This is a genomic window from Methanofastidiosum sp., from assembly GCA_013178285.1.
Taxonomy (GTDB): domain Archaea; phylum Methanobacteriota_B; class Thermococci; order Methanofastidiosales; family Methanofastidiosaceae; genus Methanofastidiosum.
Map to the genome: position 1 here is coordinate 57,672 of JABLXD010000001.1, position 115,343 is coordinate 173,014.

General features: G+C 35.7%; 128 protein-coding genes and 2 tRNA genes (2 of these 130 cut by a window edge). 63 read left to right on the forward strand and 67 right to left on the reverse strand.

Annotated elements, in window-relative coordinates; all coding sequences use genetic code 11:
• From HPY60_00310 to HPY60_00330, 5 genes are all read right to left on the reverse strand, one after another.
• Positions 1-553, reverse strand: partial view of a hypothetical protein gene (locus tag HPY60_00310; GenBank protein NPV49627.1) — the start only. Its footprint begins 653 nt before the window's first position; only the first 553 of its 1,206 coding nucleotides appear in the window; it begins with the start codon at positions 551-553; its stop codon lies beyond the left edge, outside the window.
• Entirely contained in the window at positions 492-1,862 is a 1,371-nt protein-coding gene (locus HPY60_00315; GenBank protein ID NPV49628.1) for a tetratricopeptide repeat protein, read from the reverse strand. Before HPY60_00315 ends, HPY60_00310 begins: the two co-directional genes overlap by 62 nt.
• Positions 1,863-1,939: 77 nt before the next feature.
• The gene (locus HPY60_00320; GenBank protein ID NPV49629.1) at positions 1,940-3,988 is read right to left on the reverse strand and encodes a hypothetical protein; all 2,049 of its coding nucleotides are present in this window, start codon (positions 3,986-3,988) and stop codon (positions 1,940-1,942) included.
• Positions 3,989-4,072: 84 nt separating this feature from the next.
• Entirely contained in the window at positions 4,073-4,735 is a 663-nt protein-coding gene (locus HPY60_00325; GenBank protein NPV49630.1) for a hypothetical protein, read from the reverse strand.
• On the reverse strand, positions 4,736-6,799 hold the full coding sequence (locus HPY60_00330) for a hypothetical protein (protein NPV49631.1): 2,064 nt from the start codon (positions 6,797-6,799) through the stop codon (positions 4,736-4,738).
• Between the two features lie 128 nt (positions 6,800-6,927).
• On the opposite strand from HPY60_00330, the gene HPY60_00335 reads away from it, so the two are divergent.
• Positions 6,928-7,608, forward strand: a complete 681-nt coding sequence (locus tag HPY60_00335; protein NPV49632.1) for a hypothetical protein — start codon at positions 6,928-6,930, stop codon at positions 7,606-7,608.
• The gene (locus tag HPY60_00340) at positions 7,605-8,186 is read left to right on the forward strand and encodes a hypothetical protein (GenBank protein ID NPV49633.1); all 582 of its coding nucleotides are present in this window, start codon (positions 7,605-7,607) and stop codon (positions 8,184-8,186) included. The genes HPY60_00335 and HPY60_00340 overlap by 4 nt, the downstream gene beginning before the upstream one ends.
• A gap of 37 nt (positions 8,187-8,223) precedes the next feature.
• Here HPY60_00340 and HPY60_00345 read toward each other — a convergent pair whose 3' ends face one another.
• Positions 8,224-8,367: a hypothetical protein gene (locus HPY60_00345; protein ID NPV49634.1), complete on the reverse strand. Its 144-nt coding sequence runs from the start codon at positions 8,365-8,367 to the stop codon at positions 8,224-8,226.
• A gap of 158 nt (positions 8,368-8,525) precedes the next feature.
• Between HPY60_00345 and HPY60_00350 the strand changes: the two genes are divergently transcribed.
• The 7 genes from HPY60_00350 to HPY60_00380 all read left to right on the forward strand — a co-directional run bounded on the left by HPY60_00350 (position 8,526) and on the right by HPY60_00380 (position 15,696).
• Positions 8,526-8,792 (forward strand): hypothetical protein, encoded by a 267-nt coding sequence (locus HPY60_00350; GenBank protein ID NPV49635.1) that lies wholly within the window; start codon positions 8,526-8,528, stop codon positions 8,790-8,792.
• 21 nt (positions 8,793-8,813) lie between these two features.
• The gene (locus HPY60_00355; GenBank protein NPV49636.1) at positions 8,814-9,479 is read left to right on the forward strand and encodes a tetratricopeptide repeat protein; all 666 of its coding nucleotides are present in this window, start codon (positions 8,814-8,816) and stop codon (positions 9,477-9,479) included.
• Between the two features lie 361 nt (positions 9,480-9,840).
• On the forward strand, positions 9,841-10,932 hold the full coding sequence (locus HPY60_00360) for a DNA double-strand break repair nuclease NurA (GenBank protein NPV49637.1): 1,092 nt from the start codon (positions 9,841-9,843) through the stop codon (positions 10,930-10,932).
• A 147-nt stretch (positions 10,933-11,079) separates the two neighbouring features.
• On the forward strand, positions 11,080-12,990 hold the full coding sequence (locus HPY60_00365) for a DUF87 domain-containing protein (protein NPV49638.1): 1,911 nt from the start codon (positions 11,080-11,082) through the stop codon (positions 12,988-12,990).
• Between the two features lie 543 nt (positions 12,991-13,533).
• The gene (locus tag HPY60_00370) at positions 13,534-13,995 is read left to right on the forward strand and encodes a hypothetical protein (GenBank protein NPV49639.1); all 462 of its coding nucleotides are present in this window, start codon (positions 13,534-13,536) and stop codon (positions 13,993-13,995) included.
• 128 nt (positions 13,996-14,123) lie between these two features.
• The gene (locus tag HPY60_00375) at positions 14,124-14,747 is read left to right on the forward strand and encodes a hypothetical protein (GenBank protein ID NPV49640.1); all 624 of its coding nucleotides are present in this window, start codon (positions 14,124-14,126) and stop codon (positions 14,745-14,747) included.
• 610 nt (positions 14,748-15,357) lie between these two features.
• The gene (locus HPY60_00380) at positions 15,358-15,696 is read left to right on the forward strand and encodes a hypothetical protein (protein ID NPV49641.1); all 339 of its coding nucleotides are present in this window, start codon (positions 15,358-15,360) and stop codon (positions 15,694-15,696) included.
• A gap of 1 nt (position 15,697) precedes the next feature.
• On the opposite strand, the gene HPY60_00385 is transcribed toward HPY60_00380, so the two are convergent.
• The 4 genes from HPY60_00385 to HPY60_00400 form a co-directional block, all read right to left on the reverse strand.
• A complete protein-coding gene (locus HPY60_00385; protein NPV49642.1) occupies positions 15,698-16,150 on the reverse strand; it encodes a hypothetical protein in 453 nt (150 codons plus the stop codon).
• Positions 16,151-16,172: 22 nt separating this feature from the next.
• Complete coding sequence (locus tag HPY60_00390) at positions 16,173-16,778, reverse strand: hypothetical protein (protein ID NPV49643.1); 606 nt, start codon at positions 16,776-16,778, stop codon at positions 16,173-16,175.
• A gap of 106 nt (positions 16,779-16,884) precedes the next feature.
• The gene (locus tag HPY60_00395; GenBank protein NPV49644.1) at positions 16,885-17,694 is read right to left on the reverse strand and encodes a methyltransferase domain-containing protein; all 810 of its coding nucleotides are present in this window, start codon (positions 17,692-17,694) and stop codon (positions 16,885-16,887) included.
• 90 nt (positions 17,695-17,784) lie between these two features.
• On the reverse strand, positions 17,785-18,075 hold the full coding sequence (locus HPY60_00400; protein NPV49645.1) for a DUF4405 domain-containing protein: 291 nt from the start codon (positions 18,073-18,075) through the stop codon (positions 17,785-17,787).
• Positions 18,076-18,182: 107 nt separating this feature from the next.
• On the opposite strand from HPY60_00400, the gene HPY60_00405 reads away from it, so the two are divergent.
• The 4 genes from HPY60_00405 (at position 18,183) to HPY60_00420 (ending at position 20,079) form a co-directional block, all read left to right on the forward strand.
• A complete protein-coding gene (locus tag HPY60_00405) occupies positions 18,183-18,878 on the forward strand; it encodes a DUF2202 domain-containing protein (protein NPV49646.1) in 696 nt (231 codons plus the stop codon).
• 386 nt (positions 18,879-19,264) lie between these two features.
• Positions 19,265-19,435 carry a hypothetical protein gene (locus HPY60_00410; protein NPV49647.1) on the forward strand — a complete coding sequence of 57 codons (171 nt, stop codon included), beginning with the start codon at positions 19,265-19,267 and terminating at the stop codon, positions 19,433-19,435.
• Positions 19,404-19,772: a type II toxin-antitoxin system PemK/MazF family toxin gene (locus HPY60_00415; GenBank protein NPV49648.1), complete on the forward strand. Its 369-nt coding sequence runs from the start codon at positions 19,404-19,406 to the stop codon at positions 19,770-19,772. The genes HPY60_00410 and HPY60_00415 overlap by 32 nt, the downstream gene beginning before the upstream one ends.
• Before the next feature lie 112 nt (positions 19,773-19,884).
• On the forward strand, positions 19,885-20,079 hold the full coding sequence (locus HPY60_00420; GenBank protein NPV49649.1) for a type II toxin-antitoxin system HicB family antitoxin: 195 nt from the start codon (positions 19,885-19,887) through the stop codon (positions 20,077-20,079).
• On the opposite strand, the gene HPY60_00425 is transcribed toward HPY60_00420, so the two are convergent.
• Positions 20,067-20,324, reverse strand: a complete 258-nt coding sequence (locus HPY60_00425) for a type II toxin-antitoxin system RelE/ParE family toxin (protein NPV49650.1) — start codon at positions 20,322-20,324, stop codon at positions 20,067-20,069. The genes HPY60_00420 and HPY60_00425 overlap by 13 nt on opposite strands.
• Positions 20,325-20,516 carry a hypothetical protein gene (locus tag HPY60_00430; protein NPV49651.1) on the reverse strand — a complete coding sequence of 64 codons (192 nt, stop codon included), beginning with the start codon at positions 20,514-20,516 and terminating at the stop codon, positions 20,325-20,327.
• 325 nt (positions 20,517-20,841) lie between these two features.
• On the opposite strand from HPY60_00430, the gene HPY60_00435 reads away from it, so the two are divergent.
• The 4 genes from HPY60_00435 to HPY60_00450 all read left to right on the forward strand — a co-directional run bounded on the left by HPY60_00435 (position 20,842) and on the right by HPY60_00450 (position 25,772).
• Positions 20,842-22,317: a zinc ribbon domain-containing protein gene (locus tag HPY60_00435; protein ID NPV49652.1), complete on the forward strand. Its 1,476-nt coding sequence runs from the start codon at positions 20,842-20,844 to the stop codon at positions 22,315-22,317.
• 1 nt (position 22,318) lies between these two features.
• Entirely contained in the window at positions 22,319-22,756 is a 438-nt protein-coding gene (locus HPY60_00440) for an FHA domain-containing protein (GenBank protein ID NPV49653.1), read from the forward strand.
• The gene (locus tag HPY60_00445) at positions 22,743-24,581 is read left to right on the forward strand and encodes a serine/threonine-protein phosphatase (GenBank protein NPV49654.1); all 1,839 of its coding nucleotides are present in this window, start codon (positions 22,743-22,745) and stop codon (positions 24,579-24,581) included. The genes HPY60_00440 and HPY60_00445 overlap by 14 nt, the downstream gene beginning before the upstream one ends.
• 87 nt (positions 24,582-24,668) lie before the next feature.
• A complete protein-coding gene (locus HPY60_00450) occupies positions 24,669-25,772 on the forward strand; it encodes a serine/threonine protein kinase (protein ID NPV49655.1) in 1,104 nt (367 codons plus the stop codon).
• A gap of 9 nt (positions 25,773-25,781) precedes the next feature.
• Here HPY60_00450 and HPY60_00455 read toward each other — a convergent pair whose 3' ends face one another.
• Positions 25,782-26,768: an FHA domain-containing protein gene (locus HPY60_00455; protein ID NPV49656.1), complete on the reverse strand. Its 987-nt coding sequence runs from the start codon at positions 26,766-26,768 to the stop codon at positions 25,782-25,784.
• A gap of 195 nt (positions 26,769-26,963) precedes the next feature.
• A complete protein-coding gene (locus HPY60_00460; GenBank protein NPV49657.1) occupies positions 26,964-27,899 on the reverse strand; it encodes a tetratricopeptide repeat protein in 936 nt (311 codons plus the stop codon).
• An 80-nt stretch (positions 27,900-27,979) separates the two neighbouring features.
• Between HPY60_00460 and HPY60_00465 the strand changes: the two genes are divergently transcribed.
• The gene (locus HPY60_00465; protein NPV49658.1) at positions 27,980-28,996 is read left to right on the forward strand and encodes a protein kinase; all 1,017 of its coding nucleotides are present in this window, start codon (positions 27,980-27,982) and stop codon (positions 28,994-28,996) included.
• 26 nt (positions 28,997-29,022) lie between these two features.
• Here the strand turns inward: HPY60_00465 and HPY60_00470 are convergent, their stop codons facing one another.
• Entirely contained in the window at positions 29,023-29,541 is a 519-nt protein-coding gene (locus HPY60_00470) for a universal stress protein (protein ID NPV49659.1), read from the reverse strand.
• Between the two features lie 308 nt (positions 29,542-29,849).
• Between HPY60_00470 and HPY60_00475 the strand changes: the two genes are divergently transcribed.
• From HPY60_00475 to HPY60_00490, 4 genes are all read left to right on the forward strand, one after another.
• Entirely contained in the window at positions 29,850-30,242 is a 393-nt protein-coding gene (locus tag HPY60_00475) for a hypothetical protein (protein ID NPV49660.1), read from the forward strand.
• Positions 30,243-30,431: 189 nt separating this feature from the next.
• The gene (locus HPY60_00480; protein ID NPV49661.1) at positions 30,432-31,007 is read left to right on the forward strand and encodes a 3'-5' exonuclease; all 576 of its coding nucleotides are present in this window, start codon (positions 30,432-30,434) and stop codon (positions 31,005-31,007) included.
• Between the two features lie 55 nt (positions 31,008-31,062).
• A complete protein-coding gene (locus HPY60_00485; GenBank protein NPV49662.1) occupies positions 31,063-31,755 on the forward strand; it encodes a hypothetical protein in 693 nt (230 codons plus the stop codon).
• Positions 31,756-31,851: 96 nt separating this feature from the next.
• Positions 31,852-32,313, forward strand: coding sequence for a hypothetical protein (locus HPY60_00490; GenBank protein ID NPV49663.1), 462 nt, complete (start codon positions 31,852-31,854; stop codon positions 32,311-32,313).
• Between the two features lie 70 nt (positions 32,314-32,383).
• Here the strand turns inward: HPY60_00490 and HPY60_00495 are convergent, their stop codons facing one another.
• Together HPY60_00495 and HPY60_00500 are read right to left on the reverse strand one after the other, a co-directional pair.
• Positions 32,384-32,881, reverse strand: coding sequence for a PIN domain-containing protein (locus HPY60_00495; protein ID NPV49664.1), 498 nt, complete (start codon positions 32,879-32,881; stop codon positions 32,384-32,386).
• Positions 32,881-33,096 carry a DUF104 domain-containing protein gene (locus HPY60_00500; GenBank protein ID NPV49665.1) on the reverse strand — a complete coding sequence of 72 codons (216 nt, stop codon included), beginning with the start codon at positions 33,094-33,096 and terminating at the stop codon, positions 32,881-32,883. The genes HPY60_00495 and HPY60_00500 overlap by 1 nt, the downstream gene beginning before the upstream one ends.
• A gap of 178 nt (positions 33,097-33,274) precedes the next feature.
• Between HPY60_00500 and HPY60_00505 the strand changes: the two genes are divergently transcribed.
• The 5 genes from HPY60_00505 (at position 33,275) to HPY60_00525 (ending at position 34,904) form a co-directional block, all read left to right on the forward strand.
• Positions 33,275-33,706, forward strand: coding sequence for a hypothetical protein (locus tag HPY60_00505; GenBank protein NPV49666.1), 432 nt, complete (start codon positions 33,275-33,277; stop codon positions 33,704-33,706).
• Positions 33,707-33,718: 12 nt separating this feature from the next.
• Positions 33,719-34,132 carry a hypothetical protein gene (locus tag HPY60_00510; GenBank protein ID NPV49667.1) on the forward strand — a complete coding sequence of 138 codons (414 nt, stop codon included), beginning with the start codon at positions 33,719-33,721 and terminating at the stop codon, positions 34,130-34,132.
• A gap of 17 nt (positions 34,133-34,149) precedes the next feature.
• A complete protein-coding gene (locus HPY60_00515) occupies positions 34,150-34,344 on the forward strand; it encodes a helix-turn-helix transcriptional regulator (protein NPV49668.1) in 195 nt (64 codons plus the stop codon).
• A 109-nt stretch (positions 34,345-34,453) separates the two neighbouring features.
• Entirely contained in the window at positions 34,454-34,678 is a 225-nt protein-coding gene (locus tag HPY60_00520; GenBank protein NPV49669.1) for a type II toxin-antitoxin system HicB family antitoxin, read from the forward strand.
• 13 nt (positions 34,679-34,691) lie between these two features.
• Complete coding sequence (locus tag HPY60_00525; GenBank protein NPV49670.1) at positions 34,692-34,904, forward strand: type II toxin-antitoxin system HicA family toxin; 213 nt, start codon at positions 34,692-34,694, stop codon at positions 34,902-34,904.
• Positions 34,905-34,948: 44 nt separating this feature from the next.
• Here the strand turns inward: HPY60_00525 and HPY60_00530 are convergent, their stop codons facing one another.
• Both HPY60_00530 and HPY60_00535 read right to left on the reverse strand, forming a co-directional pair.
• The gene (locus tag HPY60_00530; GenBank protein ID NPV49671.1) at positions 34,949-35,410 is read right to left on the reverse strand and encodes a DUF488 domain-containing protein; all 462 of its coding nucleotides are present in this window, start codon (positions 35,408-35,410) and stop codon (positions 34,949-34,951) included.
• Between the two features lie 5 nt (positions 35,411-35,415).
• Entirely contained in the window at positions 35,416-36,816 is a 1,401-nt protein-coding gene (locus HPY60_00535; protein NPV49672.1) for an MBL fold metallo-hydrolase, read from the reverse strand.
• 134 nt (positions 36,817-36,950) lie between these two features.
• On the opposite strand from HPY60_00535, the gene HPY60_00540 reads away from it, so the two are divergent.
• The 5 genes from HPY60_00540 to HPY60_00560 all read left to right on the forward strand — a co-directional run bounded on the left by HPY60_00540 (position 36,951) and on the right by HPY60_00560 (position 38,748).
• Positions 36,951-37,136: a hypothetical protein gene (locus HPY60_00540; protein NPV49673.1), complete on the forward strand. Its 186-nt coding sequence runs from the start codon at positions 36,951-36,953 to the stop codon at positions 37,134-37,136.
• An 82-nt stretch (positions 37,137-37,218) separates the two neighbouring features.
• Positions 37,219-37,395 (forward strand): hypothetical protein, encoded by a 177-nt coding sequence (locus tag HPY60_00545; protein NPV49674.1) that lies wholly within the window; start codon positions 37,219-37,221, stop codon positions 37,393-37,395.
• Between the two features lie 54 nt (positions 37,396-37,449).
• On the forward strand, positions 37,450-37,734 hold the full coding sequence (locus HPY60_00550; GenBank protein NPV49675.1) for a DUF1232 domain-containing protein: 285 nt from the start codon (positions 37,450-37,452) through the stop codon (positions 37,732-37,734).
• A complete protein-coding gene (locus HPY60_00555) occupies positions 37,727-37,894 on the forward strand; it encodes a hypothetical protein (protein NPV49676.1) in 168 nt (55 codons plus the stop codon). Before HPY60_00550 ends, HPY60_00555 begins: the two co-directional genes overlap by 8 nt.
• Positions 37,895-37,965: 71 nt before the next feature.
• Entirely contained in the window at positions 37,966-38,748 is a 783-nt protein-coding gene (locus tag HPY60_00560) for a tetratricopeptide repeat protein (GenBank protein NPV49677.1), read from the forward strand.
• Between the two features lies 1 nt (position 38,749).
• On the opposite strand, the gene HPY60_00565 is transcribed toward HPY60_00560, so the two are convergent.
• Both HPY60_00565 and HPY60_00570 read right to left on the reverse strand, forming a co-directional pair.
• On the reverse strand, positions 38,750-39,235 hold the full coding sequence (locus tag HPY60_00565) for a MarR family transcriptional regulator (GenBank protein NPV49678.1): 486 nt from the start codon (positions 39,233-39,235) through the stop codon (positions 38,750-38,752).
• Between the two features lie 18 nt (positions 39,236-39,253).
• Positions 39,254-39,661 (reverse strand): hypothetical protein, encoded by a 408-nt coding sequence (locus tag HPY60_00570; GenBank protein NPV49679.1) that lies wholly within the window; start codon positions 39,659-39,661, stop codon positions 39,254-39,256.
• Between the two features lie 138 nt (positions 39,662-39,799).
• On the opposite strand from HPY60_00570, the gene HPY60_00575 reads away from it, so the two are divergent.
• Together HPY60_00575 and HPY60_00580 are read left to right on the forward strand one after the other, a co-directional pair.
• Complete coding sequence (locus tag HPY60_00575) at positions 39,800-40,201, forward strand: hypothetical protein (protein NPV49680.1); 402 nt, start codon at positions 39,800-39,802, stop codon at positions 40,199-40,201.
• Between the two features lie 58 nt (positions 40,202-40,259).
• Complete coding sequence (locus HPY60_00580) at positions 40,260-40,889, forward strand: DUF434 domain-containing protein (protein ID NPV49681.1); 630 nt, start codon at positions 40,260-40,262, stop codon at positions 40,887-40,889.
• Here the strand turns inward: HPY60_00580 and HPY60_00585 are convergent.
• Genes HPY60_00585 through HPY60_00605 form a run of 5 tightly spaced genes read right to left on the reverse strand, consistent with a single transcriptional unit; the run spans position 40,867 to position 44,475 of the window.
• Complete coding sequence (locus HPY60_00585) at positions 40,867-41,274, reverse strand: phosphoribosyltransferase (protein ID NPV49682.1); 408 nt, start codon at positions 41,272-41,274, stop codon at positions 40,867-40,869. The genes HPY60_00580 and HPY60_00585 overlap by 23 nt on opposite strands.
• A 3-nt stretch (positions 41,275-41,277) precedes the next feature.
• Positions 41,278-41,883 (reverse strand): 30S ribosomal protein S3ae, encoded by a 606-nt coding sequence (locus tag HPY60_00590; protein NPV49683.1) that lies wholly within the window; start codon positions 41,881-41,883, stop codon positions 41,278-41,280.
• 5 nt (positions 41,884-41,888) lie between these two features.
• Positions 41,889-42,125, reverse strand: a complete 237-nt coding sequence (locus HPY60_00595; protein NPV49684.1) for a hypothetical protein — start codon at positions 42,123-42,125, stop codon at positions 41,889-41,891.
• Entirely contained in the window at positions 42,118-43,449 is a 1,332-nt protein-coding gene (locus HPY60_00600; GenBank protein ID NPV49685.1) for a DNA primase, read from the reverse strand. The genes HPY60_00595 and HPY60_00600 overlap by 8 nt, the downstream gene beginning before the upstream one ends.
• 24 nt (positions 43,450-43,473) lie before the next feature.
• Positions 43,474-44,475: a type II glyceraldehyde-3-phosphate dehydrogenase gene (locus HPY60_00605; GenBank protein ID NPV49686.1), complete on the reverse strand. Its 1,002-nt coding sequence runs from the start codon at positions 44,473-44,475 to the stop codon at positions 43,474-43,476.
• 155 nt (positions 44,476-44,630) lie between these two features.
• On the opposite strand from HPY60_00605, the gene hypF reads away from it, so the two are divergent.
• Together hypF and HPY60_00615 are read left to right on the forward strand one after the other, a co-directional pair.
• Positions 44,631-46,850 carry a carbamoyltransferase HypF gene (gene hypF, locus HPY60_00610; protein ID NPV49687.1) on the forward strand — a complete coding sequence of 740 codons (2,220 nt, stop codon included), beginning with the start codon at positions 44,631-44,633 and terminating at the stop codon, positions 46,848-46,850.
• Positions 46,851-46,873: 23 nt separating this feature from the next.
• On the forward strand, positions 46,874-47,389 hold the full coding sequence (locus HPY60_00615) for a ParB N-terminal domain-containing protein (GenBank protein ID NPV49688.1): 516 nt from the start codon (positions 46,874-46,876) through the stop codon (positions 47,387-47,389).
• Positions 47,390-47,391: 2 nt separating this feature from the next.
• On the opposite strand, the gene HPY60_00620 is transcribed toward HPY60_00615, so the two are convergent.
• From HPY60_00620 to HPY60_00640, 5 genes are all read right to left on the reverse strand, one after another.
• Positions 47,392-48,582 (reverse strand): redox-regulated ATPase YchF, encoded by a 1,191-nt coding sequence (locus tag HPY60_00620; GenBank protein ID NPV49689.1) that lies wholly within the window; start codon positions 48,580-48,582, stop codon positions 47,392-47,394.
• The gene (locus HPY60_00625; protein ID NPV49690.1) at positions 48,579-49,088 is read right to left on the reverse strand and encodes a cysteine hydrolase; all 510 of its coding nucleotides are present in this window, start codon (positions 49,086-49,088) and stop codon (positions 48,579-48,581) included. The genes HPY60_00620 and HPY60_00625 overlap by 4 nt, the downstream gene beginning before the upstream one ends.
• Before the next feature lie 70 nt (positions 49,089-49,158).
• Positions 49,159-50,490: an aminotransferase class III-fold pyridoxal phosphate-dependent enzyme gene (locus HPY60_00630; protein ID NPV49691.1), complete on the reverse strand. Its 1,332-nt coding sequence runs from the start codon at positions 50,488-50,490 to the stop codon at positions 49,159-49,161.
• A 170-nt stretch (positions 50,491-50,660) separates the two neighbouring features.
• Positions 50,661-52,040: a dihydropyrimidinase gene (gene hydA / locus HPY60_00635; GenBank protein ID NPV49692.1), complete on the reverse strand. Its 1,380-nt coding sequence runs from the start codon at positions 52,038-52,040 to the stop codon at positions 50,661-50,663.
• 75 nt (positions 52,041-52,115) lie between these two features.
• Positions 52,116-52,634 carry an AAA family ATPase gene (locus HPY60_00640; GenBank protein ID NPV49693.1) on the reverse strand — a complete coding sequence of 173 codons (519 nt, stop codon included), beginning with the start codon at positions 52,632-52,634 and terminating at the stop codon, positions 52,116-52,118.
• Between the two features lie 57 nt (positions 52,635-52,691).
• On the opposite strand from HPY60_00640, the gene HPY60_00645 reads away from it, so the two are divergent.
• Positions 52,692-52,766, forward strand: a tRNA-Ile gene (locus HPY60_00645).
• Between the two features lie 10 nt (positions 52,767-52,776).
• On the opposite strand, the gene HPY60_00650 is transcribed toward HPY60_00645, so the two are convergent.
• The 3 genes from HPY60_00650 to HPY60_00660 are packed head-to-tail and all read right to left on the reverse strand — an operon-like array spanning position 52,777 to position 54,297.
• On the reverse strand, positions 52,777-53,430 hold the full coding sequence (locus HPY60_00650; GenBank protein ID NPV49694.1) for an endonuclease III: 654 nt from the start codon (positions 53,428-53,430) through the stop codon (positions 52,777-52,779).
• A gap of 4 nt (positions 53,431-53,434) precedes the next feature.
• The gene (locus HPY60_00655; protein NPV49695.1) at positions 53,435-53,839 is read right to left on the reverse strand and encodes an NUDIX hydrolase; all 405 of its coding nucleotides are present in this window, start codon (positions 53,837-53,839) and stop codon (positions 53,435-53,437) included.
• Positions 53,836-54,297: a signal peptidase I gene (locus tag HPY60_00660; GenBank protein NPV49696.1), complete on the reverse strand. Its 462-nt coding sequence runs from the start codon at positions 54,295-54,297 to the stop codon at positions 53,836-53,838. The genes HPY60_00655 and HPY60_00660 overlap by 4 nt, the downstream gene beginning before the upstream one ends.
• Positions 54,298-54,386: 89 nt before the next feature.
• Here HPY60_00660 and HPY60_00665 point away from each other — a divergent pair, with 89 nt between their 5' ends.
• The gene (locus HPY60_00665) at positions 54,387-54,611 is read left to right on the forward strand and encodes a hypothetical protein (GenBank protein NPV49697.1); all 225 of its coding nucleotides are present in this window, start codon (positions 54,387-54,389) and stop codon (positions 54,609-54,611) included.
• Here HPY60_00665 and HPY60_00670 read toward each other — a convergent pair whose 3' ends face one another.
• Entirely contained in the window at positions 54,612-55,784 is a 1,173-nt protein-coding gene (locus HPY60_00670) for a M20 family metallopeptidase (GenBank protein ID NPV49698.1), read from the reverse strand.
• The gene (locus tag HPY60_00675; GenBank protein NPV49699.1) at positions 55,784-56,758 is read right to left on the reverse strand and encodes a hypothetical protein; all 975 of its coding nucleotides are present in this window, start codon (positions 56,756-56,758) and stop codon (positions 55,784-55,786) included. The genes HPY60_00670 and HPY60_00675 overlap by 1 nt, the downstream gene beginning before the upstream one ends.
• Positions 56,759-56,943: 185 nt before the next feature.
• Here HPY60_00675 and glmS point away from each other — a divergent pair, with 185 nt between their 5' ends.
• Positions 56,944-58,683 (forward strand): glutamine--fructose-6-phosphate transaminase (isomerizing), encoded by a 1,740-nt coding sequence (gene glmS, locus HPY60_00680; GenBank protein ID NPV49700.1) that lies wholly within the window; start codon positions 56,944-56,946, stop codon positions 58,681-58,683.
• On the opposite strand, the gene HPY60_00685 is transcribed toward glmS, so the two are convergent.
• Positions 58,684-59,181 (reverse strand): RNA-binding protein, encoded by a 498-nt coding sequence (locus HPY60_00685; protein NPV49701.1) that lies wholly within the window; start codon positions 59,179-59,181, stop codon positions 58,684-58,686. It abuts the gene before it with no gap.
• Positions 59,182-59,293: 112 nt separating this feature from the next.
• Here HPY60_00685 and HPY60_00690 point away from each other — a divergent pair, with 112 nt between their 5' ends.
• The 3 genes from HPY60_00690 to HPY60_00700 are packed head-to-tail and all read left to right on the forward strand — an operon-like array spanning position 59,294 to position 60,547.
• Complete coding sequence (locus tag HPY60_00690; protein NPV49702.1) at positions 59,294-59,524, forward strand: small nuclear ribonucleoprotein; 231 nt, start codon at positions 59,294-59,296, stop codon at positions 59,522-59,524.
• A gap of 1 nt (position 59,525) precedes the next feature.
• Positions 59,526-59,690 (forward strand): 50S ribosomal protein L37e, encoded by a 165-nt coding sequence (locus HPY60_00695; GenBank protein ID NPV49703.1) that lies wholly within the window; start codon positions 59,526-59,528, stop codon positions 59,688-59,690.
• The gene (locus HPY60_00700) at positions 59,687-60,547 is read left to right on the forward strand and encodes a topoisomerase (protein ID NPV49704.1); all 861 of its coding nucleotides are present in this window, start codon (positions 59,687-59,689) and stop codon (positions 60,545-60,547) included. Before HPY60_00695 ends, HPY60_00700 begins: the two co-directional genes overlap by 4 nt.
• On the opposite strand, the gene HPY60_00705 is transcribed toward HPY60_00700, so the two are convergent.
• On the reverse strand, positions 60,544-61,281 hold the full coding sequence (locus HPY60_00705; GenBank protein ID NPV49705.1) for a two pore domain potassium channel family protein: 738 nt from the start codon (positions 61,279-61,281) through the stop codon (positions 60,544-60,546). The two genes, HPY60_00700 and HPY60_00705, sit on opposite strands and share 4 nt — an antisense overlap.
• 87 nt (positions 61,282-61,368) lie before the next feature.
• On the opposite strand from HPY60_00705, the gene HPY60_00710 reads away from it, so the two are divergent.
• Positions 61,369-61,440 (forward strand) — tRNA-Ala (locus tag HPY60_00710).
• On the opposite strand, the gene HPY60_00715 is transcribed toward HPY60_00710, so the two are convergent.
• Positions 61,441-62,151 carry a potassium channel family protein gene (locus HPY60_00715; GenBank protein ID NPV49706.1) on the reverse strand — a complete coding sequence of 237 codons (711 nt, stop codon included), beginning with the start codon at positions 62,149-62,151 and terminating at the stop codon, positions 61,441-61,443.
• Between the two features lie 81 nt (positions 62,152-62,232).
• Here HPY60_00715 and HPY60_00720 point away from each other — a divergent pair, with 81 nt between their 5' ends.
• Positions 62,233-62,511 (forward strand): DUF504 domain-containing protein, encoded by a 279-nt coding sequence (locus HPY60_00720; protein NPV49707.1) that lies wholly within the window; start codon positions 62,233-62,235, stop codon positions 62,509-62,511.
• On the opposite strand, the gene HPY60_00725 is transcribed toward HPY60_00720, so the two are convergent.
• From HPY60_00725 to HPY60_00755, 7 genes are all read right to left on the reverse strand, one after another.
• Positions 62,504-63,190, reverse strand: a complete 687-nt coding sequence (locus HPY60_00725) for a methyltransferase domain-containing protein (protein ID NPV49708.1) — start codon at positions 63,188-63,190, stop codon at positions 62,504-62,506. The genes HPY60_00720 and HPY60_00725 overlap by 8 nt on opposite strands.
• 64 nt (positions 63,191-63,254) lie before the next feature.
• On the reverse strand, positions 63,255-64,484 hold the full coding sequence (locus HPY60_00730) for a DEAD/DEAH box helicase (protein NPV49709.1): 1,230 nt from the start codon (positions 64,482-64,484) through the stop codon (positions 63,255-63,257).
• A 167-nt stretch (positions 64,485-64,651) separates the two neighbouring features.
• Positions 64,652-65,551 carry a hypothetical protein gene (locus HPY60_00735; GenBank protein ID NPV49710.1) on the reverse strand — a complete coding sequence of 300 codons (900 nt, stop codon included), beginning with the start codon at positions 65,549-65,551 and terminating at the stop codon, positions 64,652-64,654.
• Between the two features lie 80 nt (positions 65,552-65,631).
• A complete protein-coding gene (gene dph2, locus HPY60_00740; protein ID NPV49711.1) occupies positions 65,632-66,624 on the reverse strand; it encodes a diphthamide biosynthesis enzyme Dph2 in 993 nt (330 codons plus the stop codon).
• Positions 66,608-68,032, reverse strand: coding sequence for a radical SAM protein (locus HPY60_00745; protein ID NPV49712.1), 1,425 nt, complete (start codon positions 68,030-68,032; stop codon positions 66,608-66,610). The genes dph2 and HPY60_00745 overlap by 17 nt, the downstream gene beginning before the upstream one ends.
• A complete protein-coding gene (locus HPY60_00750) occupies positions 68,020-68,673 on the reverse strand; it encodes a protein-L-isoaspartate(D-aspartate) O-methyltransferase (GenBank protein NPV49713.1) in 654 nt (217 codons plus the stop codon). Before HPY60_00750 ends, HPY60_00745 begins: the two co-directional genes overlap by 13 nt.
• Positions 68,660-69,214, reverse strand: coding sequence for a hypothetical protein (locus HPY60_00755; GenBank protein NPV49714.1), 555 nt, complete (start codon positions 69,212-69,214; stop codon positions 68,660-68,662). The genes HPY60_00750 and HPY60_00755 overlap by 14 nt, the downstream gene beginning before the upstream one ends.
• A 146-nt stretch (positions 69,215-69,360) precedes the next feature.
• Between HPY60_00755 and HPY60_00760 the strand changes: the two genes are divergently transcribed.
• A complete protein-coding gene (locus HPY60_00760; GenBank protein ID NPV49715.1) occupies positions 69,361-69,654 on the forward strand; it encodes a hypothetical protein in 294 nt (97 codons plus the stop codon).
• On the opposite strand, the gene HPY60_00765 is transcribed toward HPY60_00760, so the two are convergent.
• Positions 69,651-70,475 carry a class I SAM-dependent methyltransferase family protein gene (locus tag HPY60_00765; protein ID NPV49716.1) on the reverse strand — a complete coding sequence of 275 codons (825 nt, stop codon included), beginning with the start codon at positions 70,473-70,475 and terminating at the stop codon, positions 69,651-69,653. The two genes, HPY60_00760 and HPY60_00765, sit on opposite strands and share 4 nt — an antisense overlap.
• Positions 70,476-70,524: 49 nt before the next feature.
• Between HPY60_00765 and HPY60_00770 the strand changes: the two genes are divergently transcribed.
• The gene (locus HPY60_00770) at positions 70,525-71,034 is read left to right on the forward strand and encodes a deoxyuridine 5'-triphosphate nucleotidohydrolase (GenBank protein ID NPV49717.1); all 510 of its coding nucleotides are present in this window, start codon (positions 70,525-70,527) and stop codon (positions 71,032-71,034) included.
• Here HPY60_00770 and HPY60_00775 read toward each other — a convergent pair whose 3' ends face one another.
• The 4 genes from HPY60_00775 to HPY60_00790 form a co-directional block, all read right to left on the reverse strand.
• Complete coding sequence (locus tag HPY60_00775; protein ID NPV49718.1) at positions 71,035-71,313, reverse strand: small nuclear ribonucleoprotein; 279 nt, start codon at positions 71,311-71,313, stop codon at positions 71,035-71,037. It lies immediately after the preceding gene.
• 73 nt (positions 71,314-71,386) lie between these two features.
• Entirely contained in the window at positions 71,387-72,454 is a 1,068-nt protein-coding gene (locus HPY60_00780; GenBank protein ID NPV49719.1) for a mechanosensitive ion channel family protein, read from the reverse strand.
• A gap of 58 nt (positions 72,455-72,512) precedes the next feature.
• On the reverse strand, positions 72,513-73,148 hold the full coding sequence (locus HPY60_00785; GenBank protein NPV49720.1) for a stage II sporulation protein M: 636 nt from the start codon (positions 73,146-73,148) through the stop codon (positions 72,513-72,515).
• Entirely contained in the window at positions 73,124-74,596 is a 1,473-nt protein-coding gene (locus HPY60_00790; GenBank protein ID NPV49721.1) for a hypothetical protein, read from the reverse strand. The genes HPY60_00785 and HPY60_00790 overlap by 25 nt, the downstream gene beginning before the upstream one ends.
• A gap of 50 nt (positions 74,597-74,646) precedes the next feature.
• Between HPY60_00790 and HPY60_00795 the strand changes: the two genes are divergently transcribed.
• A complete protein-coding gene (locus tag HPY60_00795) occupies positions 74,647-75,333 on the forward strand; it encodes a TIGR00289 family protein (protein NPV49722.1) in 687 nt (228 codons plus the stop codon).
• Here HPY60_00795 and argB read toward each other — a convergent pair.
• Positions 75,328-76,167, reverse strand: a complete 840-nt coding sequence (gene argB / locus HPY60_00800; GenBank protein NPV49723.1) for an acetylglutamate kinase — start codon at positions 76,165-76,167, stop codon at positions 75,328-75,330. The two genes, HPY60_00795 and argB, sit on opposite strands and share 6 nt — an antisense overlap.
• A 9-nt stretch (positions 76,168-76,176) precedes the next feature.
• Complete coding sequence (locus HPY60_00805) at positions 76,177-77,220, reverse strand: N-acetyl-gamma-glutamyl-phosphate reductase (protein NPV49724.1); 1,044 nt, start codon at positions 77,218-77,220, stop codon at positions 76,177-76,179.
• 73 nt (positions 77,221-77,293) lie between these two features.
• Here HPY60_00805 and HPY60_00810 point away from each other — a divergent pair, with 73 nt between their 5' ends.
• The 4 genes from HPY60_00810 to HPY60_00825 are packed head-to-tail and all read left to right on the forward strand — an operon-like array spanning position 77,294 to position 80,623.
• Positions 77,294-78,445 carry an aminotransferase class I/II-fold pyridoxal phosphate-dependent enzyme gene (locus tag HPY60_00810; protein NPV49725.1) on the forward strand — a complete coding sequence of 384 codons (1,152 nt, stop codon included), beginning with the start codon at positions 77,294-77,296 and terminating at the stop codon, positions 78,443-78,445.
• Between the two features lie 4 nt (positions 78,446-78,449).
• Positions 78,450-78,863, forward strand: a complete 414-nt coding sequence (locus tag HPY60_00815; protein ID NPV49726.1) for a CoA-binding protein — start codon at positions 78,450-78,452, stop codon at positions 78,861-78,863.
• A 34-nt stretch (positions 78,864-78,897) separates the two neighbouring features.
• A complete protein-coding gene (locus HPY60_00820; protein ID NPV49727.1) occupies positions 78,898-79,752 on the forward strand; it encodes a hypothetical protein in 855 nt (284 codons plus the stop codon).
• Positions 79,753-79,756: 4 nt separating this feature from the next.
• Positions 79,757-80,623, forward strand: coding sequence for an EamA family transporter (locus HPY60_00825; GenBank protein NPV49728.1), 867 nt, complete (start codon positions 79,757-79,759; stop codon positions 80,621-80,623).
• A gap of 1 nt (position 80,624) precedes the next feature.
• Here the strand turns inward: HPY60_00825 and HPY60_00830 are convergent, their stop codons facing one another.
• Positions 80,625-81,905 (reverse strand): UbiD family decarboxylase, encoded by a 1,281-nt coding sequence (locus HPY60_00830; protein NPV49729.1) that lies wholly within the window; start codon positions 81,903-81,905, stop codon positions 80,625-80,627.
• A 45-nt stretch (positions 81,906-81,950) separates the two neighbouring features.
• A complete protein-coding gene (locus HPY60_00835) occupies positions 81,951-83,189 on the reverse strand; it encodes a hypothetical protein (GenBank protein NPV49730.1) in 1,239 nt (412 codons plus the stop codon).
• A gap of 136 nt (positions 83,190-83,325) precedes the next feature.
• Between HPY60_00835 and HPY60_00840 the strand changes: the two genes are divergently transcribed.
• Both HPY60_00840 and HPY60_00845 read left to right on the forward strand, forming a co-directional pair.
• Complete coding sequence (locus HPY60_00840) at positions 83,326-85,956, forward strand: phosphoenolpyruvate protein kinase (GenBank protein ID NPV49731.1); 2,631 nt, start codon at positions 83,326-83,328, stop codon at positions 85,954-85,956.
• The gene (locus HPY60_00845; protein ID NPV49732.1) at positions 85,956-86,861 is read left to right on the forward strand and encodes a hypothetical protein; all 906 of its coding nucleotides are present in this window, start codon (positions 85,956-85,958) and stop codon (positions 86,859-86,861) included. Before HPY60_00840 ends, HPY60_00845 begins: the two co-directional genes overlap by 1 nt.
• A 407-nt stretch (positions 86,862-87,268) precedes the next feature.
• Here HPY60_00845 and HPY60_00850 read toward each other — a convergent pair whose 3' ends face one another.
• The 3 genes from HPY60_00850 to HPY60_00860 form a co-directional block, all read right to left on the reverse strand.
• Complete coding sequence (locus HPY60_00850; protein ID NPV49733.1) at positions 87,269-87,901, reverse strand: NAAT family transporter; 633 nt, start codon at positions 87,899-87,901, stop codon at positions 87,269-87,271.
• A 66-nt stretch (positions 87,902-87,967) separates the two neighbouring features.
• Entirely contained in the window at positions 87,968-89,950 is a 1,983-nt protein-coding gene (locus HPY60_00855) for a sodium-translocating pyrophosphatase (protein ID NPV49734.1), read from the reverse strand.
• Between the two features lie 94 nt (positions 89,951-90,044).
• Entirely contained in the window at positions 90,045-90,674 is a 630-nt protein-coding gene (locus HPY60_00860; GenBank protein NPV49735.1) for a hypothetical protein, read from the reverse strand.
• A gap of 117 nt (positions 90,675-90,791) precedes the next feature.
• Between HPY60_00860 and HPY60_00865 the strand changes: the two genes are divergently transcribed.
• Positions 90,792-91,187 carry a translation initiation factor IF-5A gene (locus tag HPY60_00865; GenBank protein ID NPV49736.1) on the forward strand — a complete coding sequence of 132 codons (396 nt, stop codon included), beginning with the start codon at positions 90,792-90,794 and terminating at the stop codon, positions 91,185-91,187.
• 46 nt (positions 91,188-91,233) lie between these two features.
• Here the strand turns inward: HPY60_00865 and HPY60_00870 are convergent, their stop codons facing one another.
• From HPY60_00870 to HPY60_00885, 4 genes are all read right to left on the reverse strand, one after another.
• The gene (locus HPY60_00870; protein NPV49737.1) at positions 91,234-93,693 is read right to left on the reverse strand and encodes an S-layer protein; all 2,460 of its coding nucleotides are present in this window, start codon (positions 93,691-93,693) and stop codon (positions 91,234-91,236) included.
• Between the two features lie 326 nt (positions 93,694-94,019).
• Positions 94,020-96,464 carry an S-layer protein gene (locus HPY60_00875; protein ID NPV49738.1) on the reverse strand — a complete coding sequence of 815 codons (2,445 nt, stop codon included), beginning with the start codon at positions 96,462-96,464 and terminating at the stop codon, positions 94,020-94,022.
• 146 nt (positions 96,465-96,610) lie between these two features.
• On the reverse strand, positions 96,611-98,008 hold the full coding sequence (locus tag HPY60_00880; GenBank protein ID NPV49739.1) for a PQQ-binding-like beta-propeller repeat protein: 1,398 nt from the start codon (positions 98,006-98,008) through the stop codon (positions 96,611-96,613).
• Positions 98,009-98,111: 103 nt separating this feature from the next.
• On the reverse strand, positions 98,112-98,933 hold the full coding sequence (locus HPY60_00885) for a hypothetical protein (GenBank protein ID NPV49740.1): 822 nt from the start codon (positions 98,931-98,933) through the stop codon (positions 98,112-98,114).
• A gap of 70 nt (positions 98,934-99,003) precedes the next feature.
• Between HPY60_00885 and proC the strand changes: the two genes are divergently transcribed.
• Genes proC through proB form a run of 3 tightly spaced genes read left to right on the forward strand, consistent with a single transcriptional unit; the run spans position 99,004 to position 102,296 of the window.
• Positions 99,004-99,834: a pyrroline-5-carboxylate reductase gene (gene proC, locus HPY60_00890; GenBank protein NPV49741.1), complete on the forward strand. Its 831-nt coding sequence runs from the start codon at positions 99,004-99,006 to the stop codon at positions 99,832-99,834.
• On the forward strand, positions 99,821-101,152 hold the full coding sequence (locus HPY60_00895; protein NPV49742.1) for a glutamate-5-semialdehyde dehydrogenase: 1,332 nt from the start codon (positions 99,821-99,823) through the stop codon (positions 101,150-101,152). Before proC ends, HPY60_00895 begins: the two co-directional genes overlap by 14 nt.
• A 16-nt stretch (positions 101,153-101,168) precedes the next feature.
• Positions 101,169-102,296, forward strand: a complete 1,128-nt coding sequence (gene proB / locus HPY60_00900) for a glutamate 5-kinase (protein ID NPV49743.1) — start codon at positions 101,169-101,171, stop codon at positions 102,294-102,296.
• On the opposite strand, the gene HPY60_00905 is transcribed toward proB, so the two are convergent.
• On the reverse strand, positions 102,297-103,433 hold the full coding sequence (locus HPY60_00905) for a hypothetical protein (protein NPV49744.1): 1,137 nt from the start codon (positions 103,431-103,433) through the stop codon (positions 102,297-102,299). It lies immediately after the preceding gene.
• A 121-nt stretch (positions 103,434-103,554) separates the two neighbouring features.
• Between HPY60_00905 and topA the strand changes: the two genes are divergently transcribed.
• The 4 genes from topA to HPY60_00925 all read left to right on the forward strand — a co-directional run bounded on the left by topA (position 103,555) and on the right by HPY60_00925 (position 109,254).
• Complete coding sequence (gene topA / locus HPY60_00910; GenBank protein NPV49745.1) at positions 103,555-105,732, forward strand: DNA topoisomerase I; 2,178 nt, start codon at positions 103,555-103,557, stop codon at positions 105,730-105,732.
• A gap of 79 nt (positions 105,733-105,811) precedes the next feature.
• On the forward strand, positions 105,812-107,173 hold the full coding sequence (gene pgk / locus HPY60_00915) for a phosphoglycerate kinase (protein NPV49746.1): 1,362 nt from the start codon (positions 105,812-105,814) through the stop codon (positions 107,171-107,173).
• A gap of 25 nt (positions 107,174-107,198) precedes the next feature.
• Positions 107,199-108,053: a hypothetical protein gene (locus tag HPY60_00920; GenBank protein ID NPV49747.1), complete on the forward strand. Its 855-nt coding sequence runs from the start codon at positions 107,199-107,201 to the stop codon at positions 108,051-108,053.
• Positions 108,054-108,075: 22 nt separating this feature from the next.
• Positions 108,076-109,254 (forward strand): DUF521 domain-containing protein, encoded by a 1,179-nt coding sequence (locus tag HPY60_00925; protein ID NPV49748.1) that lies wholly within the window; start codon positions 108,076-108,078, stop codon positions 109,252-109,254.
• A 1-nt stretch (position 109,255) separates the two neighbouring features.
• Here the strand turns inward: HPY60_00925 and HPY60_00930 are convergent, their stop codons facing one another.
• On the reverse strand, positions 109,256-109,765 hold the full coding sequence (locus HPY60_00930) for a ferritin family protein (GenBank protein ID NPV49749.1): 510 nt from the start codon (positions 109,763-109,765) through the stop codon (positions 109,256-109,258).
• A 6-nt stretch (positions 109,766-109,771) separates the two neighbouring features.
• Complete coding sequence (locus tag HPY60_00935) at positions 109,772-110,929, reverse strand: FprA family A-type flavoprotein (protein ID NPV49750.1); 1,158 nt, start codon at positions 110,927-110,929, stop codon at positions 109,772-109,774.
• A gap of 205 nt (positions 110,930-111,134) precedes the next feature.
• On the opposite strand from HPY60_00935, the gene HPY60_00940 reads away from it, so the two are divergent.
• Positions 111,135-112,223 carry a hypothetical protein gene (locus HPY60_00940; GenBank protein ID NPV49751.1) on the forward strand — a complete coding sequence of 363 codons (1,089 nt, stop codon included), beginning with the start codon at positions 111,135-111,137 and terminating at the stop codon, positions 112,221-112,223.
• Positions 112,224-112,333: 110 nt separating this feature from the next.
• Here HPY60_00940 and HPY60_00945 read toward each other — a convergent pair whose 3' ends face one another.
• A complete protein-coding gene (locus tag HPY60_00945; protein ID NPV49752.1) occupies positions 112,334-112,513 on the reverse strand; it encodes a DUF1858 domain-containing protein in 180 nt (59 codons plus the stop codon).
• 62 nt (positions 112,514-112,575) lie between these two features.
• A complete protein-coding gene (locus HPY60_00950; GenBank protein NPV49753.1) occupies positions 112,576-113,412 on the reverse strand; it encodes a radical SAM protein in 837 nt (278 codons plus the stop codon).
• Positions 113,413-113,632: 220 nt separating this feature from the next.
• Here HPY60_00950 and HPY60_00955 point away from each other — a divergent pair, with 220 nt between their 5' ends.
• Positions 113,633-115,343, forward strand: the 5' portion of a protein-coding gene (locus tag HPY60_00955; GenBank protein ID NPV49754.1) for a HAMP domain-containing protein. 272 nt of this gene lie beyond the right edge of the window; the window shows 1,711 of its 1,983 coding nt (coding positions 1-1,711); its start codon is at positions 113,633-113,635; its stop codon lies off the right edge, out of view.

Below are 115,343 nucleotides of genomic sequence, written 5' to 3' on the forward strand. Positions count from 1 at the left end.
CATTAAATTGACATGTAAGTCCCGCCCTTTTCATTATATTATTAACAATATAAGATATTTTTTCTCTTATTTCATAATCTGTTTTGAAAATAATTTCTTCTTTGTGGATATGAGATCCAGTTGTAGCAAATTCCATCCTTAAGGTAGATTTCCACTCTTCTTTTAGAACCTCAGAAGCAAATATGTTTGGTATGGAATTAATATTGATCTCAGATAATTTCTTATAATTTCTTTTGTATCTAAGACCAATTTGTGGTATTTCTATATCATATTTAAGACGTGACAGTTCTACCGATATGTTAACCCCTTGTGGTGGTGGAGAGTGAACGGTATCTATGTTGACCCCTTCCGACTCTAGATTATCTTTTACAAATTTTTCAAATTCATTTGTGCCCATTACTTCTAGAGTTTGTATATATTCAGATGTTATCCCGCTCATTAATCTAAGTCCTCTCCCAATAGTTTGTTCTGGAAGAATCTTAGCCTGAGCATTATATGGCCTTAGCCCCAAGCAAACTGTAACGTTTTGAACATCCCATCCTTCCCTTAACATTAAGACACTTGAAATTACCTTGATTAAAAAAGGATAGTAATTTTATTAGTTTTAGGATTTTGTTTGAAGCATCTAATTCAATAGCTTCGTCAATGACTTCTTCAATTTCTTTGTATCTTCCTAATAAATTCAAAATTCCTATTTTGTAAGGTAAATAAATATCTGGATTAACTTTTAAAGCTTTATTGATTAGAGTTAGAGCTTCTTCCAATTTTTCTATAGTATCAGGTTCAAGTCTTTTAGACACTGTATTAATATTTTTTGTTTCTTTTTCAATAATCATTTTATTATTTTCTATTTGAGACAATAGGACTGATTTCAGGAACCAGTAGCTTACATCTTCTTCTTTTATTTTTATAACTTCGTCAAGTGCTTCCATAGACTCTTCAAATCTTTCTAAGGACATCAATGCTAATGATTTAAAATAGAAATACATCGGATTAGAGCCATCAATTTCTATAGCGTTATTAATACATTCTAATGCGTATTCGTAATCCTCCAATTTAAGAAGAATTTCTCCTTTTAGCCACCAAGCACTAGAAACATTCTTTATTGAATCTAAAAATATATTTATAGAAGACAAAGCTTCTCCAAGCCTATCTAATTTTTTCAGACAAATAGATTTAACTAGATTATTGTGTATATTATTATCATCTAGTTCCATTAGTTTTTCAATGAACTTCAGCGCTTCAGCATATTCTTCTTTATAGATTAATATTTCTATTTTACTTTGAATAAGTGATACTTCTTTAGAGTTAATTTTAAGACCATTTTCAATAATTTCTTCAGCGTCTTTTAATTTTTCTTTTTTAATAAGGATTCTACTCTTTAATACATAGGGGTAAAGATAATTTGGATTAACCTCAAAAGCCTTATCTAAAAAAGGTAATGCTTCATCATCCAAATTCAGATTAATCAGGCAAGCAGCTTTAAACGTTAAAACTTCAAAATCCTCGGGTGAGAGATCCAATGCATTATTAAAAATACTTAAGGCTTCTTTGAATCTGCCTAAATGGAACAATGCATTGCCTTTATATACTAAGTAAGGTATATTATTCGGATTTAATTCGAGCAGAGGATTCAAAATTTTTATTAAAGATTCATATTGTTCAGAATTATATAGGCTTTTAATTTTATAATCCAATAAAAAAATTGTTACTGTTTCATTACCAGAGAATATTGTTATAATAGAATCTATAAGTTCAATGATTTTGACATATTCTTCTTCAAGATACAATGTTTCTATTCGGTCTATTAGCGTTAACATAATATTTTCTTTGTTTTCTATATTGTTCTCAGTAGCGACCATTTAATCACGTAGTTATAGATTATATTCTGATTCTTCTACTTTTCGACTTATCTTAAATTAATTTTGTTTAACAATTTTCAAATCTCAAGCTTTTTTCTTAATTCCTCTTTAATCTCGTCGTACTCTTTAGGGTATTTCTTTTTAAGAACTTCTTTAACTTGAAATGTTTGCTCTTGGATCTTTTCAACTTTGTCATCGATAGAATTTGCTGAGTTTTTTATTTCTGCCAGAGTGCCACCATATGAAGATATTAGAGAACTTATGTCATTTAGTCTTCTATGAGTAAATCTATGCGCATTAATATTATTTTGATTATAATTGTCTAATTTCTTATTTAATTCTTTGAAATAAACTTCTATTTTGGCCTTATCTTCTAACTCCTTCTTTAATCTCAGCTTTTCATTTTCATCTTTCTCATTTCTATATTTCTGCATTTTAATGTATAATTTGGATATATTAAGGAAATCTTCTTCATTTAGACTGCTTTCGGCTTTTTTAATTACTTTATCAATGAGTTCATAATCATCTAATTCAAAACTACTATTAAGAAGGCCTTCGAGTTCATCGTAATCTAATTTTTTCTCATATAGTAGCGAATATATCAATGTCAGTGCATCGGCCTTAGATCCTAATTTTATCAATGCACTAATTTTACCTCTTACAGCAATAATATAGTAACTATCATTTGCAGGTATCGACTCAAAAAAAGAAATGGCTTTTGAAAGTTCTCCTTTTCTTAAATAATAATATCCTTTATAAAAAATATAATCTGAATTAGTTTTTTCCAATTCACCTAATTTTTCTATATATTTTTCAGCATCAGAAAAACTCTTTAACTTTATCAATCGTATGACTAAAGAGATAATCAATGACTTTTTAGAATTTGGATGAGTTTTAATTATTTTTTCTAGAGGATTTATTTGTTTTTCATATATATTTTCAATTTCCTTAGCATAGCCTTCTTTTGCAAGTAAATTAATTAAACTATCAAAGGGGTAATAGAAACTATTATAGAACAACTCGTTTGCAGTTATATGCCCCAATATTTTAAGTAGTTCCTCATATCTTTTTTTCTGGGTTAATAATTGATCTAATCCATCCATATCTATATTGGTACTTCCATTTTCAAGAAGTTTCCAAACACAAGTTAAAGCAAAATTTACATCGATTTTTTCTTGGAATTCTTTGTAACAGTTCAGCATTACTATAAAGTCAAGACATGAAGAATAAATACTAAGGTTTTCAGGAAATAATTCTATTCCGATCTCTAAGACTTTCATTCCTTTGTATAACTTTGTCGGATCATGTACGTTCGAACCTATTGTTACTTTTTCATAGTAATTTTCAAAGTAAATCCTAGTAGCTTCTGGATCAATTTCAAAAGTTATTCTGAAAAATTCCTTAGCTTTATCATATTGACATAAATCAATATAATTTAGGGCAATATTAAATAAAGTAGTTATATCGTGATTATCAAGTTCAAGGGCCAAATTATAATATTTTAAGGACACAAGATAATTCTCTTGGGATTGGTAAATATTGGCAATATTATTAAAATACATAATATGAGGAGATAAAGATATTGCTTTTTCAAAACATTTAATTGATTCAAAAAATTCATTTAAGTATTCTTCTTTTTTTGAATAAATTGATTTCCAAATGGCAAACTCACTTAATGCAACACCTAAATCGTTCAAAAAGAGTGGATCATTAGGATTCTTATCGACTAATAATCTGTACAAATTTATAGAATCTGTATACTCTCCATTTAACAAAAGTGCAGAAGCTTTAAACTTCAGTGCTTCTAAGTTATATGGATCAATCTCCAAACACCTATCAAAGCATTTTATAGAATTATCATATGAAAGTTCAAGCCAATCGTCTGGTCCTGGAAGGCCTAGTATTATATGATTACTACCAAGAATTTTTCTTTTAAGTAATAGTTCTCCTTTTTTAAGCCAAGCCAAAGAATTTTCTGAATCTACTTTTATGATATCTTCATACTTGGATATTTCAATTTCAAAATTTGGATCTTTCCATTCGTCTTTTAGAGCCCATTCAAATGATAAACAGGAATTACGTCCTTGATAAACGTAAAAATACTCGGTATAGTTTCTATTACCCATTGGTTCACCTTTGAATATAAATAAAATTGATTGGCTATATTTCTGCTTTCTGATTTATATTAAATAAATTTCATTCAACATAACTCAAATCTTATGAATCAGATTATAAATGATTGATTCTTTTATATCGTCCTGCCCCAAAACAGACTCTCTAACTCTCATAGCATCATTTTTGCCTTTTGATTCAGTATGGGCTGCACCATTTCTGTCATTATGATACAAAAGAAATATTTTCTTAAACATGTTAAATTTTGTTTCGTCCATATTACCTTTAAGGGTATATAAGAAGAGGAACGTGTTATACATGAACATATCCCAGCCCCAGTCACTAATCCTTCTCTGAAATTTATATTCGTTAAAGATCTTGCTTAATTTTTTGGCAACTAAAGGTGCATAAAATGCATTCTTATTTCCAATCACAGTTTCTTCTTCCATTTTACTAATCCATGATTCTTTATCGGGTTCAGAGAGTAATATTTTAGTGTCTCTATTTTCAATTGTAAAATTCAAAAAATCCTCTAATTCATCTATAATTTTATTATTTTTATATTTTTTTGATTCAAGCTTTTCGATAGCTTTGCAATAAAGAATTATTATTCCGGAATAATCTGCTATGAAATCACAATTGTTTTCTTCATCAGATAATTTTCTCATAATTAACTCTGCAGTTGCTAGAAAATCCAATATCTCTTCTTTGTCCGAAGACTCAAGTTTTTTCTTTAGATCAGTTTTCATAGGATTAGACATTTATATCTCCAACTTTTTCCTCAATTCCTCTTTTATTTCCTCAAATTCATTGGGATACTTCTTCTTAAGAACATCTTTCACTTGTATAGTTTGTTCTTGGATCTTTTCAACTTTATCGTCAATTGAATCTGTAGACTGTTTTATTTTTGTTAGTTTCTTGCCATATAGAGACATTAATGAACTTAGATTGTCTAGTTTTTTATGAGTGAATCCATGTGCTTCCATGGCTTCTTTGTGTTGCTTATCCATTTTTTCTTCTAGTTTATTAAAATCAATTTCTATTTTAGATTTTGTTATTTCTTCTTCCAACTCCTTCTTTAATCTTTCTTTTTCTGTTTCATCGTTTTCATGAATGAACTTCTGGATTTTGTTATAATCGGCTACAAATGTTTTTAGCTCTTCATTCTTTAAAGTATCAAAACCTCTACTAAAGATTTCTTCACAAAGATTGTAGTTTTTTAATTCAAAAGAAATATTAAGTAAGTATCTATAATAATTATCGGGTAATTTTGAAATGCCTGCTAATTCTTTAATTAAATTTAATGCATCGTTTTTTAAGCCAAGGTTGGATAGAGAACTTATTTTCAATATTTTAGAATAGTTATTATTTGGATCTATTTCAAGAGATCGATCAGAAAAATAAACTACTTTAATAAATTCTTCTTTATTATAATATATAGCTTCATAATTATGAATGAATTCAATATCATCAGGAAAATAATTATTATTACTTTTTAATACATTTAATGCTTCATCGTATTTTTTTAAGCTTATTAGCATCTCCACTTTATCGTTTAATAGCATTTTTAGCGTCGATAAATCATTTTTCTCTATTAAGATTGGAGCAAGATTATCCATTATAAATATACATTTATTAAAGAATTCTTTTGTCCAATCTTCAAATCCTCCGCTAGATATTTTATTCCCAAAATAGAATAAATTAAAAGCATATCCAGATTTTCCAGATAAGTAGTATTTTTCTATATTAAAATTATCAAGTATATCCATGGCTTCATGAATCATTTCTTTTTTTATCAACTCCTCAATAAATTCTGACATTATGTAATGGTCATAACCATAATTATTAGTTATTAGATTATTTGCTATATTTATAAGAAAATCAATTTCTTTAGCAAAGCAATTTGCATAGCCACACATTAACACCCAATCGTTAAATCTTAGATTTTCTGGATATATTTCCAAAGCTATCTTAGATAATTCGTATTCGTCGTTGCCGCCCCCCATAACAAATAGAGGAATTTCTTCAAAATAAACTAAAAGTAAATTTGAATCTATTTCGAAAGCTCTTTTATATAACTCTTTGGCTTTTGAATAAAAGTTCATTAAAATAAAAGATTCAGATAATTTTATAATAGTATCAAATTTGTCTTTATCTTTTTCTAAAATCAAATTATAGTAAATCAATGAAGAAAAATAATTATTTAAACTACGATATAAATTTGCTGCGTTGTACAAAGCGCAAGTATAGTCAGATTTAAGTTCAATAGACTTTTTAAAACAATTGATAGATTCAAAAAATGGATAATTATCTAATATATTCTTATTTTTTTTCATTTGGTTTAGTCCTAATTCAAATAACGAAACACCAAGATCGTTCCACATACTAAAATTATTTGGATTCTTTTCTACTAAATTTCTAAATATTCCCACTGCTTCTTCTAAATTTCCATTCAACATTATTGCCCCTGCCTTATAAGAAACAGCTTCTAAATTATTAGGGTCACTTTCTAATGCTTTGTCAAAGCAATAAATTGAATCAAAATACTTAATAGTTTCTTTAGTTAATTCAAACCAATCAATTTCATTTTGTATTGATTTCTCTTTTTTAGAATACCTAATGAACGACCCTTCTTCAATCCATAACATATCAAATAATAAAACTCCTTTAGAAAACCATGCAGAAGTATTGTTAGAATCCTTTTTAATAATATTCTCAATTTTAACTAATTCAGAAGTAATATCTTTTTTCTTTGTTGAATAATCTTTTTTATCCCATTCAAAGCTTAAATAAGAATCACGTTGATAAAATCCAAGAAGACTCATCAGTTCACCTTTATCCTTCTAAAAATATATTTCCTAAATCAAATATATCTACCTTTCGACTTATCTTAAATTAATTTTGTTTAATATAAATAATAACTATTTAAATAGTTTAGTCATAAACGTTAATCATGAAGATACATATCGCTCTTTTAGGCGAAAATCCAAATCATATAAAGACATCATTTAGTAGGTTTGAAAGAATAGATAAGCTTTTACTTATAACAAGTGAGAAGTTCAAACAGAATGCAATAACTATACAAAAGAACTATTCAGATTTACTTGGTACCGATATATCTTATCACATAATTGATCCGTTCAACAAAGACAGCGTCCTTGGAATCTCGGATATAATAAAAAAAATAAGAATGGAAAATAAAGATGCCGATATCCTGATGAACATAACAGGTGGGACTAATCTAATGGCAGGAATTGCCCTCTCGGCAGCTTTTATGATAGGTTGCGAGGAGGTATACTACTTACTTGATCCATCAAAAACTAATAAAGATCAAAGTGACCTAATAAAGATTCCAATACCAAGGATTATTTTTCCTGAGATCATAAGAGATAAGCAGAAGGAGCTGCTTATGGCAATTAGTAATAAGCTTAAGCAGGACGATATTGAATGCATAACTAACATCAGAAAATTCGCTGATGAGTTCTACCATAATAAGAAAGAGAATCCTGTCCAAACTATAATGGTCCATCTCAAGCCTCTTGAAGAAATGAATCTCATCAGAATAAACAGAGATTCGAAGGAGCGGAGGATAGAGCTAACAGAGGCAGGAAAAGTCATGCTGAGGTTCCTATGATGAATGTTCACATAGCGCCATCAGGTTCTGTGGGCCCTATAGAAGATGCCATAAAATACTTTAAGATTGACAAGCTTTACATAATAACAAGCGAAGAGAAAAAGCGGGATTTTGAAAAAATAAAACAAATGCCCATCGAGATACTAGTCACCGATGCCTTTGACTTTCAGGCCATAGTGGATTCGATTACAGGCATATACAGCAAGGAAAAAGATGAAAAGATCTATATCAACATTACTGGGGGGACGAATGTAATGTCTGTAGCCTCACATGTTTCTGCAATGTTCTTGGGATTGGAGTGTTATTACATGCCAATAAATCAGGGGCCCATCTACCCCGGAGTTCCCACTTTGTTTAAAAATCTAAAAGACGAAGACATACAGCTTATAAAAAATTCTTCTTCTAAGGGTACTCTTTATTACAACAGAAGCAAAGCCCGTCGAGTAAACAAACTGAAAAGACTTGGGATATTTGAAATTAAAAGCAAGCAAGATAAGCATGGTAGAAAGATTAATTACGCAGAACCTACGCCCATCGGGAAATTCTTTTTGGAAATAATAAAAAAATCAAATATATAGTTTTGGTAGTTATTAGAGAGCCAGTTAGATGTTAGGATCAAGCACTTTGGAAGTGCTGCTCAATTAGTTCAGTGTAGGATTCAGAGAGCTCTACCAAGAGTTTCATGAGCTCCTTTTTCGAGGAGCTATTGAAGGCTGCTTCAAGCCTTCTTATTTGGTAGTTAAAATTTGTTGCGCTCATGGCAAATCACGTACTCATATGGGCCAGGATTATATTAAAAAATTTTTATATATATTAAATAAATAAAATTTAATATAAATAAGAATATTCTAATATATTTTTTGCATCTCTTTATTTGGGGTTTATTTATGGATTATGAAAAACTATTCAAGGAATTTATGAATAACGGCGTTATAGTTGTTGGATGCGTATGCCTTACGAAAGAAGGCGATATATTCAGTAGAGTGATATCCTCAAGTATTATTATAGATGTTTTAAAGTCAAGGCCAGATTCCGCCATCAAGATACAAGATGGGCTGTACGATTCTAGAAAACACTTATGCCAGCAGCTTGATGAGCTTATGGATCACATAGCCAATGGGTGCAACATCCCCATTGGCAGAAGCCCGGCCAAATATAATGTTAAAACCATATCGCATCCCTAAAAAACAATGAGAGAGATTATCATGAAAGAATATGAGAAATATCTTGAAGAGGGAAAGTCCTTGTTAGAAAGCAGGAGATATAGTGAGGCCTTAAGGAAGCTCAATAAATCCATTAATATTAATCGTAACTGTGCCGAAGCCTATTGCAAGAGGGGGATTGCACTAAAAAAACTAAATAAAGACAATTATGCTTTACAGGATTTCGATAATGCAATTATTTTAGATCCAAACCTAGGGGAGGCCTATTTAGAAAAGGGGTTATTGTTAAAAAAATTTGGTCATTCGAATATAAATGAATACTTGGATTTGGCTATAGAAAAAGACCCCAAACTAGGCAAAGCCTATTCTTACAGGGGAATGTATTATTTTAATACTGGAAAATATGAAAAGGCCTACGAGGATATTAACAAGGCCTTGGAGTTGCCTGGAGCTTCCCCTAAATTGTATTATTACAGAGGGGTAATCCTCTACTTAAGAGGCGATATAGAAAATTCCTTTAAGGATTTCAACAAAGCGATTGAATTAGACCCTAAATGGTATGAGCCATACCGTGCTAGAGCCTTATGTTATTCTAAAAAAGGCCAAATAGAATTGGCGGTAAGAGACATTGAAGTATACAATAGATCTAAAATCACATCTAGATCCGATTATCCGTGGAGACAAAGGCACTATTCTAGGCCCTATTAAATATCTTAATGCTTACGAAAATCTTTCTACAAAGTATTAAAAAAAGCTTACAGAAATCTAATTGAAGAAGTTGAAAAACTATTGGAATAAAATAATTTAATATAATTAAAACGATTTATTAATCATGATTATACTCAACTTTGGAATAAATAACCGAGTAGGACTAAAAATATAGAATTAATTACTATCATATTATTGTTGTTTTTTAAAAAAATAGATAAATTTATATATTATTTTCGTAAATAAAGTAAATTAAGAAGAATAGATATATGCTAACAAATATTAGATTTTTCATTTTTATTGAAAAATCTATCTAATAGGTATTTGTAGTTTTCAAAATTACATATATCGGGAGCATACAATGTCTTTAGAAACAATAGACCTTGAAAATGTAAAAAAAGAAATAAAAAAAGCGACTAAATATGAATTCCCAAAAATAGAAAAGCTCAGGGCTATTGTTAGAAATCTTAGTATTAATGAATTAAATTACAGACAGTGTCATGCAATTGCTCCTGTAGCAACTGATGGCGGGGAAAACAAACTCTATTTTGAGCCAATTAGTATTGATATAATAAGAGTTGTAGATTCTGAAGGCAAAGAGCACGTTCAAAAGATAATACCTATTTCAGCAGACTATGAGGTATACAAAAATCTTTTTTATGAAACTCCAATACTAAAGAAGTTTCTAGATCGACTTTCAATAAGCTATGACGATGTATCTTATATGCTGCCAAATAAGGATGACAAAGATGTAGAAGAGTCTAAAGTGGCACAGTATGTGGGAGTTTTTAGAGAAATCCTTGAATGGGCAGTTTTACTTGAAATGGCTTGGAATCCTGGCCCTTCAAAAGTTCTTTTGATGCGAGATGGCCTATTGAGAACGGCTAAATTCAAACCGAATACAGTGTCAAGGCTAGCTGATTCTTTTGAACAGGCCCATAAAGAAAATAATTCAATGTTGATTGGAGTTGCCAAACACTCAAAAGTTCTGAATTATTTATCCCTGGCCCTTAATATTGAAGAAACTTTTATGAATGATTATCCCTGTTTTTGTGAGGTCCCTCTTGAGATAGAAAAGTCAAGCTATCCATGGTATAACAACTGGGTTTCAAACAAAAGAATATTTGGAAAAATGCATCTAGTAAAATTTAGCCCTAAACCTGATGGGGTAGTGTTCCCAGTAGATATACCTCCGTGGCTTATGGGAAAAAGAAAAGAAGTACTTGAATATGCAGCTGAAACTGCAAAAACTTCTTTCCCATTAATTGGCTACCCTTACCCATTAATCAAAGCACATGAAAATGCTATGCTTGGAGGATTAGAAATGGAAATGTTATACGATTATCTAATTAAAGCAGTTTTAGAAGAGTATGATGGAAAGAAAATAGAAAAAATATTGGCATACATTACATTAGGGAAAACTTTGTCTAGGGGCGGAGGAAACTATGAATAGAATCATCAAGCGAAAGATAGGATTTTTAGAGGATTTACAGAATCTGGATTAGAATTCAAGGCAGATATAGTTACACCTTACAATGTCCAAAATCATCCAATAATTGGCACCTTTCTTTTAGTATCTTTAGATCGAGAAACAGCACTATTGGGTAGAATAACAAAATTTTACCCAGTAGGAATAATGTCTTCAATGCAAGGTGATGATTACCTTGCACAAATGGGCAGAATGGAAAGAGAGATACCTGAAGACCTAAAAGAATCAAAGCTAAGATACAATGTCAGCATTAGATTATTGGGCATAATTTCTAGAAAACATGACAAATTTGAATATTCACCAAGCATAAGAAAACTTCCTCATCTTGGAGCTTGGGTTGGAGTTCCAACTGAAGAAGTAATGCAGTATATTTGCGAAATTGGGGTAAAAGGAACCTCTCCTGCTTTAATTGGATACATGTCATTTGGAGATATTGTATATGATGGTTTGATGCAGTCACCTCAAATGCCAATAAAATTTGATATTGCTCAATTAGTTGGAAAAAGAACTTATGTTTTTGCACGTGCAGGATATGGTAAATCAAATCTAATCAAGTTACTAATAACTAGATTATATGAAAATAATCAGCCTGTTGGAATGATAATATTTGATCCTGAAGGCGAATATGGATTTAGGGATAAAAAGGGGAGGCCTGGACTACTTGATATCCCATTTCTAAGAGAAAAAATTTTAGTATTTACCAATAGGGATCTCAAAAACACTGAATATAAAAAATGGATTGGTGGAAGAGTAAAGATTAATTTAGCCGATCTTCACCCTTCAAGTGTAGTAAGTATGTGTGTCAGCCCGGAAAAACAGGACACAGTCTTTGCAAATAGAGTTAGAGGGGCTAGCCCTGAAAACTGGAATAAGCTATTACAGCTTTTAGAAAAGGATGGGTATAGGGCTGAAGATTCTGAAATAGAGGAAATCCTCCATCTTAAGAATACAAGTGACGCTGCCATAATTAGTGCTGTTAAAAATAATATTGTTCCAATAGTAAAAACTCTACATGATAGTAAATCACAACTAATTGAACAGATAAAATACCAACTTAAAAAAGAAAGGATAGTCATAATAGATATTTCTCAATTATCTTCAAAACATGGAGAATGGATATCTGGATTGATACTAGATCTTATCTTAAAACATAACATAGACAATTTCATAACAGGATCAAGCGATATGTTGATCCCTACAATTGCAGTTATTGAAGAGGCCCAGTCAGTTCTATCTAAATATGCAAGTGAAAGTTCTCCTTTTGTATCGTGGACAAAAGAGGGGAGAAAATATGAACTAGGCTCTATCTTAGTCACACAGCAACCTGGAGCAATTTCATCTAAATTATTAAGTCAAGGGGACAATTTTTTTGCGTTTCATTTGATTAGTGCTAGTGATCTAAAAGAATTACAAAAAGTCAATTCAAATTTCTCTGATGACATTCTATCATTGATTCTTAATGAACCAATAAAGGGAAACGCTTACTTTTGGTCTGCACCTGACCAGCCTTTTGTAATATCTTCCAGGATTCTAAATTTTGAGAAGTATGCGGAAGATACAATTGGACTCCAAAAAGGGGCCCCTGCCCAAGAAACAGAATTTAAAACTCCTGCTGAGGAATTCAAAGAAGAAATGCCTGGGTTTGATAAAGAGTATACAAAAATAGTAATGGAGATAATACTAAATCAAAGCAATGTTCCAGTTTATGATAATGTGATTTTAGACAATGAGCCAAGAGAGGATCTACTTGCATTAAATAAATGGAATTTGTTACTTACTGTTGGGGAATCTCTTTCTGGGGAGTTAGAAAGACTATACATAGAGTTCTTTGGAGATAATAAGAAAAAAGCTAAAGATAGCTCTTTATTAGATGTGCTCGAAGAGCGTTCAATTCTTGGGAAACCGTCAAACGCTTACAATGATGAAAGGAAATCATTTTTGTTACTATCAAAGCAAGAGATACTAAAATATAAGCCTAAAAAGATATTCAGAAATTCGATTTCTTTGAAATCAAAAGGATAATAACATAAAGAAATAATTAATTATAAGATATTAAACTAAGTGTCCAATATTAACCGAAAAGAAATATAATAAAAACATAATACGTATAATAGAATTAACTATTGGAGGGGTATTATTATTGAAGAATCTAATTTTAATATTGCAAAATTAATATCAGAGTATAATATAGGCTACAAAGATGAATTTTTGATAAAAAAAGAAGACTTGTTTGGAAATAAAGAAAAGATTCTCAAGGATAACACTCAAGCTATCTTATTTATGTTTAAATATATTTTTTATCAAGGGAGATCTGATAAAACTTCATATAATTTTAGAAAAAAAGCCGAAACTGTATTAAATAATTATAATTGGAAGACAAAAAAGATAAAAAAAAGGATATATTCAAATTCTTTAAAAGAGAAAGAACGTTATAAACTACTGGACCCCGAATATAAAGATTTACTAAATAAATTAAAAAACGAGGGAGTTAATAAGCAAAGAGATCGCTATATGGTCGTAGATTTAATCAATTTTATTCAAAGTAACTGTGAAGATTATAATATTATGGGGTATATAATTGAAAATATTAAATCAGGTGAAATAAAGAAAGTATATAGTGAATTGGATAGTATAATCTCAATAGGCCATAAAATAGCTTCTTTTATTCTAAGAGATATAGTTTATATATATAATTTAGAAGATGAATATCTAAAATCTGACGAATATGCATTTGTTTTTCCTTTGGATACTTGGGTTGTAAAGGTATCCAATAGTATAGGTATTTTAACAGAGAAAGAAAAAAAGCAATTAAAAAACTTAAATGGACTTCCAGATAACACAAAATTATCCCTATCTGCCTCAATTGCTGAAAGATTAAACACTAACGAAATAAATCCAATTCATTACAATCAAGGTGCATGGTATTTTGGTTCATGGATCGGGAATATTGGTCAGTCAGAAAAATTCGGGGACTTCATCAAGTATTTATTAAGTAAAAATATTAGTGTAAAAGATATGGAAAGATAGAAATTTAGAAATTAATTTACTCATTTCTCTATTACTTGTAAATCTCTCTAATTCTATTTTGGAAAACGATTACCAAAACCTTAAATATAGATTAACAAAATTTTATTGGTCGAAAAATAGGTGGTAATATGTTTTCTCTTGAAGGTATAATGTCAGAGTTAAGTAAAGAGCGCCGAATATTTCACTCAGAAGCTGATTTCCAACATGCTCTTGCTATGAAAATCTCTAAGATTTATCCTAAATTAAATATAAGGGTAGAATACAATCCATGGGGAGAGGAAGATAATCAACATATAGATCTTTGGATAATTGATAAACAAGAAGAGTTCGCTATTGAATTAAAATACAAAAAGAGACAAATTCTATACGAAGAAAACGGTGAAAAATTCATTTTAAACAGCCAACATGCGCAGGATATAGCAAGGTATGATTTTTGTAAGGATATTAAAAAACTCGAATCAATAAAGAGTAATAAAGATAATTTTACTAAATACGTCATATTTTTAACTAACGATCATCTGTACTGGGATTTATCAAATTACAACACTAATGATGATAATTTTAGGATCCACGATGGGAAGGAGTTAACTGGAACCCTGAAGTGGCACTTGAATGCTTCTGAAGGTACTAAAAATAATAGGGATGAAGATATCTCTTTGAATGGCAAGTACAAATTAAAATGGAATGACTACTCAGATATACCTAATCAAAAGAACGGCAAGTTCAGGTATCTCTTAGTCAAAACTAGTTAAAGTGACCAATATGCCCTATGAGTATGACAAGCACGGCTTTAATAAAAATGGCATCCATAAGGATACCGGGACTAGATTTAATCCTTCAGGCCACGACATAGATGGCTATGATGAAAGAGGGTTTAATGCCTTCCTAAAACACAAGGACACAGGTACTGAGTACGATACAGATGGTTTTGACTTTTCTGGGTGGAATAAAGAAGGGATACACAAGTACACCAGAACTAAATTTGACAAAGACGGCCACGACAAGAGGGGCTTTGACAAGGAGGGCATTAACTTTCACACAGGGACGAGATTTGACAGTTTTGGCCTTGACATAGATTTTTGTGACGAATATGGATTTATTTTTCATGAGATCCACAGAGATACTGGAACTCGCTACGATCCGGATGGGTACGACTTCTTTGGGTGGAGCAAGGAAGGTATTAACAGGGACACAAAGACAAAGTACAATAAGCTAGGCTATGACATAGATGGCTATGATCCTAATGGCTTTAACAGAAAAGGGATTCACAAAGGCACCAATACCAGATACAATAAAGAAGGGTATGATCTAGAAGGGTTTGACAGAAAGGGAATCCACATAGATACAGGCGCATGTTTTGATTTGTTTGGGTATGATAAGAAAGGTTATGACAGAAAAGGCTTTGATAAAAAAGGCTTTGACATGGAGGGCATCCACAGAGACACAAATACCAAATATGATAAAATGGGGTTTGATAAAGAAGGCTTGCACATGAAAACACTGTTGCCTTACAATTCAGAAGGATACGACCAAGACGGGTTTGATATTGGGAAATTTGATAGACTTGGCTTTGATAGGGAAGGTGTCAACATATTCACAGGGACAAAGTACGGCCCTGACGGTTTTGATATGAATGGCCTTAACTACGAAGGAAAGTCAAGAGAAGAGATAGAAGCAGAGGATGATGACCCGCATAGATAAGTTAAGGCTCCAAATGAAAAGCGTCAGAAGCCCAAACACCTAGAGCTCTTTTGAAGCAGCCTATCGCTCTATTTAGGTTCTTTTCTCTATCGACAAATTGGCTTAGATTCAGGTAAGCATTTCCAAGATTGTAGTAAGACATGGCATTATATTCAGGGTAATCTTCAACTGGGTTTCTAGATACAGCTTCATCCAGATATTCAATTGATTTTAGTAGAGTGGATGTAGAATTATCTTTTATTGGGAAAAGCATGTATGCAATGCCGAGCTGATTTATAAGGCCAGTCGCATCATCCCTGTACCCAGATTCAGTCAAAACTTTTAGTGCATTTTCCATTAGCTCAATAGCTTCAGGGAACTTTCCTTCGGCTACAAGTTTTGACCCTTCTTCCCAGTTCTTAATTGCTAGCTTTACTTCCTCTCTTTGATCCTCAACTAGTTTAGTTAGTGACATAAAATCACATGACATTATTAAATTAGAAAAATAACTTCTCCAAACAGTCCTTGCAGTAGGCCTTATTCCTATTATCGATATCCTTTACATCTTTAGCAATGTTCATAGCACATCCTGGAGTGTTACATGCTTCAAGCCCAAACAGGTATCCAAAAACATGCAACGCTTCCTTTATTGTCTCGTCCTTTTTTAGAGAAGTGTCTTTACGGCTGTCCTTTAAGTTAGCTGTTGAAACTATTCCAATGTCGCCACCCTTCTCAGCTTCGCCGAATAGAATCCCATCGTGGCCCTCCCTGTAAATGTCGAAATCTGTGAGCATTATTATTTTAAGAAAGTTAGGTGATTTGACTATTTTACTTGTATCTTCCATTCTTTGCCTGCCGAAAAGGAAAAGAGCATTGGTACTGTATTTGCCCACTCTGGGATTATAGGCAGTGCTCGGGATATTGTAATTAAATATCCTCTCCTCTGAGTCTTTACTTTGAGAAGGTAAACTGAAAAAACATTTTGCTTCAATTCCAACTGCATCATATACTAGTTTTTGGAATTCCTCCTTGAAGCTACGCAAGAACTCTTCATCTAAATTCCCTATCGACACAAGCCTGATATTAAGCTTAGAATATACCATGACTTAAGATAAGCGCTAGAGCTATAAAAGAGTTATTGGGAGACATTTTTCCTATATTTAAGAACATTAAAAAAATAGGGAAAAGATAGTATCTAACAAATGATCCTCACTTCGCCCCAGTAAATATAAAATACCCAAATGAATCTCCTTTAAGCTCATCCTGGAACCTCTTCACAAACTTTAGCATCGGGCGCATCTTCCGCCTAAGATCCCTATTTATCGCCATATGGTAAAGCACTCTAATCGATATCATTATCTTCTCAGCAAATGAATAGTCTCTTACAAAAATATCTTCATAGTAGTCATCTATCTTTATATTATTAAATCCGGCTTCCTTGAAGATATTCTCCCACTCTTTAAGGGTCCTGATATCAGTTTCTGGCCCAATAATATTGGACATTATCATGATATTCTTCATCTCTTGATAAAATTCTGGGTCTAAAGACTCCTTCATGAATAGGTCAAGTGTGGCAACTTTTCCGCCTTTCTTTAAAACTCTCCTATACTCCTCTAAGACCATTACAGGGTCGCTGACCAAGGCTGTTATTGCCTCCCCATAGACTATGTCAAAGGAACTATCGACAAATGGAAGGCTCTCTGCACTTGCCCTCTCAAAACTAACATTAGCCAGATTTAATTTTTCTGATTCATCTCTTGCGAGCTCTATAAGTATCTCTGATAGGTCCACCCCAACTATCTCACAGTCAAATTTTTGGGCCACATATCTAGTTATGTAACCTGTGGAGCAGCCGACCTCCAATATCCTTGGTTTCCCCATCTCTTTGATATCCAATAGCTCAATTAACCTATCAGTTCCCTTCCAGCCGCCGAATGTTGGCGAGGTCATGGCACCAATATAGCCCTGGAACTCATAGAGCCCAATCTTTCCAATTTCTTGATTAGTTAACTTTCTCATTCCAACATAATAATGGAATTTATCATATAAATAGTTAGTGCAGATTATCTACTAAAAGTTAAAAAAATAATTTAATTAAGATAATGAGGTCTACTCTATCTCGCACTTTGTAGGCTTTTTTGAGAAGAACTTCTTAGTCATGCAGACCATCCAGTTCCAGTGCAAGAGGAAGTGGAGTACCATCAAGATTACCATAAGAAGGCCAATGTACTCGTGGAAGAAGTTCCAGGAGTTCTTTGTTACTCCAAAGAAGGTCTGGTATCCGCCCTGCCTAACACCACTTTCAAAAAAGAAGAATAGGATTACGCCCGTTATCCCTACGATTATTAAGGACAATGTCATCAAGACATCGACAATATAATTGGTATCTGCTCTTTTCATATAATCACAGGATTTATGAATATATATTATCTAATAAAGTTTAGCTTTCTTATAATTAGTAAGACACACTTAAATAATATAAAAAATAATACAAATAAGGCGGTCAAATGAAAAAGAGTAATTACTACATAGCCATAGTTATAGTATTAATTTTAGTGCTCATAGGAAGCTACTATTTTTTATCGATGGGTAAACCTTCAGAGATAGCAACTGTCACCCAAGAAGGCTACACCTCGATTAATACAGAAAATCTGGAACAGAGTATCCCAACTACACAGAGTTTGACCTTAACAGATGCTGAAAAAGAAGACCTGCTCTACATGAGGGAAGAGGAAAAGCTTGCAAGGGACGTATACATTAAGCTCTATGAAAAATGGAATGTCCCCATATTCAGCAATATATCAAACTCAGAGCAGACACACACTGATTCTGTAAAGTTTCTAATTGATAGGTATGGCCTAAACGATCCATCTGTAAATGAGGTTGGAAAGTTTACAAACAATGACCTTCAGGCCCTCTATGACTCACTAATAGAAAAGGGAAGCAACTCCTTGGAAGATGCTTTGGTAGTCGGCGCAACTGTTGAAGAGGTGGACATAATCGATTTGAAAGAAGCAATTTCACATACAGACAAAGCTGACATAAAGACGGTATACGAAAATCTAATGAAGGGCTCAAGGAACCACTTGAGGTCATTTGTGTCCAACATGAAATCCAGGGGCTACAGCTACATCCCGCAGTACCTTGCCCAAGAAGAGTTTGACGAGATAGTAAACAGCCAGATAGAAACAGGAAAAAATTAATTTTATTTTTTAATTTTATTATTATAGATCACCTCATCTTACTATTTTTTGACCGATCATATCTTTTAGTTTCCCATCTTAATCGGTAAAACTTTAATGAGGGGCATTCATATTAACGGATCCGTTAATATTCCCAACTTCTATTAAAAGAAAAGGCCTTTTTCTTTAATAGAAACTAATTCTATTAAAAAATAATCGAAAATTTTTAATAGAATTAGCCCTAATAAAAGAGATTTAAGATAATAAAGAGGCCCTGACTTAAAATAAGTGGCCCTAAAAATAGATTATATTCTCTTTGTCCATATAAAATGTGCTTCAACTGCTCTTAAAAATCAATAAAGTTTTATATATACGAATATAGTATAATTGTTAAATGGGTGAGATTCTTGCAAGTTGAAGAGATTTTTGATAAAAAACTGCACAAACTAGAAGTACGGATAAACAAACTAGAGGACATAATGATAGACGCATTGAAATCAAACAATATCTTTGCCCTTGATCCTGAACTAAAAGAAATATGGGACAATGAAGAAGATGACCTCTGGGACAATCTTTAGGCAGAGAGAAATAGTATTGGGACTATTTCCATTTGACGATAAAAAAGAGTTTAAGAAGAGGCCTTGCATTATCATTTCTAATGAAAAATATAATCTAAGTCATACTACTGTTATTGCCATTCCTATCACAAGCAAAATAAGGAATTTTGAAGATGGTATGATTCTTGAAGATAAAGATCTGGAAGAAGGTTACTTAGTCAAGAAAAGTGAAATTTTGCCTTTCAAGATATTTACTATTAACAAATCTCTGATGTTAAAAAGTATTGGCCTAATAAATATAGATAAGGCCAAAGAGATAGAATCAATTATTTCTAAAATGATCGAGATCAATATTTAGAGCTGACATGACTATTTTTAATTATTTGGCCCTAAAAATAGATTATTAAAACAGGAAGATATTTTAACTTTGAAGCATCTACTTAATAAGTCAATTTGTAGGATTTGATTGAATGAAACAGGTAAAAATTATAGTTGAGAAACATGTTGACGGATATGTTGCTTATCCTATTGGCCTAAAGGGTGCAGTAGTCGGTGAAGGGAATACTTACGAAGAAGCTCTAGCAGATGTTAAATCTGCAATTGAATTCCACCTCAAAACATTTATTAAGGGCGCTTTTGTTGAAGAGGGCATTCATCTTTTATAGACTACGCTTCTCCTGTTTATTGAGAATACAACTATACTGTCTTTTTCAATTATATACAAAATCCGGTAATCCCCAACCCGTATCCTGTATGCGCTCTGCTTCAAGCTGACAAGCTTTCTAGCATCAGGAGGCATGGGATCATTTTCAAGCTTCTCAAGTTTGTCTATTATTCGGTAGGCGGTATCTTTATCTAACTTTTCAAGAAACTTAAGTGCATGCTTTTCTAATAGAATAGTACGGGACATTCATATCCCAAGCTGCTTTTTTGCATCCTTTAACGAAACAAGGTTTTCCTTGTCAAAACTTCTAATGTAAGCGTTGAACTCTTCCTCGCTCAAAGCATCTTCCTTTTCCATCATGTGCTGCTTGATATAGGTAAGATCTTCTTCTATCGAGTTTAGTTTTTCTACTATTATTTTCTCTAGCTTACTTTCCATAATAATCAATTTGCTGTCAAATTTAAATAATTTACCCATGCAATTAATAAAGTCGTATGGGAAGATCATAGAAATGGCAACGACGACGATATCTACTTAGCTTACCTTGACGTCGTATGCGAAACAGTGAAAAATCCCTGCCAATAGAAAAGTTCATGAAGATACTTGGTCTATGGCCAAAAGAATAAATTTATTTTTTTTAATTAATAACTTTTCTTATATTTCAACTTAAGATAAATTTGGCCCTAAAATAACTAATTTCTAAATATATTTTTGGTAATTAAATACCATTAGTCTTAAATAGAATAATTCAGGCTATATTTTTATGAAAGAAAAAACATTTTTACTGGGGACGCTTATATTAATAATTAGTATATCTGCCGTTTCTGGCAATAATGGGGATTTTTACAACTTTTCATTTAATTCAGAGGATAAAGTAATTCATTTAGACGTCATGAATAACGATGTCGTTTATTTCACGCAGAACGGTAATGTCTATAGGGCCGATATGAATTCAAACAAGCCGGTCCTCTTGGACTCGCTGGGCTCAAAGGTATCCCAGATCACATCTTCAGGCAACATGATATCAATTAGAACTGAAGACAAGAAGCTCTACGTGTTCAACCACGATGAGAGGGTTATATACAAGTTTGCAGCTTATGAGGGGGAGCTCCAGAGGGTTATAATCGATGATAGGGGATATCTAGCAGTAATAACAATAAAGGACATAGCCCTTGGCACAAGGGAGTGGATAGGCTATGTTTACTCCCCATCAGGGGATTTAATTGCCCAGAACAGATCAAGCTCAGTTTTAACATCATTTATCTCTCTAAACGACAAGCTTGTCTTTGGAGAGGGAAGCGGCAATGTTTCAGTCTATGACAGCGTTGGCTCAACAAAACTATGGGTGAACAATATAGGGACAAGGATAATGGGTTTCCAACACTACGGCGATGATGTCCTACTGGCCTCAGAGAAATCCATCTACAGCCTATCCTATGTAGATTCACCAAAGCTATCAAAGATACTCTCAATTGACGATTACCCAAGCCTCCTTGTAAGCGATAACGATAGGGTCGCAATTTCTTCTATTGAAGGCTGCCTTTACGTATTGAGCAACAATTCACTTCAAAATCAGTTCTCTTTCGACGGTAGTACGGTAATTAAAAGCTGCCAGCAAAATGACGATGTCAAGGATGTCTACCTGTTGGAGGACAAAACAGTTGTCCTGACTGAAACGGGGAAGATATTCGTAATCCAGGGCGGCGATAACAAGCTCACCATAAACACCCAAAATACAACTAACTCAAAAGTTTCCGGTTACACCGACAACGGGAAACTCTACATTGTGTCACAAAGTGATTACAAGCTCGATGTATATAATTATGATAATATTCTAGATTTAGAAAAAGAGATAAACGATGCCAAGTCTAGCTACAGCTCATTCCTTAACAAGATCAAGGAGGAGAAGGTTCCCACCTTTGAAGGGGAGGCTATGCTAAACGACATAGAAAGGAACTATAGCGGGGCATTGTCCTACTGGGATGCAGGCAATTACAAGGCATCAAAAGAATACCTAGACGAGTACAACTCCGGGATAAAGGATTATTTGGGGCAGAAGGAAACAAAGAGCACCAATCTATTCTCCATAATTCTGGTAGCAGCGGTCTTGATACTTGCTGTAGCGGCCATACTACTTTCAATGAGGAAGAAGAGCGTGGAGTGTCCAAAATGTGGCTATACTCTAAGGGATTACTGGAGCCACTGCCCCAGATGCGGAGAAAGGAAAGGGGGGCGATAAATTGAAGTTTGGAAAAGATAGCTTTAATGATCCCAAAGTCAAGTGCCCAAGCTGCAACTCCAATGTCTCTGAAGTCCCAAAAGGCGATAGATTCTTCTGCCCATTTTGTGGGGAGAGTCTCAAGAGAAATTCTGTAGTCTTGAGTGCAAACGGGAACAGGATTAGGGTAATGGTAAATCCGATATCACCTTCAGGCAGGGAAGATTTTAGATCATTCTTCCCAGAGTCAGTCCTATCATACATATCAAGGAGACACTTTAAGTTCACAGAAGAGCGTGGAGAAGTTTGCATTGAAGACATCGGGAGCGCAAACGGGACCCTCTTAAATGGGAAGGAGATCAGGGGGGGCGGCCCATTTGTCATAAAAAAGGGCGATACTATTGACCTCGGCGGGAGGTTAAGAGTTACTGTTGAGGGGATTGAGTTTGAATCAATCTAGTAGAAGGGCCTTTCTAACTATTCTTATTATCTTTTTATTATCCTCTTCAATTGTTTTGGGGGCGGATACCGGCTATGAAAGCTATGAAGATGAGATTATATCTTCAAACAATGCGATCACAGCTACTGAAAATAACATCAGGGACGCTAAACTAAACGATGCCTTGGATAATCTTTCCAACATCCCGAAGATACTTTTGGACATCAACGAGGTTTGGTACAGGGACTACTATACACAGCAGATAAAGGATTTATCTAGCGAGTATAAAGAGTCAAACAGCACTCTTATTGTTGAGCTTGATATGGCGAGAAATACCTCTTTAGAAGAAATGATTGCCACGCTTGATGTTATACTTCTAAAAAAAGATGAGATGGCAAAGCTAGACGCTTTTGAAGGCAAAGTGACAAATTTACGGAATAACATCAGCTCTTCCTATTACGAATACGAGATAATATCTAAGATACAGGTTGATTACGGGAAACTATCGGGGTTTATTGACAAGCTAAGATCCATAGAGCCTGAAATAACAACTTACAGCATGGAAAATCCAGATTACCTGAAAAAGATTTCAAATGATTATACCGCTATCCAGGAAGACCCACAATACCTTTCCCTGTTCAAAGAAGATGGGAACTGGGTAGAAAACAGGGCTTCTTTTTTCAATGATTTTTACATGGCGTCTCTTGATGTCAAAAATTTAGAGTCAACAAAAGTGGATAGTTACGACCCGATTATGCTTGAATTAGAAGCTCTAGGTAGAATTGTTCCCGATTTAAAGTTTGAAGAGGGCAAGGAAGCCACTATAAAAGAATCAATCAATAATAAGATAGCTTATGTGTCCCAGCTAGAAAACAACAAAAACAAGCTGAAATACACCTACATTCTTATTTTGGCGATATCCTCCATAGTTGCGGTATCTGCCCTCCTTTACATCTTCATTATTTCAAATGGCAAAAAACAAAAGGCCAAGAAAAGCGCCGCGTCAAAGTTCTTGGAAGGGAGGACACTTCTAATCCTTGAATCAAGGAAGATTGGGACCCTCATACATCCAAAGGAGATAGAGTACTATGCGGAATCAGATGTCGGATTAAAGAGAGAGTTAAATGAGGACTCTATTGGGATCACGTTCAACAGGGACGCTTCAAAGGGGCTCTTTGTCCTTGCGGATGGTATGGGCGGCCACAACGCCGGGGAAGTGGCAAGTAAGATTGCTATTCAAACTGTCTTAGAGCATGGAAAGGAGGAGCTTTTTACATACCAGAGGCTAAGTGGTAGCGACATAAAGGATATCCTAAGGCATATAGTCTACACCGCCCATGAAGAGATACTCAACATGTCAAAATGCAACCCTGAGATGTGTGACATGGGGACAACACTTGAAGTTGTGTTCTTGGACGGGGACCATGTTTACTATGCCCATGTTGGCGATTCCAGGATTTACATGACTTATCTTGATGATGGGTATGAAGAGAGCATATCCAAGGTGACTACAGACCACTCTGAACTTGGGATATACATGGAAAGAAACGGCGTTACAGAAGAAGAGGCAAGGAAGAATGTGCCGTCAAATGTCATTACCCAGGCTGTGGGCATCACATCCAATCCTTTAAGCCCGGACGTTGGCGATTTTAAAATCGGTAAAAATAATTGGATCCTAATTTGTTCTGACGGCCTTACAGATATGTTGCAGGACGATTGCTATATAGGAAAAGTAATTATTGACAAAAAGCTGGATATAAAGGGAAAGGTAAACGAGCTCGTTAGGGCCGCTAAGGATATGGGCGGCAAGGACAATATCTCCCTGATACTGTTTAGAAGAAGGTGATTTCTAGAGATGTTAGAAGGTGGGGAGGAGCTAAGAGGTATTTCTGGGGTGACCTATAAAGTCACAAGGAAGCTCAAAGAGGGAGGAATGGGCGTAGTCTGGCTTGCAAAAAGCTCCCGTGGACTCCCTGTTGTTCTAAAGCTGCCCAAACTTGACGGGGAAAACGACGATATAAAAATAGAAAAGATACTGATTGAAAATGATTTTTTATCTAATCTGAAACATCCAAACATTGTGGAATACCTTGACACCATAAACTATGTCTATCAGGGTATAAGATTCCCAATAATAGTTCTCCGCTTTATTGAAGGTAGGAGATTGAAAGAGGTATACTGGGGTTATCCAGCCTCTGAAGACGAAGCTATGCAGATTATTGTCCCAATTTTAAACGCTATCAGTTACCTTCACTCATTGAACATCATACACAGGGATATTAAACCAGAGAATATCCTGATGGATAATAATAAGCCCGTACTAATTGACTTTGGCGCTGCAAAAAGCGGGTACAAGGAAGCTGAGCTTGTCATTGGCACACCAGGGTGGGCTGCACCCGAGCAGCTTAACGGCAGTGCACCTTCTCCTCAAAGTGATATCTACTCTCTAGGCGCATTGATATTCTATCTAATGACAGGAAAGGAACCGAAATCCTATCTCCTAAACAACGGGCAGCTGTCGGTAGACCCGATCTCAATAAACAACAGAATGCCAAAAAAGATCTCTGATGTCATCAAAAAATGCCTCGATGTAAACCCCTCTTTTAGATTCTTAACTGTGAGAGACATCCTAGAATATCTTACCAGCGGGAAGAGCATAGAGGGCGACTATTTCGGAATTCCCAGGATAATTATATGCGGTGAGGTGATACCTCTAGTAATGGACAGGTATACAATTGCAAGGGATAGGACACAGGGCGGAACTGGACTTGCCAACATCGAAATAATGGAGCCAGGACCTGTTTTCTATATATCTAGGGGGCCGCCGTCTTCAGGGTATCTGCAGCTAGAAATAATAGGGTATGAATGGTTTAGTTCCGATGTAAACACTGGAAACGGCATATTCATCTTTAAGAATAATCAGTGGACACAGCTTGAAAAGAATGTTCCTAGAAGGCTAGACGATGGGGACCAGATATGCTTTGGGTACAACGCTAGCCAAGGCCCTTATATGCCCTTCTTATATAAAAAATATTAAAAAATAAATTTATAGAGCTTTGAACTCTATCTTCATCGATTTTCCTACTGTTATGATGTCTGAGTGCTTTAGAAGGACCTTCTCTCCCTTTCTAACATCAACGCCATTCACCTTTGTGCCGTTGCTGCTTTCAAGGTCCTCTAGGTAGTACCTTACCTGCTCGGTCTGCTCGTTTAAGGCCATAGTTATCCTGAAGTGCCCACCGCTAGTTTTTCTAGAAATTGACTGGGCCTCTAGGGGTGTGACAAACCTCTCAAAGTCCTCCCTGCCAAAGATCCTGTGGATCTCGTTTACTACCCTAATAGTTTCCTGTGGGTGGTACAGGATATAAGATGGGTTTGCCGCTATCTCTACCTTCCTGCCTACAACAGTTTTATCGTCCTGAGGTACTGCCCCTGGCCTTCTTAGGCTATCTTGAAGTATCGTGTCGCCGTAGGAATCCCCGGGCCTTCTATAAGGCTGGGCTAAAGTTGGGTTTATCCTTACCCCGCCTGTTGTCGGTGGCTTGCTGAACAGTGTCTGCTCCGGCGCAGTTTCAGCTGGCCTTTTCTTGTCCAATCTGAAGCTAATTGTGCCAACGTCCTCGATGTACTTGAAGTACTGGGCGGTCTGTTTGTGCAAGACCAGTAGGAGTATAACAACTAAAGATACCCCCAATATAGGTAAAGGAAGCAAGAGAAGGCTTCCTATATACTTAATCTTCCCAAGTATCTCTCCCAGCTCTGGAACTGTAGTTGCGAGTAGGGATATGACTGAAAGTGCTGCTAGGAGTATTATAATCCCAAACCTTGCCCAATTTCTTCCCTTGTATACGAAGTACCCTATGATTACGAAAAAAACCCCAAATATTGCGGGCAGTATCATCACGGGCTCGTAAAAAATAACTGAGGAATAGATTGATGCCAGCACCAAAATAAATCCTAATAAAATTGATAGCGAGGAAACTAGAGTGACAACTATTGGTACTCTATAAAATCCTCCTCTTGCTTGACTCATTACTTACCACCTCTCTATTTAGTACATATAACGGCTGATTTTTTATTATATTAACATTTCTATGTTATTTAGCCGTAAAATCCAATCCGAACGGCTAACGCGCCTACTGGGATTGGGTGGGACCTTTATAAAAATAATCTATTTTTGGCCTATATAAGTATATGGAAAATTGAAAAATATGGCCAAATTGAGGTTTCATAGCCTCAAAAGTGCATTGTCCCTGTTCCTGATAGCCTCTGTATAGTTTGGATCAATGGCTATCGCCCTATCATAGCAGATTATAGCATCAGAATAGTTTCCCATGTTAAAATAGACAATCCCCTTATTGTTCCACGCCTGCTTGTAGTCTGGATTAATTTCAATTGCCCTATCGTAGCAGGCTATCGCCTCATCGTATTTGCCCTGATTCTTTAGAGCTACCCCTTTGTCATTCCATGCATTTGCGTAGTTTGGGTCTACCTCAATTGCCTTGTCGTAGCAGATTATGGCTTCGGAGTACTTGCTCTGCTTATTGAATTCTATCCCTTTGCCATACCAGGAATATGCAAGGTATTCCCTAGCATTTTGATTGTTTGGATTAATCATTACAACTTTCTCAAAGTTTGTTATCGCCTCGTCATAATTTTTTTCGTTGTAGTATGAAACGCCCTCCTCATAATACCTGTTGACGTTATGCATTAATCCCAAAACAATCACAATAATTGATGATAACAATAAAACGGCGAATATAGATGCTAAAAATTTCTTAGAATAGGGCTTCTTATAGGACTTAAATATTTCATTTGAGGTATGCCCAATATTTCCACCATTAAACTCTGGATTCTGTTGAGCCACAGTAGGGGGGGCATTGCTATAGATCTGGGTTTTTGTTTCTATGGGGACGTTATCTGAATAGATCTGTGTCTTAGTTTCCACAGGTATATCACTGGGCGCTGGGCGAGCTACTGACCCATCGGTAACGGCTTGCCCGCAGTTAGGGCACTCCCTCCAGTTGGTGTTGATTATTTTTTTACAGTTTGGACATATAGTTTTGAGCTTGGAGTTACATTTAGGGCATGTTGACATATTCTCGTCAATCTCAGAATTACAGTAAGGGCATGTTAACTGCACCATGGGACCTAACAAGGACATAATTTCAAAATATATAAATATATGGAAAATCTTCGATTGCTCCAAAACACTTTAATAGAGCTTTTTTGAATTTTTGTCTAATGAGTGCCATTGACAACAAGTATAGGCTCTTGACTTTGTTATCAAAAAATGAGGTATCTTCTGTCTTTTTGGGCGAGTATATGCCTACGGGACGGTATGTAATCATTAAAATTCCAGTAGTCGGTCAGGAAAAGACAGCATTCGCACGATTTGAAAAAGAATATAATATACTGGTGGGCCTTGATCATCCGAATATAGTAAGGGTTATTGATTTTTCAAATAGTTTCCCTTATTTAGTTTTGGAATATGTAGATGGGGAAAACGCTTTGGAGGCCTATAAGAATCGTTCTGTGCCTTTAGATGAAAGTTACGCACAGTTGCTCCAGCTTCACAGTTCAATAAAGTATCTACACCAACAAGGATTCATACACAGGGATATCAAACCTTCAAATGTCATTATAGAAAAACATACAAAAAGGGCCGTACTAGTTGATTTTGAGACTGCAAGGGATATCCATGTGGAGGACAATACAGGGATCCATAGCGGGGACTTCTCGCCTCCCGAGCTAATAACTGGCCAGTCAGGTTACTTTACAGACGTATACAGCCTTGCAAAGATGGCTGTTTTCATGCTTTCAAATAAGAGTCAAACAGATAAGATCACTCTTTACCACCAGCTATCTTCATTAATGGAAGAAGACTACAGAAAAAGAAGCGTCTATGTGGACGGGATACTTTCTATACTACCAAAAAAAACTTTGGCCTATATTTACCAGGACGGTATTGTGAACAAGTTGTATCCAATAGCTGAGAGTGAAACAAGGATTGGCAGGGACAGAATTTGTGAAATAAAAATTGACGATATTAACGCCTATGTAGATGAAGTGCATGCCGTTATAAGAAAGGAAAATCAGGCTTATGCTATCTATGACAATAACAGTATCAATGGTCTTTGGGTCTTTGATAGGGGAAATTATATCAGGGTCTCACGGCACATTTTAAGAAACAATGATGTTCTCTCTCTAGGATGGAACAGCAGAAATGGGCCCTATATGACTCTGAGATTTTTTCTTTGAAGTAAAAAATAAAAAAATATATTTTTTTAAGGAACTACAGTCACCTTGCATGGAGCATACTTTGCCACGTCTTCTGCAACATGACCCATTGTAAGTCTCTTTAATCCTGTAAGCCCAGTTTTACCTACGATTATGTGATTGCAGCACTTTTCATCTTCTGCAGTTTGGATAATAGTGTCGACAACTCTTCCGAGTTTCATCATTTTCTTTACTTTTACTCCCTGTTTTTCTGCATACTTTGCCATCTCATCGAGCATCTTCTTGCCTCTCTTGCATACTGGGTCCTCCATCATGCAACTTAGTTGCTCTTCAAAGAATGGAGAATATCTCTTTATGTCATCTGTTCCTTTGATCTTATCTTCCCACTCTGGGAGGTATTTATCCATAGCTTCAAATGATAATTTCATTTTATCTGCATCAATTACATGGAGCAGCATGATGCTTGCTCCAGTCTTACCTGCCACCCATGCGGCATATTCTATTGCTTTTTCTGAAGCTTTGGATCCATCCACAGGGACTAGAATCCCTTTTATTAATTCAGCCATTTTCTCACCACATACTATTGAATATTAAGATATTTAAGTGTTTCGAATTTTAATAATTTAACAAATATTCAATATTTTTGATTAATGATTTAAAAAAAATATTATATATATTAAGTATAATTAAGAAATTGTTATTGATAGATTTTTAATCTAAAGATTTAGTACCAAACAGTATTCTGGTAACCGGTTTGGAAACTCCATGAGAAAGAAAGGGGTACAAAAAAAGGGCAAATTTTATCAGTAAATGAAAAACTAAAAGGTTAAAAGTAGCAGTTATTTATTCTTTATCAGTCATAACGGTGATTATTGTGAAGAAAATATTTTCTATATTAATGGGATTGTTGCTACTAGGGAGCTCATTTGGAATAGTTTCTGTAATGGCCGAGGAGATTACTTGTTATGGGAAAGCGGGGGACACATTAACGGCATGGATCTATTACGAAGATACAGAATGCAGAACCTTTGAGATAACAAACACGGGGACATCTCAAATGGTGTTGATCTCTGGACCAGTATGTTTTGAAGAAGTGATTGGGGAGAAAACATACAAAGTTACAGAGTATGTTTACTATGTTAGGAATGCAGGGACCCTGAATATTGCAGTTGATGGAGATCCTGATAGGCTTGAGTGCAATATTTTCCCAAGGCCATATCCAATGAAGAAATACATGGACATAGTTGGATTTGGGCAGAAAAAATAAATTATTTTTAATTTTTACATAGGCCCTGAAAATTAAGACCAGTCTTTCTATAAATTTAAATAGTAGGGATTACAACTTGCTATTAGTACGGTGGCTCAAATGGAAAAAATCTGTATGCACTGCGGGGCAATCAATAACTATGAAAGTATATACTGCTCCAGCTGCAACAGGGTCTTCTCCGACTCAGATATGCGCTACCTTTTCATTGACACTGAAACAAGCGGCCTTCCAAGAAGGAGATACGCCCCATATACAGACACCACAAACTGGCCAAGGCTTGTCCAGATAGCCTGGATACTATGCGACCAGAACGGTAATGTGCTATCAGAGGAAGAGTATATAATAAAACCTGAAGGTTTTGTAATCCCTTTTGATGCCCAGAATATCCACGGGATATCAAATGAGAAGGCAGTTTCAATGGGAAAAGATCTAGGGCATGTTCTTAGTAGATTCTCTGAAGCGATAGATAGATCAACCCATCTAGTCGCCCACAATCTAGAGTTTGACTTTAACGTCATAGGGGCAGAGTTTGTTAGAAAAGGGATTCAAAATAGACTGACATACCTCAATAGGTTCTGCACGATGCAGGGGACAACGGAGTACTGCCAGATACCGGGCGGCCCATACGATTTCAAGTGGCCGAGTTTATTTGAGCTTTACTACACGCTTTTCAGCACTCCTTTTGAAGAAAAGCATGATGCCTTGTATGATGTAAAGATCTGCAAGGACTGCTTCTTTGAACTTATTAAGAGAGGCATAATCTAAAACCCTGCAACACTTTAAATAGGCTAAACTCTTTTTTCGATAAAGGAAGATAAAGATGGAAGAAGATACATTTTATAGGATACCTTCAAAAAAAGAAGCGGAAAAACTTGAGAATACAAAGCCGGGGGACACTGTCACCTTTGGTGATCCAGAAGCGCCACACTTTGAACCTAGATGGCTAGCTCCAGATGAAACGCCCTTTGAAGCTAGGCTTTTTGACTGCAGGGAGTACGCGCTCCACATGATCTCCAATACCCTAGACAAGAAGGTCTTAGAGAAGTACATCGAAATGCAGTCCTCTGATGGCAGGCAGTATATACAGAACAATTTTCAGGATGGCGTCAGGATAAAGTGCAACGTTGACTTTCCTTTCCCAGATGTTGATCTCCCCGAAGGCATTCTATTCAGGTCTGAGATGATGGAAGAGAAGTGGAACATCTATAAGTTTGAAAATCAGATGTACTTTGTCAGGAGCTGGACGGGGGAGCTAAGATACGTCACAGATTATGAAAAGACAGAAGAGGGCTTTGTGATAAAGGAAATTGCAATGGACAGGGAAACATTCGATGAAGATAAGATCAGTTTTTATGTGAATGAAGTCCACTTCCTTCTGATAAGCCACGCTTTAGGGTATTTGATACCGCACCCTCTACCGCCTGACATTGAAGATTCCCCAGACTCGATACTGAAGTTCTCGTTTTCTGAGTTTGGAAACAGGGGATACTTTGGGTATTTTTCAGTAAAGTGAATTTAATCTATTTAAAATATATTTTTCTATATTCCCTCCAGTTATTATCCAAAGCAAAATATTATATACTATTCTCTCAAATTTTAAATGATTCAAATGGCTGATGAATCGGTACTCCCAACGATGGAGCAGCTCAAAAGGATTATAGAATACCTTCCGTATTTTGAGGACAGTAAAAATAGGTTCTTTGAGTATGTGCCTATAAAGGAAGTTAGTTCTGGTGTGACTCGCCTTCCTTACTATATCTATTCTGAAAAGGTTAGTGAGTTCATAAAGTGCCTTGAAGACCACAAGTTCCTGATAGCTCCGTATGACCACAAATGCGTCAGGAAGTATTTTGGCCTTATCAAGGGAGAGGTGGATTCACCTGACCTAAGCATCCTCGATATCAGGAATATCTTCTCCTTTGTTTTAAGTGCAGATGGATTCTGTGAGGGTCAGATAGCAAGGGCGATTGAGAAAGGCATCTTTCTAATGATGCTCCAGAGACTGAAAGGCATAACAGAAGAAATACAAATTCCCTCGGATCAATCATTAAAATGGACACACATTCTCTGATACAAGGCCCAGATGACTATCATCTCATAAACTCCCCGGTTTATATCTGGGCCTTTATATCAAAAAGTATTTATGGTTTCCATATTTTAAAGGAAGTTAGCTTTTCAAAATCTTTATCGTTAGTTGCAATATTTGTAATTTTGTATTCCTTACAAGTGGCTGCATGTATTGCGTCAGAAAATAATAGTTTAGAAGAAAAAGACAATGCAATCTGTAGTGTTTCAGGAGAAATATTTGCTATTTTCAAATTATTAAAAGCCATGATATCTTCAATTGTTTTTCTAGGTGTATCCATTTCTTGTAAGACGCCAGAATTATTTTTTATGTAACTTGGAACATCGAGAGGGGGTATATCGTACTTTTCTGATATTTCCATAATAAGTATCTTGTGATAGATTTCATCCAATACTATTCCGTTTATTATTCCGTTTATCTCCATTTTCATAAGTTTAAAAAGAAAATTTTTAGAGTTTTCCTTTAGTGGGTGAGAGTGGGAGTTTGAATAAATAAAAATATTTGAATCAATAAAAATTTCTCCAGAAGTAAAATTTTCTAATCTTTGAAACATTAATCCACCAAAAGATCTATGTCTAGATCTACGACTTCGTCAATAATTTTATTGGAGGCATTTATAGTTTGTCTAAAAAGTTCCTTATTTTTTGTTTTATAAGAAGGGTTTTTAATCTCTAAAATAACTTCCCCGTCTTCAATCCCTAGTTTAGAGATATCTTCAAGCGGTTTTAGTACCCCTTTTTCTACTTTTGCATGAACAATTATTGACATATGAACTTACTATTCAATTTAATATAAATAGTTTATGTATCTATTTTCAAAATTAATGTTAAAAAGGATTAGATCTTATCTAGATAATTTCACCCCCAATATGTAATATATTTTTGACAAAATCGAAACCTTTATAAATAAAATGTAATATATTTTTTACATTGCGGAGGTATTTGAAATGATAATAGCAAAACCTGAATGGTTTACAAGAAGAAAGTACGGCGGATGGGGACTTGGCATAAGGACATGGCAGGGGGCAGTCTACCTTGCAGCCATGTTTATCGCTCTTATAGTCCTGCTACAGATTGCGGGTGATTCTGTAGAAACAAAGCTAGTGGTAACAGGCATATGGATGCTCTTCCTTTTAGTCGATGTCTTTGACGTTATGTGGAAACTAAAGAAGGATGAAAGGGAGAGGATACATGAGGCAATAGCAGAAAGAAATGCAGCATGGGGCATGATGGTAGTCATCACTCTTGGTATTTTCGTAGAGATTATGTACAATGTCATGAACAATAGGATCTATGTCAATCCATTTTTAGCTGGGGCTTTGGCAGTTGGTGTTATAATAAAGTCTGTTACAAACTATAAACTAGAGAGGGAAAACTAGGGGTAAGAAAAAATGACAAGCAAAAAAGTTGTTACTAAGAAAGGTATGATTTACAGAGTCATATTCATAGCCATTTTGATGGTCCTTGGTATCACATTAAATCTCTATAACATTGGCTCAAATGAGTTCTTTGGTCAGTCGACTGTGGGGAACTACCTCATCTACATCGGGTTTGTCATGATACTCGTGACATCAATAAGTTACTTTAAGAAGAGAGAAAAGATAATCGATGAAAGGATAGAGATGTTAAGGTATAAGGCCGGGACAATGACCTTTATGTTCTTTATCTTCGTTGCTTTTGTCATAATAATCCTTGATGGGATACAGCCGATTACGATGAGATACTCTCTATTCATAAGCTACATGGTGTGCGCAATACTAGTCTTCTATGTCATAGCATACAAGGTCTTAGAAAGGAAGTATTAATTGATAATGAGGACTATATGAAAACAAGGATAAGAGAGTACAGAAAAGAACAGAAGGTTACCCAAGAAGACCTTGCAGCTATGGTAGAGGTCACAAGGCAGACCATAAATTCTTTAGAGCAGGGGAGGTACAATCCTTCCCTGGAACTTGCATATAAGATCACTAAAGCTCTGAAAAAAGATAAGATAGAAGATGTTTTCATAATGGAATAGGTCTAATTAGTTAATTATTGTATAGATAGCCGTATTTACTGTTAATTCAACTTTTAATTATTTGAAAAGATTTAAATTGTCAAAAGTAACTTTAATATTAGATAATATGATACTCGCAAAATTTGAGATTTACTACGATGAAGATTATTGGTGTGCACGTGGTATAGGGGAGGATATTTTCACACAAGGAAAAACTCTTGACGAATTAATGAATAATCTTAAAGAAGCATGTGAATTACACTTTGAAGAAGAAATTGAAAAAGGAGAAGAAGTAAGAGTTCTATCTATCTCAGAATTAGAGGTGGCAACTGGTGTAAAAACAGCCGGTTGTTAATTCAAAGTCCCTTATAAGATTACTAAATAATCTTGGATATGAAGTCGTTCGCCAAAAAGGTAGCCATATTAGATTAAAAAAAGTAAGCGAAAAAGGGATTCATAAAATAACAGTTCCAAATCATGAAGAAATAGCAAAGGGAACCCTAAACGATATAATAACTAAAATATCCATCTGGAATGATATACCTAAAAATGAATTAATAATAATGCTAAAAGAAAAATAATTAATTAACTTCTAAATTGTGGTAGGTACTTCCAGCATTTTATTCTAATCCATAAACTGATCCAAGGTCTTATCGATACTCCTTTCATCAACTATGTGCTCTATCCCTATATCATAATTATTTTCTAGGATTATTTTCTCTAAATCCTCTGACACAAATCTCCTGTGGCAGTTATTATAATCCTTTTCAGCGCACATAAGTGCAACTGTCTTTTTATTAGAGATAATCTCTCCCAAAAGTTCATGCAAAGCTTGACTGTATCTTTCTGATATTCTATACTGACTAAATCCTTCGGCGGGCATCCCTCCAAGTTTATCCCCTTTATAGGCATATTCTATGCCGTTATCAATTAGCTTTCTAGAAATATTTTCTTTGTTATAGTCCGGGACATATTTACTGAAAGGAAATGTCCTTATATCTATCAAGACTTCCACATCAAACCTCTTCAATATAGAAATAAAATCTGTTATCTTCCTGTTGCTGTGGCCTATCGTATAGATTATCATGAATTTCAGCTTTTCTTGAAAAGCTTTGGATGCTCGGTGTGGACAGGGATTAGATTTTCTGGAGCGATCCTCTTTATCATGTCCCTTATCTCTGGTCCAGACGCATGACCTGAGGCGTGTGCAGAAACTTGGGAAATATTGAAGTGCTTTAACCAGTTCTGTTTTCTCTGCTCATCTAGCTCCATGTCATCATTAAAGGGCTCACAGCTTGACTTTATCCAGAGCGCATTTTTTGGCCTTATATCAATCAGCTGCCCCATTGACCATAGATTCATTGATAGTACAAAGCTATCCTCATTATTCTTTAGATCTTTGAAAGTGACTGAGTTTTCAAGATCTAAAAAATCCCTTTCCCACTTGTCATAGTCCTGCTCAACTTGCCCCCAGTTAAAATTGTCCTTTGTAATTAGTCCCCACTTTTTCCTCGGAACAAGTACCTTAACATCGCTAAGGCTGAAAGGGCTTAGCTCCCCCATCAGATTAATCAGGTAGGCAAGCTTTAGGCCAACGACAAACTCTCTTCCATTTTCTCTTGTTGAATCGAAGATGCTCTTTGCACGGTAAAGGTCCCTTATAGGATGCTCTATCAAGACAAGACCCTTCGCATCTGAGATTGCAGCAGATATGTCTTTTTTTACACCTTCCTCACTGTCTATCCTATCGCTATTAATCCTTGTACCTTCTGAGATCATCCATCTTGGGCTTTCTGCCTTTGCCCTTGAAACAAACTCCTTGCTCTGCTCTTCCACATACCCGTGGAATCTTATGTCGCCGGTATAAACTAAATTACCTTCATCAGAATAGATTATGAAACCGCATGCCCCGGGGAGGGAATGGTCAACAGGTAGCATCTCAACTTCTAGAGATCCAATCCTGTATCGTTCATATGGCTTCATCAGAACATACTCTCTATTGTGGACAAAATTTTGCTTTTTTCTATCGACCCTGCTAAGGCCTCCGCTTTTATTCTCATAGAATTCAAAGGACTCTAGATACGTCACAAGGTCTGAAAATCCCGATGCGCCTGTAGTTTCAAGCGCTTCAAGGATCAGTTTAGATTCCCTTGTGCAAAATATTGGTATTTCTTTTCTTAAGAAATGTATGTACTGGGCATGGTCTGCATGGGCATGGCTCAAAAGCACTGCATCGACTTCTCTCTTTTCAGGGGGCAACTCCATGTGCTTTAGGTAGTCTTCCCTGTAGATCCCTTTTATCTCGGGGAGGAGGCCAAACTCAAAAAAATCTGTGAGGCACCCACACTTTCTAGGCTGGATAAACTCAGAAAAATACTTCCCACTCTCGCCAAAGCTCATCCCAAAGTCCAGGAAAATTCTAGTGCCTTTGTGCTCCAAAAGTATCTTGTTTCCGCCAATCTCGTTCTTTCCGCCAAATATCTTAATATCCATGTTTTATTTTTAGAAAAGAACGTATATAATTTTAATCCTTATTTGCCAAGTTTCTTTTCCACGTTTTACTTATTTTTTTACATATTCCTAAATATAGGTAAAGCCATAATCAAATTTAACAGGATTTGATAAAAATGGCTGAAAAAGAAGTCCCCCTATGCGCCTACTGTAACTCCAACAGAGTAATACCTATTTTTTACGGCTACCCGACTTCAAAAGATTACCAAGAATATGAAAAGGGAAATCTCATATTTGGTCAAAGTATAACTCTAGGGCCAAAGTTCAACTGGCACTGCAAGAAGTGTGACAAAAGCTTCTAGATCTCTTTTGCATAATTTTTTATATATGTAAGTTACCTTATAAATGGCCAATGCCTATCATTAGATATTGGAGGTAATTTTAATGAAGGAAGAGACAGAATATATGTTGTTAAAGTTTATGACCGAAATTTTAAAGGAAATGAAGGCGATTAACAAAAATCTTGAAGCGATAAACGAAACTATCGAGGATGTCGGATTTATAGATTTCTACGATGACGATGAGGAAGAAGAGGCTCCTGAAGATCTAGAAGAAAACTAATTTTCCTTTTAGATCCTAAATATATTTATTAAGGGAGTTATATACCCTAGTACAATGGAGTGGTACTACACAGTTCTTATTGCCATCCTCGTGTTTTTTATAGTCTTGGCGGTTATAGTTTATGTCTTTAGGGAGCGATTATTTAACTGGGTCATGGCATCGATACTTGGACTATATATCGCATCCCCTATTGACCTCCTGCCTGACTTCATCCCTGTCGCAGGTTGGGGCGATGACATTGCAGCATTTGTCCTGATGGTAGGATTTATTTATAGGGGCATAAAGATGATTAATAAGAACAAAGCAAAATCACGACCCAAAAGTGTTAGTTATGGATGAAAAAGAACTATTTTACAGAAGGGAGAGGCTTGTCCCAAGAGAGCCTGTGCTTATAGAAAGAAAGCCCAAAGAAAAGGTCTTCACCGATCCATTGATTTTAACATGTCTTGTAATCCTTATGATAATGATAATTATCGCACTTGTTCTGCACTTTACTTGAATAATTTCGAATAATTTTAAATAGTTAGGAACCCTAGGTATGTCACTCAATAGTTTCCAAGTGGAGATCAGATGGCAGATACACCTGACTTAGAAAAGATAAAGACAAAATATGAGAAGATATTTTCTCTCCTTGATGAACTAAAGATTCAAGAGGCGAAAGAGAGGATTGAGAAGCTCTTAAAGAAAAGCAAGGGCGACTCATTTCTATTATGGTTAAAGGGTTATGTACTTCTCTACGAGGGAACAGATGATTTAGAAGAAGCGATTGACTCTTTTAACAAGGCGATTGAAATTGACCCAGACAATGCCTTTGCATGGGAGTTTAAGGCGATAGCTTTGAGGTCTCTTGGCAGGTATGAAGAGGCTATTGAATGTTACGACAAATCGATGGAGTTTGACCCCCTTGATTACTCTGCAATTTTTAGCAGGGCGGTATTGCTTGAAAGGCTTGGAAAGCAAGAAGAAGCTCTTGACTACTACTCTCTTGCAACAAAGATTGACTCTACTAACACTCTTGCATGGGAGGCAAAGGCCAATCTTTTAGAATCTTTACAAAGATTTGACGAAGCGGAGGAATGCAGAAGCAAGATAGAAAAGGACTACTCTGCAAGGATTGTCGAAAATGAACCTAAAACACCTGACGAGTGGGTTCACAAGGGCGAAACCCTTGAAAAGCTTGGGAAGTACCTCTGGGCAAATCAATGTTATGATATGGCCTTAAAAATAGATGCAAATCATCAGGCGGCACGTGACCTAAAATATATGCTTCTGCAAAAACATAAGTTTGATTCAGATGCAAGGAAGAATACTTTCAGGTCATTTATTAACTCAGAGAAGTTTGCGGTACAATGAGTTAAGGCAATGTTGATATAAAGTTCTTTTTTGTTTCCTTATACTTCTGATCTATATTATCTTCCAACTTATTTAGAAGATTATAGAGGTCTTTTAGCTCCTTGTCTGTCAAAGTGCTGAAAAGTGAACTTATGAACGAGATGCTCTCTTCTGAATTTGACTCCCAGTATTCTCTGTTCTTTTCAGTTAATCTTAATCTAATTACTCTTCTGTCCTTTTGATCCTTCTCAACTGAAATAAATCCCTTCTCCTGAAGCTTTAGGGCCAACTGTTTAACATTTTGATGTGTTGTGCACAGCACCTCAGCCACCTCACTCACTGAAGGAGGATAGGTAAAATACTTTCCTGTGACTGCTATAAGCTGCCACTGCTTTGTTGTAAGCCCGTCTTTTCTAAGCTCATTGTCTCCCAGATACTCAAGCCTATTGCTTAAGAAAAATATCTTACCAAAAATTTCGAATGATTCAGGCCTTATAGTTTTTTCCATTTTTATTCCTCTTTAATTCTATATCTTACCAAGGACGTATTTTGCAACGACGTATGGGCCCACTGTTGTCCATACAAGCACAAGCGACCAGAGCCTTCCTTTCAAGAAGTTATAGTCATGCAATAGTTTTTCCCAGCTGTGGCCTATGATGTAATGACCAAACAGGAACTCAAATGCAACTGTGGCAAATAGGAATGCTACTCCAATCACTATTAAGTTATGCGCTGTATAGAATGCGCCGGTATACCTAAGCCACAGATACATTACTATAAAAAACATAGTGATCCCAGTAAAGCAGCTTATTTGGTGTGCAGTTAGCTCATTCAATTTTGGACCGTATACATAATTTCTGATTATACCGTTGATGTTTGCTACAACGGCAAATAACAGCCATATCCCAATGGCCTGTAAATATATTTTTTCCATAAATTTTTCCTCCTAAATAGGTAATAAGTTACCTTTATTCAATTAATCAGGTAACTATTTATAAAGCTTTCTATTAGGTAATATATTACCTATATTAATTAATTTTATTAACTATTGGCTCGATACCCTAATGAGATGATGAAAAAAGAAGAATCTCCCTCCAGAATAAAAAAAGGTGAGACAAAAGACATTGATGAATATATTAAGGGCTTCCCCAAAGAAGTTCAGGACAGATTACAGAAGATACGAGAAATAATTAAAGAAGCGGCCCCCGATGCAGAGGAGAAGATAAGCTATGGGATGCCGACATTTACCCTTAAGGGAAACCTAGTCCACTTTGCAGCCTATAAAAACCATATAGGGTTTTATCCTACACCTTCAGGAATTGAAAAATTCAAGAATCAAATCTCAGTTTATGCTTCGTCAAAGGGTGCTGTCCAATTCCCTCTCGATAAACCTGTTCCATATGATCTTATTAGGGGAATTGTAGCTTTTCGTGTGAAGGAAAATTTGGAAAACTCTAAATCAAAAAATAAATAGAATCTTTCAAGGCAAAATCTCCAAAAGTAATTTTAACTAAAAAAACAATATTTTCTTCATGAAAAATAATGCCTTTGACAAGGCCAGAAACGACCTTTATCTTCTCTTAAATAGGGGCTATCCAAAATCTTATGCACTGCGATTTGTAAGTGACCATTTTGGCCTAAAAAATGAAGAAAGGTACATTCTTTCAAGGACTGTTTTTTCTGAGTCTTACATAAAGGAAACTAAAGAGAAGAAGATGAATCTAAAAGATCTCAAAGGGAGCTCTTTGTTTATTGACGGCTATAATGTCATAATAACAACGGAGTCAGTTCTTATGGGTGAGGCATTTGTTTCTATGGATGGCCTATTGAGGGATACAAGGAATGTTTCGGGAAAGCACAGGATAACAAAAGATACCTTAGAATCGATTGACCTTATACTGGACCTTCTAAAAAAATATCCTCCTGAGAAAACTCAAGTTTATTTGGATAAGATGATGAGTAAGAGCGGTAAGCTATCTCAGATTATAAGAGATGGGATGGAAGAGAGGGATCTAAATGGCGACTCTGAAACGGTGCCAAGTGTCGATCATACACTGAAAAAATGTAACGGGATTGTAGCAACAAATGACTCGGCCATAATAGCAGAGGTAGCGAAATTTATTGATCTCCCATCTAAGGTCAAAACTTCCAGGGGAAGTTGACGCATCCCTTAAACTCTTGAAGGAAATAGTCGCCCTTCCCAACTAAAACAAGTGACTTGATCCCAGAAGCGCCTTTTTCTTTCAGGATTTTTTTGGCAAACTCAATTGTTTCTCCACTTCTTGAGAGATCGTCTACGAGCAAAACCCTCTTTCCGGACAAATCATGATCGAAAGGCCTCATGAGTTTTGGCTTATCATGGACTCTTTCAGGAGGCATTCCCTCTCCGTATAGATTTAGCCACAAGAGAAAAAGCTCTTTCTCATAAATAAATGACAAAATTGAAGAGGGTATTATACCGCCTCTTGCTATTCCAACTATAATATCAAAATTAAATGGGATTTTAAATTCTTTTAAAGAATAAAAAATACTATGGAAATCTTCCACAGTTTATGCAGCCTCTTTTGATTTGGGCTTATCAACGAGTTTAATCTTTGTGACTTCTACTCTCTTAAGTGGGTAGATCTTCCTTGCTTTCTTGTAAATCTCGCTTGACATCTTGCCGCTTGTTACTTCATCCAAGAACTGTGCAAAGTCGTTGTTTGTGCTGATTGTTGTTAGCTCTTGATTTATTATTTCTCTGATTGCCTTCTTCTGTGAAGTAAGTATCCTTGTGGTAAGGATTGCAGAAGTTGAGGCTCTTAAAGTGTACCCGTCCTTTGTCTTTATGTTGAAAATTGAGTCAACTTTTGAGTTTCTTCTTCTAATCTGACTTCTAAGGTATGATCTTGAAAGTTCCTGTCTGAAGAATTCGGTGTAGGCGTTTTCGCCTGTGACCTCTTTGACTCTAAAGACTAGTTTTATGTGACTCTTCTTTAGGTCTCCTGTAAGCTCCTTCATATTTGTCTCAATCTTTCTACCCAATACCTTCTCAGGTTTATCGGATATCGTCTCACCAATCTCCTTCTTCTCAAACATATCAGGAGCATAAATGGTATACCAGTTCTTTGCCTTCCACGGGTCTTTTCCCGCTACTCTTTTTCTAGCCAATAAAATTCCTCCTATAATACTAATGTTTTTCTTATTGCCTCAACACATGCGATAATATCATCTACAGTATTTTTAAGAGTCCCTATAGATTCAGACTCAGATTCTACTTCTAAGGTCTCTTTATATATTCTAGTAGAGATGGAAGTTCCTTTAAAAGGTTTATTATCAACGTAAATTCCGTTGTAATAAGCCTTGGCCATCTTTTCGCTGTCAAAGAAAAAAGAAAGTTTTACCTTAATTCTAGACACCTACGGCTTCCATTTCTCCGCCCTGTTCCTTAAATGAAAGTACCTTTAAGTTAACAGGTTTCTTTGTTATGTTTCCAGTCTTAACACCGACAAGGAATTTAACTCCTTTTTCCCCAGCTATATCAACAAGTCTCTGTGTAACGACTCCGTCAAATACAACAGCCTCGTAATCCTCGGTGTATCTCATCGCGTCTACTAAATCCCTTACAGAAACCTTGTGCTTTACCTTTCCTTCTGCGTCTAAAAGATATGCATCAAGTGTTCCAGGTAGCTTTTCAATTATCTCTCCAAATCTGTCTAGATCAGAGTAAGGTTTCTTTTGCTGTACCGGCTCTGGTGGCTTTTGTTGTGGCTCGTAGTGGTGGTGCTTCTGGGGGTAATCTCTTTCCTCAGGTTTTGGCTGTGGCTTTGGAGCATCTGTTCTAGGTTTGTCAAGGTTTTCAACAATCCACTGCTCTGCCGGGATCTTGTTTCTTAAGGCCTTGATTATCTCTTTTTTTGTTAGATCCTCTACTTCCTTCCCCATTGGGGCCCTTGCTATGTAGTCAATCTCTGCTATCTGAAAAAGCTCCTTTAGTATTAGCTCTCCCCCTCTGTCCCCATCAACAAATGCAGTAACTGTCTTTTCATGGGAAACAGCTGCTATTGTCTTTGAAACACTTGTACCTTCAACAGCTATTGTGTTTTTAATTCCGTACTTCAGTAAATTTAAAACATCTGCCCTTCCTTCAACTACGATTATTGCATCGCTTTCGTCAACGTTTGGGCCTGCAGGGAGCTGGTCTTCTCCAAAGGACTTGATCTCTCCCATTCGAACAGATTCCTTTACCTCATCTGTCAGCTCAGAGCTTTCTGGTGTGATCTCGTCGACCATTGTTGTTAGGATAATCTTAGCTCTGTCAATTACATAGTTTCTCTTTGATTTTCTGACGTCTTCAATTGTTGTTACATCGATTCTGGCGTTGCATGGGCCTACCCTATCGATGGTCTCAAGTGATGCAGCAAGTATTGCAGTTTCAACTTTATCAAGACTTGATGGCACTATTATTTCTCCAGTGCTTTTCCCATTCTTGGAGTTGATGTTGACTCTAATTCTCCCTATCCTTCCGGTCTTCTGTAACTCCCTCAAATCTAGGTCATCACTTAACAATCCTTCAGTCTGCCCAAAAATAGCTCCGACGACATCGGGCCTTTCAACAATACCGCTAGCTGTGATCTGTGCTTTGATGATGTATTTAGTTGTACCTACCTCTTCTTTTATATCCTTAAAATAATCGTCTCCCTTCTTCGATACAATATCCTCAATAAAATCTTTATCACTCATAATAAATTCCCTCCCTCAAAAGAATTATAGAATGCCAAGGGCCTTGTTTGTCATTTCGATTGACTCGTCTCTCTTCTTAAGGTCAAACATGGCTCTTATGGCATCTACATTTTCTGGGACAATGTCTGATTCCTGATGAATAGCCTGGATATAGTAAAGTGTTCCGTCCTTAATATTAATTGAATCCTTCCAGACATTAATTTCATACATGTCCCCTCTATTTCTACCCAGATTCTTTGCAAACTCCATAATATCTGCGGTAGAATCTATTCCATCTTCTTTACTTACTAAAATAACTCTTGATCTGTTATTGAATAAGTCTATTACGTCCTCCCTCTTTATATCCCTCTTTAAATCTACCATTATTGTGTGAAGGTGCATCAATGTTGTTGGCACCTTTACGGCTATAGTCTCTATATCCACTGGGAGAACAGTCTTTAAATCAGGGCCATGATGAGATGGTACCTTTACTTCAGGTACTATGGCATTTATAGGTCCCCTTTTGTTATCTCCTGGGTCTGCTGCCCTTCTGATCATTACAGCCTTGACCTTCTTTATGGCGTCGGCTTCATATAGGCAACTTAGTGTCCTTGCAAGTCCAGTTGTATTGCAAGAAACAACCCTTATGTATTTCTGACCTACATTTTTATCAAAATTAGCGTGAGCGTTAAAGGAGGTAGCTATAGAAGCATCTTCTCCTCCCTGGAAAATGGCATTTAGACCAAGTGACTTATAGAGCTCCATGTTCTTAGCGCCCTGCTTTCCAGGTGCGCCGTCTATGACTACGTCTACGGAGTCTTTAATATCCTTTAGGTAACCTTTTGTTTCCAATCCTCTCTTCTTGAAAGCGTCTACATCGGCACCTTCAACGCAATAAAGATCAAAGCCCTTCTTTATCGCCTGTTCTGCATCAAAATCGGGCGTTCTCTTTGAAACGCCTATTATCTTCATATCCTTCTGGAGGGCGACTGCATCTGCTACCCTCTTCCCAACTGTACCGTATCCATTTATGAATACATTGATCATGAAATTCACCTTTGTTAGAAATTATTGATGAGTAAATTAATTTCACCTTAAAGATATTTGAAATCGGACGTTTATAAGCGTTTGCTATACATTTTTTTGCTAAAAAGTCTTATATCGATAATTAATTTTATATAAACGGTACTATTGCAGAGGTCATGAAAAGCATAATGGTCTATGGAACAGTTCAGGCTGTTGGGTTTAGACCATTTGTCTATAGAATTGCCGTTGAAAATAAAGTAAGCGGCTATGTGAGGAACAGGGGGGAGTATGTAGAGATTGTAATTGATGGCCCTCCTGGAAAGATTGATACTTTTATTGAAGATTTAAACCTAAAAAAGCCCCCTCTTGCCAAGATAGATAGGCTTGACATAAAGGACATATCTTCTGATGAAAATTTCAAAGAAAGTCTTTTTTACATAAAGGAGAGTAAAAGTGGGAATTCCAGTTCAGCTTCCATAATACCTCCCGACATTTGTGTCTGCGAAGATTGCCAGAGAGAGCTATTTCAAAAAACTGATAGGAGATACCTTTATCCATTTATTAACTGCACAAACTGTGGCCCAAGATTTACCATTATTAAAAAGACCCCATACGACAGAGAAATGACTACTATGGGCAAGTTCAATCTGTGCTCTGACTGCCTTAAGGAGTACACGGATGTTCTAGATAGGCGATACCATGCAGAGCCCGTTGCGTGCCCTTTATGCGGCCCACATTACTCTCTCTTTGATAGTTCAAAGAAAAGGATAGAAAATCCCATTGAAACTGCAGCAAAGTTATTCGAAGATGGGAAAATCATAGCCATAAAAGGTCTAGGCGGGTACCACATCGGCTGTGATGCCTTAAATAAAAATTCTGTCAAAGAGTTACGAAGGAGATTGGAGAGACCCTATCAGCCGTTTGCAATTCTTGCGAGGAATATAGGATCAATTGAAAAGGTCTGTCATGTCAGTGATGAAGAGAGAAAGATTATATCCTCCCATGAGCGGCCAATCGTTGTATTGGAAAAAAAGGACTCTAAGACCTTTGAACCTGCATCCCCTGGACTTCATAACGTCGGCATAATGCTTCCATACTCCCCGCTTCATTTCTTATTATTTAATTACACTTCACTTGACTTTTTTGTCATGACCTCTGCCAATATGCCCGGGGATCCCATGATAACTGAAAATAGCTCTGCTTTTAATTCCCTAGATGTTGATTACTTCCTCTGCCACAATCTAAATATATACAATAGGTGCGATGACTCAGTCATCCGTGACGGAAAGTTCATCAGAAGGTCAAGGGGGTTTGTGCCACAAGGTATTGAAATTCCCCATGCAAAAAAAGTATTGGCTTTCGGTGCAGAGCTTAACAATGCATTTACTTTGACAAAGGAAAAAAAAGCATTTATCTCTCAGCACATTGGAAATACCACTCATTATGATACACTACTATTTTTTGAAGATGCGATAAAAAAAATGCTAACTCTTCTAAACATGAAGATGGAAGAGATAGAACTTTTAGTATCAGACCTTCACCCACAATACGAAACAACAAAACTTGCAGAAAGGTACTCCAAAGAAACTGGGATACCTTTACTTAAGATTCAACACCATGTTTCCCATGCAAGGGCCGTTTTTACTGAGAACGATATAGAGGAAGGCGTTGCAATAGTTTGCGACGGTACAGGCTACGGTCTTGATGGAAAGTCCTGGGGAGGAGAGGTATTTCACGTTACAGACAATAGTGAAGAAAGAATAGGCCATCTTAAGGAATACCCACTTCTAGGAGGAGACAAGGCCGCAAAGGAACCTTTGAGAGTTCTAGTTTCACTTCTAAATGATGAAGACCTTTCTGGATACTCAAACTCCTACAAATACGGATTGCAGGGCATCAATGCATTAAAGAATCTGGTAAAAGAAGAAAGAGTTCATTCAACTTCTTGCGGCAGAATCCTCGACATGTTTTCTGTGATGCTTTTTGCTTGCTCTGAAAGAAGTTATGAAGGCGAGCCTGCCATGAAGCTAGAGTCACTTGCGTGGAATGGAAATGACCTTAAGATACCGATTGAAATAGAAGGCAACATCTTGCAAATAAGTGAGTTTGCAAAAAAAATATTTGATTTAAGGAATAAAGAAAGCAAAAAAGATCTAGCAAAAACTGTCCATGTTTCCCTTGCAAAGGCATTTTCTGAGATTGCAATTGACGAAGCAAGAAAAGATCACCTCCCAATTGGCTTTTCGGGTGGAGTTGCCTATAACAAAATATTCTCAGATGTTATCAAAGAGAGTGTTGAATCACATAGGCTAAAGTATGTAGAACATAGGCTCATACCTTGTGGTGACGGGGGCGTTTCTTTTGGTCAGTCACTTTTTGCATACAAAAACATATAAGATTTTGACCTAAGTATCTATTTATGGAGATAGAATACATCGAGATAGAAAAACTGAATACACATGAGCGTATTGTTCCCAGTGTTCTGAACAGATTAATGATTAAGATGGAGCGGGAAAAAAAATTCTCTGTTGCCATAATAGTTGATGCTAACACTATGACAATTCTCGATGGGCACCACAGATTTGAGGCTGCAAAAAGGCTAGGCTGCAAAAAAGTTCCTTGCATTCTTGTTGATTACAATGACCCAGAGATTAAATTAGGCCAGTGGTTTCCCGTTATATATGGGGATGTTGGAAAGATAGTTGAAATCTTAGAAAAAAATGGTATGAGCGTGAGGTACGAGAAAACCTTAAAGAAAGCTTACTGGCTTCTCTATTCTGAAAAAGCCGGCGCTATTCTAGTTCCAAAAAGAGTGACAAAAGAAGAAGTAGTAAAGACAGCAAGGCGCGGAGAACTTTTTCCCCCTAAAACTACAAGGCATATGCTCCCTAAACTAAACAAGTTTGTAGATATACCTCTTGAGGAGCTAGTATAGTTTTATCTTGCGGCTGAAACAATCTTTATTATATCCCCATTTTGAAGCTCGTAGTCATCTTTTATTCTCATTTTAGTTCTTGCGTTCACAGCGTATAGGAAGCTTTTTCCAATATCTGTATGAATCCTAAACGCCAAATCCCTTGGTGTTGACCCTTTCTCCATTAAGTAAGCATCAGGCAATACATTGCCCTTCCCATCCTTCATGTGAGACTCATCCTCTACAGGATAAACAACTATTTTGCCCAAGATATTGAAGACGACTTGATTGATGACATTCTGGACCCCAGTCCCCTCATTCTTCTCCATGAAATTTTTTATTTTGTTTAGGGCTTCTTTCTGTTTGTCCTTTAGATTTCCAGTTATCTCAAAGGATTTTTGAGAGGGGATGTATTTTAAAAGCCCCGCATTTGATGCCTTTCTTAAGACAAGCTCTGCTTCAGCACTAACTGTAAAGACCTCCCCGATCTTTTCTTTCAAGGCTTTGATATTCTCTGGTGGTGCTATATCCACTTTGTTTAGAACTATAGTGATTGGTTTTGATATCTTCCTAAGGGATCGTGCAAAGATTAGGAGCTCTTCGTCCTTCCAATGTATGCACTGTTCAGGATTTAGCCCAGTTTCTCTAATTGATGCTATGACGTTTCCTTCTGTTATCCCAATGCCAGTGAACTGCTCAGCCACTATCTTACAGAAATCATGGTGGCCGGAACATACCTTTCTTGCAAATCTAAACCAGTTATCATTTAGTATCCCAAAAAACCAGAGATTTATCTCTTCCTCTAAAAACTCAATGTCCTCAATTGGATTGTGCGTTCCTATGGGAACTGGATTTCCTTCTATATCAGTTGATCCTGATGCATCAACAATGTGAATCAAAGTTTCTGCCCTTGAAAGGTCATTTAAGAACTTGTTTCCAAGACCTCTACCGGTGTGTGCACCCTTTACTAGACCTGCAACATCGATTATCTTCAATGGGACAAGTCTCGTTCCATCGATGCATTTTGAATTTTGGGGTGAGCATGTAAGATTTAGCTCCTTGCAGGGGCATTTATACGTAACGTAAGTTGCCCCTATGTTTGAATCAATTGTCGTGAAAGGATAATTTGCAATTTCTGCCCCTCCAAGAGTCACTGCATTAAAAAAAGTTGATTTACCTACATTTGGTTTTCCGATAACTCCTACATCCATTATATTTCCTCCTTTAGATAAAGACGAGGGAAATTCATAGTGGATACTGCACTTGCCCCGTAATAGTCTCTAATATACAATACAGACTTCAGGTGAAGGTCCTTTTTGACATCGCAGCATGCATTTGTCAGCATGATACACTTGTAATCTCTGTAGTATGCATCTGCTGCTGTATGCCTTACAGAAAGAGACGTCTGAAGTCCCGAGAAGACAAGATTTCTAATACCCCTCTTTTCCAGAATTTCTTCAAGTTCCGTTCCGTAAAATCCACTATATTTCCTTTTTTTTATGATGAAGTCCCCTTCTTTTGCGGCGAGATCTTCTATTATTTCCTCTTCACAATCATTTTCTTTAAGGTCATTCAGGTATATCACGGGAAATCCTTTTTCTCTAAAAAGGGTTGATACATTTTTGATTGGCCCTATTATCTCTTTAGGATTCTCACATTTATGTTCCCCAAAGACATACTCATTAATCATGTTTATGATGAGAAGAGCATATTTTTCCATGTTAGTTAATCTAGGAGGGGCATATATAAAATTTGGCCTTATAAAAAAATAAGATAAAAAATAAATTAATTTATTTTACAACTTCTTTGTCAGAAACTTCTAGTGCTTTGTCAACGACATCAAGAGCTTCGTTTATCTGCTGTTCATTTATTGAAAGTGGTGGTGCAAACAATAGTGTTGAAACCATCTGTAAGAAGAATACCCCATTCTTCATGCATTCTCCTGCAACTTTTGCAGGTATTGGTGCATGCCCTCTCATGAACTTTTCTTCTCTTGTTCCTGCCTGCTCTTTTGTCTGTGTATTCTTGATTAATTCAATTCCCCAGAAGAGTCCCTTACCTCTGACATCTCCTACTGACTTGTGGTCTTCCTTTATCTCGTTCAATCTCTTTTCCATTACCTTTTCCATCTTTGCTGCATTTTCAACAAGCTTGTTCTTCTTCATGTATTCTATTGTTGCAACTCCTGCTGCACATGCAAGTGGGTGACCTGCGTATGTGTGACCTTCAACAAACCAGTGGTCTTCAAAGTAGTCAGAAATCTTCTTTGAGTATGTAGTTCCACCAAGAGGGACGTATGTTGCGGATAAGTTCTTGGCAGATGTAATTATATCTGGCTGGAAATTGTAATGCTCGTAAGCGAGCCATTTTCCAGTTCTTCCAAATCCGGTCATGACCTCATCGGCAACTAAAACTACGTTGTATTCATCACAAATCTCTCTTAACATAGGGAAGTATTCTTTTACTGGGGGGATAATACCATTTGAACCTACAATGGGCTCAGCTATTATGGCAGCAACTGTTTCCTTTGCCTCAAATCTGATCATGTCACCAATGTATCTGGCACACATGATGTCACAACTTGGGTATTCCATCTTGAATGGACATCTGTAACAGTAACAGTCTGGACCATGCAATATTCCTGGGTAACCTGGCTCATTTGGATACCTTCGTGGGTCTCCAGTTAGCATCATTGCTATACCGGTTGCTCCGTGGTAAGACTGGTAACGGGAAATAATTTTATATTTACCAGTGTACCATTTTGCAGCTTTAACTGCCGCTTCATTTGCTTCAGTACCGCTTGAAGAAAAGAATGTTCTCTTAAAGTTTGGACCTGCAATATCAGCAACCATTTTCCCTAATTTTGCTCTTGCTTCACTGCCAAGCCCTGGACCTATGTAAGCATATTTGTTAAGCTGTTCAACAATCCCATCATTTATTTCTTTTACATTGTGACCGCAACTTGTACTCATAAGTTGGGAAGAGAAGTCTGAGTATTTTTTGCCTGATTTATCCCAGAAGTATATACCTTCAGCCTTCTCTATCATGTTAACTTTGACATCTGCTTGGCAAGACCAAGATCTCATAACGTATTCTTTTTCCATCTGTGCAAAATCTTCCATAAAAGGCCTCCTACATTCTAATAGGCACAGTTACTTAATATGTCTAGAGATTTATATAACTTTCGATTATAAATTGGAATATCTAGAAAATAGTTTAATAACACTTAATTAATTAGTCAAATATCCGATGAAAACTTGGTATTTTAAAAATAAAATAAAAATTAATTATTTTATAATGGATAGAATCTATCCCTCTTTACGAATTTACCCCATCCTTTTTCTCCTGTGAGCTTGCCATCTTCTACAACGACTTTTCCTCTTGAGAGTACAGTAACTGGGTAACCCTTTACTACCATTCCCTCCCAAGGAGTATAGTCAGTATTCTGGTGAAGATTCTTTACAGAGATTGTTACTTCTTTCTCAGGATCGAATACTACTATGTCTGCATCTGATCCAACTGCTATTGTTCCTTTTTGTGGGAATAATCCAAACATCTTTGCAGGATTAGTTGAGTTAAGCTCTACGAACTTGTTTAATGTTATCCAGTCCTCAAGGACTCCTGCAGTATACATCACCGGTATCCTTGTTTCAACACCCGGTGCACCGTTTGGTATCTTTGCAAAGTTATCTTTACCCATTTCTTTCTGGCCTTTAAAGAAGAACGGGCAGTGATCAGTTGATATTACCTGAAGATCCCCTCTCTCAATTGCAAACCAAAGTGCATCCTGATCAAACTCAGATCTCAAAGGTGGTGACATGACATACTTAGCACCGTTAAAGTCCGGTTCAGTGTATCTTTCTTCGTCAAGAGTAAGGTACTGTGGGCATGTTTCTCCATAGATTGGAAGCCCTCTTTCTCTTCCCTCATGAATAGCTTCAACTGCCTCAAGGCATGAGTTATGCACTATGTAAAGGGGTGCCTCTGCAAGTTCAGCAAGAGTAATTGCCCTCTGACAGGCCTCTCCTTCAAGAATTGAGGGTCTTGAAACAGCGTGGTACATTGGCTCTGTCTTATTCTCGGCCAACAATCTCTTTGTATATAGATCAATTATATGACCGTTTTCAGCGTGGAGCATAATTAGCCCTCCAAATTCACCGGCTTTTTCAAGAGCTTTGTAAAATGCATCGTCTTCGGCCATTAGTGCCCCTTTATAGGCAAAGAATAGTTTGAAACTTGGGATTCCCTCTTCCAATATCATCGTTTCCATTTCTTTTAGTGTGTCATCATTAACATCCGTCATTCCCATGTGGAAACCATAGTCAATGTATGCATTTCCAGTTGATCTTTTGTTCCACTCATCTAAGGCCGCCCTTAGGGTTCCTCCCTTTGATTGAATTATAAAGTCAACAACACAGGTTGTTCCACCAAAGGCCGCAGCCCTTGTTCCTGTTTCCCATGTGTCAGAAGAATATGTGCCCATAAATGGCATTTCAATATGTGTATGTACATCTATAAATCCCGGGAAGACCATCATTCCCTTCGCATCAATTTCCTTAGAGCCAGAAAGCTCCTTCCCAATGGCAACAATCTTTTCGCCTTCAATACCAATGTCTGCTTCATACATATCTGTTGCTGTAACTATCGTTCCGTTTTTAATAACGAGGTCCATAACTATACCTCCCCTATACTTTTACGTCTTTATAACTTATAAAACTTGTGATTTCTAAAATATAAAAAAAATATTCTATTTTTCTATCAAAAAAATGTTATCTTCTGTAAGAAAATTAAAATGATTTCCATTTTTGAGTGATTTGCCTTTACCATTGATTATATCCATTATTCCCTTTATAGTTTCATCAGCATTTTCACTCAAAACTTCATAGATATTTTCTTCACTAAAGAGCTCTTTTACAGCATATATCTCGTAATCAAGAATCTCTGATAAAATGTTGTCCTTTATTTTATCTTCAGAGTATCTTCTCTCACGTAATCTTTCTATAAGAACTCTGGGGTTGCATCTTAGGACAATAGCTTTTTCAGCTTTAAACGGTATGTGAGAATCTATAACTATGTCTTGAAGTAGATCTAATTTTTCGCCCATTAGATTTTCATCTATTATTATTTCATTCTCTTCAACTGGGAACTCAAAGTTGTCTTTTGCAAATTCACCGACATTAATATACTGCAAATTTAGCAGTTCAGACAGCTTTTTTCCTACAAGGGTCTTACCTACACCAGGTACTCCAGTGACCAAAAGCTTCATAATTATAAATACGAACGAAAATCTTAAATACGTTGTTAATATTTCCGTGATATACATGGGCCCGTGGCTTAGATTGGTTATAGCGTCCGGCTGATAACCGGGAGGTCCTGAGTTCAAATCTCAGCGGGCCCACTATGTTCTTCTATCTATGTTTTAATACGCTTATTTTTGGGCAATATTTTTCAATTGGGCAGATACTGCATTTTGGGCTAATAGGTACACAAACATTTTGACCGTATGTGACAAGAATATCATTATATTCAATCCAATGCTCCTGTGGGAGCTTTTCTCTCAGTGCGAACTCTGTTTGAATTGGATTTTTTGTTTTGACATAGCCCCATCTATTAGAAATTCTGTGAACATGAGTATCGACGCACACACCTTGCTTTGAATATCCAAGAGTTATAACAATGTTTGCAGTTTTCCTTCCTACGCCTTTAAGTTTTAATAGCTCATCAATTGTATCTGGAACTTTTCCGCCATACTCATCAAGAATTTTATGGGACATCTCAATAATCCTTTTTGCCTTAGTTTTATAGAATCCCACAGGATAAATCAATTTTTCAATCTCTGATTCATTCAGATTGATCATTTTATTGGCTGTGTCTGCACGCTCAAATAGCTTGAGGGAAGCCTTCTTGGTAACTTCATCCTTTGTTCTAAGGCTCAAGACACAAGAGATAAGAACTTTGTAGGGGTCTCTATCGGCTGCAACTTCAGAAACTATAGGTACAGAAAACTTCTTTATCTCCTCTCTTAGCACACCTAAAACCTCTGAGATGTTTGTATTATCGATGATGTTAATCCCCTCTATATTTTTCTAAAAAATCTTGAAGTATCTTGTTATGATCAAAGGCAAGATTCTCCGGTATTTTCACTAAATCAAATAAGAATAACTCTTTAGCATCGTCTCCTGCTTTTGGGGTACCTTTGCCCTCTCCATGAAAAACTATACTGATTGTATGTCCTCTTGGATCTCTATTTGGTTCTGAATATACTCCAAAAAGAGTTAGTTTTGTAACTTCTAGTCCTGTTTCCTCTTTTGCTTCCCTTAGTGCGGCATTCTCAACTGTTTCACCGTACTCAACAAATCCGCCTGGAATTGCAAAGCTATCTTTGAATGGTTCCCTCTCTCTTTTTATAAGGACTAATTTATTATCAAAAAAAATTATTATGTCAACTGCCAGTGAAGGGAACCTTCTCATATCCTAACTCCAATAAGGCGCTTAAAGAAAATTGTCACGTATCCGAGTTTTGGAATCTTCATGACGCTCTTTCCGAGAATAGCGTAATCTGGTACGCCAGGAAGTTTCTTACCATTTTCAAAGTAAGAATCCTCAAAAGGATTATTGTCGCCCTTAGTCACAAAATATAGGGCTCCATCTTCTTCGATTATATTAATTGCTCTGTGGACTATGGGTATGTCCTGGTAGGGCCTTTTGTAAACAACAATGTCTCCGACCTGTATATCGCTTGGATCAGTTCCCTTGATTACAATAATGTCCCCTCTATAGTAAACAGGCTCCATGCTTCCAGAAATAACAACTGCCACGGGATTTTCAACTTTTAATGCATATGACAAAGTCAAACTAATGACTAAGTAAAGCACAACGGCAATTACAATGCCCTCTACTATCTCCTTGCCTTCCTTCTTGTAATCCACTCTTTTTCACTTCCAAAACTATAGCTTAGTACAATATGAGATATAAGAAACCTTTTAAAAGTTTATGGATAGTTCCAAGTGGTGATTTAATGGATGAAATGAGTGATGATTATGCTATTGAACCTGCCCATCCTGATGAAATAAGGGGCAGGATGATATTTGAGATATCTTACCAAGAAGTTTTTTTGGATCTACTCTTAAAGAAGCTTGAAGAGAAAGGCATTCTAAAAGTTGAAGAGTTTAAAAATGAAGTACAAAAAGAGATAGAGCAGAATTACGGATTCTATCTAGACAAGTACTATGCCAGAAGGTAACTATTTTACAAGCTCATAGATTACAGATGCCCATAAAACTGCACATTTTTCTAAATTTTCTATTTTAACATATTCATCAGAAATGTGCCAAGTATTATCAGAATCTGGAGAGTGGGCAATTGCAGGTATTCCATTCAAATTAAATATCTTTGCGACTGTTATTCCAGATGACGTTTCAAATTCAAGCGGCATGCCTATTTCTTGGGCAGTTTTTTTGAATATATCAATTAATTTACTATTTTGCTCTATTACATGAGGAAAGTGTCTTGTTGTGACCTCACCCAATCGTATATCTACATCATTGTCTTTACTTTTTAAAACATCTATTTCATCAGAGATTCTTTTTAGTATCATGCTCTCTGTTATTCCAACAGGATACCTTACATCTAGTGTAACTTTACATCTTGAAGCTACAATATTAGGTGCATTTCCCCCAGAGATCATGCCGACGTTAACTGTTGGAGGTGTAAATCTAGAATCATATTTTAAATTGAAATCAAATTTTTCGAAGTCAGATATAAGTTTTGATACTTTTATTATTGCATTGATCCCTAATTCTGGTGTTGATCCATGAGATTGTTTTCCATAGCTTTCAAGATCAAACCAGGCCGCGCCCTTTTCTCCGATAATTGCTTTGTTTATTGAACCGCTGTCTGGAACAATTGCATAGTCCGGTTTGAATCCCTTCTCTACAATATATTCAACACCGAAATGAGACCCCATCTCTTCGTCAGAAACTGCACAAAAATAAATAGTCCCTTTAAATTTAAGCCCGCTTTTAAGTAGTGCTTTTATTCCAGCCCATGATGCGGCAAGGCTACCTTTGTTATCCAAAGCACCTCTGCCATAAATCTTACCATCTTTTTCATATGGCTGGAATGGATGCTGTGTCCAGCCTTCTCCAGAGGGGACAACATCCATATGAGATATTATGGCAACAGACGGATTTCCACTACCTATCCTTCCGATGTAATTAGGCCTCTTCTCATCCTTTGAGATTATTTCAACTTCAGCCCCAATCTCCTTCATGCATTTCATTATTGTGTCATGCAATAGATACTCATCACCCGGTGGATTTACTGTTTCAGTTTCTATAAGACTAAATAGAAAATCTACCATTTCCTGCCTATCTAGATTTGAACTAATCATTGACGCTATTTCATTTATCCCCACTACAACTCCTCCGCATATTTTAAGGCCAAATAGAAGTATTTTTTTGTAAGTTCTTTGGCATTTCCATCTGCACTAGCCCTGTATCCATTGACCTTTGCCCTGACACACGCCCTATAACTTTTATAGAATAAGAGAAGATTCTGAATTTCCTTATCATTACTCTCAAGGATATATTTCTCAGAAAAGATTTTTGATAGATCCTCTCTTCCAAGAAACTCTAAATCCATACATAAAAATGCGATTTCAGCTGCAACATCGGTGGTATTAATTGCTGGATTAAATTCAATGGCATCGAATATGTAGATATCCTCTGGCGCCACGAATATGTTTCCGGAATGCAAATCGCCATGTGTTTCTAGTATCTTACTTTTTTTTACTCTTTTGTCAAAAAGAGCGGAGTTTTTGTTCATGAACTCAAGATTTTTTCCAATGAGTGTGTTAAATTCATCGCTTGAAAATAGATCTCCTATAAAACATTCGAGGTCCTTAAAATTATCCATTACATTCTTTTTTACATTCGCCAGCGACCCATACTTTCCATTAGAATCAACATTTGTCATTTTGTGAAATAATAGTATCTTCAAGGCTATTTCTTCAAGAGTTTCTTTTTCTATCTTATTGTTTTCAATTAAATTTTTCATTATATATTTTTCAGGTATTCTTTTCATTATAATAGCATAGTCTAGAGGCATCTCAGATTCTGAAAGGACTAAATTATTACCTTCTTTAACTAGTGGAGATACGCCAAGATACATATCGGGGCTCAAAAGCTTGTTTATCTTAAACTCTTCTTTACAGAAAAATTCCCTATTGTCTAAAGTTGAATAGTCGAGAAATGAAAATTTAACATCTTTTTTAATTTTGTAAGCATGATCTTTCGTTAAAAATATGTACGAGATGTGTGTTTCTTTTACTTCTTCTATCTTTTCACCAAATGTTTCGTCAGAAACCATGGATTTAAGGTACTCGTTCATTAGAAATATTGTATTATGTGCCCTTAAAAGGTTTTACGGCCTATAATAACGTTAGAAATTGAAAGAAGGCCATATTGAGTTTTATTTTGATTTAATTGAAATAATTCATTTAGATTATTATTACGAAATAAGTGTTTCATCCGAAACTTTAAAATAGATATTAAAAGCTTTATTTGTGTGGTTTCATGTGTGGAATCGTTGGAATTATCAATGATGGCAAAATATCGATAAAAAATGACCTCTTAAAGTCATTGAAAAGACTTGAATATAGGGGTTATGACTCTGTAGGCTACGCGGATGTTGAAGGTAATGTAAAAAAAGATGTAGGCGAGATCTCTAAATTCATCAACTCTATAGAAGATTCTATCACGTCATGTGCTATTTCCCACACAAGGTGGGCAACACATGGGGGGGTTACAAAGACAAATTCCCACCCGCACTGGGACTGTAATAGAAACATATTTACTGTTCATAATGGGATTATTGAAAATTATGAAGAGCTAAAGAAAGAACTAATTTCTAAAGGGCATGTTTTTATAACTGAAACTGATTCGGAAGTTATTTCACATTTTTTTGAAGAAGAGTTGAAAACAAAAAATATTATTGATGCTATAAAAAGTTTTATTAAAAGAATCGAGGGGACCTATGCCATTCTTATTATCGAGAAAGGCACAAATAGAATTTACGCTATAAAGAAAGATTCGCCCCTAGTTTTAGGACTTGCTAATGATAGATTCTATCTTGCTTCAGATATTTATGCGTTCTCTGATATTACAAACAAGGCAATATTTTTTGAAGATGAAGAGTTTGCTATAATAGACCCTGATAAGTATACGTTTTATGATGCTAGCGGGAATGAAGTAAAAAAAGGAATATATGAGTTCACTTGGGCAATATCTCAAGAAGAATCGGTTCAAGACTACCCACATTACATGTTAAAGGAGATCCATGAACAGCCGATTGCAGCTCAAAGACTAATAAACTCACTTGATGGTGAGCAACATGATAAGGTCAATAAGATTGCAAATCTAATAAAGAACTCAAAAAGGGTAGTTTTTACTGCAGCGGGTAGCTCCTATTACGCCTCCCTTCTAGGTATTTATTTCCTGAATAGAGTTGGTGTGAACGCTCACACATTGATTGCAAGTGAATTTCAGAATTTTATGCTTGTCGACAAAGACACCCTCTTTATAGCGATATCTCAGAGTGGGGAAACAATGGATGTCGTGGCGGCGACAAAGTGGGCAAGAGAAAGAGGTGCTAAGATAGTATCTCTTGTTAACGTTCCACACTCAACACTACAGAGAATGTCTGATATATCCCTTGAGATACATGCGGGGCCTGAGATATGTGTAGCAGCCACAAAGACTTTTACAAATCAGGTTGTGGCACTCTTGTATTTATCTTACCTATTGGGTTTTTCTGTCAACATGAAAACAATCCCTGGAAAAATAGAGTATATCATTAAAGAAAATGAAGAGATTATCAAGAAGATGGCCGACGAGCTATATGATAAAAGAGACATATATATAATTGGAAGAGGCCTTTCATATCCGCCTTCGAGAGAGGTGGCCTTAAAGCTAAAGGAAATATCGTACATACATGCAGAAGGTATGATGGGAGGAGAACTAAAGCATGGTACTATCGCTTTGATAGAACCAGGAACTCCAGTTATCGCATTGATCCCAGGTAAGGACTTTGACATGTATTCAAACGCAAAAGAAGTTGAAGCTAGGGGGGCCAGAGTTATTAAAATAGCCAATATGATGGATTCTGACTTTAAAATAGATGTCACGATAAATGACGGTAAGTTTGCAATTCTATCAGTTGTTATTGGACAGCTTCTCACATACTATATTGCAAGAAAAAAAGGACTCCCAATTGACAAGCCAAGAAACCTTGCAAAGTCTGTCACTGTAAAATAATCAAATTCCCTGCCAGATTTTATCGCCTACATAATGAAGAGTCTTAATAACTTTGCCTTCTTTCATTGAAGATATCTCCTCTGAAGAATACAAGGCTATCCCTACTGCGATGGGCTTACCATGTTTTTCATCTAGGATAATTACAGGTCCATCCTTTTCAATCTCACTATCAACTTCCTTTACCCCGGGCCTCATGACATCTGCACCTTTAGCTATAAATGGAACTGCCCCCATGTCGATTACTATTTTCCGTGGTATCTCTTCTTTACTAAGTAAAACTAAAAGCTTTAATGAAGGTATGAAATAATTTTTCAGTTTTAAAAAAGAAGGTATATCGTTTACATATATCAAATCAATGTTTTCATCCAAATTTGATATTTTAAATGAAGACTTTGTATCTATACTCAGTAAAATATTTTCTCCAAAAAGATTTCTAATAGAGTTTAAAATCTCTTTTATTTCTCCTTTTTTTAAATCGTGAACCGGTTTTTTCTTCATATAAGATTTATATGTCTTTATTATGTATTTAAGTTTATAGGAATATTTTTTTAAATTTTTTCGCCGTTAACTTTAAATACTATTTCATAATGATTTCATAATAGGTGATATATTGGCTCAAAGACCACTCGACATCATACACAGAGCTTTGGATTCCAATGTCCTAGTAGAGCTTAAAGGCGGTAGAGAGTTTAGAGGAACTCTTAAAGGTTATGATATTCATATGAATCTTGTAATGGAGGCTGCTGAAGAGCTTCAGAACGGAGAATCTGTAAGGAAGCTAGGGCATGTAGTTGTAAGAGGAGACAACGTTGTTTTGATTTCACCAAGTTTGGAGGATTAATATGAGTAAAGGAACACCTTCCTACGGTAAGAGGAACAATAAAACACATGTGAGATGCAGAAGGTGTGGAAATCATTCGTATCATGCTTCTCATGGTATCTGTGCATCATGTGGCTTTGGTAAATCTGCAAAGATGAGAAGCTACAATTGGTGTAAAAGGAAATGATTGACACAAGGATTATAGTTGAAGGAGTTTCTGATGTTGAGACCTTATCAAAGGCTATACAAGATCTAGCCTTGGGTTCTGAATTTGGAGTTACAATTTCTTCTATAATTCCTACTACCAACATTGAAATTGCTAAAAAATCAATAGTTGGTGCAGATATTGTTTTAATTGCGACAGACGCAGATAGGTCAGGTAGAGAACTTGCCGAAAGGCTTTTTGAAGAGCTAAAAGGAAAAGAGATCATAATAGAAAGAGTAAAGTTTCCAAAAGGCCGTGACCTGGAACACACAGATCTTTTTTTAGTATCAAAAGAAATTAAAAACAGCCTTGTTAGAATCGGATTAAAATCTCTTAAATCAATTGATTTATTATTAGAAAAAGAAAGATTCATGCGCTCTCTTGAAAAGGACATGTTTTCATTAAAGTTAGAAAATGATGATTTAAAGAAGAAAACAAGGACTTTCGAGCAAACTCTTGAAGGTATAGAGAGTGAGAAGGAACTAATTAACAAACTTGAAGAGGATATAGACAGGCTAAACGTTGAAAAGAATGAAATAGAACTTGAGAACTCTGAAATTAAAAAGGAACTCAAATCTAAAGAGGACAGGATTTTTGAACTTGAAGCAAGGTATAAGGATCTTGAAGCCAAGATTCTTAATATATTTGATCTTGAAACTTACTGGTCAAAAATATCCAATGATCAGTCCCCAACTGCTTCCGAGATAAGGAAGGCCATAGAGATTCTAGGGCTTGACCGTGTCGAAGCCTCTGATGACTTTATAGTTTCCCCATCTGAAGAAAATGTATACAAGGTATTAAAACTCATAAAGATGGGCCGAGAGCTTAATAAAAATTAAATATTCCTATTTTGATCGATTTTGTCGATTTTCTCTTTTAGGTATTTAACTTCGTTTCTTAGTTTTTTTAGTTCTTTCATCATTTCGTTTTTATCTTCAATTGCATCTTTATTTACAAAATAGGCAGATATTGTAGCCGTTACTACAGACATTAATCCAAGCCCTATGAAAATAACAAATATTGCTAGGATTCTTCCATTAAAAGTTTTAGGCCATATATCCCCATATCCCACAGTGGCAATTGTTTCAATTGACCACCATGCACCGTCAAACAATGTGTATCCATCTTCAATTGCAGAAAATAAAAATCCCGATAACAGTGTCAAAATAGTAGTTAATGTTAAGACGTATATCAAGGAATTTCTCGCATAAAAGTGACTTAGTTCTTTTGTGCCTCGCCGTATTACTGCAAACATAATTATAAGACGTGATAATCTCAGTAATCTTATCAGCTTAAATTTGTGGAAAAAAACAGTTGGAAAGGGAGGAGATAATAATATTACCAATAAATTTATCCAGTTATTTATCAAATATCTCTTTTTTTCCTTTGTAATTGAAAGCATTACTATTAATTCAAAGACGAAAGCCAACCATATGATTATATCTGCTATAGTTGCCCATAAAAGGAAGGTCTGATTTTTGCTAAATAAGAGTATGTAAACTACAGGTATAACTAGTAAAGAAAAGAAGATCATTATTGCATCAAATATTCCCTGCAACCTTTCTTCTTCCATGTTTATGTATATTAAAAAATGATATTTAAATATATGGAAGTGTCTATTCCATTAATTTTATAAATTAAACTTTAATGATAAACTTTAGGGCTGGTAGCGCAGTGGAAGCGCACTCCCTTGGCATGGGAGAGGCCGTGGGTTCAAATCCCACCCAGTCCACTACTTACTTTTCTTAAGTTCTTCTAACTCTTTGCTTAATTTATCAAGCTTTTCCAAAATCTGCTTCATCTCTCTGTTTGAATCTTTCTCAACGAAATAAGCAGAAATAGCTGCAGTAAGCATTGACATAAAACCTATTCCTAAAAATATCAGGACGATCCCTAAGGCTCTGCCTGCAGGAGTAAGTGGGGCTATGTCACCATATCCAACAGTTGAAACAGTTTCTATCGCCCACCAAATTCCATCAAAAAATGATTTACCTTTTTCAAATATTGAGAAGATAAAACCGCAAATAAAAACTAAAATAACAGTCAGGTATAAAACGTAGTTAATGGAATTTTTAGCGTAAAATTTCTTAAATCCTTTTGTCCCTCTGCTCAAAACTACAAATACTCTCAATACCCTCAGCACTCTTATTATTCTTAAAGCCTCAAATCCTGGTAAGGCTCTGAGAGGTAATGGCGGAGATAATACAATAATAGCAAGATTTAACCAATTAGTCTTTACATACCGCTTTTTATCTTTTGTAACTGAAATCAATGTGACAAACTCTATTAGAAATGCAAGCCATATCAAAACGTCAATTACAAATGCTATACTTCTCAATAAAGGATTTGTACTGGTCATTTGTATATATAAAACTGGTAAAACGAGTATACCAAAGATAATCATTGGTATCTCAAAATAACGTTCTAATTTATTTTCGTCCATGCCTATATTTTTTTGTTCAAGTATTTAAATTTATAGATAGATTTCGATTAATCTTTAATATTCCAAAAACGAAGTAATGGTGTGAATCAATCGAAAAATATACTGTCAAAAATATTCTATGGAGGAGAAGATCCAAATGACTATGGAGTAGGATACCTTCACTGGGTAGAAAAAAGACCAACATTAAAGTATATTATATGTAGTGATATTTCTAGCTTTGATAGCTCAGGCATACACTTTGAAACAACTACAATCCCATTCCACAGGATAAAACTAATTTTTAATAAAAATGGAGAAATACTTTTTAAAAAGGATGTAGAGGGGTTACTTATCTCATTGCCTAGAGATCTTTTTATTTAGGCTTGGTTCCACCGTATACTGCAAAATTATAGTATTTCCATAAGACATCAGTTTCTTTAAATCCAATATCCTCTAACCAAGATAGTTGATCTAAAAGTATTTCAGGCCTATCCTCTTTGTGATGTTTTACCATCCAAGTATCCTCTATTTCATTTCCAGGTAGGCTTTTAGACATAAACTCTTTCCACTTCGATATATATTGCTCATGAAGATATTGATTTGAACCTAGGATAATATCCGCATTATAAAATACTCCGCCAGGTTCAAGGGCATCAAATATTTTTTCATAAAATTTAATCTTGTCTTTTTTTGTTTCTAAATGATGCAATGCTAAAGAAGATACGACAGCATGATACTTCTTATTAAACTCAAATTTTCTTATGTCTTTTAGAATAAAGTTCACACCTTTGTACTTACTCAATCGGAGTTTAGCCTTAGCAATCATATTCTCGGCGAAGTCAAGGCAAGTTAGATTTGAATTAGGGAATCTTTCTTTTATATTCATTGATACATACCCAGTTCCGCATCCTAGGTCAATGACTTTAATAGGATCTTTTTGATTAAAAGGAATGGCTAAAACTAATGCATCGATCATTTGAGTATAATGTGGGACTAACTTAAGAATAATATTATCAAATTCTGAAGCTTCTTCTTCAAAGTGTTTTTTTACACCTTTCATGAATCTAAACTAATTTTAAAATAATTAAAGTTATCTATTAAAAAGAATAAAAAGAAATTATATATTAATTTCCCTTGTGGTAACTGCGTGATTTATTTCTTCTTTGTGAATGTCTTCTGTCTTTCTGAGAATACCTTCTAGGTTCTTGAGAATATCTTTCGTTATCTACTGTAATAGCCATTATTTTCTTCAAATATGGTCTTTCAACACTTTCAATTGTAAATGATGGGTATGTGTCAAGTATTTTTGTAAAGTTATTGTAATCCCTATCAGTCAATAGATTAATCACTTTGCCAGACTCCCCAGCTCTTGCAGTTCTACCTATCCTGTGGACATAATCGTTAGAATCATTTGAGATGTCATAGTTATAGATGTGAGAGACATTGTCTATGTGGAGGCCTCTTGCAGCAACATCGGTGCATACCAATACGCCTGACTTGGAGTTATTAAATTGCTTGATACTTTTTGTACGTTTATTTTGAGTTAAGCCACCGTGTATTGCAATTGCCCTAATATTATTTGCTTTGAGATTTTTTACAACATAGTCTGTAGTGTTTCTTGTGTTGCAAAATATCATTGCAAGGTCAGAGTTTTCAGTTTGTAGTAGGTGAACGAGAAGGGATAGTTTCATATTTCTTGGTATATCGTAATAAACCTGTTTTAGTTTTTCTGGGTCAACCATCTTTTCTGCTGTCACACTTGTTGGTTTAATCATGTATTTGTTGGACAATCTCTTGATTTCTCTTGAGATAGTTGCAGAGAAAAACAATGTTTGCCTATTTGTTGGGCATTGCATTATTATTCTTTCAACATCATCTAAGAATCCCATGTCTAGCATCCTGTCTGCTTCATCTAAGACTAGGATTTTGATTTTAGAAAGATTTATTGTTCCTCTTTGGAGGTGGTCCATTAATCTGCCAGGAGTAGCTATAACTACTTGGGCTTTTGGTATATCTTTAATCTGTTGATTAATAGATACTCCACCATATACAGGAATAACCTTCAAGTTTTTCTGATTAGAAATTTGTCTAAGGGATTCTTTCACCTGTTCTGCAAGTTCTCTAGTTGGTGTGAGAACTAATGCCTGTAACCCATCTTTTGGAGTTACTTGCTCAACTATTCCGCAGCCAAAGGCCAATGTTTTGCCTGAGCCTGTTGACGATTCACCAATTATGTCTTTACCCTCCATAATGTCTGGTATTGACATTTTTTGTATCTCTGTTGGTGTGCTAAATCCTAATTTTTTTATGGCGATAAGTAGCTCTCTACTTAAGCCTAAGCTTTCAAAATTCATTCTATTTACCTCTTATTAAATTCAGCATTGCCCATAGAAAAAGCGAAATGTTCAAAAATTGAGCAAGTGCCCTCTCAAAATTAGTAATGCTACTAAACTTAAGGACCTAAAATTCATTTATAAGCGTTTCTAATAGAAAAAATAGAATTTTAAAAATTAAAATTAATTTATGGAACAACTAGTTGTATTCTTATTGTATCAAAGATACCGCTTGGTGAGAACGCCACCATAGCAATATCGTATGTTCCCGATGGAACGTTTGATCCAACTGTAAATGTTGCGCTGTATGTTCCTATATTATGGGCCTTGATTGTCTGTGTATTTGGAGTTATTTCAACAGTTACGCCTTGTGGTAATCCCAAGAACTTAACTCTTGCATCGTTCTGTGTAAAGAATCCTCTGTTTTCTACCTGAATCATTGTCTGTTGCACACCAGGTACAACTTCAAATCCAGATAGTATTTTTCCGTCTTTTATGACTGTTGGTCCACCAGTTACAGAGAACTGTTCGATATCAACTTTTGGATAAAGTGCTTGTTTTCCCTTCTCACATGAACAAATTGAGTATAGTTCCCAAGAAAATTCAATTGGACATACAGGATACTCACTATCTTCTATAGTCTTGTTTTCGACTCTAACATGGGTTACATAATTTAATAAGATGCCTGGAAAATATAGTTCTTGCTTTACCGATCCACAATCTTCACGCCCAAAAAATTTCATTACATATTCGTCATTTTCATCTAATTTAATAAAATCAATGCCTTCAGGTAAATCTTTGAATCCTATACCTATTTCCCAATTAGGGAGGCAGTTCCCGCATTCTGTAGTGCCTTGTATTTCTAGAAGATACCAGCATTCATTAAGCACTACTGGTGGATAATATATCTTAGGGGAATCGCCAGCATTCAAAATTGCACTATCAGATTGAAGCATTTTTATTTGATAACAATCAAAATTTGGAAATTCGCTATTTTCACTTTCCTCGTCGGTTTGCCCAAAAAGAGCTGGCAACGTGCCAATAGTTATTAATAATACTATACTTAAAGAAATATATCTTTTATTCATAATTGCACCTTTACATACAAAATGACAAATCGATATTTAAATATATCCTTTTCTGCCGATATTAATTATCGTTGGCTTACTCAAAAATCGTCTTGATCTATTTCATCCATAACATAATCTTCTTTTCCATTAAGCACTATTTCAAGCTCTTTTGGGGTCAATAAAGGTTTTTTGTACCTCTTTGCATCGTCAATTCCAATTCTTGGACAAGCACATACGACATAGCTATCATAATCAAATCCATATATCTTATCCGGTGAAACTTCATCCATCAAAATTATATCTGCAATGAATCCAGAATCTTCTATCTTTCTCTTTAGTATTTTTGCTAAAGACATCCTCTTTTGTCCTTTCTTAGAGGAAACTATTACTCCAAACTTCTTTGAATCTTTGGCCCTAAATATTGCCCCAAACCGTTCTTTTAGGATCTTATCCTTGTAATCATTCAACGAGTATATCCCATCACAATCAAAAGCAAAAACCTTCTTCTCAGTAGATATTGCAACTCCTAAAGGATGGAACCTTCCTTCCCCCACAAATATGAAAAAATCAACTTTGTCTGAAACACTTGAAGCGGATGAAAAGTCACAACCCAAGACTTGTCCCGGATATTTTACTCTTGTATCCCCTTTTCCAATAAACACTTCAAATCCTTCATTTTCAAGATACTCTTTTACTTTTGGAAGTTCCTTCACATAATTTACAGTTGATACTAATCCGGCTCTTTTTCCTTCTTTTTTAAGTAAGCCTATATTTGATTTTAATATCTCCATGTATGGGAAAACAAAGTCAACATCAATAAATACCATTGGGATCTTACTTTCAACAGGTAGTGGTGCATGCCCAAAATTAACTAAACAGTCGCATACTTCATCGAACTCAAGATTTGGTACATCACAAGCACCGTAGTTAAAGTTTCCCGAAATAACTACTTCGTATCCTTGTTTTTTAAGTTCGCTAGAGATGTAGTCTGCATAAATTTTTAATCCTTCTGGTAATACCAATCCCACTCTCTTAACATTCAATTCTTTTAATCTCTTAAACAGTGGGCCTAAATCAAACTGATACTCCAATTCTCTTCCACTCCTTTTCTTTTGATGGAACAACAATTTCTCCTTTCTCTATTGCTTTACTGAAGGAAGAATAAGTTAGATTTTTATTGTTCTCTACACTGTCAATAATAAACTTTCCAGTATCGCTTCCTCCAAGTGATATAACATACTGGATAAATGCACTCTTTAAATCTTCTATTCTGGCATCTTTTATATTTTTATTGATATATTTCATCTTCTCCTTTAATTCAGGGAAATTGAATACATAATCTTCAAATGGTGTGTGCGGCTTTGGGACAAATGGATTAAAGGATGATTTTGTCCTAATTATTTTTCTTGATTTATTTATGAAGCTTATAATCCCATCCAGATCTCTCTGTTCTTCTGCAGGAAGCCCAAATATAAAATATAATTTTACTGATTTAGAGTATTTTTTTATAAGATTTATTTTTTCAAAAAACTCTTCATCTTTGTAGCATTTTCCTATTTCACATCTTAAGGATTCTGAAGATTCAGGGGCTAAAGTTATAGTATCTTGCCCAAGCAAAGGTATAGTGGCCTCATCTATGTCTCTAAGCTTTAGTGAAGGTAGGGATATCTGAAATCCTAATTCACTTAAACTTTTGATAATTTTGTCAAGAGATGAAGGCATATCTGATCCAATCAAGGCGATCTTTTCAAACTTAGTCCTCTTTTGTCCTTCCTTGATTATATTAATTAATTCCTCTTTACTCCTCTCCCGATAAGGCCCCAAAGCATTTCCTGTGAGGCAGAATTTGCACCTGCTTCTGCAACCCCTTGATACCTCCAAAAGAAATGTTTTATTGAATGACTCCTCGAAATCCCCCCACTGAATAGGCTCATAAAGTGGGTGGTAAGAAAGTTTCTCTATTCTTCTTTTAATCGTATTTTCTTTATGAATTTCCGGGATGTAGAGGCCCTCTACCCTACTAAACTCTTCAATTTGTTTTTTTGGATCGTCGAGGCCAGAATAAATATCTAAGAACTCTACAAGTGATCTTTCTGCATCTCCTATAAATGCGATGTCAAAGACATCATCCAAAACAAATGGATTAACATTAAGTGGTCCACCAGTTATAACAAGATGCTCCTTTCTAGCCTCTCTTAGTAGGGGTATGTTATTCTTTTTTAAAATCTTTAGTAAATTAATTACCCCATACTCATAGTTCAATGAAAATAGTAATGCTTTGAAATTTTTTAACATGTCTTGAGTTTCTATCGATCTTTCAAAGTCTGAAAAAAATCTTTCTATTGAAAATCCTTCATTTTCATTTACAATATTATAGACGTAATGAAGTCCAAGATTTGAGTTTCCGGCACGATACACGTCTGGATAGATTAAAGCAAATCTATTGGGCGCTTTTTTTTTAATAGTGCCGTATTCTATGAATCTCATTACTCCTTCCACCCATCCTCTCCTACCAAGGGCACAAATACACAACCCCCGTATTTATTGGAGCCAAATGTGCCGTCCTTTTTCTTTTTTAATACTAAAAGCTCTTGGTAGTACCTTTCTCTACCAACAGGCGCTATTATCATACCTCCTTCTTTTAGTTGGTCCTTCCAGCTTTGTGGAACTTCTGGGGCTGCCGCAGTTGCAATTATCCTATCGTATGGCGCATCTTCTTGGTATCCTTTTGTCCCGTCTCCAAGAGCTACCTTTACCTTGTATCCTGCTCGTTTTAGATTCTCCATCCCAAATTGATAAACTTCAGGTATCCTTTCTATTGTAACAACATTTTCTTCTCCGCATATTTCGGCTATTAATGCAGCGTTATACCCGGATCCCGCTCCTATCTCTAATATTTTTAGTCCTAGTTTAAGGTCTGAAACTTCTAGCATCAATGCTATCATTGAAGGTGCTGAGATGGTCTGTCCACATCCGATTGATAGTGGGCTGTCCCTATAGGCTTCTTCCTTAAGATTTTCAGGGATGAATTTACTCCTATCGACTTTTAGAAATGCTTTTTTGACAGTTTCGCTTTTAACGTAGCCAAGTTTTTCAAGATAAAAGACCATTTTGTATCTAGTTTCGTCATTTATGGACATCAAGACTCCTTCCACTTCTAGCGGATTCTGAGCAGTAAATTCTCCTTATATCAGATGCTGGCGCAGAAGGTTCATAGCCATTCAAAGCAAGTATTTTATCAATTACCATATCGTAATCATCAATAGTAATATTATCCCCTTTAGAAAAGACTTCATTTCTTTCAGCAAATGCTCTAAGAGAAAGGTGACCATTTTCAGTTCTTAAAGTAATTTTGAGTACAGCCGGAATATCCTCAGGTATTATGTACAATGTATTTATATCTTTGGCAAGTGCAGAATCGCCTTTTCTATTAGCATCGATATGATTGACATAGTATTTTTTCTTGTTTATTTCTAATAATTCCCCAACTTCAAACATTTTGTTTTCATCTGCATCGATTAATATTTTCTTAGATTCCTCAAAGTAAGATATAACTGCAGTGATTTTAATAAAAGATTCTTTATCAACGACAATTTGAAAAACTTCACCGCAAATGTTACATTTTCTTAACTCTTGCCTTCCTCTTTTTTTCAGGATTTCATAGTCATTATGCTTACACACAATTTTTATGAATATTTTATCTTTAAAATAGTTATCGGAAAAATAGATGGTCTCCAATAATAATTTTTATTTTAAAAGAATATATTGAATTTTACCATAAATTATAAAAACTGGAAAGAAGAGATAAGTATAACCGGAGACATTTAATGATAAAAAGGCTTATTGGATTATCGATATTGGGCCTAGGTCTAATTTTAGGTGGTTATTTTTCGATATATTTTAGCCTAATAGACAGTCCGACAATGCTTTTGATACTTTCATTAGTAATTGCTTCACTTTTTGTTTTGGGGATTTTTGTTTTGATCCTGGATGCTAGAGAAAGGAAGCTAAAAAAGGAAAAGAAAATAATTCTTGAGATGATTAAAAAGGCAAGGATTGCTCAAGAAAGACAGAATTATTGTGGCGCATTTGATGATTTAAGGAGAAGACGAATGTATTAGATGACTTTAAAGTCAAAAACTACATGCCACACTCCGGGAGAATATTTCTTAATTTTACGATAATAAACTGGCTCCAATTTTCTTCCTTTTTTAGATAGAATAGCTTCAATATCTTTCTTAAAAGAAGATTCAGATTTTTCTGGAACGGTATTGTGATAATGGATTATACCGCCATCTTTTATCATGCCCAATGCCTTAAGAAGAAACTTTTCATCGTCTGAGAAATATCCCATGACTATCCTTTCTGCTTTAAAGTCAGGATCAAAATCAAGACAATCAGTATTTACAGGAAAAACTCTCCCTGTTAATCTGTTTAGATTTATATTTTCCAAGAGGAGTTCATAGCTATTAGGATTTTTTTCTAATGCCCATACCATGGACTTCCCGTATTTTGCTAAAGGCAGAGTGAAATATCCGATTCCAGAAAACATGTCTATGATAACTTCATCTGGAGAAGATACATGGGCCATCCTTATTCTCTCAGCTATATTCCCTGAAGAAAACATGACTTTTGAAAGGTCAATTTTATAGAATATTCCATTCTCTTTGTGTATTGTAACAAATCCATTACCTATTATTTTTTTATAGTAAGGAATCCTAAATTCACCCGACACAAAACCCTTTTCTAAAACAGTCTGACATTCAAAGCTATCGAAAAAACTTTTCCCAATAAACTCTTTTAATTCCTTGTATTCATCAGGAATTGAAATAATGATGATATCTCCAAGTTGCTCATAACTTTTCATTATTTTTCTAATGTCTTCTTCAGAGATCTTAGTCTCTAGTAGCTCTCTAAGTTCTTTTATCCTCTTATCTTCCACGATAAGTATTAATCCAAAATACATAAAAGGTTTTCAATTAAATTATTTTATGGAAAGTTGTGTTCTTACAGGAAACGAAATTAGGGAGCTTATATCAAAAAATAATCTTATTCAAAACTATATTGATATCGACACCCAAATTACCCCAAATGGGTTTGATATGACAGTAAGAGAGATTCACAATATTTTATCTGAAGGAGTAGTGGATTTTAGTAATGAAAAAAGAAAGCTCTCTGAAACAGAAAAAATTGATTTTATTGAGGATTTTGTTTTTCTAAAAAAAGGCGTTTACAAAATAATATACAATGAAATTGTAAATATTCCCCCAAATATAGTTGCCCTGGGTAGACCACGCTCAACTCTTTTGAGATGTGGTGCAAATGTAGGAACAGCAGTTTGGGATAGAGGATATAGTGGAAGAAGTGAATCTTTGCTTTCAGTTGATAACGAAAAAGGCATAAAAATTTTCAAGGATGCAAGAGTTCTGCAACTAGTCTTTATGAGAACATTAACAGATGAATCATTATACAATGGGATTTTTCTAAAAGAAAATATTTAATCAAATTAAAACATGATCTCCAATTGCAAGAATATTGTTCCTCCTTACTATAATTAAAGGCTTTCCTTTAACTTCTTCTCCTCGGAGGATCTTGACATTTTCCATCACAAGATTAAGCTCTAAGTCATAACCAGCTAAAGTTCCATCAATCTTCCTGCCATCCTTTAGGACTATACTGACTGTTTCACCAATATTTTTGTGAACAATGTCAAAAGGTTTTTCAGCACCTGCGCTCTGATATTCTTCCTGTTGTTCATAGTTTTCTTCTCTGTCGTCCATGAAGAGAATTGAATTATGTCCTTTAAAAGAATTTCCGTCTATTTTCATGAATATTTATTATAACTCTAATAAATTATTTGACTAACTCTATTGTTTGTGTTGGGAAGGCAAATTCAATTTTATGGGCTTCAAAAGATTCCATTATCTTGAAATTGATACTATCAACTATATTGAAATAATTTGAAGTGTCTGTAACCCAGTATATTACCATTATATTTTTAGAAAAATCACCAAACTCTGTAAAATTAATCATAATCTTCTCTTTTGAGGTGCCTTCTTCTGAAACAATGGCATCTTTTATAAGTTCTTTAGCTTTTTTAATTTTCTGAGAGTTCATATTATAAGTAAGTCCAATTGTCATTTTCATTCTTCTTGCCCAGCGCCTAGAAATATTCTCTACTTCATTTTGGGTGAATTTAGAGTTTGGAATGTAAATAAATGAACCTTCAAAAGTTTCAATTTGCGTTGTCCGTATACCAATTTCTCTTACAAATCCTTCGTAATCTCCAATTTTTATCCAATCTCCTAGTGAAAAAGGCTTATCAAGTAAGACTGTAGTTGACCCAAATAAATTACTGATAAGATCTTTTGAAGCAAGAGCAAATGCAAGCCCACCAATTCCTAAACCAGCAAGCATCGGCCCAATTTCAATTCCAAATTCATCCAATATTGTTATAATTGCTATTCCAAAAACTATCACACTAATAATTTTTCTAATTATTGGCAAGAGATGATCATCTAAATCAGTTTTAGTTTTTTGCGTTATAGGAAGAAGATAGTTCTCAATCAAAGAATCTAAAAATCTTGATATAAACCAAGCAATGTTTAAAGTTATAATCATGTAAAGAATATGACCATAGTATGTGGGGATTAGGGGATAATTAGGAAATGATAAAAATCCCCATCCGACTCTCAATCCTAGAATTACAATAAATATGAGGAGCGGTTCCTCCACCATATCGACCAAGATATCATCAAATTTAGTTTGCGTTTTCTTTGTAAATCTTCTTAGAAGAGTCTTTGAAAAATAATACAAGATTTTTCCAACGATTACAAAACCAGCAGTAATTAAAAAGAAGATTAAATAAGAAACAATCGTATTATCAAAGTAAGTTTGTGAGAGCAGAGAAGTTATGTCCATTTTATCCACCTAGCGCTTAAAGTCAGGAAAGTTAATCATTTATAAATATAACGACTAACTATAGATTTGCATTGAAGAGGTATGCAGAGATGTAGACCTCAATTAAAGCTGCAATTATCAACATGGGAACTATTATTGCAAAAAGTTTAAGCCCATTTCTTATGTTATCTCTTAAAGATTCAGACCTTGATTTACCCAAGGGGGGCGAAATAATTTCTTTTCCAAGTCTAAATCCTTGTGATGCCGCTATCAAGATTGCAGGGATTTCTATAATTCCATGTGGCAATATTCCCATTAAAAAGACTAAAGGTGTTCCCCCTTCTGCAATGAATTTTCCATATAAGAGTCCCAATACAGTTCCATTTCCCCATAAAGACATGAAAGGAAAAAATCCGATGAAAACTCCAAGCATCATTATCAAAAAAGATGTTCTTGTATTCACGAAAAATATTGTATAGAATAATTCAAAAGAGGTCATTTCCTTCAAAGGCCCAAACATATCTTGAAATTCTTTTAGGAATGTATCAATTACTTGGGGATTGTTATTCAATAAAACTTTAAAAATATAAAATCCTGAAATAGATCCTAAGAGAAATAATCCCAATGACAATAACATCAAATTATTATTTTTCCTTATTGTTTGAAATACTTCATTTTTGTAAAAAGAAGTTATTTTTTCTTTTGTGCCTTCCATGATAATATCCTCTTTGTAATAATCATGAGCAATAATGCCCCTAATAGAAGTCCAAGACCAAGTATTATTTTAAATATATTGTATTTTTCTATAGCTCTTTCAGAGTATCTTTGAGACTCTGTGGCTATTGAGATTGCATCAGAGTATTTCCCTCTATTGAAAAGTTTTTTTGAATCAGTTAAAAGCTCTTCTGCTTTCTGGACATCGGCTTCATAAAATAGTGTCTTCTCTGCTTCTTTTAATTTACTTTCTGCGGTATCAATTTCAATCTTAGCCCTTTGCATATCTCCTTGACCAAAATTTTCAAGTATCTCAATGGCTTTATTGATCAGTTCTATTCTTTTATTAAGATTATTCTCTTTTTCGGCTTGAGTTAAATAATAAACTCCTTCGTCAAATACAGCTTGATCTGAAGCTGCAACGCCTTTGCTTTTCGCCTCGCTTTCTAAATTTTTTGCTTTCTGAAGTTTTTCCTTGAAATCATCATCAATAGAACTCATTTGAGATTCAAAAATAGTTACTGCTTGAAAAATAGATACATACGCTTCTCGGTATAAACCAAAAGAGTATTGATTTTGTGCTTGTTGAATTAAGGAATTAATCGTGTTAGTTTCAGTTGGTTTAATTTCAGAAAATCCATTATTATTCATAGAATCAAAATATGGTAAAAATGAATTGATTTCTTCATCGTAATATTCTTTGTATTGGAGTCTCTGGTCAATAAGATCAGAATTTTCTGCGGCAAAATCAAATAGATTCAAAGTAAAAAGGGCATTATCTTCTTGAATTACATATTCATCTTCGAAAATTGATTTGTCGCCTATAAGCAATATAATTCCAGTTCCATATTTAATATATCCAGAAACGGGAGGTCGTTCTCCCTTTTTGTAAGTTTCAAATTCATCGTAATTCTTAGAATAAGAAGTGATATTACTTTTTAATTCTCCATCATATGTTCCTTTGAGGCTTGAACCACTTACATATAATATTTTAGAAACGCCTTTTGAAGGAGGATAACTGTTGTCTCCTATTATCAAAACGTTAGTATTATAATTCAAATTACTTGAATCATCATATACTCTGTCTACATTAAATTCGATTTTTAAAGATGAAAGAAGTCTATTAATCTGTGATATTGAACTTGCTTCAGTAAAATCTTCGGCTATAATTACTAAAGATCCTCCTGAAGTTACAAAATCAAGAATCTTGGGGATCTCTTCTGAAGGAATGCCTTTGTCAGGGGATATTATGGCAATGACTCTGTAAGAAGAAATATCTTGTGGAATCTGTTGAACTTTAGTAATATTATAATTGGCTTTAAGTGAATCTTCAATTTTTCCTAGGCTTTTTCCATAAAACAAAATATTTTCTTTTTGAGCTAAAGCTATTGGAGAAAATAAAGATAGTAGAATAATGCCAAATACAGGTATTACCAAAATCTTTTTCATAAATCTTAATATGGCAGAAAGTATTTAAATTTTTGGAGTTATTTCAAATTATGAGAATGCTATCTTTATTCTCTGGTGGAAAAGACTCTCTTTATGCAGCATATCTTGCAATTAAAGAAGGTCACGAAGTTGTATATCTTCTATCTCTAGAGTCAGAAAGAGACGATTCATACATGTTTCACGTCCCCAACATCTCTTTGACATCTTTTCAAGCCGAGGCTATGGGTATACCTTTGATAAGAAAAGGGGTCAAAGGTGAAAAGGAAAAGGAAGTAGTAGAATTACACAATATAATTGGTGAATTTGTAAGAAATAAAGAAATAGACGGAATAATAACTGGTGCAATTGAATCGAATTATCAGAGAGAGAGGATACAAAAGATTGCTGACCATTACGGGATATTCCACTATGCCCCTTTGTGGAAAACAGACACTAACAGCTATATGGAATCTCTAATTGATAATGATTTTAAAGCTGTTATTGTATCGATTTCCGCACTTGGACTTGATGAATCTTATCTTGGAAAAGTTATTGATCGAGAAATACTAGCTAAATTGAATATTTTAAACAAGAAATATGGTGTGCATATTGCTGGTGAAGGAGGAGAATACGAAACTTTTGTTATAGACGCCCCCATATTCAAAAAGAAACTTGTAATAGAAAAATCAAGAAAAATAGTAGAAAATTTAAATGGGACCTTATGGATAGATTCAGTTGCTCTTAAAGACAAATCATAGAACTATTCTTGTCCCACAACTTTCTGGATTTATTAGAGCTTGAAGGATGACATGTTTTGTCTTACCATTTATTACATGAACTTCTCCTACGCCTTCTTTTAACGCAGAAATAGAAGAGGTTACTTTAGGAATCATGCCCCCCGATATCTTCCCAGTTTGGATCATGTCATCTGCATCTTTTTCAGTTAAAAGTGGAATCCTTGTTGATGAATCGTTTGGATCAAGGTATATTCCATCTACATCAGTAATTAACAACAGTTTTTCTGCGCCCATAGCTGCTGCAATAGAATAGGCAAATTCATCAGCATTTACGTTGTATCCTCCGTTATCACCCTCCCCTATGGGAGAAATAACAGGTATGTAACCTTCGTCAACTAGAGCCCACAGTAGCCAAGTATTAACACAATTGATGTCCCCAACAAAACCGAGATCTACCCCGTCAACACTCTTTTTAGATGCTTTTACTATGCTGCCATCTCTACCTGAAAGACCAACTGCAGATTCACCTTCATTATTAATCAAAGTTACAAGTTCTCTATTAACTGATCCATGGAGAACCATCTCAACAACTTTCATTGCGTCCTTTTCAGTTATCCTAAGTCCTTTGTAGAATTCAGACTTGATTCCTAGCTTATCGAGCATTGAAGTTATTTCAGGCCCCCCACCATGAACAATAACGGGCGATGCGCCAAGAGATTTAACAAGAGAGATATCTTTAGCAAAGGCCATTTTTAGTTCTTCGTCCTTCATTGCGTGACCGCCATATTTTATCACGACTAATTTGTCCTTTAATTCTTTTATATCTTCTAGATTATTGTAAAGATCATCAAACATTTATACACCTCATGGATAAAGAGGAACTACCTTAAGCCCTTCTTTTTCATCAAAACCCATCATTATATTCATGTTTTGAACGGCTTGTCCTGAAGCGCCTTTAACAAGATTGTCAATTGCTGAAACTGCAATTACCCTACCTGTTCTCTTATCTGATTTAATTCCTATATCACAGAAATTAGAACCAGAAACTGCCTTGGTCTGTGGGAATTTGCCTTCGTCCAAAACTCTAACAAATGGACAGTCCTTGTAGAATTCATGGTAAAGATCAATGACTTCTTTTGTTTCCATAAACTCGTTGAAAGTCATATAGATTGTTGTAAGTATTCCTCTATTTATTGGAACAAGATGCGGAGTAAATGACAGATTTACCTTACCGCCAAAAAGTTTTTCCATCTCCTGCTGAATCTCAGGTGAATGTCTGTGGGTTGCTATTCCGTAAGCTGAAAAGTTTTCATTAGCTTCTGGGAAATGAGTATTGTTAGTAAGTTTTTTACCTGCGCCTGAAACTCCGGACTTTGAGTCAGCAATTACATCAGCCTTAACAATTTTATTTTTCAAAAGAGGCGCTGATCCTAAAATTGCACTAGTTGGGTAACATCCTGGATTTGAAATTAGTTTTGCTTTTTTTATTTTTTCTTTGTATAATTCAGGTAATCCAAAAACAGCTTTTTTATTTAGTTCAGGATCTGTATGTTTTATTTTATACCATTCTTCATACACTGCTAAATCATCGAATCTGAAATCTCCACTCAAATCGATTAAGTTAACGTTTTCATTAATGGAATAGATTTTTGAGATAATCTCATTTGACGCCCCATGCGGCAACGCTGCAAAGATAATATCAGATTCATCTATTATCTTGTTCATGTCCAAAGCTACATAACTCTGGTCAACTAATCCAAAGAGACCTGGATGAACATCGGAAACCTTCTTGCCTGCATAACTTTCTGATGTCAAGGCCCCTATTTCGATATTTTTGTGATTTAAAAGAAGCCTTAACAACTCTCCGCCCGTATATCCTGTAGCCCCAATAATACTAGCTATCATGATTAAAACTAGATGCAATTTGCTTTTAAGGTTTAATACCGAAATTATTAAATATAATTTTCACTAAGTAGAGGGTATGGTAAAAGTTACTTCTGGTGTTTCAAAGATTAAATTATCGGGTATAGAAGAAATGAATGAGCTTGCTAAAAAAGTTGAAGGTCTTATTAATATGGGCCAGGGAAAACCTGTTTTTAAGACACCTCTTCCTGTAATAAACGCTGCAAAAAAAGCTCTTGATGAAGGACATACCAAATATACCCTATCGCGTGGGATTGAGGAATTAAGGGTGGCTCTTGCAAACAAAATGAGAGATTACAATAAAATTGATGCAACGCCTGAAGAGATACTTGTAACGGTCGGGGTAAGTGAAGGCATATCAATTTCTCTTCTTAGCTATGCAGAAAAAGGGGACAAAGTCATTATTCCAACGCCGTCACATCCTTTTTTTAGGATAATGGCAGGATTTGTTGGGGCAGATATTGTGGAAGTTCCTTGCAAAGAGGGCGATTTCTCTCTTGATATTGAAGCTATTGAAGATTTAGTAGATGACAAAACAAAAGCTATGTTAATTAATGTACCAAATAATCCCACGGGTAAAATATACGATGGGATGCAACTAAAGAAACTACAACGAATGGCAGTTAACCAAGATTTTCTTGTAATATCCGATGAAATATATGATTACATTGTTTTTGAAAAAAAGCATGAAAGTATTGCAAAATATGGAAAGGAGAATATAGTAACTTTATCAGGATTTTCAAAGGCCTACTCTATGACAGGATGGAGGATAGGTTATATGCATTCAACTGAAGATATAATCAATAACATCCTGCCCATACACAATAGTCTAGTTGTAAGTGCTCCAGACTTTATCCAAGTAGCTGCACTAAAGGCAGTAAATGATGAAACTTCCTTAAATTTTGTGAAAGCAACAACTGAAGAATACAAGAAAAGAAGAGATTTTGTTGTTAAGAGATTAAACGAGATTGGACTTCCTTCAAATCTCCCTGAAGGTGCATATTATGCATTCTCAGATGTTTCATCTTATAGAATGGATTCGTTGGGCTTTGCAAAGTTCTTATTGAAGGTCGCAAAGGTATTATGTGTGCCAGGGATTTCTTTTGGAAAAGATTGGGATGGGTATGTAAGATTTTCATTTGCTGATGTTCCTCAGAGTGACCTAGCTGAGGCGATGGACAGAATTGAAAAAGTAATGAAGAGGATTTGATTTTATGGATTTTAAGTCATTTCTTGACAAAAAAAATGTAATTGCTATAGTAGGGGCATCTGACAATAGAGACAAATATGGGAATATAATCTTTAGGGATTTACGAGATGCTGGCTACAAAGTAATTCCCGTAAATCCAAATGCTGATATTGTAGAAGGTGAAAAGTGTTATCACTCTCTTTCAGAGATACCTATCAAAATAGATGTTGTTGATACAGTAGTTCCCCCTCATATAACAGAACAAATAGTAAAAGAATGCAAAAAAATAGGTATAACTAAAGTCTGGATGCAACCAGGATCTGAATCTGAAGAAGCCATAATATTCTGCAAAGATAATGGAATAGAAGTAATCTACGAAAACTGCATCATGGCTCAAAGAAGATTTTTAGAGGCTGAACAGAGTAGAAAATCGAATTAAAAATATTTATAAATCGATTATTAAATTAATCTTTATGAAAAAGTATGTTATATCTTTAATTATATTATTGTTGACCTTGAATTTAGTTTCAGCTGAAAAAACTATATTGGTTGATAAATATCACGATACCGATAACTGGTGGGGAGATCCTCAAGGTACAGGTAGCATATTATTTCAAGAGTTATCTGCCATGGGATTCAATAATAAAGTCCTTAATGACCCTTTTTCTCAGGATACCTTGAATGGTAGCGATATTGTAGTTCTGTGGAATCCAAACAATCCTCTAGACGATAGTGAGATCACTGCTCTTGTAAAATACGTTGAAGGTGGGGGGAGTATACTTGTTCTTGGCTCTCATGAGGCGGATATGATTGAACCTACCAGAGAATCTATCAACTCACTTCTAGGGCACTTTGACATTAGAATAATGAAGAATGGAACAGACGATCCTACAAACAGAAAAGGTTGCAGCTGCACTCCAATTATCCACAATTTATCAAAACATCCAACAACTGAAGGAATTAATTCCATTATTCTTTACAAGCCAGCGTCTCTTGAGATCAAAAACAAGGCTATTGCAATTGCAAGAGGTGACAATGATACTTTCTCTATTGGTAGTGAGCCTATTGGGGGAGAAAATGTAATAGTAGTTGCAGTTTCTCAAAAAGGAAGTGGGAAAGTAGCAGTAATAGGAAGTTCATTTATTTTTGATAATGGAAAGATAGGGGATATGGATAACAAGGTATTTGCAAAGAATCTCTTCACATGGCTTGGGGACACTTCTAATCAATCTATCCCATCTTGGGCATTATACCTCTCTTTAGTAATAATAATATTCGCTGCATACATTATATACTTAAAAAAGAAAAACACCGAAAAACAAGATTGATCTAATGGAACATAAAGATAGTTATCTGGGTGCATCTTATACATTTCTTGCCGTGATTTTATGGAGCTTCATAGGTATACCTGTAAGGTGGATACCTGAAGTAAATTCTGGGATGATAGTTGCGTATAGATTTCTCTTCGCGTCATTAGTTTTATTGGTCTACGGCATAGCTACAAAAAAATCATCAAATATCAAAATAAAGCCCAAAGACATCCCTTACCTAGTAGTGCCTGCAATATTACTTTCATTTACAATTTATACATATACAATAGGACTTAAAACAACTACTATAGCAAACACGGTCTTTTTGCAGCAGATGGCCCCACTTTATGTTCTTATCATATCGGCATTACTACTAAAAGAAAAAGCGTCAAGGAAAACTGCTGTTGCTGTATTGATTGGTATTACTGGCGGATTTATTATTTTTTATTATGATCTTTCTTCGATGAGTGTAACTACAAACTTCTATGGAAACGTGATGTCAACTTTTTCGGGATTTGGATGGGCCCTATACACAATAAGCATAAGGGCACTTGGAAAAAAGTATGATGGCCTCACAACTACGCTCTGGATGTTTATCTTTGCAACTATAATTATGTCACCATTTTTCTATGGCTCTGAGATACTTACACCATTTTCTATTTTAATGTTATTTATACTAGGATTCCTATGCACTGCTGGAGCATTTCTACTTTATAGCATTGCATTAAAACATATTATCGCAACAAAAGCCTCTGTGATAGTGTTGGCGGAAGGTGTTTTAGCAGGCATCCTTGCCTATGTAATACTTAGAGAAACAGTTACTCAAGGCACAATAATTGGAGGGGCATTGATCTTAATTGCTATAACGATAATTATAAGAGAAAAATAGATTATTTTTTAAGAAAATTAATGGCTCTTTTATATCCCTCGTTGTTCTTTAGGGGCATTGTTGCATCTATTCCCATCTTCGCTGTTGTGCCGTCACCTTTAACGGAAGGATCAAGGCTTGACCCTGCGGCATTGTTAACAATCAACAGATCTTTATCTGCTTGAAATCTAGTTGCAATGGCCCACTCTACGTCAGTATCGGAATAAATGTCAATATCTTCATCGACTATGACAACTCTCTTCATTGAGGGGTGGGAGGCAAGTGCAGCCATTATGGCATTCTTTCCATCTCCTTCTTTTTGTTTTTTGATTGATACAACTCCGTGAAGCCAGCAGTCGCCACCCTCAGTCAATCTGACACCGTATACCTTTGGAACAACTTTTGATACGCCCTCATATATTATAGGCTCTCTTGGCATGCCCATCAAAAGAAAATGTTCATATCCTCCTGGCATGAGTGCATGGAAAAATGCATTTTTTGCTTGATATACCTTTTCTATCTTTACAATAGGCTGCTTTCTAACAAAATCATAAGTTCCAGTTATATCAACAAATGGACCTTCGTCTCCTTCTTCAAGAGTTATCTTTCCACAGAAAACAAACTGAGATGAGGTTGGAACATCTATCCCATTTTGAAATCTATAAGCAGTAAGCTCGCTACCAATTCCCATTTTCTTCAATGAATTTGCAATTTCAAGCTCATTTATTCCATAGGATATTGACATCGCAGCGGGCAATAGAACATAAGGAGGAAGGCCGATGACTAGGACTATTTCTAAATCCTTGCCCTTTGATTTTGCCTCGTTATACATTGCAAAAAGATGTCTGGGAACTATTCTAATTGTAAAAGTATCTTTTCCTGTTACCATCATCCTGTGAAAAGACATGTTTCTATTACCTTTTTCATCTTTTACAAAAACAACACCTGACGTAACGTAAGGGCCTCCATCTTGGGGGTAATGATATTGAATTGGAATTTTTCTAAGATCAAAATTTTTAATCTCATTTTCAAGAAAAGGGGCTTTATTAACAGTTTTATAGGGCGTGGGCTTATCCATTGCTTCTTTCAATGAAAAAAGTAGCTTTGACTTATCCAATTTAAGATAATTTGCTACTCGATCTCTAGTAGACCATATATTACAAAAAACATCATACCCCATATCCCTGAATTGCAATATCTTAGTAGGATTGTCATGAACTATCTTAGCCATCTCGTATTTTTCTAGCTCTCCATCAATTTTGATAAAATCCTTTTCATGAGCGATAAATTCTCTAATATACATAAAAGCACCTAGAATATCACGGGTTAAAAAGGATAAAAGCCTTTCTCATGAATTCATCCAGTCTGATAAAGTTTTCTGTCTGTGTTTAAATCCCAATATTTTACTCTTTTCCCTATATTTCTCAAAAGGCAATGATAAAATTTCTGAAGCTTTTCTCAGGACTTCTTCTTCAGTATCAAAAGAATCAGGCTTTTTTTGTAAAGCATTTCTTGTTATCTCTCTTACCCTCCAAACACCAACTGGAGTATGGTAAGAAGGATGGACCTCCATGAATACAAGAGCCCCTGCTTGTCTTCTGCTTTCAAAGAGATGCTCAGTTACTGAAAATCTTGCAGCATAGTATGCGCCTGCAGTAAGCGATGCATACTCCTTCCTTCCATCAAATAATTCATAGTCAGATATAACATTTGGAGAAAGTGAACTTTCTAAGAATAATGAGCCGGGCAGCCAACACTCAAGAAACTCATAACACCACATAGAAGGGAATAGAATAACTACAAATCTATTTCCGACGTCTTCGTCATGATATATTTCAAATTTATTTATTTCTGGAGAAGATTTTACCTTCTTTAAGTGAAATTTAGAAAGAGAATCATCGGTCGCCGTAATACTCCATCTGGTGGGCACTAGTTTTCTATTTTTTTGCTCTCCCAATAGTCCTGCTGACAATAGTTTTGAAATATGGGATACAGGAATGTCTTTGTCATAAAGTAAAGATATTCCTTTTGATGCTTTGATATCATCAGAATTAATCTTGTCCACAACTCTTGGAACTTTTGGATTTTCTGATATTTTAAAGCTTTCAACAAAACCAGAAGGGCCGGTAGGTGGAGAAAACTGGGAGAATTCAAGTCCGAAGTGAGGAGTTTTCTTTAAAACTAGTTCAACATCTACGGGTTTTTTTGACATCACGATTTCTTGACTTTTTTCTAAATACCCTTTAGGGTTTTTAGCATCTGAGACCTTCACAAATTCCTTTGATCTTACAAGAAGAGATCTAAACTTTATAATTTCATCAAGTTCTTTACCATGCCAGCCTTCTGGGAGGTCGAATATTTCTGTGTTTTCATGAACTGGTGGAACTAATGGCCCAACTAGAACTTTTGGATAGTTCCAATCCCCCACAAAAAATGCAGAAGGGGAAGCGCCAAAAATATCCTTATTGATTAAAGGAACTATTGCTTCTCTTATCCTTTTCTTTTCAATTATTGGACAGATATCTCTACCACAGAGTTTTTTATGGCCCCTGCAAATGGTGCAAAGATTAGTTTTTGGGGCATGCATGTCCAAAATAGAGAAGTTAGTTATTTATGATTATTGGAATAACATATAGAGATTTTTATAATAAATATAAGAAAATTTAGGAAAAACAAAGTTTTATAAATATAATAATAAAATGACTAAAAAAAGAAGGGATTTTATGTCAGATGTCGTACTACCTTTTTCTGATGTGAAAGAAAATTGTTTTAAATCAGTTGGAAACAAAGCCTTGAACTTAGCATTGTTAAAATCAGAAGGATTTCAAGTACCTTATGGTTTTGTTGTTACTACGGAGGCTTATGAGAAATTCATTGATGATAATAAGTTTGAAGAAAAAATATCTGAACTTCTGAAAACTACAAAGTTTGACTATAAAAAAAGCATTGTTGCAACTTCAAAAAACATCCAGGGGCTTATTTTATCTGGAGAAATTGATGATTCTATTTCAAAGGAAATAGAAAAAATACTATCAAAAAATAAAAAAATAGAGCTTTGGGCTGTACGTTCATCTGCACTTGCAGAAGACCTTGCAGAGGCCTCTTTTGCAGGACAACAGGATTCATTTCTTAATATAAAATCAAAAGAAGTTATAGAGAATATCAAACTTTGCTGGGCATCTTACTGGAATGAGCGAGCCATTAGTTACAGACACAACGCAAATATTCCCCATCTTGAAGGAGGAATAGCAGTAGTCGTTCAGAGTATGGTAAATGCAAAAGCAGCTGGAGTCATGTTCACTGCGGATCCAATAACTGGAGATAAGGAAAGGATAGTGATTGAGTCAAGCTGGGGTCTCGGAGAGGCCATAGTTTCTGGAATAGTAAGTCCAGATATGTTTACTTTAGAAAAGAAATCTAAAGAGATAATTGAACGAAAGATAAGTAACAAGACAAAAGGCATATATCTTTCTGACAAGGGAAGTGTTTCTTCAGAAATCGACACCTCGAAAAAAATACTTCCTTCACTAAATGACGAAGAGATAATATATCTAGCAAATCTAGGAGAAAAAATTGAATCATATTTTAAATCTCCTCAAGACATAGAATGGGCAGTTTCGGAAGAGGGAATATTTATCCTCCAGTCTAGAGGGATTACAACTATCGAAAAGGATCAGACACTTTGGACAAGAGGATATTCTGATGAGTACTGGGCCGATGTAACATCACCCCTATTTTTCTCTCTACTTGGGGAAAATCTATCAAAATATGTCTTCAAAGAAGGCGCCAAAATAATGGGCTATAAGGAGCTTAGAGATAAAGACCTCTTAAGATTACATAAAGGACATGTTTACTTTAATGCCCAAGCGCTTGAAGATGTTTTTACATATAATCCCAAAATTGGAAGGACAAAAGAGTTACTAAATTACTTCCCAAAAAATGAGCAGGAGCGAATTGCAAACGCTGATGCAAAGCTATTCAAGAGAATCCTCGCAGAGGTTAGAGTTGCAATTTTAGACCCTGATGGAAAAATATCTTCTACCGATGGTGCATATCTAAGGTGGGCAAACGACTATTTATCGTATATTAAAGAGTTTGACAAGATTGATTTAAGGAATTTAACTGACGAAGAGCTGCACGATGAGTTTGTCAAATTAAGAGAGAAATTCCTAAAGCACAATAGGCTTATCCGGTATGGAATGGTTACGCATAGCATAGGTTCAAATCTGATTCTTAAGAGGTGGCTCACAGAGTGGTTGGGCGATAAATCTGGAGTTTTATATTCTAAATTGATAACAGGGCTTCCGGATAACAAGACCATTGTGACAAATATTGCAATGGCAAAGCTTGCAAATGAGGCAAAGAAAAATAAGAAAGTAAGTCAATTAATTAAAAGATTGTCTTCATCAGAATTTTTAGAACAGCTTGATACAGATGAAGAATTAAAGGAATTTTCGTATAAGTTCAATGAATTTATGAGCGATTATGGTCACAGATCACACACCAGGGAGATATATTATCCAAGGTGGATAGATGACCCTTCACTTGTGACTGAAGTTTTGAAAAGCCTTATTGATTCAACTGAAGTTGATTTAGAAGAAGTCGAAAGGAGAAAAAGGGAAGAAAGACTGAAAGCTGAAGTAGAGATTGTTGATGCTGTTTCAAAAACAAAAAATGGTTTTATTAAAAAGCCAATTTTCGCCAAAGTTTTAAACTACGCACAAAGATACCTGATTTTCAGGGAAAATCAAAGATTCTACCTTGACCATGAATTAACAAGAGAAAGAAGGCTCTTTATGGAATACGGAAGAAGATTTTTAGAAAGAGGCATTATTGATTCAGAGATGGACATATTCTTCTTTTCCAAAGAAGAGATCTTTGACATCTCTAAAGGCGAACTAATAATTGACAAAGATACTATAACTAAGAGAAAGGAAGAGTTTGAAAAATATAAGAATGTTCTTCCACCAAAGTTTTTGAAAGGCAATGTCGAATTTGACGATACTGTAGAGGTCCAAGATAATCTAGTTAAAGTAACTGGGACCTCATCAAGCCCTGGAATAGCAACTGGGATTATAAGGGTCGTTGAGTCTATAAGGGAGTTGCCTGAAGTAAAGGATGAAGAGATTCTAGTAACGTCTAATACTGATCCGGGGTGGACACCAGTATTTTCCAAGATAGGCGGTCTTATCACTGAAACAGGCGGAATATTGTCTCACGGAGCAGTTGTATCAAGAGAATATGGAATCCCTGCAGTAACAGCTGTAAGCAACGCAACTAAGATATTTAAGAATGGTCAAAAAGTGAAGATTGACGGTAATGAAGGCGTAATCTACTTGATGGAGGAATCCTAATGGATACTGATGTAATACACGAAAAAAAAGATCACGTTGAATGGAATGAGAGCTTTTACTTTAGTTTCTATGATAAAACAAATGACATATGTGCATTTATGAGAATTGGTCTTAAACCAAATAAGCCATTAAAGAATATGTTCTGCTTTTTTATGCTCCCCGACGGATCATATATAGGGCTCAAAGATGATGACAAATATGATAGTGATGTCCTATCTGCTAAGAATTTGACTTTTAATAAAATTCAGCCTGAAAAGAAATGGAATCTTAGATTTGACGGAAAGCTATTAGACTTCTCTAGCAAAAAACCAGTTGATGTTTCTTTTAACTTTGATTTTGAGTCTTTGAACAATATCTTTGATTATAGGGATTGTGTAAGTGGATTTAAAGAAAAAATATCTCAATCAGTTGCATCTGAGCACCTAGAACAGTTTGGTAAAGCAACTGGGGACCTAAAGATAGACGAGAAAAAATACAGGATTTTCGGACTTGGAGAAAGGGATCACTCATGGGGCATTAGAGATTGGAATGCTCCAAAGATGTGGATATGGTTAACATGCCAGTTCTCTGAAGATACCGCACTGAATGTAACAAAGCTAGTAGTTTCTGAAGGAGAAGTTGATGCAGGTTTTGTCCATATTGAAGAGGAAAATCTACCCATAATGAAAGCTACAATAAATACAAATTACAATCAAGATGGAAGCCCTAATTCATTTAAGATGGAACTAACAGACAAAAAAGGAGATCTGCACAAAGTCAATGCAAAGATAATAAAGAATGTAAAGCTTCCATTTACAAGCGGAGATGGAAAGAAGCAATCAATTATGCATGAAACTTTAACTGAATACGAGATGAATGGAAAGACAGGTTACGGTATAGCAGAGTATCTGATAAGAGACTTTTGATATGAAAATATATCTACTAAGTTAGAAAATATACTTTAAAAATATTTTTCTTAATTCTAAATAATCAATAACAGTAAAATTTAAGTATAAATCAATTCTATTAACATTACCACAGGTCGAAACTTCGCTTAACTCAACTGTTAAGGTATGTTTCTTGTTTCAGATGCTGAAGATACATAGGTAGAAAGGGCTTGTCTCTTGTTACTTTTGTGTTTGTGAGTATCTGGATTAAAGAAACTGTCTGAGTATGGTCGAAATACTTAATCAAACGTAAGTTTGGAGGCCTTTAGAAGAAGCATTTTATGTTTCTTTTGAAACCTTGTAGAGACCGTTTCGAGACGTCGAGACATTCAGAGATACTTTGTACGGAAGGATAAGCGAGGCGACAAACTGTTTTTCTTTTTTTATTAAAGCATGGAAATAAAGATATTTTTGATTCCAGTTGCAAGGAAGTTTATGGCTATTGCACCGAGTAGTAATCCCATTATACGGGTAAATACTAGAGTAACAGTGACGCCCAAAATCTTACTAAGCGGGCTAGAAAATCTAAACATCAAAAATGTGATTGCAAAAGTTACCAATATTGCTAGGATTGCGACTAGTTTAAGTTCAACTGTTGGAACGGATCTTATTACTACAATAACTGTTGTGATGGTTCCAGGCCCAGTAAGTAGAGGCATTGCAACTGGGAAAACTGAGATATCTTCCCTATCTTTTGCATCCTTTCTTTCTTCTTCAGTGAAGCTTTCTCTTGAAGTTTTTGCATAGACCATGTCAAGCGCCACTTTAAAAAGAATAATTCCTCCTGCAACTCTCAAACTATCGACTGTGATGCCAAAGAACTGTAATATTAATTCACCACTTATAGCAAATATAACTGCAAGTAAACATCCTATTAGAACTGACCTTGCCCCCAATCGTATTCTTTCTTTGTGGTCTTTCTCAGATGTCAAAGACATAAATGTAAACATGGCCCCAACTGGATTTACAATGACAAATATAGAGGTCAATGCATACATAAAAAAGGCAAGAGCGACCATGAAATTAAGAGATAGAAGTATTTTATAAATATTCTGTTTTTAAAATTAAATAAAATAAAAAATAAATTAAATTATTCCTGATCCGAATAGCACTGCAAAGATGATTGCAAGTGTATTCATTACTTTGATCAGTGGGTTTATTGCAGGTCCTGCTGTGTCCTTTGATGGGTCACCTACAGTGTCACCTACAACTGCTGCAGCGTGTGCTGGGCTTCCCTTTCCGCCAAGATTTCCATCTTCAATATACTTCTTAGCGTTGTCCCATGCACCCCCACCAGTTGCAAGCATCAAAGCCAATAGGAATCCAGACAATATGCTTCCTATTAACATTCCACCCAATGCAATCTTTCCAAGCAAGAATCCGACTAGTAATGGTGAAAGAACAGCTATTATTCCTGGAAGCACCAGTTCCTTTAAAGATGCACGTGTGACAATATCGACACACCTTGCATAATCAGGCTCAGTCTTTCCTTCCATGATACCTTTGATTTCCCTAAACTGTCTTCTGACTTCTTCAACTATTGAAAATGCTGCTTTCCCTACTGCCTTCATGCAAAGAGATGAGAATAGGAAAGGTATCAATGCACCAAGGAATAATCCCACGATGACTTTTTCATCAGATAGGCTGAATATGATCTCTTGGCCTACTGAGAATCTTGCAATTTCATCGACATATGCAGCAAATAAGGTGAGTGATGCCAAAGCTGCGGATCCTATAGCAAATGCCTTAGTGACTGCTTTTGTTGTGTTACCAACTGAGTCTAGGGCGTCTGTTGTCTTTCTGATTTCATCTGGGAGGTGTGCCATCTCGGCAATTCCACCGGCGTTGTCTGTAATTGGGCCGTAGCTGTCAAGAGCAACTACTATCGCTGTCAAGGATATCATTGACATGGCCGCTATTGCTATTCCGTAAAGACCGGCTAAAGAGTGTGAAATTAATATTCCTGCACATATTACTAATACTGGCATGAATGTTGATTCCATTCCGACTGCAAGCCCTGTGATAATATTTACTGCTGCACCGGATTGGGATGAGTATGCAATGCTTTTAACAGGCCTGTATGGCTTTGCTGTGTAGTACTCCGTAATAAAGAACATCAAAAGTGCAATTACTATTCCAACAACCGTAGTTAAAAATAATGCGATGTCAAGCTTAAGGTATGTTACTGTAACAAAATAGAATCCGACTAAAGAGATTACTGCTGAAGCGATAACACCTTTGTAAAGGGTCTTCATGATGTTTCCCTCTCCCCTTACGAAAAATGATCCAAGAATAGAACCTATTATACCTATTGCACCAAGAATCAATGGATAGACTGTATAGATATCTTTCCCAAGAGCAACTCCTAATAGCATTGCTCCTATAGCTGTGACTGCATATGTTTCGAATAAATCTGCTCCCATACCTGCGCAATCACCGACGTTGTCACCGACGTTGTCTGCTATTACAGCAGGGTTTCTTGGGTCGTCCTCAGGTATGCCCTGCTCAACTTTTCCGATTAAGTCAGCGCCTACATCTGCAGCCTTAGTGTATATTCCACCACCAATTCTTGCAAATAAGGATATCAAGCAACCTCCAAATCCAAATCCAATTATTAGGGCAGGATCCCTATAGAAATAGTAGAATGCACTAACACCCAATAGTGCTAGACCTGCAACCGTCATTCCAGTTACAGCGCCCCCTTGGAATGAGAGTCTCAATGCCTTTGAAACTCCATCTTTAGCTATTGCGGCAACTCTGACATTAGCTCTTGTTGATATGCTCATGCCGATAAATCCAGCTAGAGCACTGAAAACTGCACCAACAACAAATGTAAGGGTAGTTTCTATATTAATGAATATACCAAAAACAACTGCTAAGATTGCTGCAATAACTGCTATAGTTGTATATTCTCTTCTCAGAAATGCCATGGCCCCTTTGTAAACGGCATTTGAAATTTTAAGCATGTTCTTATCTGTGACTTTGTATGACAGAACAACTTTTGCCAATAAAAGACCATAGATAATACCAACTATTCCCATTAGAATAGCTATTAAAGTAAAGTCCATCTTTTTAACCTCCTTTTTTATCTGGTCAAAGGAGATTTATATTTAAGTATTGTGGTTAAATTAGAAGAAAAAAGAATTAGAAAAAGAGAAATTATTACCTCATTTTAAGAAGTTCTTGGTATGTTGCATTAGCTTCGTCTTTTACTAGATAGTATTGGCCCAGATATTCGTCTCCTTTCTGAAATTCTCCTTTTGCATTTAAATCATGATTTTCAATGTCATCCTTTATTGTTGGATTAGAAAGATTTGCATCAGTTGCATAATAGTACATTACAGCACCTACAGATTCAGTTGCGCTCTTATATCTCCCTATATTATTTGCAAGTAATTGTTGTGACGATCTTAAAGTAATTACAAGTTCATTTGCTTTAGATTTTGCTTCGTCACCCTTTATATCTTTCACAGTTTCAAAAAGTTCAGTTATTTGAGAGGAATAAGTAGTGTTTTTATTGGCAATTTCATCCAATAAAAGGACTTCAGATTGAAGCATTGAAAGAACGTATTTATGGTCGACATTTTGAGTTTCTCTATTCTTAGTAACGTAATCAATTCTTTTTGTCTGCTGATCCCAGTAAGAGTTATATATTGTGTCTATTTCTTTTTGGGTCGTTTCTATTTTACCGTATGACTCAAAAAATTTATCGGGTATTTGAGTCTGGCTAACACACATTGCTAGTGAGCAAACTAAAAGTAGTGCTCCAATTACTAAAAACTTTCTATTCATGCCTATCACTATTCTTAGAATCGGGGGGCTATTTTTAAAGTTTATGTCTAATATTTATAAGTCGAGTAAGAAAGCTTTAAAAATAAGAGTTGTGACCTATTTCAAAGGAGGAATTACATGGGTGACAAAAAACAAGTTGAGGTCAGGACTTTACGTGAAGGTGGATTCATTTTAATCGATGATGAGCCATGTAAAATTATTAAGATTCAAACTTCTTCTCCTGGAAAACATGGATCAGCCAAAGCTAGGATTGAAGCTTTTGGAGTTTATGATGATAAGAGAAGAACTGTTGTAAAACCGACTTCTGATAAGGTCTTTGTACCTATAATCGATAAGAAAAGCGGCCTAGTCAATGCTGTAATGAGTGAAAAGATCCAGCTTATGGACATGGAAAGTTATGAAACTTTCGAGATTCCATTACCTAGTGAATTTTCTGCTGAAGAGATTGAGGGTAAAGAAGTTGAATATCACGAGACAATGGGCCGAATAAAAATTGCAAGAATAAAGGGATAATTTTTTTATAAAATTTAAAAATTAAAAAAATAAATTTTTAATTTATTTATCTCAACTGAGATACTAACTGCTGAGCAGCGAGTCTTGTTTCTTCTCTGTTTGCACCAGCAACTATTAAGACATCATAGCCTCTGCCGAATGGGTCTGCTATCCATTCCCACTCACCAGGTGATGTTGCCCAGTCAACTGTTGATGCGCCCATGTTACCAAGATCTCTTACAATGCTATTGTATACTGGTCCACCGACAAGAACTAAGTTCTTTTGAAGTGATGCAGTGTTGATTTCAATGTCAAGCTTTATGAGCTCAATTGGATCAATGTTAACACTCTTTGTGTATGTGATTGACTGTGCTGTGTCAACTGTTGTCTGAGAAATCTTAATCTTTGCACCATCGGTATCAGTTGTACTGCTGTTTGTATGCCCAAAGTATACTCCTGGTTGGGGATTATTTCCAGCGCCAACCCCATAGTAACCAAGTAATTGAGTGTATCCTGCACTTGTTGCTCCATTCAATGTCATGTTTGCTCTTCCGTAGTCTATATCTTGGATTGTAACTGAGAAGTAGTTCTCTGGACCGTTGACTGTAAATTCTGTTTCACAGTCTGGTATATCAATGTTGTCACAAAGCTGGAGTTCCAATGTATCGAAGTTTGCATCAGGACATGGCGTATTGCACTTTGGTGCTGGTTGCCATAGAACGAATGCTTCAGGAATGTAAACATCTTCTTCACCTGGTGCAACGGGGGCTAATCCATCTTCCCAAGAATACCACCCTATGGTTCCTGATCCTACATTAGACCCGTTAGCATCATAGGATACTTTTCTCCATCCACCAGTTATTGCAAGACCGTAGTCGTTTGGTGTTGTGACGAATGGATCACAGCATCCTTTGTCTTCAAACCATCCAAAGTCTTCAACTGCATAGATGTTGAACTCTGCTAGGTATGTACCATCTGCACCGACAAATGTCTTAATACCGTCAAGTGCAAAAGCAGTGTATTTGAAAAGATCGTATGACTTTCCATCTTTTTCCTTTGATTTGGTGATCTTGACCATATACGGGTCGTATTCGTTTCTTCTTGTTGGATTAGATGTGAATGAACCCTGGCCACCGTAAACGGCACAGTCTGGGCAGCATGCGAAACAGTCTTCCAAAGAGTCCATGACCATTATGAAGCTAAATGGTGAAGCTAGTTCAGGACCTTCAACCGTTATAAAAGCCTTGTTTTCGTAGATGTTTACATCAGATAGATTTATTGTCCATCCATGGAAGGAGTAAGCATCTCCTACTTTCATGATCTTTTCTTTTTCACCATATGGTTTACCATATACAAAGTATGCACCGAGGTACCCATTGTCACCTAAGTCAGTGTTAAATGTTGCACCGGCAAACATTGGGGTGTACATCTTATTTAGGAACTTAATCTGAGGAAGATATCCTTTTATTGCTGTGTCAAAGTCGACCATTCCGTCACACTTTGTTACACCACAGATGTTCTGACCATTTTCAAGTAGAGGATATCTGATTTCTGCTGTCCTGTAAATAATACCTGAAGCAGAACCTCTGTCCCCTCTTAGATCTGCAAGACCATCGGGTGTGTTCTCTATATCTGCAAGGATTACCTGAATTTCTTCATGTGGTTCCATAGCTGTACCTGTTCCACCAAATAGATAGTCACAGTCATCTGTTGCATTGTATCTTGCTGCTACGCTTGTTGGATCTGCAACGTTAACCCATGCCTTTGTTGTGAAGAATGCGTATCCATCAAAGTCCCATGTGGTATCCCCATTATCATAGCTACCCCCTGCATAGGAGGACATGAGTCCACCAGTTTTAACTATAGGAAATGTTGGATCCCCCGCATTTGTTGTTTTTGTTGAAACTAAATAGTATTTTCTTGAAGTGTTCAAACTTCTATAGTATATCCTATCCTTTGAATCCCAGTCTTTTGGAGAGCTTGAGAACCAAAGTGTGTTTAATTCCTTTGCTACAATATCCCCTGCTGTATTTCTGATTTCCCTTGGCATAGCTATAGCTACGGAGATATCATACACAGAGCTTGGGTACTGGTCATATGCAGTTTCCCAGAATTGAGTTGAATAAAGCTCATAGTCTGTGTACCACTTTGCAGTCAATAGAGTTCCGTCAGAACAAGTTGTAGCGTTATATTCTTCAAAGTTTAATCCGCCACTTGCTTTTGCCAACCTATCGAAAGAGTAGTTGTACTCCATCATGTAGTCAAAAGTAGCACTTGCAGATCTAGTAACAGTCTTTGTTTCTTCAACTGTAGCCATGTTTCCAACTGCTGCAGCGATTAAAGACCCAGAAACTACATCAGATGCGTTAGCTGTTGCACCAACGGCAATGACGACGTCTGGTTCCCCTGTAATTGGATCAATGAAAAAGCTTTTTGGTGGAACTGACGCTGCTGACGCTGCTCCTGCTAATGTTGCTCCTAACATTAGGGCTCCCGTTAAAGCAGCCCCTAACATTTTTATTCTCATATTATTTCACCTCTATTGCTAAACAATAACGTTTAGCTACAATATACTATATTTTTTAATAGTATATAAATCTTTTGGTTGCAATAATAAATAAAAAAAAATATAAGAATATTAAATAAAATAATCAATAACTTAATAAATTATGTTCGATAATGTAAGGAAAATAGGGACATAAGAGTTAGATAAAATATTGAGAAAGGTAAATAAATCTTTAAATGGGTATTCGCTTAATTAAACGACCTATTTGAGAAAAGAAACTAGAGTTCTAGATTAAAATTTTAAATAAAATAAAAGAAAAAAATAAATTAAAATATATTTATTTTAATTTAGTTCAACATTGCTACTAGGTCTTCTGCTGCCATTCTTGTTTCTTCTCTGTTAGCACCAGCAACGATTAATACATCGTATCCCTTTGCCATTGGGTCTGCTATCCATTCCCATTCTCCGGCAGAGGTTGCCCAGTCAACTGTGGATGCTCCCATGTCGACTAAGTCCTTTACGATGCTGTTGTATACTGGTCCACCGACAAGAATTAAGTTCCTTGTGTTTGTGGCAGTGTTGACTTCTATGTCAAGTTTTATGAGCTCAACTGGGTCAATCTTGACGTTTGCTGTGTACTTTATTGTGTCGCCTGCTGTGGACATGTTGATTCTTAAGTATACACCGTCTTTGTCAGGATTGTCTTTTAATGCCTGACCAACGTATGGTGTAACTGCAGCAAGTCCGAAATATGCAGGTGCAGCACCTTGTGGTGTTGCCAATGCATCAGGAAGAACTGGTGCTTTAAATGGTCCGTAGATTGCTGCTGTAGTTGCAACTGAGTCAAATAGTGCTCCGGTGTTGTATCTACCGTAATCAACATCGACTACTTCAACTGTAAAGTAGTTCTCTGGACCGTTAACTGTGTAAGTTGTCTCACAGTTTGGTATGTTGATTGTGTCACAAAGCTGTAATTCAAGTGTATCAAAGTTTGCATCTGGGCAGTAGGTTGTACATCTTGGTGCTGGTTTCCAAAGTATGTATGCATCATCTATATCGTAGTCACCTACAACTGTAGTTGCAAATTCCCAAGGTACTACTGTTACAGTAGCCTCTGTTGGTGAGATAAACTCAGCATCCATTGCTACTCTTCTCCATCCACCAGTTATTGCAAGACCGTAGTCGTTTGGTGTTGTGACGAATGGATCACAGCATCCCTTGTCTTCTAAGTATCCGAAGTCTTCAATTGCGTAAAGGTTGAATTCTGCAAGGTATGAACCGTCTGCACCGACGAATGTCTTGATACCGTCGAGCATGAAGTTTACATATCTGAAGAAGTCGTAAGAGTATCCGCTCTTTTCCTTTGTTACAGTTGTGTATTTAACATATGGGTCGTATTCATTTCTTCTTGTTGGGTTGGATGTGAATGAACCCTTTCCACCGTATGTTGCACAATCTGGGCAGCAAACAGTACAGTCACCAAGTGAGTCCATTACCATTATGAATGTAAATGGTGAAGTTAAGGCTGGGCCTGATACTGTTATGTATGCTTTGTTTTCATAGATGTTAACATCATTTAATGTTACAGTCCATCCGTGGAAGTTGTAAACATCTCCGACCTTCATGATTTTCTCTGCTTCTGCATATGGTCTACCGTACATGAAGTATCCACCAAGGTAGTACTCCATTCCGTCAACGGTGTTTGTCCATGTTGCACCAGCGAACATTGGTTTGTACATCTTTCCAAGGAATTTTATTTCATTTAAGTATCCTTTCTGTGCAGTTGTAAAGTCTACCATACCCCAACACTTGTTGATGCCACAGATGTTCTGGCCATTTTCAAGTAATGGATATCTAATTTCTGCAGTTCTGTATACAATTCCTGAAACTGAACCTTTGTCGCCTATGAAATCTGCAATTCCGTTGGGCCCTGGGTCAGATTCGTATTTGTCTGAGACTATTAACTGGATTTCTTCGTGTGCTTCCATTGCGGTACCTGTTCCACCAAAGTTGTAATCACATGCAGAATCAAATGTCTGTGGTGTCTGTTTGTAAACATCTACCCAAGCTCTTGTAGAGAACATTCCATATGCAAAGTCCCATGCACCATCTGCATCGTCATAGCTTCCACTTGCCCATGCATTTCCTCTTGTCATGCCTGCAGTTGGAGATCCAGCTACTGCTACATTAACTAGTTCGTATTGTACAGTTGTTCCAGAGGATGTCAATACTGTAAACTTATAAACTCTGTCCTTTGAATCCCATTCTTTTGTAGAGTTTGAGAACCATAGTGTTGAAAGTCCCTTAGCAACTAAGCTACCTGCAGGATTTCTAACATCTGATGGCATTGCTATTTGAACATATGTATCGTATGCTGGGTTTGGCCAGCTGTTTTCTGCTGTTTCCCAGTACATGCTTGAATATAATTCATATCCAGCGTAGTATGAAGCGGGTCTTAAATTGTAACAGTTGGCAGTATTGTAGTCTACTCTTAAAGGAATGTCGTACCTGTATTCTCCAACTTTCTCCCACTTTACGGATGCTGTTTTTGTTGTTGATGCTGTTTCTTCAACAGTTGCCATGTTTCCGACTGCTGCTGCGATTAATGATGCAGAAACTACATCGGATGCGTTGGCCTGTGCACCAACCACTACTGTTACGTTTGGTTGTCCCGTTGCTGGGTCAATAAACCATGACTTAGCTGGAGCGTCTGCTGCAGCGGCTGCGCCAGCTACAGTTGCTCCAATCATTGCAGCCCCTGCAAGGACTGCTCCAATTGTTCTTAATTTCATATATTTTCACCTTAAATAGGTTTTAATTTAATTTCTCAAAAGGGTACAATATTATATTGATTGACTTTATTTATAAATCTTTTGTCTAAAAAGAGATAGGAGTTCATATAGATGCTTTTTAAAAGAATAATAAGAAATAAAATAAATTATTTTTTCTTTTTTAAGTAAATATATAGTAGGGCCGCTACAGATCCACCAAAGATGCCAACTTCTTCAAATGGAGTATTTTTAATTTCAGATTGTTCGTCATTCTTTTTAATTTCTTCGTTAAAGGTTATGTTTTCTACGTTTTGAGCATTTTCGATAACTTGGTTTTCGGGTATTGTAGTTGGAACAGTTTCAGCAACTGAGCTAGTAATATTATAATTCAAATCAGTCGGAGGTATTGCGTAAGCAGTTAAATTATAATAACATACTTTTGGTTCAATTATTATTTTTTGATTAGAATCCATGTATTTTACTGAACTTGCTAGAATATAATTAGCATTTTTTGGTATGTAAACGTGCCAAATAGATTTATCAGATTCAATTTTATTCCATAGTTCGTTACCATTCCAATCGAATAAATAATAGCCACCCTTATTAGAAGTACCAACTGCCATGAACTTACCATCTGAAGAAATAGATAGTGCACTGGGCATACCTTTTAATTCTTTTTTCCATACTACGTCTCCACTTTCAACAAAGAAATAGAGATTATTGCTATCTGTGCCTATTACTATATGTTTTCCTGAATCAGACATTGTGGCAACTTTAATTTTTTCATTTGTAAGCGATTTTTTCCATAATATATTGCCAGTTATATCAGAAAATTCAATTCCAGTTTTGTCATGTACCAAGAGAACTCTTGAATTTTTATTATCAAATAATATCTCTTTTGGATCTCCTACATCTTTTGACCACAATAAAACTCCCGCTTTATTAAAGAGATAAAATTTGTTAGCGGTAGTGACACCAATATATTTATTTGAAGAAGGATTAACGGACTTAATATTGGATTCGAAGTTATAATCCCACAATAAGCTTCCTTTATTAGTTAGTAAAGATAATTTATTGCTATCACTTAATAAAATTAATGATTCTTCAAATATTTTAGCCTCTCTTTGATTTGTTAAAGTATTTAATTTCCATTTTGGTGACACGTTATCCGAAAAGGATTTATCAAGAAAACCTCCCCACCAACCCCCTCCTAAGGGAACCCATACCAAGCTAGGCTGAGCTTTTTGGGGGTCTGTAGTTCCTACAAGATCATAGTATTCTAATCCATCTGAAGTCAAAGCTAGAAGAAAGTCCCCATTAGGAGAAATACTAACAGAAGATGCATTTTTTCTAGTAGACCATATTATTGTATCCTTTCCGTAAACGTATATTGAAGATCCTGAACCATACCCAGATGCTGCAGTGTAAAATCCACTTTTTACGAGAGAAATACTAGATAAAGATCCGGGCAAAATAAAACAAAAGCTTTCAGTTTCATCTGCCACAACAGAAAAAAATTGCGTAACTAAAAGCATCATAAATACTAATACAAATATTTTTTTCATATTTAACCTCCGTATTATTTCCTACTTTCCATATATATAAAAATATGGAAAAAAATAGGGAAAATATGGAAAGCCTAACAAATTAAATATAAAAAAATATTATTTAGGCTTGTGTGGCCCTAAAACTACCAAGGCTTGAGTTCATTCCCCGGGTAATGACATCAAATGTTAACTGATGAATTATTCCTGCAACATCAATTCCTATGTCCTGTACTTCAGACATATTGAGGTGTATTACATCTGGCTCTATCACACTCATTGCCACAGGAGAAAATTTTATTACTGCTTCAAACAAAGTTTCAATATCAAAAAATAAGGCTTCCATCCCAACTACTCCTTCCCAAGCTTCGCCCTCTCCAACTTTCTTTGCAAGCATCTTATTTATTAGTGCCCCTGTATCATTTACAAGGTCTTTTGTCTTTTCCATTACAGACTTTTCATCCTTTGCCCTAGCCTCAACTACAAACTTAAATAAGACCCCACCTTGGTCTATCGCCTCTTCAATTTGTTCTTCTTCAAGCCCAATTTTTTTCTGGGTTAAGCCTTCAGTTTCTCCGATTCTGTAAAGGGATAAACTATATTTTTTGCATAGTTTGTTAATTGTAGCTGAAACATCACCAAAAATCTCCAGAAGTTCCTTTGATTTGATCTTTACATCTCCACTTATAATTTCAATTGTTGAGGGTACAAGTCTCATACAAAGGGTGATGTACTCTCTAAACTCTGTCTTAATATCAACTTCAACTACTGAAGAGTAAAAAATCCTGCCCATCTCGTCTTCATCAGATATAATCTCATGGAATAGCTCTCTAGTTATCTTTACATTTTTTAAAGACTTGATCTCCTCAAGCAATTTTTTAAGCGAGATTTCAAGAGCCTCTTTTGAGTTACTCTGGGATTCTAAGTAAAAAGTAGCTTCAATCATAAAATATATTCAAAAAATCTATTTATAAAGTTTTCAACACTGCTAACGGTAAAGTTTAAAATAAAATGAAATGAAAAAAATCAATATGTTTGAAATAGGTATAGTTGGGGCCGGGAAAATTGGTAGCGGCATAATAAAAGGTCTAATTGAGAAAAAGGCACTCAAAGGGGAAAATATTATCCTAAATGATGTTTCAGAAAACATATTAAATCCAATTAAAAGTGAATATGGAATAAATATATCGTTAGATAATAAAGATGTTTTTTCATCTTCTAAAGTAATTATAGTGGCTATAAAGCCTAATTTAATTGCCACAGTACTTGGAAGTGTCAAAGACTTAAACTTAGGTGGAAAACTCGTAATTTCTGTTGCTGCAGGAGTTCCTATAAGATTTATTGAAAATATTATCCCAAATGTGGCAGTTATCCGAGTCATGCCAAATATTTCACTCTCTATTGGTTTCTCACCATCCTGTTATTCACTAGGGAAACATGTGGCTAAAGAAAATGAAGAGCAATTCGTAGATATTTTCAAGAATCTTGGTTCAGTTATCAAAGTCGATGAAAGTAAGATGGACGCCGTTACTGGGTTATCTGGATCTGGTCCTGCATATGTTTTTTCATTTCTAAAGGCATTGACTGAGGGCGGAATAAAAGCTGGATTATCTGAAGAGATTTCTAGAAAACTTTCTTTGGATACCTTATATGGGGCAGTTTTAATGGCATCTTCAACTGACAAGAGCTTTGAAGAGTTAATAAATATGGTAAAAACACCTGGCGGCACAACTGAAAAAGGATTACTGAAACTTGAAGAGTATCTGATGGAAAAAGGGATAACAGAAGCAGTTATAAAAGCCACAGAAAGGTCAAAAGAATTGGGGGAAGTATATGGAAAGTGTTAAGGATAAGGCCATTTTGGTAAAAGAAGCTTTCATCAAACTATCCAACGCTAATACGAATGATAAAAATGAAGCATTACTTCTTATGGCAAAATCGCTTGACAAGAACAGAAAAAAGATTTTAGAAGCCAATAGTTTTGATATTGCCGAAGCTAAAAAACTCTTTCAAAAAGGAGAATTGACAGAATCTCTTGTAAAAAGGCTTGAGGTGACTGATTCAAAAATAAATGATATGATTAGCGGTATTAAAGATGTGGCAAAGCTAGAAGATCCAGTTGGGAAAACTCTTAGCGGAATTGAACTCGATTCTGGGCTGGATCTCTACCAGATTGCCGTACCAATAGGCGTAATTGGGATGGTATTTGAATCAAGGCCTGATGTAGTACCACAAATAATATCTCTTGCACTCAAAAGTGGGAATGGGGTTTTATTAAAGGGGGGCAAGGAATCAGTGAAAACAAATAGGGCAATTTATGAAGTTTTGATTGGCTCTATTAAAAATAAATCAATTCCAAAAAATGCATTCCAGCTGTTAGAAAAAAGGGAAGATGTAACTGAAATGTTAAAACTAGACAAATACATCGACCTCATAATCCCAAGAGGGTCAAATGATTTTGTAAGATTTGTACAGTCAAACACTAAAATTCCTGTCCTAGGCCATGCAGATGGAATATGTCACGCTTATGTCGATAAAAAATATAGTGAGGAGAAGGCTCTTGATGTATGTTTTGATGCAAAGGTGCAGTATCCTGCGGTATGTAATGCTATTGAAACATTGCTAGTGCACGAAAAATCAGCTAAGAAGTTTCTCCCAAAAATTGGAAAGATGTACAAAGAATCTAATGTAGAGATGAGATGCTGTGAGCAAAGCTATGAAATTCTAAAGGATTTAAAAGTGAAAAAGGCAAAGGAGAAGGACTGGGCAACTGAATATAACGATCTAATAATAGCAATAAAAATTGTGAAATCTTTAGAAGATGCAGTTTCCCATATTAATAAGTATGGCTCTCATCATACAGATACAATAATCACAGAGGACAAAAAGGCCAGTAAATATTTCTTGAACTTTGTGGATTCTTCTTCAGTGATGCTAAATGCTTCTACTAGATTTGCAGACGGATTTAGATATGGAAAAGGTGCAGAAATTGGGATAAGTACTGGAAAAATACATGCAAGAGGACCGACTGGTATGGAAGGAATGCTAATATACAAATATGTTTTATTAGGAAATGGTCACAAAGTTTCAGATTATGTTGGGGAAAACGCAAAAGTATACACCCATAAGAAAATTGATAAAAAATTTAATGAATCTTTAAAATGATTAAGAAGGCAATAAAATGGCTAACAGGAAAGAGCTTTTCAGGAATGTAAAAAAAATAGTTGTAAAAATTGGAACATCAAGCCTTACTACCAAAGAAGGAAAGTTTAACAAAGATTTTGCCAGAGAAGTTGCAAGACAAGTTTCAATATTAAAATCAGAAGGGGTAGATATAATCCTTGTTTCCTCAGGTGCTATTGGAACAGGCTGTGAAATATTAGAATTCAAAGAGCGCCCAAAATCAATACCGTTAAAGCAGGCAACTGCTGCTGTTGGCCAGGGCATTTTAATGCATGAGTGGAGCGAGGTCTTTAAAGAGTTTGGCCTTAAAGTTGCACAGATTCTTCTAACATATGATGCTTTTTCAGACAGAAAGACTTACCTTAATCTTAGAAACAGTATGGCTGTTCTTTTAGAACTAGGGGTAGTACCTATAATAAACGAAAATGATCCGATATGCGTACATGAGATTGGTGAAACTTTTGGGGACAATGATACCCTATCAGCTATGGTTTCAAGTAAGGTTGAAGCCGATTTATTAATACTAATGACCGATATAGACGGTCTTTATACTAAAAATCCTAAAAAATCAAAAGATGCTAAGAAAATACCTATTATTGAAGAGATTACCCCAGAAATAGAAAGTTTTGGGGGAGGGGCTGGAGAAAAGGGTACAGGTGGAATGAAAACTAAATTAGAAGCTGCTAAGATTGCACAAAAATCAGGATGTTACATGATTATAGCTTCAAGTGAAGATAAAGACTTAATTTCTAGAGCTGTGTCAGGAGAAGATATTGGAACCTTATTTATCCCTACAAAAAAAATAGAGAAGAACAAAATAAGGTGGATTACTCTTGCAAAACCTAAAGGTAAGATTTTTGTAGATGAAGGTGCAAAAAATGCTCTTTTAGATCACAAAAGCCTGCTGCCAAGAGGAATAGTTAATGTTCAAGGAGAATTTGAAGCAGGTGACATCGTTTCAATTCAGACTGAAAAAGGTATTTTTGCCAAAGGGATAACAAACTATACTAAAAAGGAACTTGAAATGATAAAGGGTCGAAATACTGAGGAGATAGAGCCCATTTTAGGATATAAAAATTATAATGAGATAATAAAGAGTGAAAATATAGGGATTATAAAAAAATAATTACTTGTTCCTATATTTAATTGTCAAAAAATCCCATGTTTCTCCTTTAGATCCACCAGTAACAAGTATATTGTTTTCCGAATCTATTGCAATCCCATTTGCTTGTGATATTCTACCATTATCGTATATCTTTTCCCAGAGAAGTGTGCCTTTAGTGTCATATTTTAAAGTTATAAATCCATAATTTATTTCATTGATTTGTGTTATTCCAGTGACTAAAATATTATCGTTTTTATCAATTGTGATATCATAGGCTCTATCGTAATTGCTTTTTTCATATATTTTTTCCCATAGAATATTTCCTTCAGAATTTGATTTTACTGTATAGATTTTATATTTATCTTTAGCCATCACAAATCCGGTTACAATAATATTGTCCTTGGAATCAATGCCTACAGAGAATGCTTCGGCATATGGCTCAGAGGTGCCCCATTTGCCATGCCACAATTTGTTGCCATCTTTATCATACTTAAATGTGTAAAATGTATAATCGCCACGCCCTCTATGTTCTTTACCGTTACTAGAAAATCCTGTTACAATAATATTATCTTTTGAATCTACTGCAATCCCATAAGGAACGTCGTCTTCACCATTGGTCCACATGACTTTCCATAGCATGTTACCATCGTTATCATATTTAATTGTGTAATAATTATATACTATCACTTTTGTCCTACCTGTAACAATAATGTTATTCTTTGAATCTACTGCAACGTCATATGCAATATCGTCGTTTCCTCTATTTGGAGAATCATTCCAAATCACCTCTCCATTTTTATCATATTTTATTATGAAATATTTCCCACTTGCAGTTCCTACGGTAATAATATTGTCCATCGAATCTACTGCAATGCCATATGATTCGTCCCTAATGCCAACATTGAATCTTTGTTCCCAAGCCACGTCTCCATTTTTATCATACTTGATTGTATAAAAATCTCGATCTCTTCTAATTATATCTCGGGATGTTCCTGTGACTATTACATTGTCCTTTGAATCTATTACAGTTGCATATGCCATTTCATCTAATCCGCCATCGTATCTTTGTTCCCAGATAATATCTCTAAATTGGCCAAAAACTGGAGCTAAGGTTATTATAAAAACAATAAATGTTGCAATAAAGTATCTTTTTCTCATAGGACCACCAAGGTATAAAAACAACATAAAACGCATATATAAGATTTTTGCCGAATAGAGTATTACGCCGATATTAAGACATTTGAAAAGCCTTATAAATCGAGTTCTTTTCCCATTTCCAATGAATACTCTCATACTAACAGAAAAACCAAATGTAGCAGAAAAAATTGCAAACTTTCTTGGAAATGCAAAGAAAAACCAGTATGAGGGTGTAAAATACTATGAAGTTGAAGAAGGTGGCAATAAAGTATACGTTGTCTCTGCAGTTGGCCATCTTTACAAGTTACGACAGAGAACTCCGATAAGAGACTATCCATTTTTTGATGTGGAGTGGGTTGAAACATTCAAGAACAGTAAGAAAAGTAAATATGTAGAACCCTATGTAAGGCTTATCGAAGAGATATCAAAGGAAATGGACACATTTGTAAATGCATGTGACTATGATATTGAGGGTTCAGTTATAGGCCATAACGCACTTGTCTATGGTGCAAAGACAGATATCTCAAAATCATTTAGGATGAAGTTCTCATCGTTAACAAAGGATGAGATTATATCCGCCTATGAGAATCTAAATCCTCCGGATTACCCAATGATAAACGCTGGTCTTGCAAGACACATCCTTGACTGGTACTATGGTATAAACACTTCGAAGGCGATGACAGAGTCTTTGAAAAAAGTTTCTGGGAGGTATGTAACACTTTCAGCAGGACGAGTCCAGACGCCAACTTTGAAGTTTCTACTAGAAAGGGAAAAAGAAATTTATCAGTTCGTATCAGAGCCATACTGGATTTTATTTATTGAATTCAAAAAAGATGGTATTTCAGTAAAAGCATCTTACCAAAAGGAATTCTTCGATGAAAATGAAGCTTTGTCAATTTTTAAAGACATTAAGAATAAACCTGCTTTAGTAAAGGAGATATCAAAGAAAGAAAAAAGGATTAATCCACCGCACCCATTTGACCTAGGTACCTTGCAAAAGGAAGCCTACAAGAACTTTAGCTATTTACCAAAAAGAACTCAAGACATTGCACAGTCGCTTTACGAGGCGGGGTTAATTTCCTACCCAAGAACATCATCCCAAAAATACCCCTCTAGTCTCAATTTACGAGGAATAATGGAGAAGTTAAAGAAAATAGAAGAATACTCCAGCCATTGTGAAGAGCTAATGAAGACAAATCTAATTCCAACTGAAGGTAAAAAAGATGACCCTGCACATCCTGCAATCCACCCAACAGGGGAATTGCCTAAAAAACTAAAAGACGATCAGTCAAATCTCTATGATCTTATAGTCAAGCGATTCTTAGCTGTCTTTGGAAAGCCTTACGTTTACGAGTCGATTTCAGTTGAGATGGATGTAAACGGCCATTCATTTTTTGCAAGTGGAAGAGTTGGTATTGACCCCGGATTTTTGAAATACTACGGCGATTATTCTGGTGTTGAAGAGGTATTGCTTCCTGAGCTAACGCAAGGAGAGATGCTAGAAAAGATTTCCCCAAAGAAGGAAGAAAAGGCAACTAAGCCTCCTGCACGTTATAACCCTGCTTCAGCAGTATCTGAGATGGAAAAACTAGGGATTGGAACAAAAGCGACAAGGGCCAATATAGTTGATATTTTGTATGATAGGAACTATATTGATGGTCGGCAGATAATTGTTACTGACCTTGGTGAAGGTATAGTTGGAACTCTAGAAAAGTACTGCCCAGATATCGTGTCAGTAGAACTAACAAAGCATTTCGAAGAGCAGATGGAAAAGATTCAGGATAACGAAATCACAAAAGAAGAGATACTTTCCGAGGCAAAGGAAAAACTTACCGATATCTTCACTAAGTTCAAAGAAAATGAAGAAGATGTTGGTAAAGAGCTCCTAGTTTACCTTGAAAGAGAGGAGAGAAGGAGGAACTATGTTGGAATCTGTCCGATTTGTGGTGAAGGAGAGCTTTTCATTAGAAGTGGAAGATTTGGCCCCTTCATAGCATGCCAGCGATACCCAGAGTGTAACGCAACATTTTCTCTTCCAAGTAACTGCCTTGTTACCCCAACAGAGGACAAATGTAAGATCTGTGGATTTCCTGTTGTTATAGCAACAAGAAAGAGATCCAGACCTCAAACAGTCTGTATAAATCAAGAGTGCCCCTCAAAGAATAATTATTCTGCTCCTATGGAAGGAAAAAAATGCCCAAGGTGTGGGGAAAATCTTGTTATAAAGAAATCATTCTACGGCCCATTTATCGGATGTTCTAGTTACCCCAAGTGCAGGTACACAGAAAAGATTTTAGAAGAAAAGGTAGAAGAAAAATAGAATTATTATTTTCTAATTTTATTTTGCTTTTGCAATACCTTTATAAATTTTTCAAAGTTCTTATTGACTGAGGGAGAACATGAAGATATTAAAAACTCCACATCACGATCTTGTTTTTGCTGAGTTTTCTGATCTTCCTGAGACGACGGGTACGGTCTACTTTAGAACTGATATTAATGGACCTCCTGGCCCTTCAGTTAGAATGGAGCAAGCAGTTGACACAATCTGTGAGCTAAGAAAACATCAGGAACCTGGATCAAACATTCTTGTAATAGCTCATGCCTCAAAGGCAGAGAAATCAATTGAAGATAATTTTAGTGAACTAAAGGCAGAAGTTGAAAATAGTAAGGTGAAAACAGCTCTTCCCCTAAAAAATATATTCTTTGCAAGGGATATGGAAGAACTTAGAAAATTAAACGAGTCTAATAAGGACTCAATTGTATTCTTGGAAAACGTTAGAAAGATCTGCGGTGATGAGCTTGTGCCACCAACTGACTCTACTCAGACTGAATTTTGGCAGTACTTCACGAAGTATACAAAGATAAATGGGGCCCTTTCCTGCTGCCACAGGGATGCTCTTTCTCTCAGGCTTTTTGCTGATGGCTGTTACTGCAATAACAGTTTCTTAAGTGAACTTTATGATATAACTCAACTCTATACCGACACAAGCGAACTAAAAATGTGGGGAGTGGCAGGTGCAAAGTCAGAAAAACTTGATGCTATTAGACTTACAGAAGGAAGAGATGACCTTATGGTGGTCCTTGATGGTGGGCCTGTATTTGTTTTACTCTTGTGGGCACTTTCTCAAAAGGCACCTTCACTAAAGAGGACGCTCCCAACGTCAATTGGAAAAGAGAACACTGAATTAATAGAAAAGTTCTACAAGAAAAACTGGGACAAGGTAAAAGAAAACGCACTTGAAATAGCAAAAAAGATCGACAACGGCTCCATCAGTATGATATTACCAATTGATGTCAATATCAAAAAATCTGATGGCACGACAAAGACGGTAAATCTAAAGGATATTGGAGAAGGAAAGTTTGAATCTATAGGCCCAAACAGCATTACAATGATTGGGAACATGGCCGCAAAGAGGATATTCCTCCAGAACGGATCCTGGGAGCAGAGAGAGAATCTTGATTGCTGCAAGGCAGAATCAACAACAAACAGCTTCTGCAAAGAAGTCCTAAACAAATCAAGCAAATTTTTCATAAATGGTGGCGACACAGTTTCAGATATAAGAACTCTTGAAAATGAGCTCAAACTTTCAAAGTACAGAGAGAAGGGAAAACTAAAGGAGCTTGCAGTTGGTGGATTTGTCGTACACTGGTGGAAGTACCTCTACCACGGAAAGTATGTTCCTCACGGTGTAAACTATGCAGAGATAGGAAGCTTTAGGACCCTCTACATGAAAAAGAAGGAGCAAAGGGGTTTTAACTGAAAATTATAGAAGAAGTGATAAAACTATGAGTGGTAAAGAATTTGTTAGAAAACATTCGCTATTACTTTACTTTCTATTGACCTACATTATATCCTGGGGCGGAATAATATTGATTTTAGGCCCAGCGGGATTTCAAATATTCTCCGGAGAGAAAATATTAACCGAAGGGTTTTCAAAACAAGTACTATTCATATGGCTTGTAATGCTAGCTGGTCCCACTATCTCTTCTTTTCTTCTTACGTGGAGTTTAGATGGAAAGGAAGGGTTGAAAAGGCTGATAGCTTCAATAGGTAACGTTAAGGTTGGTATTAAGTGGTATGCTGCATCACTATTTTTAATACCTCTAGTTCTTCTGGCAATACTCTTTTTATTGTCATTTAATTCTCCAAGATTTTTACCGAACTTTTCTATAATTTTTGGAGTTGCAATCGGATTTATGAGTGGATTCTTTGAAGAGATAGGTTGGACTGGATTTGCACTGAAAAAACTACAATTGAAATATATACCTTTAGTTTCTGGTATTTCACTTGGTTTCATACATACAATCTGGCATTTGTTTGCAGACTACTTAGGTTCAATTAACTTCTATAATGAAACTTATTTTCTTCATTTTGGATTATGGATAGTGGGGCTCGTTGCATTAAGAATTCTAATAGTCTGGATCTACAATAGCACAAAAAGTTTGTTTTTAGCCCAACTCACACATGCAAGCTTTACTGGAAGCCAGATTATATTTGGCCCAGTTGTTTCAGGTAGTGAAACTATAACTTATTATTCAATCTTCGTATTTACGCTTTTAATAGTTTCAGGAGCTATAGTATTAAAAGAAAAAGGAATGTTCATGAACAAATTTGTAGATAAGACTTCCAAAGATTTATAATATTATAAAAGAAGTATAATGTATGTACCTTACTAAGGAAGAAGAGCGTATTCTGGAAGGTAAAGAAGGGTATGCCGCACAAAAATCTATGGAGATCCTAGCTTCTTTGGGAGATATTTATGGTGCTGATAAACTTATCCCTGTTTCATCATGCCAGATAGCTGGAGCTTCTTACAAGACTATAGGTGATGCTGGACTTTTCTTTGTATCAGAGTTTTCTAAGAGCTCTAAGGTAAAGGTAAAATCAACATTGAATCCAATAGGAATGGACTCAACAGAATGGCAGCGAATGGGGATAAAAAAAGAGTTTGCAGAAAAGCAACTTGAGATCCTTGATGCTTATCTAAAGATGGGAATAGACTGTAGCTGTACATGTACCCCTTATTTGATTGGAAATAGACCCGATTGCGGGGAGCATGTTGCATGGAGTGAATCCTCTGCGGTATCATTTGTAAACTCCGTCCTTGGTGCAAAAAGCAATAGGGAGGGGGGACCATCCTCTCTTGCTTCTAGTATAATAGGGAAGACCCCAAACTATGGGCTACATCTCGAAGAAAATAGAAAGGCGGGAGTAATAATTGATGTTAAAGCCCAAATCAGATCATATTCTGATGTTGGTGCTCTGGGAAATTACGTTGGTTCAATTATTGGAAGTAAGATCCCTTACTTTAAGAATTTAGAGCTGGACTCTGACAAGCTAAAGTCACTTGGCGCCACTATGGCGGCCTCTGGCTCAGTAGCCTTATACCATGTTGAAGGATTGACACCAGAGTATAACAAAGCGATAGCTGATAATCTAGAAAAAATAGAAGTCGGCAAAGAAGAGATAGAGGAAAGTAAATGCAAATTAAACTCTTCTGACGATATGGAACTTATATGCATAGGTTGTCCTCACTGCTCTGTTGGAGAGGTAACAGAGGCCTTGGAGATTTTCAAAAAAGAGGGAAGAAAATTCAAAGGGGACATATGGATATGCACTTCAAGGTATGTAAAAAATGAGCTTGAAAGAACTGGAGTTGCGCAAGAAATAGAAAAGTATGCTAAGCTTTTAGCAGATACATGCATGGTTGTAACACCTATTGAAGAGATGTACCAAAAAACAGCGACTAATTCTGGAAAAGCGGCAATTTACCTTCCTTCTCTCTGTAAACAAAAGGTAAGATTTGGAGATTTAGGATCCTTAATAAGGGACTTCAAATAACTTAATCATCAAGGGTAAACTCTCTTATGCCAAGCCAATACCCCGTTCCTTCGATATAGTCAATCTGTGTCTGGATGAGAGAATAATGCTCTTCCTCCATCTTGACAAGGTATGAAAACATCTTTTTTGTTTCTTCATCCCAAGAATTTTTTATGCAATCTTTGTAATAGTCTATACCGTTTTTCTCAACTTTTTGGGCCAGCATCAAAATAGCTAAATCATCCTGCCCCAAGTGGCTTGTTTTTTCAATCTCACTTTCAACATCGGGGACAATTTTTTTTATCTCATTTTTTTCTACTTCTGGGAATACGCATTTTCCACCTTCAAGCTGAGCTTTAAGAGCGACCTCTAAAATTTCTCTGTGCTTCATTTCGTCAAGAGCCAATTTCAAAAACATGTTCTTGCCAACAATGTTTGAAACTTTTATTGCAGATTTAATATAGGTTCCTAACGTTTCCTTTTCTGCCTCAATTGCAGTTTCAATGATCTTTATCTTATCATTCTTTTGCATAATACCTTATTGCCCATTGTTATTTTTAGTCTTTTCGCCTAATCTATTGCCTAGCTCAAAGCATATCTTTAATTCTTCTTCATTTGGCGCATATTGGACTTCTAATGGTTTTTCAAATAATTCAAAATCATTATCTAAAGCTATTTTTAAAAAAGCGTCAATTGGACTTTTAGTATTGGAGTAACAAGTAAATAATAATAAAGATTTTTTATTTAGGCCTATGAGTTTAATGTAATAAAATAACTTTGATAATGTAAGAGGTATGCCAGTTTTAAATGATGGAAAACCTATCGCAACTGATCTTGATTCAAAGAGCTTTGTTAAAATGTAGCCAACATCGTGAACATCATAGTTTATTACCTGGACTTCTGCACCGGATGCACTAACTCCATCTGCAATCGAATAAGCCATCTTCTCCGTACCTCGCCATATACTAGAATAGAGTATGGTGACTTTTGTGTTTGATTTGCCTTTGATCCATTCTTGGTATTTTTCAATAATCTTTCTAGTATTTTGACACCAGATGACTCCGTGGTTTGGGGCCAATATATCTATTTCTGATAAATCGGGCAGCGTTTCAATAGGTATCAAATAATTAACAAAATAAGAAAGAGCATCATTTTCAAGTTCAGATATATGATTGTCCATTCTAAAATCTGAAGCAATATGTTGGGAAAACAGATCTTGAGAAAAAAGGAGTTTGTCATAATTGGAATAAGTCAAAAGAAGGTTGCCTGATTTTAATTTAAATTCCTTAAATAGTAGAGTTCTCTTTCCAAGACTTAATGTGTCTCCCTCTTTTACTATTTTAAAGTTCCACTTCCCATTATGGTACTTTTCTATTGCTTTTTTACACTCCTCTGTTCCGACAATAGTTGCATTTTTTGCTCTTTTCATCAAAAAAGGAAGGCTGCCAGAGTGATCCATATGGTAGTTTCCAATTATAATGTAATCAATGTCTGATAAATTTTTGATATCGCTTATTCTCAAAACTGTTTCTTGTGTAAAACCATGCTTAACAGTATCTACCAAAGCAGTCTTTTCATCACAAATGAGGTAGGAGTTATAGGTGGTGCCTTTTGAAAGTGATTCGCCAAACTTAGGAGGATTCCAGTCAACTGCCCCTGCCCAAAATATTCCTTCCTTTAGAGTGAAAGCTTTCATTAGTAAGAAAAATTGAAAAGCTCTTTTTATATTTTCTTGTGAAAAGTCTTAATTAAAAATAATATACCTACAGAAAAATAAGATAAATAGGTAATATAAATTTTCCTATTTTCCATCTCCTTTTCCCTATTTTTTTCCATATTCTTATATATTGGGAAAAGTCTAATCTTTATAACTATAATAAAAAAATAGAGGTGAATATACTTTGAAAAAAATAAAATCTATAATTATTGGTATATTATTAGTTGTATCTATTTTGGCCGTTATAAGTCCAGTTAGCGCCGCTACCAGAGAAGTTGGGCTTGGAAAGGCTTATGCAACGATCGGAGCTGCAATGGCAGATGCAGGCAATGGTGACACCATCCTTGTTTATCCAGGAACATATAATGAAAACATAACGATAAACATACCAAACTTGACCTTAAAATCTGTAGGTGGAAGGGATTCCACAACAATAGGCCCTGGTACAGGCCTTAATCAAAACAGTGTAATTTCTATTCAAGCTGGCTTAGGTACAATAACGGTGGATGGATTTACGGTAATATTATCTCCAAGTACCTTAGGTGGTTACCACCCAATAGGCATTAGACAAGGTATGTCAGCAAGTACTGGAACAACCTGTTATATATTTAATAACAAAATAAAAGTAACAGGAACTCTTCGTAATGGAATACAAGTGTCCGGGGATAATTCAAAAGTAGTTGGGAACATAGTAGAAGGTGGCCCTTTAACTGCGGATTGGGGGAGTTCTGGTATATTAATAGCAACTACTGCAACTACAAAAAACATTCTTATTAAGGACAATCACCTTCTCGGTGAAATGGACTATGGTATAGGCATAATTACATGGAGCGATGGGGGACTATCTGATATCCAAATTGAGAATAACATAGTTGAAAAATCTATATGGGCAGGTATTTCTATTGGTGGTAAAGTAAGCAATACTCTAGTCCAAAACAATATAATTAAGAATAATAAAACAGCTGGACTTGAAGAGATTCATAATAACTATTATGGATATGCTGTTGGTAACCCTACTGGAACAAAAGTATATTACAATCAATTCTGCAACAACGGAAAAGACATAGATATATACGACGATCCTAACGACAGCTACTTTATAGGAGAATCCAAACTTGATGCAAGAAGCAACTATGGATGTATTAGCTCTAATACACTTCCGATGGATCAAATATCTAGGATTTTAGGATTTGGCAAATCTAAATATACAACAGGAGAAATTATCGAAGGCTTTTGTAAAGATAATCCAAGTGCTGAAGGATGTCAGAGGTAACATCTGGCTCTTATTGATTTATCTCTTAGAAGATTGCCATTAATCTCTGAATTTTTCTTTTTTATTTATATATTTTAATTTATTTGTAAAAATAGATATTAAAAATAAAATTAATTTTTTACTGACTTGTTTAAATCTTGGAGAAGGGCCTCAACATCAATCCCGTGAGCCATTGCACCCTCTTCTAAAGTCTCAAACTGTGCAATTGCACAACCGATGCACCCAAGCCCGTGTGACATGAAGACAGGAACTGTTTCTGGGTATTGTTCTACTATTTCCCCTATGGACATATCCTTTGTTATCAATGCATTCACCTCCTTTGAAAAAAATATTAATCAATTTAAAAACTTAACTAGCCGTGGAAGTACTCTGAATCTGACCTACCCTCTTTGTGGTGGTCACTTTCATGACCCGGTATCCCAACAGCATCTGCCCTGCACTGCCTGCAGAGTTTAAATTGTTGCAGGTGTTTACCTGCCTTTTCTCTAGCTCCAGATATCTCTTCACATGTAGGTGGCCTTAAATCTTTGAACATATTTAGCGGTATTAATGGTATTAAATTCATGAGGTCAGCGCCGTAATCCTTTCCCTTTAGTGCAATTTTTTCTATTTCATAAAGGTTTATCTCAGGTATCAGAACGGAGTTTATTTTTACTAGCATCTCTTCCCTTTTTGCAGCAAGTATCCCTTCCCACTGCTTATCTAGTAATTTTCTTGCTGCCTCGCTTCCTTTGATTATGGATTTATCAAGATTGATCCAGGAATAGATCTTTTCTGCTATCTTCTCGTCTATAGCGTTAACTGTAACTGTGACCGTCTTAACACCAAGGTCTGCCAATTCTTTTGCCCTCTCCTTTAGCATAAGCCCGTTTGTTGAGAGGCATTTTATTAGGTCTGGATACTTTTCATCAATGAGCTTTAATGTTTCAAAAGTCGAATCATTTGCAAGCGCCTCACCTGGCCCAGCTATCCCAACAACTTTTAGATTTTCAGTCTCTTTTAACGCTTTATCAAGCCTGTCAAGTGCTTCCTGTGGGCTCATTATACATGCAGAAACACCAGGCCTGTACTCACACTTATTGATACTCCTTGTGCAGTAGTTGCACTGAATATTGCACTTGGGTGCAACTGGCAAGTGTATCCTGCCCACTGTAAAATGTGATTTTTCATTAAAACAGGGGTGAGCCATTGTTATATGGGCATATTTTGACCCTACATTTCCCCATACTGGATTTTTCAAAATGACACCTTATATTTTGGAGCTATTTATTATATAAAAAGATAAACTTATTTAATATAAATATAATTACAATAAACAAAAGGAATTAATGAAATATATTTATATAGTATAAATGGCTAACAAGATTTAAAAGCTTTAAGGAAATAGTTTGATAAGAGGGTCCAGATAGATGGTTAGTATACCTTTTTTAAGAAGAATTAGAAACAAGTTCATAGCTACATACCTAATAGTGTTATTGGTACCGGTAGTGGCAATTGGTTATTACAGTATTAATTTTACCATTGATTACCTTCAAAGCGATGCATTGAAAGTGGTAGAGCAGCAGGCAGAGATTACAGCAAAAGAGATAGAAAAATCACTTGGAGTTGCAGAAAGTGACATTGATTTCTTGAGTCAATCGGCATCATTGAGAGCACTCGCTGATGCAAAGAACAGAAGGTCGGTAATTGAATATATTATTTATAGGGAGCGGCTGATAGAAGAGTTTTATAATTTTGCAAATTCTAAGAAAGCCTATTCAAGTGTGGCCTACATTGATGAAACAGGTAAAGAGGTCGTGAAGGTAGTCTATAACTGGAATCAGACTTTTATTGCAACAACTTCAGCACTCTACGACGTCTCAGATGAAGAGTATTTCTTAAAGGCGATGACCCTTTCTAGAGGGCAGCTTTATGTTTCTTCACTTGACCTGACATCGACGATAACAACTGATTCTGGAGATTTGATAGTACATTATGCAAAACCAGTTTTTGACTCAAATGGAATAAGAAGGGGCGTTGTGCTTATCAGCTTCCCTGCCCAGAGGGTTTTGAGCCCCATACTGGAACTTTCTACTAGGTCAAATCTAAACACCTTCATTTTAAACAAACAGGGGTATTATATTTCGCGAGTGGGCTCCTCAAGCCTAGCAAATCCATATTATGCTGGTGAAAGCTTTATAGATCAGTATAAGGCAGAAGGGTTTCTTAAGATTCTTTCAGGAACAAGCGGTACCATTTCAGAAGGGACCGATCAGATAATTGCATACTCTCCAGTATTCCCTTCTTCAACAGACAAGAGTAACTTCTGGATCGTAGTAGTTACATATTCAACAAGCACTCTATTTAGGCCAATATCAGTTTTTGAGAACAGCTTTATCCTTATAGTAATGTCAACAATACTCATTGCCGTATTTTTTGGGGTCATTATGGCCGACAGAATAACAAGACCTCTTAGGAAGCTTGTCTACGCATCAAGGAGACTTGCAGAGGGGGATCTAAATCCAAAGATTGATATCAATAGCGAGGATGAGGTAGGGGAGTTAGCAAAGGCCTTTGGTGACATGTCAAAGGACCTTAAAAAATCATATGAAGACCTTGAAAGGAAGGTCAAAGAGAGAACGTTAGAGCTCCAGAAAGCAAACAAAAAGCTATCTGAGACCAATATTGAGCTTGTAGAGCTAAACAAAAAGATCTCGGAGGCAAACAAACTAAAATCACAATTCTTAGCAAATATCACCCATGAACTTAGGACTCCACTTACATCAATTATCGGATTTTCTGAGGTAGTCTTAAACGAGGCAAAATTAAATGAAGAACAGGCCGATTATCTAGAAACTATTTTGAGAAATGGTGAAATCCTATTAAAACTCATAAATGACATCCTAGAGCTTTCAAGGCTTGATGCCGGAAAATCAAAGTTATACCTAACAGAGTTTAACTTACAGGATGCCATAAATAAAACTTTAAAAATTGTATCGCCTTTAACAAAGGATAAGAATATCTGGGTTTCATTAAATGTTCAGGATGTCGACACTATAGTTGCAGATGAAGATAAGATTATAGAGGTCCTACTTAATCTTTTGACAAACGCAATAAAATTCAATGTTGAAAATGGTAAGA

What these genes read in the sequence shown, in the direction of transcription:
- HPY60_00920 (NPV49747.1), top strand. Translation starts at nt 107,199, where the DNA reads ATGAGTGGTAAAGAATTTGTTAGAAAACATTCGCTATTACTTTACTTT.
- HPY60_00715 (NPV49706.1), bottom strand. Translation starts at nt 62,151, where the DNA reads ATGGACGAAAATAAATTAGAACGTTATTTTGAGATACCAATGATTATC.
- HPY60_00850 (NPV49733.1), bottom strand. Translation starts at nt 87,901, where the DNA reads ATGGTCGCTCTTGCCTTTTTTATGTATGCATTGACCTCTATATTTGTC.
- HPY60_00605 (NPV49686.1), bottom strand. Translation starts at nt 44,475, where the DNA reads ATGATCAATGTATTCATAAATGGATACGGTACAGTTGGGAAGAGGGTA.
- HPY60_00460 (NPV49657.1), bottom strand. Translation starts at nt 27,899, where the DNA reads ATGTCCTTGTTAGGTCCCATGGTGCAGTTAACATGCCCTTACTGTAAT.
- HPY60_00820 (NPV49727.1), top strand. Translation starts at nt 78,898, where the DNA reads ATGAAAAAGTATGTTATATCTTTAATTATATTATTGTTGACCTTGAAT.
- HPY60_00355 (NPV49636.1), top strand. Translation starts at nt 8,814, where the DNA reads ATGAAAGAATATGAGAAATATCTTGAAGAGGGAAAGTCCTTGTTAGAA.
- HPY60_00530 (NPV49671.1), bottom strand. Translation starts at nt 35,410, where the DNA reads ATGATAATCTATACGATAGGCCACAGCAACAGGAAGATAACAGATTTT.
- HPY60_00600 (NPV49685.1), bottom strand. Translation starts at nt 43,449, where the DNA reads ATGAGTGATAAAGATTTTATTGAGGATATTGTATCGAAGAAGGGAGAC.
- HPY60_00785 (NPV49720.1), bottom strand. Translation starts at nt 73,148, where the DNA reads ATGGAAGGCACAAAAGAAAAAATAACTTCTTTTTACAAAAATGAAGTA.
- HPY60_00485 (NPV49662.1), top strand. Translation starts at nt 31,063, where the DNA reads ATGGAAGAAGATACATTTTATAGGATACCTTCAAAAAAAGAAGCGGAA.
- HPY60_00495 (NPV49664.1), bottom strand. Translation starts at nt 32,881, where the DNA reads ATGTTTCAAAGATTAGAAAATTTTACTTCTGGAGAAATTTTTATTGAT.
- HPY60_00775 (NPV49718.1), bottom strand. Translation starts at nt 71,313, where the DNA reads ATGGACGACAGAGAAGAAAACTATGAACAACAGGAAGAATATCAGAGC.
- HPY60_00835 (NPV49730.1), bottom strand. Translation starts at nt 83,189, where the DNA reads ATGCATGCCCCAAAAACTAATCTTTGCACCATTTGCAGGGGCCATAAA.
- HPY60_00335 (NPV49632.1), top strand. Translation starts at nt 6,928, where the DNA reads ATGAAGATACATATCGCTCTTTTAGGCGAAAATCCAAATCATATAAAG.
- HPY60_00780 (NPV49719.1), bottom strand. Translation starts at nt 72,454, where the DNA reads ATGGACATAACTTCTCTGCTCTCACAAACTTACTTTGATAATACGATT.
- HPY60_00345 (NPV49634.1), bottom strand. Translation starts at nt 8,367, where the DNA reads ATGAGCGCAACAAATTTTAACTACCAAATAAGAAGGCTTGAAGCAGCC.
- HPY60_00385 (NPV49642.1), bottom strand. Translation starts at nt 16,150, where the DNA reads ATGTCACTAACTAAACTAGTTGAGGATCAAAGAGAGGAAGTAAAGCTA.
- HPY60_00700 (NPV49704.1), top strand. Translation starts at nt 59,687, where the DNA reads ATGATTGACACAAGGATTATAGTTGAAGGAGTTTCTGATGTTGAGACC.
- HPY60_00615 (NPV49688.1), top strand. Translation starts at nt 46,874, where the DNA reads ATGGAGATAGAATACATCGAGATAGAAAAACTGAATACACATGAGCGT.
- HPY60_00330 (NPV49631.1), bottom strand. Translation starts at nt 6,799, where the DNA reads ATGAGTCTTCTTGGATTTTATCAACGTGATTCTTATTTAAGCTTTGAA.
- HPY60_00435 (NPV49652.1), top strand. Translation starts at nt 20,842, where the DNA reads ATGAAAGAAAAAACATTTTTACTGGGGACGCTTATATTAATAATTAGT.
- HPY60_00675 (NPV49699.1), bottom strand. Translation starts at nt 56,758, where the DNA reads ATGAACGAGTACCTTAAATCCATGGTTTCTGACGAAACATTTGGTGAA.
- HPY60_00540 (NPV49673.1), top strand. Translation starts at nt 36,951, where the DNA reads ATGGCTGAAAAAGAAGTCCCCCTATGCGCCTACTGTAACTCCAACAGA.
- HPY60_00545 (NPV49674.1), top strand. Translation starts at nt 37,219, where the DNA reads ATGAAGGAAGAGACAGAATATATGTTGTTAAAGTTTATGACCGAAATT.
- HPY60_00455 (NPV49656.1), bottom strand. Translation starts at nt 26,768, where the DNA reads ATGAGTCAAGCAAGAGGAGGATTTTATAGAGTACCAATAGTTGTCACT.
- HPY60_00655 (NPV49695.1), bottom strand. Translation starts at nt 53,839, where the DNA reads ATGAGAAGGTTCCCTTCACTGGCAGTTGACATAATAATTTTTTTTGAT.
- HPY60_00425 (NPV49650.1), bottom strand. Translation starts at nt 20,324, where the DNA reads ATGTCCCGTACTATTCTATTAGAAAAGCATGCACTTAAGTTTCTTGAA.
- HPY60_00860 (NPV49735.1), bottom strand. Translation starts at nt 90,674, where the DNA reads ATGAATAGAAAGTTTTTAGTAATTGGAGCACTACTTTTAGTTTGCTCA.
- HPY60_00665 (NPV49697.1), top strand. Translation starts at nt 54,387, where the DNA reads ATGGATGAAATGAGTGATGATTATGCTATTGAACCTGCCCATCCTGAT.
- proB (NPV49743.1), top strand. Translation starts at nt 101,169, where the DNA reads ATGGCTAACAGGAAAGAGCTTTTCAGGAATGTAAAAAAAATAGTTGTA.
- HPY60_00450 (NPV49655.1), top strand. Translation starts at nt 24,669, where the DNA reads ATGGGCGTAGTCTGGCTTGCAAAAAGCTCCCGTGGACTCCCTGTTGTT.
- HPY60_00735 (NPV49710.1), bottom strand. Translation starts at nt 65,551, where the DNA reads ATGAATAAAAGATATATTTCTTTAAGTATAGTATTATTAATAACTATT.
- HPY60_00505 (NPV49666.1), top strand. Translation starts at nt 33,275, where the DNA reads ATGATAATAGCAAAACCTGAATGGTTTACAAGAAGAAAGTACGGCGGA.
- HPY60_00810 (NPV49725.1), top strand. Translation starts at nt 77,294, where the DNA reads ATGGTAAAAGTTACTTCTGGTGTTTCAAAGATTAAATTATCGGGTATA.
- HPY60_00465 (NPV49658.1), top strand. Translation starts at nt 27,980, where the DNA reads ATGAGTGCCATTGACAACAAGTATAGGCTCTTGACTTTGTTATCAAAA.
- HPY60_00875 (NPV49738.1), bottom strand. Translation starts at nt 96,464, where the DNA reads ATGAAATTAAGAACAATTGGAGCAGTCCTTGCAGGGGCTGCAATGATT.
- HPY60_00880 (NPV49739.1), bottom strand. Translation starts at nt 98,008, where the DNA reads ATGAAAAAAATATTTGTATTAGTATTTATGATGCTTTTAGTTACGCAA.
- HPY60_00845 (NPV49732.1), top strand. Translation starts at nt 85,956, where the DNA reads ATGGATACTGATGTAATACACGAAAAAAAAGATCACGTTGAATGGAAT.
- HPY60_00360 (NPV49637.1), top strand. Translation starts at nt 9,841, where the DNA reads ATGTCTTTAGAAACAATAGACCTTGAAAATGTAAAAAAAGAAATAAAA.
- proC (NPV49741.1), top strand. Translation starts at nt 99,004, where the DNA reads ATGAAAAAAATCAATATGTTTGAAATAGGTATAGTTGGGGCCGGGAAA.
- HPY60_00430 (NPV49651.1), bottom strand. Translation starts at nt 20,516, where the DNA reads ATGGAAAGTAAGCTAGAGAAAATAATAGTAGAAAAACTAAACTCGATA.
- HPY60_00935 (NPV49750.1), bottom strand. Translation starts at nt 110,929, where the DNA reads ATGAAAGCTTTCACTCTAAAGGAAGGAATATTTTGGGCAGGGGCAGTT.
- HPY60_00400 (NPV49645.1), bottom strand. Translation starts at nt 18,075, where the DNA reads ATGAAAAGAGCAGATACCAATTATATTGTCGATGTCTTGATGACATTG.
- hydA (NPV49692.1), bottom strand. Translation starts at nt 52,040, where the DNA reads ATGGACCTCGTTATTAAAAACGGAACGATAGTTACAGCAACAGATATG.
- HPY60_00950 (NPV49753.1), bottom strand. Translation starts at nt 113,412, where the DNA reads ATGGCTCACCCCTGTTTTAATGAAAAATCACATTTTACAGTGGGCAGG.
- HPY60_00390 (NPV49643.1), bottom strand. Translation starts at nt 16,778, where the DNA reads ATGGTATATTCTAAGCTTAATATCAGGCTTGTGTCGATAGGGAATTTA.
- HPY60_00870 (NPV49737.1), bottom strand. Translation starts at nt 93,693, where the DNA reads ATGAGAATAAAAATGTTAGGGGCTGCTTTAACGGGAGCCCTAATGTTA.
- HPY60_00575 (NPV49680.1), top strand. Translation starts at nt 39,800, where the DNA reads ATGAAAAAAGAAGAATCTCCCTCCAGAATAAAAAAAGGTGAGACAAAA.
- HPY60_00570 (NPV49679.1), bottom strand. Translation starts at nt 39,661, where the DNA reads ATGGAAAAAATATATTTACAGGCCATTGGGATATGGCTGTTATTTGCC.
- HPY60_00580 (NPV49681.1), top strand. Translation starts at nt 40,260, where the DNA reads ATGAAAAATAATGCCTTTGACAAGGCCAGAAACGACCTTTATCTTCTC.
- HPY60_00405 (NPV49646.1), top strand. Translation starts at nt 18,183, where the DNA reads ATGAAAAAGAGTAATTACTACATAGCCATAGTTATAGTATTAATTTTA.
- HPY60_00725 (NPV49708.1), bottom strand. Translation starts at nt 63,190, where the DNA reads ATGAAAGGTGTAAAAAAACACTTTGAAGAAGAAGCTTCAGAATTTGAT.
- HPY60_00480 (NPV49661.1), top strand. Translation starts at nt 30,432, where the DNA reads ATGCGCTACCTTTTCATTGACACTGAAACAAGCGGCCTTCCAAGAAGG.
- HPY60_00750 (NPV49713.1), bottom strand. Translation starts at nt 68,673, where the DNA reads ATGTCCATAAATGACGAAACTAGATACAAAATGGTCTTTTATCTTGAA.
- HPY60_00925 (NPV49748.1), top strand. Translation starts at nt 108,076, where the DNA reads ATGTACCTTACTAAGGAAGAAGAGCGTATTCTGGAAGGTAAAGAAGGG.
- HPY60_00885 (NPV49740.1), bottom strand. Translation starts at nt 98,933, where the DNA reads ATGATTGAAGCTACTTTTTACTTAGAATCCCAGAGTAACTCAAAAGAG.
- HPY60_00470 (NPV49659.1), bottom strand. Translation starts at nt 29,541, where the DNA reads ATGGCTGAATTAATAAAAGGGATTCTAGTCCCTGTGGATGGATCCAAA.
- topA (NPV49745.1), top strand. Translation starts at nt 103,555, where the DNA reads ATGAATACTCTCATACTAACAGAAAAACCAAATGTAGCAGAAAAAATT.
- HPY60_00370 (NPV49639.1), top strand. Translation starts at nt 13,534, where the DNA reads ATGGGGTATATAATTGAAAATATTAAATCAGGTGAAATAAAGAAAGTA.
- HPY60_00350 (NPV49635.1), top strand. Translation starts at nt 8,526, where the DNA reads ATGAATAACGGCGTTATAGTTGTTGGATGCGTATGCCTTACGAAAGAA.
- HPY60_00840 (NPV49731.1), top strand. Translation starts at nt 83,326, where the DNA reads ATGTCAGATGTCGTACTACCTTTTTCTGATGTGAAAGAAAATTGTTTT.
- HPY60_00535 (NPV49672.1), bottom strand. Translation starts at nt 36,816, where the DNA reads ATGGATATTAAGATATTTGGCGGAAAGAACGAGATTGGCGGAAACAAG.
- HPY60_00790 (NPV49721.1), bottom strand. Translation starts at nt 74,596, where the DNA reads ATGAAAAAGATTTTGGTAATACCTGTATTTGGCATTATTCTACTATCT.
- HPY60_00855 (NPV49734.1), bottom strand. Translation starts at nt 89,950, where the DNA reads ATGGACTTTACTTTAATAGCTATTCTAATGGGAATAGTTGGTATTATC.
- HPY60_00865 (NPV49736.1), top strand. Translation starts at nt 90,792, where the DNA reads ATGGGTGACAAAAAACAAGTTGAGGTCAGGACTTTACGTGAAGGTGGA.
- hypF (NPV49687.1), top strand. Translation starts at nt 44,631, where the DNA reads ATGAAAAGCATAATGGTCTATGGAACAGTTCAGGCTGTTGGGTTTAGA.
- HPY60_00625 (NPV49690.1), bottom strand. Translation starts at nt 49,088, where the DNA reads ATGGAAAAATATGCTCTTCTCATCATAAACATGATTAATGAGTATGTC.
- HPY60_00945 (NPV49752.1), bottom strand. Translation starts at nt 112,513, where the DNA reads ATGTCCATAGGGGAAATAGTAGAACAATACCCAGAAACAGTTCCTGTC.
- HPY60_00695 (NPV49703.1), top strand. Translation starts at nt 59,526, where the DNA reads ATGAGTAAAGGAACACCTTCCTACGGTAAGAGGAACAATAAAACACAT.
- HPY60_00510 (NPV49667.1), top strand. Translation starts at nt 33,719, where the DNA reads ATGACAAGCAAAAAAGTTGTTACTAAGAAAGGTATGATTTACAGAGTC.
- HPY60_00325 (NPV49630.1), bottom strand. Translation starts at nt 4,735, where the DNA reads ATGTCTAATCCTATGAAAACTGATCTAAAGAAAAAACTTGAGTCTTCG.
- HPY60_00795 (NPV49722.1), top strand. Translation starts at nt 74,647, where the DNA reads ATGAGAATGCTATCTTTATTCTCTGGTGGAAAAGACTCTCTTTATGCA.
- HPY60_00770 (NPV49717.1), top strand. Translation starts at nt 70,525, where the DNA reads ATGGAAAGTTGTGTTCTTACAGGAAACGAAATTAGGGAGCTTATATCA.
- argB (NPV49723.1), bottom strand. Translation starts at nt 76,167, where the DNA reads ATGTTTGATGATCTTTACAATAATCTAGAAGATATAAAAGAATTAAAG.
- pgk (NPV49746.1), top strand. Translation starts at nt 105,812, where the DNA reads ATGAAGATATTAAAAACTCCACATCACGATCTTGTTTTTGCTGAGTTT.
- HPY60_00560 (NPV49677.1), top strand. Translation starts at nt 37,966, where the DNA reads ATGGCAGATACACCTGACTTAGAAAAGATAAAGACAAAATATGAGAAG.
- HPY60_00705 (NPV49705.1), bottom strand. Translation starts at nt 61,281, where the DNA reads ATGGAAGAAGAAAGGTTGCAGGGAATATTTGATGCAATAATGATCTTC.
- HPY60_00930 (NPV49749.1), bottom strand. Translation starts at nt 109,765, where the DNA reads ATGCAAAAGAATGATAAGATAAAGATCATTGAAACTGCAATTGAGGCA.
- HPY60_00315 (NPV49628.1), bottom strand. Translation starts at nt 1,862, where the DNA reads ATGGTCGCTACTGAGAACAATATAGAAAACAAAGAAAATATTATGTTA.
- HPY60_00515 (NPV49668.1), top strand. Translation starts at nt 34,150, where the DNA reads ATGAAAACAAGGATAAGAGAGTACAGAAAAGAACAGAAGGTTACCCAA.
- HPY60_00395 (NPV49644.1), bottom strand. Translation starts at nt 17,694, where the DNA reads ATGAGAAAGTTAACTAATCAAGAAATTGGAAAGATTGGGCTCTATGAG.
- HPY60_00640 (NPV49693.1), bottom strand. Translation starts at nt 52,634, where the DNA reads ATGAAGCTTTTGGTCACTGGAGTACCTGGTGTAGGTAAGACCCTTGTA.
- HPY60_00905 (NPV49744.1), bottom strand. Translation starts at nt 103,433, where the DNA reads ATGAGAAAAAGATACTTTATTGCAACATTTATTGTTTTTATAATAACC.
- HPY60_00375 (NPV49640.1), top strand. Translation starts at nt 14,124, where the DNA reads ATGTTTTCTCTTGAAGGTATAATGTCAGAGTTAAGTAAAGAGCGCCGA.
- HPY60_00420 (NPV49649.1), top strand. Translation starts at nt 19,885, where the DNA reads ATGAAACAGGTAAAAATTATAGTTGAGAAACATGTTGACGGATATGTT.
- HPY60_00500 (NPV49665.1), bottom strand. Translation starts at nt 33,096, where the DNA reads ATGTCAATAATTGTTCATGCAAAAGTAGAAAAAGGGGTACTAAAACCG.
- HPY60_00340 (NPV49633.1), top strand. Translation starts at nt 7,605, where the DNA reads ATGATGAATGTTCACATAGCGCCATCAGGTTCTGTGGGCCCTATAGAA.
- HPY60_00630 (NPV49691.1), bottom strand. Translation starts at nt 50,490, where the DNA reads ATGGAAGATTTTGCACAGATGGAAAAAGAATACGTTATGAGATCTTGG.
- HPY60_00895 (NPV49742.1), top strand. Translation starts at nt 99,821, where the DNA reads ATGGAAAGTGTTAAGGATAAGGCCATTTTGGTAAAAGAAGCTTTCATC.
- HPY60_00320 (NPV49629.1), bottom strand. Translation starts at nt 3,988, where the DNA reads ATGGGTAATAGAAACTATACCGAGTATTTTTACGTTTATCAAGGACGT.
- glmS (NPV49700.1), top strand. Translation starts at nt 56,944, where the DNA reads ATGTGTGGAATCGTTGGAATTATCAATGATGGCAAAATATCGATAAAA.
- HPY60_00550 (NPV49675.1), top strand. Translation starts at nt 37,450, where the DNA reads ATGGAGTGGTACTACACAGTTCTTATTGCCATCCTCGTGTTTTTTATA.
- HPY60_00760 (NPV49715.1), top strand. Translation starts at nt 69,361, where the DNA reads ATGATAAAAAGGCTTATTGGATTATCGATATTGGGCCTAGGTCTAATT.
- HPY60_00730 (NPV49709.1), bottom strand. Translation starts at nt 64,484, where the DNA reads ATGAATTTTGAAAGCTTAGGCTTAAGTAGAGAGCTACTTATCGCCATA.
- HPY60_00830 (NPV49729.1), bottom strand. Translation starts at nt 81,905, where the DNA reads ATGTATATTAGAGAATTTATCGCTCATGAAAAGGATTTTATCAAAATT.
- HPY60_00555 (NPV49676.1), top strand. Translation starts at nt 37,727, where the DNA reads ATGGATGAAAAAGAACTATTTTACAGAAGGGAGAGGCTTGTCCCAAGA.
- HPY60_00825 (NPV49728.1), top strand. Translation starts at nt 79,757, where the DNA reads ATGGAACATAAAGATAGTTATCTGGGTGCATCTTATACATTTCTTGCC.
- HPY60_00415 (NPV49648.1), top strand. Translation starts at nt 19,404, where the DNA reads ATGAAGAAGATGACCTCTGGGACAATCTTTAGGCAGAGAGAAATAGTA.
- HPY60_00815 (NPV49726.1), top strand. Translation starts at nt 78,450, where the DNA reads ATGGATTTTAAGTCATTTCTTGACAAAAAAAATGTAATTGCTATAGTA.
- HPY60_00685 (NPV49701.1), bottom strand. Translation starts at nt 59,181, where the DNA reads ATGAAGAAAAAACCGGTTCACGATTTAAAAAAAGGAGAAATAAAAGAG.
- HPY60_00565 (NPV49678.1), bottom strand. Translation starts at nt 39,235, where the DNA reads ATGGAAAAAACTATAAGGCCTGAATCATTCGAAATTTTTGGTAAGATA.
- HPY60_00490 (NPV49663.1), top strand. Translation starts at nt 31,852, where the DNA reads ATGGCTGATGAATCGGTACTCCCAACGATGGAGCAGCTCAAAAGGATT.